The following is a 115,343-nucleotide window of genomic DNA, read 5'->3' as shown; positions in this document are numbered from 1 at the left end:
GTCCTCCACACGCCTGTCTGGGTCTATGACATCCAGCGTCATCATATTTACTGGGCCAACGATGCTGCCCTCGGGCTCTGGGAGGCGAGCTCCCTGGCCGAGCTGAAGTCCCGGGATTTCTCCGCCGACATGGCCGCCGCCATCGATCTGCTGCTGCAGCGCTATCTCGGTGATTTCCAGCAGGAGCGCAGTTACAACGAGTGGTGGACCCTCTCGCCCAAGGGGGTCAAGAAGCAGGTCTATCTGCGTCTTTCCGGGATCCAGCTTGCCGGAAGGCAGATGATGATGGCGGAAGCGGTCATCGATGCCGACACCCTCTATCAGGAGTCCTCCCTCGCCACCGGCGACACCCTGGCCTGTCTCTTTGACAACGAGGGGCGCCTCGAGAGCGGCAACCATCACTTCGACATGTGCTTTGGCACCGGCATTCTGACGCTGCCCCAGATCTTCTCCGGTGCGGACGAGGCCTTCTATCGTCGCCTCTCCCGTCTGGACGAAGTAGTGGCCGAAGGGGAGTGCCGCACCCAGAAGGGGATGCGCTGGTTCCAGTACCAGTTTCGCCATATCCAGCAGGGGGCACGGATCCTGCTGACCATGCGGGACATCACGGATCGCAAGCTCGAAGAGCTGGAGCATCGCCACCTGGCCTGGCACGACTCCCTCACCGGGCTGCTCAACCGCTACGGCCTGATGAAATCCCTGGAAGCCTATTGCGGCCTCGGGGGGCGCTTTGCCCTGGTGTTCATGGATCTGGACAACTTCAAGCTGGTCAATGACAACTACGGCCACAAGGCAGGGGATCGCCTGCTGGAGCGGGTCGCCGGACGGCTCAAGCAGATCTGCCCGCGGGACGTGGAGCTGGCGCGCCTTGGCGGGGACGAGTTCACCGCCCTGGTGCCCCTCAACCAGGCGAGCGATCGGGCCCAGGAGGTGGCGGATCTCATGCTCTCCCAGATGAGCAAGCCACTGCAGCTGAGCGGTGTCCCCGAGGTCACCATCGGCGGCAGCATCGGCATCGCCATCTACCCGGACGACGCCGATGATGGCGACAACCTCATCACCCGTGCCGACATGGCCATGTATCAGGCCAAGCAGATGGGGCGGCTTCGCTGGCAACGCTTCACCCCCAGCATGCAGCAGAGCCTGCATCGCAAGCTGACCCTGAAGCAGTTCCTGGCCAAGGCCGTCGGTCGGGGAGAGCTCAGCCTGCGCTATCAGCCCCAGGTGGATGTGGCGCAAGGTCGGGTCATCGGTTTCGAGGCCCTGGTACGCTGGTACAATCCCGTGCTCGGCCATGTGTCGCCGGCGGAGTTCATTCCGCTGGCCGAAGAGATGGGGCTCATCCGGGAAATCGGAAGCTGGGTGCTTTCCACCGCATTGGCCCAGATGGGGGAGTGGCAGCGACAGGACGGGGTGAGGGTGCCGGTGTCAGTCAATCTCTCGGGCTTCCAGCTCTCTGCCAGTTTGCCGGAGCTGGTGGCCCAACTGCTCGAGGTATTCTCGGTGGAGGCGGCGCTGCTGACCCTGGAGCTGACCGAGACGGTGCTGATGCTCGACATGAAGGGGTGCATCGAGATCCTCGACGCCCTGAGCGAGCAGGGGATCAAGATCGCCATCGACGACTTCGGGACGGGCTACTCCTCCCTGGCCTACCTCAACCGGTTGCCCATCGACACCATCAAGCTGGACCGCTCCTTCGTGGTGGGACTCAACCTGCCGGTGATCCGGGCGACGGTGGCCATGGCCACCAGTCTGGGGCTCGGGATCCTGGCGGAAGGGGTGGAGGAGGAGCACGAGCTCGCGGCCCTGCAGACCCAGGGTTGCCATGTCTTCCAGGGGTTCCTGTTCAGCCGTCCCATGACCCCGGAAGAGGTGGCGGCGGCGGGGTTTGCTGTACAGTGCCGACTGGGTCGCTACCCCCTCGCAAACCATTGAGCAAGTTGTCGATAAATGTGCGGCATCTCCCATTTATGAAGTGCGAGATGCCAAATTAAACATAATTAATCGAATTTTTGTCTCATATCATGGGATCCATTAGACGTTATCGCTAGTATGCGCGCTCATTCCTTGGTAATGGAGTATCACCATAATGAGTCAAGCTGCAGTGAACGAGCGTCCGGCCCCTCCCAACGGCTGGTTGAACCGCTTTCTGAACGGGGTGGAGAAGGCGGGCAACAAGCTGCCGGATCCCGCCATGCTCTTCCTCTATGCCTTGCTGATCGTCTGGGTCGGCTCCTGGATAGGCTCCCAGTTCTCCTTCGATCTGGTCAATCCCCGCACCGGAGAGGCCGTGGTCATCAACAACCTGTTGACCGGGGCAGGGCTGGCGGACTTTCTCGCCAGCATGGTCACCACGTTCACCGGGTTTGCTCCCCTTGGCATCGTGCTGGTGGCCATGCTGGGGGTCGGGGTGGCTGAACAGTCCGGTTTCATCAACACCGGGCTCAAGAAGCTGCTCAAGGTGACGCCGGCGCGCTTTCTGACCCCCATGCTGATCCTGGTGGCCATCGTCAGCCATACCGCCGCCGATGCGGGCTATGTGCTGGTGATCCCCATTGGCGGCATCATCTTCCATGCGGCGGGTCGCCACCCGCTGGCGGGGATTGCCGCAGCCTTTGCCGGGGTTTCCGGCGGGTTTGCCGCCAACTTCCTGCCCTCCGGCGGGGATGCGCTGCTTCAGGGTTTCACCCAGTCTGCAGCCCAGTTGTTCGACCCTGACTACATGGTCAACACCCTGTGCAATATCATCTTCACCGGCGCTTCTTCCTTGCTGATCATCTGCGTGGGCTGGTTTGTCACCGAGAAGATTGTCGAGCCGCGCCTCAAGCAGGTGCCTCTCAACGAGGATCTGGAGAGCGCCGACGAGATGGGTCGTTACAGCGCCCAGGAAAGCCGGGCCTTCAACTGGGCCGGGTTCGCCATGCTGGCGGCCGTGGTGCTGCTGGGGCTGGCGCTGGCCCCCGGCGACTCGCCGATGCGGGCACCGGACGGTTCCCTCACCACCTTCGCCGCGCCGGTGATGAAGTCCATCGTGCCCCTCATTTTCCTGCTGTTCATCCTGCCCGGGATCGTCTATGGCTTTGTCGCCGGCAGCTTCAAGAGCGGCAAGGATGTGATCGACGCCATGTCGGCCACCATGAACAAGATGGGCTCCTACATGGTGATGGCCTTCTTCTGCGCCCTCTTCATCAAGGCGTTCGGGGATTCCAACCTCGGTACCCTGCTGGCGCTCTCCGGTGCCGAGGTGCTTCACGCCCTGGCGTTCCCGGGAGAGGTGACCATCGTCGGCATCATACTGCTGACGGCCACCGTCAACCTGGTGGTGGGCTCGGCCTCCGCCAAGTGGGCCCTCATCAGCCCCATCCTGGTGCCCATGCTGATGGCGGTGGGGATCTCGCCCGAGCTGACTCAGGCCGCGTATCGGGTGGGGGATTCCGCCTCCAACATCATCACCCCGCTGATGGTCTTCTTCCCCCTGGTGGTGGTCTATTGCCAGCAGTATGTGAAGAGCACAGGCATCGGCACCCTGGTCTCCATGATGCTGCCTTACTCCCTGGCCTTCCTGGTGAGCTGGACGGGCTTCCTGCTGATCTACTGGGCGCTGGGGTTCCCGCTTGGGTTGCAGGCCCCCTATGTCTATCCTGCCCCTTGAGGGTGACGGGGGGCCTTGGGCCCCCCGCTTTTTTTGGGTAGAGTGTGGCCTTCATCCCGGAGGTACCATGAACCCGACCATCGATCTCATTCTTTCCCATCGCTCCATTCGCCAGTTCACCCCAGAGCCCGTCAGCGCAGAGCAGCTGGATCAGATCCTGAGCGCCGCCCAGAGCGCCGCGAGCTCCAGCTTCCTCCAGGCCAACAGCATCATCCGGGTCACCGACAAGGGGTTGCGGGCCACCCTGGCGGAGCTGGCCGGCCATCAGGCCTATGTGGTCGAAGCGGCGGAGTTTCTGGTGTTTTGCGCCGACTACCATCGTCACAGCCAGATAGTGCCGGAGGCCCGCACCGGCTTTGTGGAGCAGCTCATGATCGGGGCCATCGACGGTGCCCTGATGGCGCAAAATGCCTTGCTGGCGGCCCAGTCACTTGGGCTGGGGGGGGTCTATATCGGCGGCATTCGCAACAATCCGGCCAAGGTGAGCGAGGTGCTGGGTCTGCCCCATCAGGTGATCCCGCTGTTTGGCCTTTGCCTGGGTCATCCCGCCCAGCGGCCGGAGCAAAAACCGCGGCTGCCCCGGGCGCTGGTGGTGCACGAGAACCGCTATCCTGCCACCCTGGACCGCGCCTGCTGGCCCGGTACGACGGGCAGATCCACGACTACTACCAGGCCCGCAGCAGCAACAACAAGGATCAGACCTGGAGCGGGCAGATCAGGGGGATCCTGGGCAAGGAGGCAAGGCCCTTCATGCTGGGATTCCTGCAGTCGAAGGGTTTTTGCCTCAAGTAATGGGGGCGGCGGGCGATATGGAGCATGACGCACCGGATGCGGTCACCGCCTGCGAGCGTTCTTGTGAGGCAATACGGGATCTGGGCGCTACCCTATGAGGCTAAGCTGTTGTAGGATCTCGCAATTGGATTGGGACTGGAGTGTGAACACCCTATGATTTTAACCCTGATATTGCTGTCAATCGGCGCACTCCTGTTTCTGGTCATCGCCTATAACGTGGTGCAGCAATACAAGCAGAAGGCCGAATCGGACAAGCGCCAGGCCATTGCCCGTCACAAGGCGGTGGCAGACGAGACCGAAGAGGTGTTGCTGAACGTCAACCTGGTGCCCTTTTCCAAAAACATGGTGCTGCTGTTGCAACATCGCATCCTGGATGCCTACCGCGCCATCGCGCTGGTGATGCCCAATGCGCAGGTCAAGCAGCGCATCGCCGACGTCCAGCTCCAGATCAAGAACGTGCAGGAGAACTACAGCAGCCAGGACGAGGGGCATTTCAAGACGCCGGAGTCCGACCGCCAGGCCATCCAGATGCTGCAACTGGCCAAGAAGATGCGGGCCGTGCTGCGGGTCGAGCACAACAAGGGCAAGATAGATCCCCAGGGCTTTGCCCAGGAGGATCGCCGCCTCGAGCTGATGCAGCTCAAGATCAACATCGCCAACCTGCTCAAGCGTGCCATGGATGCCCAGATCCAGGGGCAGTACGGCACCTGCCGCCAGCTCTACACCAAGGGGCTGGGGGCGCTGGCCAATGTCACCGACAAGGATCCCTACCTGCTGGCGCGGGAAGAGGACATGCGTCAGGGGATGCGCCAGCTGGAAGAACACCTGCAGCAGCACAGCGAGAAGGAGCTGCAAAACATCAAGGACAAAGAGACGGACGAACTGGACGTCCTGTTCCAACCCAAGAAGAAATGGTGATCATGTCACATCCCCTGGATTCCACACTGGGGCCCATGGCCCCATTTATTTGTCAACTGCTCACGGAAATGCAGGCCGTCATGGGAGTCAATGGCTCCCCCGTGGTGGATCACCTCTGCTACCGCGCCGCCACCCTGCCGGAATATCTGGAGTTGAAAGCGGTGCTGGCCGCCCACGGAGTCTTGCTGGTGGAGGGGATGATAGGCGGTCGTCCCATCGCCACCTATCGCTTGCACCAGCCTGTCTGCTGGGAGCAGGTGACCGTCCCCTGCATCGAACTGGCCGCCCCCAAGGCGGGCCGACGCCATCAGGCCGGGCTCGAACATATCGAGCTGGTGGTGCCCTCGCTCACGGCCTTGGTGGCGACGCATCCCGATGTCCCCTTCAAGACCGGCAACATCGATGACGGACGCAACCCGGATATAGGATTGATGCTGCCTTCTGGGCAGATCAAGTTTCATCTGCGCTCGCTTGACGAGGTGATAGATGAAGAGCTCTGTACCGGCGCCGTAGTGCCGGTACCGGCGGACTATTATGACGGTCTGTGAGGGGAGGGCCCGTTGACGGGAGCCTGACCCTGTGGCGTCAACGCACAAGCGGGCGCCACACGTCCTTTCAAGTGACCGAGCCAGAGGCTCAACCCCGCGGTGATCATCAACACCAGCTCGATGCCGAGTACCAGACCCCAGAGCCCCCCCTGCTCCCAGAAGGGATGCAGATAAAGCCCGCCCAGACTGGCTCCCAGGTAGTATCCCACCAGATAGAGCGACGAGGCGAGCGCCCGGTTGTGCTCCACGTGCTGGCCGACCCAGGCGCTGGCGCAGGCGTGGGCCAGGAAGAAGCCGAAGCTCGAGACAAGCAATCCCCCGATGATGGCGACAAGGCTCCCCTGCAGCAGGGCCAGACTGCCGAGTGCCATCAAGGTTATTCCCGCCAGCAGCAGACGATGTGCTCCCCAGCGATGGGCCCCGCGGCCGCTCAGTGAAGAGGCGACGGTGCCGGTGAGGTAGGTCAGAAACAGCATGCCGAGCCACTGGGTCGGCAGGGAGAAGGGGGCCTTGGCCAGCAGGAAGGTGAGATAGCTGTACTGATTCAGGAAGACCATGAAGTTGAGGCCGCCGATGAGATAGGCCCCCACCAGCAGGGGGTTGCCAAGGTGACTCTGGATGGCGCGGCGCAGTTGCCCAGGCGCTGCCTCCACGGCCACGAAGCAGCGCTGGGCGGGCAGCAGCCAGATGACCAGTGGCAGCAGGGCGAGGCTGATGATCCCGATACCGAGGAAGGTGTGCTGCCAGTCACCAAACCAGCCAGCCAGCAGACCGCCGACCACCCGGCCCGCGATGCCCCCCAGGGAGTTGGCCGCGATATAGACGCCGACGGCTACGATGAGGGCACGTTTGCTGAACTCTTCCCCCATGTAGGCAATGGCGGTGGCGGGCAGCCCTGCCAGCAGGACGCCTTGCAGGATGCGCAGGCTCACCAGCACATCAAAGTGGGTGACCCAGGGGATGCACAGGGAGAGCAGGATGGCGGCCGCCAGGGTCCACAGCATGACCCGCCGCCGTCCGAACCGATCAGCCAGACGGGCACAGACGAGCAGGGAGCCTGCAAGCCCTGCGGTGCAGCCTGCCAGCGTCCAGCTGGCGGACAGGGCGCTTACGGAGAAAACCTCTGCCAGGAGCGGCAGCAGGGGATGGGTCTGGTAGAGATTGAGGAATACCAAGAAGGAGCCCAGGCTGAGGGCCAGGGTGACGCGTATCCATTCGCGACTGCCTACTTCGATCATATGGAGTTGTCCCGACGACTTTTGTGCAGGGTAGTGCGACGAAACGTATAAATATAATATATTTAAGTTATTACCCTGATAAATGAAATTGATATGGATCTGAAACAGCTCGGATACCTGCTGGCGGTGCGCGATGCCGGCTCCTTCACCAGGGCGGCCCAGGGGCTGAACGTGGCCCAGCCTGCCGTCAGCATGGCCATCGCCAAGCTGGAGCAGCAGCTCGATCTGCGGCTGTTTGACCGGCAGGACCGCAGCGTGCGCCTCACCCCGGAGGGAGAGGTCCTCTGCCGCCACGCCGAACGGCTGCTGCGCCAGATGCATCAGGCCGAGGCTGAGATGGCCGAGCTCAAGGGGCTGGAGCGGGGGGAGGTGCGCATCGGCATCCCCTACATGATGGGCTCCTATTACTTCCCGCCAATCCTGATGGCGTTCAAGCATCGCTACCCCGGTTTGAAGATCCGGGTGGAGGAGGCGGGAACCCGGGAGCTGCTCAGCCGCATGGTGGATGGCAGTCTGGATCTCGCCATCCTCATCACCAGCGATCTGCCACCGGCCCTCGAGGGGGCGCAACTGCTGCGGGAAGAGATGCTGATGGTGGTGGGGGAGGAGCACCCCCTGCGCGGCGCTGCGTCGGTCTCGCTGCCACAGTTCTTCGGCCAGGAGCTCGCCATGTTCCGGCGAGGCTTCTACCACAGGGAACACATGGAGGTGTTGGCGCAGGGGCTGGGGGTTGAGCCTGACATCGCGTTCGAAAGCAATCTCATCCCGCTGCTCAAGGCGGTGGTGCGTCAGGGATTCGCCGTGACGACCTTCCTGCGCATGGCGCTGGAAGAGGAGCCGGCCCTCACCGGCATCCCTTTTTCACCCCCCATCTTCCTGGATCTCTGCGTAGCCTGGCGACGGGGGGATCCGCTCTCCATGGCGAACCGGGCATTGCGGGATTTTTTGCTGGCACAAGGGGATGCGTCTCACCATTGCGCTACAGATACTCAATGATTGAGTGGTATCACCAATAAAAACGCCTCCAATCTGGAGGCGTATGCTGACAAGGTGGATGCAACCTTATTTCTTGAACAGGTGATCCAGCTTGTTTGCCTTGGTGGAGAGATAAAACTCGTTGTGGGGATTGCGACCTTCCTGAAGGGGCACGCGCTCCGCCACCGGGATGCCAAAAGATTCCATCGCCTTCAACTTGCGCGGGTTGTTGGTCATCAGGCGCAGGGATTTGACCTCGAGCGCCTTGAGCATGTCGGCACAGATGGTGTAGTCGCGCATGTCGGCGGCAAAGCCAAGCGCCACGTTGGCCTCCACGGTATCGGCCCCCTGATCCTGCAGATGATAGGCCCGGATCTTGTTGAGCAAGCCGATGCCTCGCCCTTCCTGACGGACATACAGCAGGACGCCGCGGCCCGCCTTGGCGATGTTTTCCAGCGCGGCCTGCAATTGGAAGCCGCAGTCACAACGCAGACTGAACAGGGCATCCCCGGTCAGACACTCGGAATGAATGCGTCCCAGCACGGGTTCGCCGTCTGCGATATCGCCCATCACCAGCGCGGCATGATCCTTGCCGGTGCCGGTTTCCTGAAAACCAACCAGCGTGAAAGTGCCCCAGGGGGTCGGCAACTTGGATTTGGCCACGAGGGTAACGCTGCTCATATGGTTGCTCCTGACTACAGCTGCTTAAAAAAGGGCGGCCAGTTTAGCGCGCATTGTTCGGAACAACCATAAGAACAAAACCTTGCGTGAGAAGTGGGTTAACCCGATTGGTCAGAATAGGTGCAATCACGACGACTTTTGCGCAATTGTGTGCCCTGACAACTGCCAGCGACGGCGCATTCGGGTATAATCGGCGCCCATTAACCCATCCCGACAGGGATGTGTGCAACCAGTCAAGATGCCGAGTGCGCAGGAGAAACGTTATGGCTCAGATGGCCCCCGTGATGACTATTGATGGCCCAAGTGGAGCAGGAAAAGGCACTTTGTGCCAGTTGCTGGCTGAAAAACTGGGCTGGCACCTGCTCGATTCCGGTGCCATCTACCGGGTGCTCTCCCTGGCAGCCCTGCATCACGATGTGGAGCTCGATTCCGAAGCAGCATTGGTTCCCCTGGCCGCCAATCTGGATGTGCAATTCCAGGTAGAAGGGGAGCTGGTCAAGGTGATCCTCGAAGGGGAGGATGTTTCCCGCACCATTCGTACTGAAGAAGTGGGCAACGCGGCCAGCAAAATCGCGGCGTTTCCCCGGGTACGTGAAGCCCTGCTGCGTCGCCAGCGAGCATTTCGCCAAGCCCCCGGTCTCATCGCCGACGGTCGCGACATGGGTACAGTGGTTTTCCCCGAGGCGGATGTGAAGATTTTCCTCGACGCCAGCGCCGAGGAGCGGGCCCAGCGCCGCTATAAGCAGTTGCAAGATAAGGGCTTTGATGTTAACTTTGAGCGTCTTTTAACCGAGATTCGGGAACGTGACGATCGCGACAGAAATCGCGCCGTCGCTCCCCTGAAACCCGCGGAAGATGCTCTTGTTGTAGACTCAACGTCCATGACCATAGATGAAGTGCTGGCAACGGTGCTTGCCTATGCAGAGCAACAACTTGGTGATGTCAGCGCAAACTGATGTCAGTCGTCTGCACCAAGGATGGCGCAGATAATTTAAAACAACCCCGCTTGTGCCGGATTGCAAGTGGATGTTTCATTTGTGACATAAACAATGATCGAATCTTTTGCTCAACTCTTTGAAGAGTCCCTGAACGCCGTTGAAACCCGTCAAGGTTCCATCGTCAAGGGCACTGTCGTTGCTATCGAGAACGGTTTCGTACTGGTTGATGCCGGTCTGAAATCCGAGTCTGCTATCCCGGCTGAAGAATTCAAGAACGCCATGGGCGAGCTGGAAATCAACGTAGGTGACTCCGTTGACGTGGCTCTGGACTCTATCGAAGATGGTTTCGGCGAAACCAAGCTGTCCCGCGAAAAAGCCAAGCGCCACGAAGCCTGGCTGCAGCTTGAAAAAGCTTACGAAGAGCAAGCTACCGTTATCGGTATCATCAACGGCAAGGTCAAGGGTGGTTTCACCGTTGAACTGAACGGCATCCGTGCCTTCCTGCCGGGTTCTCTGGTTGACGTGCGTCCGATCCGTGACACCGCTCACCTGGAAAACAAAGAACTCGAGTTCAAAGTCATCAAGCTGGACCAGAAGCGCAACAACGTTGTTGTTTCCCGTCGTGCCGTGATCGAGACCGAGAACACCTCCGAGCGTGAAAGCCTGCTGGCCAACCTGCAAGAAGGTCAAGAAGTTAAGGGTATCGTCAAGAACCTGACCGACTACGGTGCATTCGTAGATCTGGGCGGTGTTGACGGCCTGCTGCACATCACCGACATGGCGTGGAAGCGCGTTAAGCATCCTTCCGAAATCGTCAACGTTGGCGACGAGATCGCTGTCAAGGTTCTGAAGTTCGACCGCGAGCGTACCCGTGTATCCCTGGGCCTGAAGCAGCTGGGCGAAGATCCCTGGGTTGCTATCGCCAAGCGTTACCCGGAGACCACCCGTCTGTCTGGCCGCGTGACCAACCTGACCGACTACGGCTGCTTCGTTGAAATCGAAGAAGGCGTTGAAGGCCTGGTACACGTATCCGAGATGGATTGGACCAACAAGAACATCCACCCGTCCAAGGTTGTTAACGTTGGTGACGTGGTTGACGTGATGGTTCTGGACATCGACGAAGAGCGTCGTCGTATCTCCCTGGGTCTGAAGCAGTGCAAATCCAACCCGTGGCAGCTGTTTGCCGAAACTCACGCCAAGGGCGACCGTGTTTCCGGCAAGATCAAGTCCATCACTGACTTCGGTATCTTCATCGGTCTGGATGGCGGCATCGACGGCCTGGTTCACCTGTCTGACATCTCCTGGAACAACCAGGGCGAAGAAGCCGTGCGTGAATTCAAGAAGGGCGACGAGATCGAAGCCGTTGTTCTGCAAGTGGACCCGGAGCGTGAGCGCATCTCCCTGGGCGTCAAGCAGATCGAAGAAGACCCGTTCAATAAGTACCTGTCTGACAACAAGAAAGGTGCTATTGTGAAGGGCAAGGTTACCGAGGTTGATGCCAAGGGTGCCGTGATCGAACTGGCTGACGGCGTAGAAGGCTACCTGCGTGCCTCCGACGCTGCTCGTGACCGCGTAGAAGACGCCACTCTGGTGCTGTCTGTTGGTGACGAAGTTGAAGCCAAATTCATGGGCGTTGATCGCAAGAACCGCACCGTGAGCCTGTCTGTCCGTGCCAAGGACGAGGCTGACGAGCGTGTCGCCATCGACAGCCTGAACCAACAAGAAGAAGTTGTGTTCAGCAATGCCATGATGGAAGCGTTCAAAGCCGCCAAGGGTGAGTAATCCTTGATGCAAGAAAAGGGCGGCATTGCGCCGCCCTTTTTTATCTTGGCAAAATGATTATTGCATGTGATCGGGGAAGGAGATTTAACCTTATGACCAAATCAGATCTCATCGAACAACTGGCAGCCAGCCGCATGCATATGCCGGCCAAGGATGTCGAAGCCGCAATCAAGGAGATCCTTGAGCAGATGGCATCGACCTTGCAAAACGGCGACCGGATTGAAATCCGAGGATTTGGCAGTTTCTCGCTGCACTATCGTGCGCCCCGCGTGGGTCGCAACCCCAAGACCGGGGACAAGGTTGAACTGACCGGGAAATATGTCCCGCACTTCAAACCTGGCAAAGAGTTGCGCGAACGCGTCAACATCATCGAATAATGCAGAAAACGGCATACCTGAGTATGCCTTTTTTATTTTTATGTTCTGGAGTCTGCCCGTTGTCGGGTTTCTCACACTCTTTTCCCATTCGCGCTAGAGTCTGCCTGTGATTTTAAGGATAATCAGTCACTCATTCGCTACAGACAGGGAGCTCCCATGAAGCGTATCTTGGCCCTCATTCCACTGGTGCTGGTGTTTGTCCTGACCCTTGCCATCGGTTCTCAAAATGGTCAGCTGGTGCAGTTCAACTACTTGATCGCCCAGGGGGAGTTCTCGCTCTCCATGTTGTTGGGGTTCTTCTTCGCCGGCGGCTTTCTGCTGGGCTGGCTGGTGTTTGGCCTGCTGTTCCTGCGTCTCAAACTGCAAAATCGCACCCTGAACCGAACCATGCGTCGTCAATCTCGCGAGTTGGAGCTTGCCCGGTCGACAGCCAAGGAATAATGTCCCTCAATGCTTGAACTGCTTTTCCTGCTGTTGCCCATCGCCGCCGGTTATGGCTGGTACATGGGCCGCAGGAGTGTTCGCCAGGACACCCAGCAACAGAGTAACCAGTTTTCCCGTCAGTACGTGGCGGGCCTCAACTATTTGCTCTCTGACGAGTCGGACAAGGCGGTGGATCTCTTTATCCAGCTGCTGGAAGTCGACAGCGAAACCATCGAAACCCACCTCTCCCTCGGCAACCTGTTCCGTCAACGGGGCGAGGTCGATCGCGCCATCAAGATCCACCAGAACCTGGTCGCCCGTCAGCTGACCCGTGAGCAGCGTCAGCTTGCCTTGCAGGAGCTGGCCCGTGACTTTCTGGCTGCCGGCTTGCTCGATCGGGCCGAAGCACTCTGGAAAGAGCTGTGTGATGACAGCGATTTCGAAGAGACGGCTCTGGCACAGCTCCTGATCATTCATCAGCAGTTGCGTGACTGGGACAATGCCATCGCCGTGGCGGTGCGTCTGCAGAAATTCCAGGGCAAGAAGCTGGCCGAGCCCATTTCCCACTTCTATTGCGAACAGGCGGAGAGTGCCTTGCGCGATGGCGACAAGCCTGCGGGGATCGCCAAGCTCAAGCGTGCGCTCGGTGCCCACCCGGCCTGTGCCCGCGCCAGCTTGCGGCTGGCCGATCTGGCGATGGAGGAGGGCAGGTTCGAGGATGCGGCCAAGGAGCTCCTGCGGGTGTTCGAGCAGGACATCGACTTTGCCTCCGAAGCCATGCCAAAACTGCTTGATTGCTATCGCCAGCTTGGTCGCAGCCAGGAGCTGATCCCGCTGCTTGAAAAAGCGGTAGAGGATCATGCGGGGGTCAGCGTGACCCTGGCGCTGGCCAATCTGGTGGAGGCCCGCGATGGGTTGAGTCAGGCCCGTGCGCTGGTGCTGCGCCAACTGCGTCGCCACCCCTCCATGAAGGGGTTTTATCAGCTGGTCGGTTTCCAGTTGGCCAGTGCCGAGGAGGGGCCTGCCAAGGAGAGCCTGGAGCTGCTGCAACAGCTGGTCGGCGAGCAGATCAAGATCAAGTCGACCCACAAGTGCCGTCAGTGCGGCTTTGCCACCCATTCGCTGTTCTGGCAATGCCCTTCCTGCCGGCAGTGGGGCACCATCAAGCCGATCCGAGGGCTGGATGGGGAGTAAACGCCAGCGAGGCCAACACGCCCGGGCGAGCACGGATACCCAAGAATTTCAGATGCCAGCGTGCAACCGGGCCCCGGCTCTGCTGCGCCTGGCTGTGGCATAACAATCCATAGGAAGTGACATGCAAGACCCCAAAGTACTGGTCGCGCTGGATTATCAGCACGAAGCCGACGCCTTTGCCTTCATTGAGCAGATCTCACCGGCCCAGTGCCGCCTCAAAGTAGGCAAGGAGATGTTTACCCTGTTTGGTCCCCAGTTCGTTCGTCAACTGGTGGCCAAGGGGTTCGACGTCTTCCTGGATCTGAAATTTCACGACATTCCCAACACCGTCGCCAAGGCGGTGGCGGCCAGTGCGGAGCTGGGCGTCTGGATGGTGAATGTCCATGCCAGCGGTGGCGAACGCATGATGCGTGCCGCCAGAGAGGCGTTGCTGCCATACGGGGACAAGGCGCCCCTGCTCATCGGGGTAACCGTGCTGACCAGCATGGAGCAGTCCGACATGGCGCCCCTGGGTCTGGATGTGACGCCGGCAGAACAGGTGATCCGCCTGGCCACCCTTGCCAAGGCGGCCGGGCTGGATGGTGTGGTCTGCTCCGCGGAAGAGGCGAGTGTGCTGAAGGGGCTGCTGGGAGCCGAATTCAAGCTGGTGACGCCGGGCATTCGTCCGAGCGGATCGGCTGCCGGTGATCAGCGCCGCGTCATGACGCCGCTGGCAGCGGTGGAGGCGGGGGCGGATTATCTGGTGATCGGCCGTCCTATCACCCAGTCCTCGGATCCCGCCGCCGTGCTTGGGGTGATCAATGCCGAGCTTTGCCGGTAACGGCGTAATGGGCGAATGAGCGCAGGCCGGATCCCAGATCCGGCCTGCTGCATTTTGGCCGTGGGCTGGCCCTGCCTATAGGGAGTTCAGGAGTGGACGGCCTGGGTGTCCAGACGAATGGGGAAGAGGCCGAGCAGCAGGCCGGCGAGTGCGCCGATGAAGTGTGACTCGATGTGCACCCTGGCACCGATCAAGGCGGAGACAGGGCTCTCGCCGGCACTGTAAAAGTCCACACCGAGCTTGATGGCGACGCCCGCCAGCATCAGCCAGCCGGAGTGACGGCGAAAGCGGATGTCCTGCATGGCACCCCATACGAACAAGCCGTGCAGCAGGCCGGAGAGTCCCATGTACCACTGGGTTTGCGGGCAGCCCCACCAGATGCCGAGTCCGACCGCCGTTCCCAGCAGCAGCAACAGCACGGGCAGGCGCCATCCCGTCAGGTACTCCTGAAACAGGCTGTAGAGCACGGCCAGACCGCTCAGGTTGAGCAGCAGGTGCCATCCATTGGTGTGTGCCAGATTGCCTGTTATGATGCGCCACCCTTCGCCCTGGGCGATCAGGTCGCGATCGAAGGCGAGCTGATGATTTGGCACGGTGAAAAAGAGCAAGGCAGTGACGAGCGAAAGCGCGATGACCCAGAGCAGACCCGATTTTCCTGACAACATGAAGCAGCCCAACGACAAAGAGAGCCGATACTGTACACGCTGTACCCGGGCCCTCAAAGCGTGCCTGTGCGATTATATTCAGCGGGTGCCGAACCTGGCTGCGCTCCATATTCTGCAACACCCTGCCGAAGTAGGTCACCCCAAGGGGACGGCTGCGTTGCTGGCGGCGTCCCTGACCGATGTGCGCATCCATGTGGGAGAGGACTTTTCCGACGACGAAGGGCTCAATGCCCTGCTTGCCGACCCCGCTGTCCAGTGCTACGTGCTGTGGCCCGATGAGGAGGCCCTGACCCTGATACAGGCAAGGGAGCATCTCCTGAGGCGTGGGCGCACAGTGCGAGCCCACTTCATCCTCCTCGATGGTACCTGGCGCAAAGCCTATCGCATGTTGCACAGCTCGCCTGCACTGCTCGGGTTGCCGCGGATCACCCTCGGCGCCATTGCCGGACAATATTCCATTCGCAAGAAGCCCTTTGAGGAGGCGCTGTCCACCCTGGAAGCGGGCTACCATCTGTTGTCCCGGTGGGAAGGAGAGCCTGAGCGCTTCGCCCCGCTGATGACCCTGTTTACCCATTTGAACCGGCAGTGGCATGACTTTGCACAAGGCCGCCGCCGTTGAGTTGCCCAGAGGAGTGAAAAACATGAAAAAAGCCGTCGTGGTCTTCAGTGGCGGGCAGGACAGCACCACCTGTCTGGTGCAGGCACAGGCCCGCTATGACGAAGTGCATGCCATCACCTTCGATTACGGCCAGCGCCACCGGGCGGAGATTGACACCGCCCGCCATCTGGCGGCGGCGCTCGGGATCGCCGCCCACAAGGTAATGGATGTGACCATGCTCGGGGAGCTGGCCATCTCTGCGCTGACCCGGGACGACATACCGGTGAGCTTCGAGCTTCAGGAGAACGGCCTGCCCAACACCTTCGTGCCGGGACGCAACATCCTGTTCCTGACCCTGGCGGCCATCTATGCCTATCAGGTGGGCGCCGAAGCGGTGATCACCGGGGTGTGCGAGACCGACTTTTCCGGCTATCCCGATTGCCGCGACGACTTCGTCAAGGCGCTCAATCAGGCGGTCTCCCTGGGGCTGGATCGCCCCATCCGCTTCGAAACCCCCCTGATGTGGCTCGACAAGGCCGAAACCTGGGCGCTGGCGGATCATTACGGTCACCTCGATACCGTGCGTCACCAGACGCTCACTTGCTACAACGGTGTCCAGGGAGATGGTTGCGGGGCCTGTCCTGCCTGCGAGCTGCGTCGCCGTGGCCTGGATCACTATCTGGCTGACAAGATCGGCATCCGTGCCAGACTTTACGAGAAGAGCGGACTGGGCGAGAAAAGCGGATCCTGAGCCTGTGCCTAGCCCGGGTTTGGGGTATAATCCGCCCCTTTTGCAGCAAGTCGTGACCAAGATGCACTATCCAATCAACGAGATCTTCCAGACCATCCAGGGGGAGGGGGTATTTACCGGCCTGCCCGCCATCTTCGTTCGCCTTCAGGGCTGCCCGGTGGGCTGCCCCTGGTGCGATACCCGCCACACCTGGGTGGTGGACCCCGAGCGTGAGGTGGCCCCTGGCGAGGTGCTCGATCGTTCCAATGAGTCCGACGGCTGGAGCAAGATGAGCACGGAAGATATTCTGGCCAGCTTTACCCGGCTCGGTTACCGGGCCCGTCACGTGGTGTTGACCGGTGGTGAGCCCTGCCTCTACGACTTGCGCGAGCTCTCTTCGGCCCTGGTGGCATCGGGTTATCAGGTGCAGATCGAAACCAGCGGGACCAGCGAGGTGCTGACCCATGAGCAGACCTGGGTGACTGTTTCCCCCAAGATCGGCATGAAGGGTGGGTTGCCGGTGCTGGTCTCTGCACTGGAGCGGGCCAACGAGATCAAGCATCCGGTGGCCACCGAGCACCATATCGAGGAGCTGGATGCCCTGCTGGCCACCGCCCGGCTGCGCCCCGATGTGATGATTGCGTTGCAACCCATCAGCCAGAAAGCCAGGGCCACGGAGCTGGCCATGGCGACCTGCATCGCCCGTAACTGGCGACTCTCCATCCAGACCCATAAATACCTGAATATCGATTGATATGGATGGACTCAGCGATGAGCGCATCTTGCTGACGCTGGCCAGCAAGATGCCTTACGGAAAATACAAGGGGCGGCGCATCATCGATATTCCCGAGCCCTATCTGGTATGGATGGCGCGAAGCGGTTTTCCGGCCGGTACCTTGGGCCAGTCTCTGGCACTGGCCTACGAGATAAAGCTCAATGGACTCGAGTCCATGATTATTCCCATTATTAACAGGATGTCAGAATGAGAATATATACAAGGCAAGGGGACAAGGGGCTCACGCGACTGGCCGATGGCACTTCCCTGGCCAAAGACGATAAACGTGTCGAGACCTATGGCGCCATCGACGAGCTGAATTCCCAAATAGGCTTGTTGATGGCTGAAATACCCGCCGGGGAGACGACTCTCCTGGCCGATCTCATATTGTTGCAGCAGGAGCTGTTTGATCTGGGCGGGGAGCTGGCATTTTCCAGTGAATCGCAAACGGATGCGCTGTGGCAGGTGAACGAGGCTTGGACGAACAGGCTCGAGCAACAGATCGATGCCTACAGTGCCGGGTTGCCGGTGCTGCGCAATTTTATTTTGCCGAGCGGTTCGCGGGCGGCGGCCCAGGCACATGTGGTGCGTACCCTGACCCGTCGCTGCGAGCGCCTGCTGCTTGGGTTGAGCCGCGTAGAGCGGGTGAATCCGGCTGTTTTGCCCTATCTCAACCGGCTGAGCGACTGGTTTTTCACCATCGCCCGATACTTGCTGGTATCGTCAGGCACCCCGGAGATCCTCTGGGTCAAGGCGGCTGACAGAGGCTGACAACTGCTCGAAGCGGCAATAAAAAAACCTCGCCTTGCGAGGTTTTTTTATTGCTGTGGAAAGGGGCCTGATATTGCAGTCAGATGGCAAAGGCTTCCACGGATTTGCCTTCGGCAACGGCCTTGGCAATGACCGAGGGCATGCGGCCCTGACCGGTCCAGGTTTTTTCCACGCCATTGTCAAGATAACGATATTTGGCGGGGCGGGGCGCACGTTTGCTGACCTTGGTATTCTCGGGCACCACGGTGTTGACCAATTCGGCGGGATCGATCCCTGCGGCCTTCAGCATTTCGGCATATTCGGCAATTTTCTTTTGATGTTCTTCACGGGCCTGGCGTTCGGCGGATTCATCTTGCCGACGTTCATCGACGATGGCGGAGAGCTTTTCCAAGCCTTCTTCCAGTTGTTCCAGCGTCAAATCGCGGCAAGCTGCACGCAGGCTACGGATATTCAACAGCACTTTCAGAAATTCGTTCATATTGGCTACCACGCGAGCAAAATATTAAGGGAAGAACTGGTTTTTCGATAATTTATAGGGGTGATTGGTACCAAGTCAAGCCTGCCAAAATAATTAATTAGGCTGATAAATTAAGTCTTGAAATAGATATTAAGGATATTTTTATCCGTTTGACGGGCCAACATCTTCGAATGGACTCGTGTCAGATGAAAATATCGCCAGTGGAGTCTTTGATGAACCATTTGACTATCTTTGAAGATGTGGGTGCCTCAGAAACCTTGAAATTTAATCAAAAAACTTGCTATCACCCGGCGGCTCGATAAAATGTGCCGCGAATACCTTTAAGTAGAGGCGCGCTGCCTATGAGTAACCGAGCGGAGGGTGATGCCTGCGATGCTCGATGAAAGGAGTCGGCGCCGAAGTGACCAGGCCATCATACCGGGTTGCTGGTTCTGCATCTAATAGGTGCAGGACTGCCATAGTCATCCACTATGGAGCGCTACCTGAAGGGGCTGAGGAGTATACCCTCCCCATGGGTTTTGTTTCTTTGATCCTCTCGGTAGATCTCCACCTGTTGTCTTTAGGTGCAAAGAGATCATGGACATCGTTCATTACGCCGACTCCGGTTGGTCCGTCGTTCCCCCCCTGCTGGCCGTTGCGCTGGCGATCATCACCCGCCGCGTCCTGGTGTCGCTGGGGGTGGGCATAGTCGCAGGCAGCCTGCTGCTCAACCAGTTTTCTCCCCTTGCTTCCCTGCATTACATGCTCGATACCGTGCTCAGGATCTTCTGGGTCGACGGTGCGCTCAATCGTGACAACGTCAACATGATCCTCTTCATGTTGCTGCTGGGCGGCCTCATCAGCCTGATGAGCGTCTCCGGTGCGACTCGGGCGTTTGCCGAGTGGGCGGAGCGCCGCGCCAAGACCCGCAAGGGTGCCAAGTCCCTGACCGGTCTGATGGTGTTCGCCTTCTTCATCGACGACTTCTTCCACAGCCTGTCGGTGGGGGCCATCTGCCGTCCGGTGACCGATCGCTTCCAGATCTCCCGCGCCAAGCTGGCTTATCTGCTGGACTCCACCGCCGCGCCGGTTTGCGTGCTGATGCCGATCTCCTCCTGGGGGGCCTACATCATCGCCCTCGTCGGCGGCATCATGGCGGCTCATGGTCTGACCGACCAGAGCCCCATCTCCGCCTTCGTCGAAATGATCCCCATGAACCTCTATGCGGTGTTCACCCTGATCATGGTGCTGGTGGTGATCGCCTTCCAGCTCGACATCGGCCCCATGCGCCAGCATGAGCAGTGGGCACTGGAGGGCAAGCTGTGGGACGAGTCCAAGGGGCGCCCCATCGGGCTCGACATGGAGAGCCCGGAGGAGAGCAATGGCGGCATGATTGACATGGTGCTGCCCATCCTGACCCTGACCCTGGCCACCGTCTATTTCATGATTGACTCCGGGGCTGCGGTGCTGGCCGACAAGGAGCTGCCGTTCAGCGTGCTCGGCTCCTTCGAGAACACCAATGTCGGCTCCTCCCTGGTCTATGGCGCCCTGTGCAGCCTGGTGGTCTCCATCGGTTTGGCCATGCGCCTCAAGCTCGGTGCAAGCAACTGGATGAAGGCGGCTCCGCAGGGGATCATGGCCATGCTGCCCGCCATCAACATCCTGCTGTTCGCCTGGACCATCGGCGCCGTGGTGCGCGATGTGGAAACCGGTAAATACCTGGCCTCCCTGGCCAATGGCAATCTGCCGGTGGAAGTGTTGCCCGCCGTGGTCTTCGTGCTCTCCTGCGCCATGGCGTTTGCCACCGGCACCAGCTGGGGCACCTTCGGCATCATGCTGCCGCTGGCCGGCGACATGGCGGCCGCCAGCGACATCAGTCTGATGCTGCCCATGCTGGCCGCCGTACTGGCAGGGTCCGTGTTCGGGGATCACAGCTCCCCCATCTCCAGCACCAGCATCCTGTCTGCCACCGGGGCCGGTTGCCATCACATCGATCACGTGATGACCCAACTGCCTTATGCCCTGGCCATCGCCTTTGGCGCTGCGCTCGGCTACCTGGTGATGGGGCTGATGCACTCCGCGCTGGCCGGTTTCACCGTGAGCGGGCTCTGGTTCCTGATCTTCTCCGGTTACCATTTGCGCAAAGCCCGGGCGTATAGCGCCGTGGCAGTCGCATAAGAGAACAAGGGGCCTGCGGGCCCCTTGGTTTTGGCAGGGGCTTTGGTTAGCATGCGCCCCATCACTCCCGTTTCGGAACCCCATCATGGCTTCACTGCACTACAAATTTGCCACCATGAACTCAGGCAAATCGACCCAGCTCATCCAGGCCCACTTCAACTATCTGGAGCGTGGCATGTATCCGCTGGCCATGACGCCCGCCATCGACGATCGCTTCGGTGCCGGCGTCATCAGTGCCAGGGTCGGCCTTGAGCTGAAAGTGGAGGTGTTCAGCGACAGCTGCGATCTCTTCGAGATGGTCAAGGCGCGTCACGCAAAGCGGCACATCGATGTCTTCATCGTTGACGAGGCGCAGTTCCTGACCCGTGAGCAGGTCTACCAGCTCGCCCGCATCGTCGACGAGCAGGACATTCCGGTGATTGCCTATGGTCTCAAGACCGATTTTCGCGGCGAACTGTTCCCCGGCTCCTACCACCTGCTCTGTCTGGCGGACAAGTTCGAGGAGCTAAAAAGCATCTGCTGGTGCGGCAACAAGGCCCACATGAACTCGCGGGTCAACGAGGCGGGGCAGGTGATGCGCGACGGTGAGCAGGTGGAGATCGGCGGCAACGATCGCTATGTGTCGCTCTGCCGCAAGCACTATCTGGAAGGACGGGCTTTCAAGTAACCCGTGGCTGGCTCGTGCAGCCTGGACACCAAAGAGGGCGCCTATCTGGCGCCCTCTTTGTCTGTAGGAGTCAGTCGATCTCGATGTCCACAGGGGCGATGATGGGGTCTGCCGCCGGCAGGCGGTGGAAGAGCTGGCGAAAATGCTGCTGTACCCGGCCTATGTCCACCAGGGACATGCCGGAGGCGAAGCCGAACCAGACGTAGAGCCCGGTGAGGTCGCGAAACATGGGAGGGAGGTAGCGAGGGGCGTCGATGAGCCCCTCCAGATAGTGCTGATAGAGCACGGGGATGTCGTCCAGGGTCACCTTGCCGACGAACAGCATGGGCAGGATCTCCGGCACCCCCTCCAGCACGGCGCTGCGAATGAAGTTCACCGTCTCCACATAGCCCTTCACATAGGAGAGATCCTTGGTAAAGCAGGCGCCCCCTTCGACCATGCCTCCGCGAAACACCCGCTGGGTGATCTTGTAGGCGTCGTGCTCGCTGGCCCCTTTGGCCACGAAGTGGCGGAACACCTCGATGAAATCGGCGCCACGCTCCGCCATGTCGATGGCCATGACCCGATCCGAGATGCGCTTGGCCCTGTCCGGGAAGGAGCTGAAGGTGAGGGTCTCGATGAGTACCGCCAGCCCCTCCTGACAGGCGGTGATGCGGGGCGAGCCGGCGCCGAGCCAGGTGGCGTAAGATTGCTGACGGCCGTTGAGGGTGGTGCCGACGTGAACCCAGCCTTCGTGTACCTCAAGTACCTGCAGATCGAGTTCCGAGAAACGGGCGTGGGAGTTGAGCTTGATGTAATCCCCCCCGGCGGCGGCATCGGAGACGATGCCATCGCTGAGCTTGACCTGGACTGTGCCGTCGCTGAAGTAGCTAGACAGCTTGCCCTGCAACCTCGCGACCGCGGCTTCCCCCTCGAACTCCTTGGGGTAGGGGCGCACCAGGTGGCGGGCGCCGGGCAGGGAGAAGATGTCGCACAATCTGGCCCCCAGCTCCTTCAGGGTCTTGCGATCCCCGCGCAGGTGATCGCTTGCCGAGCCGTAGAGCCGCTGACTGTAGCGCTGAAAGTCCGGCTGTCCGCGCTGGCGCAGCATCTCGATGACCACCATGTACTGATCCACCGTCTCTTGCAGGATCCGGCCGAGATCGTCCTGGGGGCCGAGGCGTCGGCGGATCCTGTCCCTCAGCTCCTTGAGCTCAAGGTACTTGTTGCGGGGATCGAACCCCAGGGGGAGGGATTCATAGAAGTGCCTGTCGATGGCGGGCAGTGCCTTGCCGCCACTTGCCAGAAAGTCGCTTTGCAGGTGACGGGGCCATTTGATAGCATCCAGGATGCGGATGGGTTTTTGCAGGGCGAGCAGTTCATCCGAGAGGGATTTGAGGTGCAGGCGATACTTTTCTTGGATGGTCATCGGGCTCTTTGGAGGCGAGTGCGCTACGAGAATGGCTGAGTATAGGCACAGGGCCTGTCAAAAAGAAGCGAGACGACGGGGATCCGGCCTGTGTGCTTTTGGTTGTCTGAAAATTGGTTTAGACTGCGCCCCTTGATCTCTACCGTGTCGTGAAAATGATGAATATCCCCAGCTCTGAAATGATAATGCGTTGGTTGCAACAGGCCCGGATCGAGCACTATGTGTGCGATCAGTGTCATGGCATCCACATGGTCTCCCTGCAGTCCGTCGAGGGCATCCAGGAGAGCCGGATCTTCGTGGAAGAGGAAGGGCTGCTGTTCTCATCCGAGCTGGAGGTGCGCCCCTCATCGCTACTGCCCCTGGTGGCCGAACTGGGTCGTCTCAACATGCAATATCCGTCCCTCAAGGTGTTCCTCGACATCATCGATGACAACCTGCCACGCCTCGTTGTGGGTCACACCGTCTTTACCAAGGCGGGTCTCACCGTCGAGCAGTTCCTGCTGTTCGTTGAAAGCACCACGGCAGCCACCCATGAAGTGGTTTCCGAATGTGAACGCCTTGGCTTCCTCAATCTGCCGGAAATCCAGGTCGCACCGGAATCCGTTCACTGACTTCAGCACCTGAACTGTGCGTTTAATGTGCGAACGGTTCGCTGCGGCTAAAAAGCCGTTGACGGCGGCGGGGCTTTCCCCTAGATTACGCCCCGTTCCAGCGCAATGGCGCAACGAACATCGTGTTGGCTGAACACGTTAAACCACAGACAAAAATTTGGTGCGGTATCCGAGAGGCTGCCCACCGACGAAGTCGGCAAGATGCACGCGCAGCGTGCTCCGAAAGCCACTTCAAGCAGTAAAAATTTGGTGAGGTGTCCGAGTGGCTGAAGGAGCACGCCTGGAAAGTGTGTATACGGCAACGTATCGAGGGTTCGAATCCCTCCCTCACCGCCAAATATAACCCGTTGAATTTCAACGGGTTTTTTCATTTCTAGACTTACGTGATTTTTTTCCTGGATCAACTGGGTGGAACAATCATGTATCTGAGTAAAAATGCCTCCGGCACCTACTACACTCGGCTTCCCTTGCCCAAGATTTTGCGTGACCGTGGCTTGCCCTTCGCTATCCGCACTTCCCTTTGCACCAAAGATAGGCAGCTCGCTGTAGACCGAAACCTGGCTGTGGCAGCTCGTACTCGCGCACTGATCGCGGCTACCCCTGCTGATACTTCCCCTCGCAGTTTCTATCGCTGGATCCGCGCCGATCTAGACGCGTTCAAAGCTGCGGGGTTCATCCCTCCTCAAACACCTTCCACACCTCGTGAACTTTCTGTTGATGCCTCAGCTTGCCCCAGCAGTGGGATCACGCTCACCCACGCACTGGCTAGATTCATCGAGACTAAAACCAGTGAGGGGATCCAGCATAAGTCGGTGGGCCAGCTCCAACTTCGGATCAACGCCTTCGTCACCTGGGCCAAAGGGGGCAAAGTCGATGAGGTGACGCCCGCGCTAGCACAGGAGTATCGCAACGGCTTGCTGCGCAAGAACGACATCAGTTTCAAAACTAAGACCGATTACTTGGCTGCCCTGAAACAGTTCTTTCGTTGGTGCGTGGCACTGGACTATTGCAGTCGTAACCCATTCGATGGGCTGACGGCAGGTAAAAAACCGAACAAACGGGCGGATGAGGAGCGAGTGCGTTGGTATCGCCCTCAACTGGCCCAACTGTTTGCCAGCCTGCGCAGCAAACAATCCCAGAAAGGCAAAAAGTTGAAAATTCAGGACTGGTGGGTGCCCCTGCTGTGCCTATACGCAGGGTTGCGGCCTTCCGAGGCCTGCCAGCTCAAAACTCAGAACATCAAACAGGTTGAGGGGATTTGGTGTTTGATGGTCGATGCGGGAGAAGCAGATCAGCAGCTCAAAAGCGTCAATGCGTATCGTACCGTGCCACTGCACAGTGCGTTGATCGGACATCAATTCCTAGACTATGTGGAGAGTCGTCGCAGTCAAGGGAAGGTATTTTTGTTCGATGACCAACCATCAGGCAAAGACGACGACTGGGCGCATAACATCACCTGTCGCTTCCAACGCCACCTCAATGATGCTGGCATCGTAGGTCAGGGCCGCCCCACCATTTACGGGATGAGACACACGTTTATCGATGAGCTGCAACAGGCGGACGTTGCTGAGCATATTGTGGCCGAACTTGCGGGACACAGTAAAAACGGCCTGACGTTTGGCCGCTATGGCAAACGTGTGAACATTAGGCTGCTGAATGAGAAAATCCAATCCCTTCCTACCGACCTGATACCCCACCACCTGCTGTCAGGGGGAAAATCACCGTAAAGATGACGCATATTTTTTGGGTAACAGGGCTGTCTACCCCCCATGAAAAAACCAATATGAGAGCATTTCTCGGCGGTTTAATGGAGCGGGCATGGCCCTATCTTCATGATTTATAATGATTTTAAGCGCACTGGAAAATATTTAAAAAACCTAATAAAAATATGTTGACATTTCTTTTTCTTTGTGGGTTATTTTCATTGACGAGTGGGCCTCAATCGTTGTAGTATGCTGATAAAGCTGCTAACAAGGACATAACAACGACAGTAAACACGAAGGATCGAAACGAAATGAATATGGCGTAGAACACACCGACACGTTTATCTCGTTCAAACAAGGGTTATCACCCCTTCAGATTTAAAAAATACCGCCAATATCACAGCTATCTTCGATACGCTGAACGGGTTGTTATTACCCAAATTCGGGTGAAGTGAATAACACATGGTATTTGCTTGATGCAATGTTGAGTAAAAATCTGACGGGAACATTTGATTATATCGATTAAATGACATCAGCTATCGCTAATGTATACTTGGCATTTGACAAATTAACAGGATTTTGAGGTGAAACTTATCTGTTTATAGCGTCACAGAGTAATTTATATCGCTGTTTTTAGGTGCACTATTACCCTCTCGGTATCGATGCGTGAGCATCACGTTTTGCTATTGCTGTTTTTGTAATTGAAGGAGTATTTATAACTGTAATGAGGGTAATTATGAACAAACAAACCAATAAAAGGACCGTTCAAAAACAAAAAACTAAACACAACACTGTGCGTTCAGTCATTGTTGATGAGCATTCACTGGCGTCAGCCATTCGTCAGCACCTGGAAATCAAAAAATACCAGTATGCGCAGACAACCTATGACATTTCGAAGCGTAAAGCAGAACAGTTGATAAAATGGATTGGTGATAAACCGCTGACGTCATATCGTGCGAGTGACATTGAACTACTCGTAGTGAGATTTTGCAACAAAAAATATAAAGGAAATACCATTAACCAATATTTGGATATATTGAGACAAGTCTTTGCACGAGCTGTCAGCGATGGTGTTATTCATACCAGTCCAATGGATGGCATTAAAAAATGTAAATTTGAGGTGGACGAACCTGATCCATTTTATCAATACGAAATTAAGGCATTTCTCGCCCTGAAAAGCACCCATTTGCTGGAGGTGTCACTCATCCAACTCGGTATCTCTACGGGTCTGCGCATCAGTGAGTTAATGGCGGTCAGTGCGGAGGCGGTCAATCTCGACAAGAAGACCTTATTGGTTGACCTTGCGTTGGTTGATGGGCAGTACAAAACGCCCAAAACCAGGGGATCTATTCGCACGATAGAGCTGTCAGAACAGGCTGTTGGATCTCTCAAGACCCTGATGAGGCTAGCGGAGCATCGTAAGGCTAAGAAGATTACGGTCACGAGGTCGGACAATCGCACTCAGATGAGTGAACAACGCACCCTGCTGGCTTACTACAGCGCCAAAAGGCGCAGTTATGCCTCGGTTGATGAGTTCCGTGAGCGGTTTTTCAGGCCGTTCTGTCAGGCTGCTGGGGTGCGTTATCGGGGGCCATCTCAATTTCGGCACACCTATGCAAGCCAACTGCTCTCGGCGGGGATTAGCATCGAGTGGATAGCCCGTCAGATGGGGCACACCGGTACAGAAATGGTGGTACGCCATTATGGCAAGTGGTTGATGGAGGACGCCCCTGATTATAGGGGTAGGGCTGACACGGTATTTAATGCCTGTATGGCTGGTCAGCAGGCTCAAGTTACTGTGCCGAGCTGTAATCAAAAAACTGAAGATAAAAACACAGAAAGCGAATTCGATGTCGACGCATTACTGGCAACTCCTGCTGTCATGCAGAGATTGATGAGTGTTTTAATGCAGCGAATTTCTGTGGCGCAGTAAATCACTGTCTACATCACGCATTCAGCATTAATTTAAAACTAAATCGCACCTTTAATAAAGGGATCCACGTCGTGGGTGGGGAAATCCTGCCCACTATCTAAAGAAGGCGTTATTCAAGCGCTCTGGGAGATGACCGAATGGCTACACAGGCAACGGAAAAGGAATATGAAAGACTGGCAAAAAATCATTATGAAATCCTAAAGAAAAAGGGCCTCAACATCACAGCAAAAAACATTGCGGATGAATTGTTGGCTCGCGCTTCAGAATGCAGTCCTGGCTATTGGCGAAAACTGCGCTGTGCACTGGTATATCATCAACAATTGTTGAATTTTCCCGACGCGGCCGAGCGAATTCAGGCCCTGAGTAGGCCAGATATACCGGTTAAGGCAAAACAAAAAAGAGTTAAAAAGGTCGATAATGATGATCTCGTTGCACTGATTCAGTATTTTAAGGCGCGTAATGACAGCGCTATGTTGGCGGCCATATTGTTGTTTATGCGCGCGGGGATAAGACCTGCTGAACTAGCCACCATAACTGCGCAGGGTAATCGGCTCACCGTTATCGGAGCCAAAAAAAGTCACGACGGCAAACGTGGTGCAGATAGGGTCTTACAGTTTGACACGCTTTCGCCAGAGAAATTGCAACTCATGGTGACCGAGGCAAAGAAAGCAAAAATTGGCTCATTGCAGGACAAGCTGCGTGCGGCGGGCAAAAACCTCTGGCCGGCGCGAAAATCGCTGCCGACCTTTTACAGCTGGCGCCATCAGATGGGCTCTGAGCTCAAAGCGTCTGGGCTCGACCGGCAGCGCATTGCCTACATCATGGGTCATCAGGCAACGTCTTCTGTGGACAAATACGGCAATCGTAAATCCGCTAATGGTAACGTGTTACCCACTTGCCCAGCGGATGCTGACCTGAGCCATATCAGGACAACGCACGCCGAGCTTTCTGTGGATAACAAAACTCATCGCCAGGTAGCTACACCCACAACAGTGGCTGAGCCTTCGCCGAGCGCAGATTCAACTGCCCCAACAACGCCGAGAGGCATGGCGGCATTCATCAATCGGCATCGCGATGCCGATGACGACTTATCCCGATAAGGGAGCGGCTACAGGGGGACAGCCTTGCTGCTATCACTGCATGGCAAATCCCCCTGGGGCGCAACCGTAAGAACGCCTTCGTCGCAACCGTAAGAACGCAGAGCCAACACAGCGTAAGAACGCGGGGTAAAACATTCTTACGAACGTAAGAATGTGGGTGTGGTGAGAGTAGCGAACCCGGAACCCCCGTAGGTTGCGCAGCGACCGGAGTGGGGTGGAGAACCCATTTTTATGGAGGGTATGAAGCGATTAATATGGCATGACAAAGGAGCCGAATATAGGGGTCAAGGTGGAGTCTGACGAGGCACGAGGAGGAACTACCTTGATGCCTATATATCGGTGACGGTCATCCATATTGATGGCGAAATACCAGACATAAAAAATGTTTAGATGATTATTTGTTATTACACAAAACGCAGCCATAACATCGCTTGGTGCTGATCAATCGAGGGCGTTTACATCACAACCAGTATCTAACCAGCAGAATTTATGACAGCCGAAAAGGCACCATATTGTTTAACAACATAGAGGAAATAGATGAAAATTCTAAACGAAATTTTGGCAATCATTTCAGAACACCCGCGCACCGGATCTAGCAGGGTGCTGGCTGCTGCGTTGGCATCGGCATGTAACACTCAATACACAGTGTCATTGCTCGATGTGTCTGTGAGGCTCGATGAAAGTGGCAGGCGGCTGGTTGAGCGCCTTGCTCGGATCACTCTGGAAGCCGATTATTCGAACGATGCACAGGATCGGGCGCTCCAACGCCTTCGGGCGCTCGGGCTCATTTGCTGATCGAGGACAGACGACCAATGCCACCATTGTTGGTGGCATTTTTATACCTGATTATCCATGCCCTTCATACTGATAGCGCAATATCTGACATAAAAACACTGTATCTGCAACAACACGGGGTAGTTAATTATACATATACGCATGATTAGCTTATGCATATATGTAAACGATGAGACATATCAACATAGTACTAAGTCACCACAATAATATAGGTATGTTTATGAATAATGAAAAACATTATAATTTCAGTCCTGCTGCTGGATTAATTTCCAGCCAGCAACGCCCTAATTGGGTGGTGGATAATCTGATTGAAAAAGGCGAACAGTGGATTATTAATGGCTCGCCCAAAACGGGTAAATCGATGCTTGCAACGCAGTTGGGCTTGGCTGTAGCCAGCGGTAGTGTATTTTTAAATTGGGAAATTAAAAGGCCAGCGCTCGTATTGTATATGGATTTTGAGGTCAATGACAGATTGTTTTGGCAGCGGTACTACACCATGTCGGAACAGACCAACTTGGGAGATGCAAAAAACATTAAAACATTCTTGCGGTGCGGCGATTATAAATCGACTGATGTATTAGATCCTATGGCATCACAGGCAATAATAGATATTGTCAACGACATTCAACCGGATTTGATCATCTGGGATGTCCTCGCTCGGATGCATAATGCAGAGGAAAACAACAATGGCGAAATGGGTCAGGTGATGCGAGCCATTCGAAAAATCAGCGGCTCAGCTGCACACATCATCGTTCATCACGCCAGAAAGGCTTCGCCTAATGCAGGTGGGGTTAACGCTGGCGTAATGAGCATGCGGGGAGCTTCTTCGATTCATGGTGAGGCCGATGGTGTCATCTCACTGGGGACGCGAGAGGGTCAGGGCGCTCGCTACAACCTGACGTTCAGTGCGAGGGCGGTTGAAACACCTGACGAAATACTCCTTAATCGTATTGGGCTGACATTAGTCAGTGCCATCGGGGAGGAGCGCGACAGGCTGATGGATGGGCTGCTGGAGGCACTGGAAGGCCAGGAGGCGATTTCTGCCACCACATTGACCGAGAGGTTTTGCCAGTATTTCTCTGTAAAAGAACGGCAGGCAAAAAATTACATAAAAAATGTATCGATAATGGTTGGGTGACAAGGGTGGCGACATCTGAACGGACTGAATATGTATTAACAGATGGCATTGCTATCAAACATTTAGCAGATTCATCCACATCCGCCAATTAATTGGATGCAATGGTGCAATGAACTACATATATATAAGTATTGCATGTGATATATTGCACCCCCTTAACAATCCCCCGGCTCGATGAGGATAAATCTACTCTTATCCTCATCGGTTGACATCTCGAAAATAAGTAGGTATGAAAGCATCAAGTATTAATTTTAAAAAAATCTAACCCCCCCGTTTGTTTTCAAATAAAAAAGGAATTTTTTCATGAAAACAAAAAAACGGTTTTATTATTTTACTGGCTGGGATTGAACTTCACGCTGCCTCTTTTTCAGTGCACTCTCCTCCTTATCGCCATTTCTAAAAATGCGTCTCATCGGAAGCCGTCTTTACTTTCATATATTCACATAGAACTGCGTTCTATGTGAATATATGATCCAGAGTTTAGCAATGCAGGCCGGTCAATAAGAACTCATCTCAGTGTATTAACGGTCAACTCTGAGCTCGTTAGGAGAGACCCGTCGGCCAAGTGGTACGGGTGCATTCAAGATACGAGAAAATTGTACTTATAAGCACCCCAGTTTTTCGGGGGGGGGGGATTGCCGGTCAATAATTGTGCAAAAAACACCCAAAATGAGCAAAAAAAAACCAAGAGCAAAATTTGTACAATTATTTTTTCAATAAATAATTCCTTTAAAATCAATGGCATGATCCAGTTTTCTGGCTTGGCAGATCGCGATCTCTCGGTTTACCGTGGTGACATTCTTAGAAAACCAATGGCGACTCATGATGGATCAACTATGCGATAGGATTTTGAAATGGCGGGAGAAATTTAAAAATTTCAATATCTCTATTTATACTAATTTTTCGTGGGGCTGGTGATCGGGTTCTGCTCCCGAGTATTCAAATAGGATGATTGTTATATCATCACAACAGCAACCGTTTGCCAATTTCCCCCACTGGACTAATCATGATAATTTTAACTAAAAAGCCTTTCATCGGCCCATTCATCTACCACCTAAACGGCTATATCACCGAGCCCGGATGTGAACTCCCATTTATCGATGAAAGATCCTATAACCAACCCATTTTGCTGGCTAAACATTTCAACCAACTGCGACGTGACAGCGTCAAAGCTGGTTTTAATGCTGGCAGTGGCAGCGCCGACGTTGGACACTGCCTGATCACCCAATTTATCTTACTGGGTCATCCCGATCTGCCGCATCTCGAGTTTATCCCACAGCCACCCCGGGAGCAGTGCTATACGCAACCAGAGGATGGGCATAGATGCCAGAGGCGACTAAGGGCTCGAACATACACCTATCAGGTCAGCGGCTATATCATCGACTCTAGCTATCCACAGCCATTCACTGAGCTGGTTCGATTGGATACCCCCCTGTTATCGGGCAAAAATTTTTTCCAGATGACCCAGCATCTGCGTAACCACCTGCTGGGTGCAATCCCAAGCCATCCTCATATGAACCCCAGCCTGTTAGTGACCGAGTTCAATTTGCTCCACGATCCGGTTTACGACCTCAGCGATGCGTTTCACTCCACTGTCGCACGGTGTTCGGATGGAATGCTGCGGGATAACGGGATTTGTGTCGCGAGCAGTTAGTCTAGGCTGTGTTCTTAAAGTGATGAAGATATAATCTCACATCTTCTCAACAGCTTAAGATCCATTCCGTGTCCCGCCGTTATCAGCTGACTGATGCACAATGGGGGCTTATCGAGCCCCAGTTTCCTTCTCGAAGCCTGATCGGGCGCCCTACCCGTGAACCGCGCCAAGTGCTCGATGGCATTCTCTGGATACTCCACACCGGAGCTCCTTGGCGAGACCTTCCAGAACGTTTCGGACCATGGAATTCGGTCTACAACACCTTCCGGCGTTGGCAGGATGCAGGCCGGATTGATGCCATTCTGGAAGCGCTGCAACTCAAGCTCAATGAAAAAGGGCTCATCGATTTCGACCTGTGGTGCCTGGACGGCTCCAATGTCAGAGCATCCAAAGATGCTGCCGGTGCACGTAAAAAAACACCTCAATGAATCAAGCCCTTGGCCGTTCGCGGGGAGGTTTCGGCAGCAAAATTCACTTGGTCACGGACGGTCATGGCTTACCACTGAGCTTCTGCCTGTCACCGGGGCAATCAGCAGAAATCAGCTATGCAACAAGCGCGTTGGCCATGGCGAGGATACCAACGTCATCAGGTCGCTACCGAACACGGCCAGCGCATCTTGCCGCAGACAAGGCCTATAGCAGCAAAGCCTTTCGAGCCGAGCTACGGCGGAGAAGGATAAAAGCGGTCATTCCGCAACGCAGCGACCAGCAACGGCGCCATAAGGGGCGTCCATTGGTACTGGACAAGGTGCATTACCGCAGGCGCAATGTCGTGGAGCGGTGCTTCGGTTGGTTGAAGAAGTTTCGCCGGTTTTCAACGAGATATGAAAAGCTAGCCAAGAGTTTTGCAGCCTTTATCAAACTGGCTTTCTGCCTTCGCTACTTGCGCGAGTTATGTGTGGACAGAAAACCAGCATTTTGAGAACGCAGCCTAGGGAAGGTGCGAACAAGTGGATCGCACTTTCACCACGAGCTCTTTGTACGCATTTGAAATGCCCATCACTCCAAAAACCTAACTTTTTGCCGCAAGTATTCGGCTATTAAGCGCCATTTAGCCTCATTTTCGAGGCTTATCTCGATTTTTGGGCACAGCTATCCCCCCCATGCCCGTATCATCTGGTCCACGCGAAACAGATTCACCAGCGTAAACAACATCGCCAGTTGGTTGTCGTTCTTGCGCAGCCCCGGCCACTTGAACCGCGCCTTCACAAAGCCAAACTGACGTTTGATGATCCGAAACGGGTGCTCCACTTTGGCGCGGATGCTGGATTTGAGCCTCTCAAAGGCAATCACAGCCTTGTTTTTTCGCGGATGCTTGTTGAGCTCCTTGAGCCCCTGGTCGCATCGCAATCGCAATCGCCCATTGGTGCCCTTACATCCGCCAGCTCTTCACGATTTTCCGCACCCCTGATATCGCTGCGTCAGCGAACACAAATGCCTCCTCGCCATGGAGCAGATTTCCCACTTGATTGAGGTCATGCTCATTGGCTGCCGTGTGGTCTCCAGACTGTGCGTCAGGCTAGAAGGGAACCAGAACAGGCTCCTTTATCTATTTTAATCTCCCTTTGGCAGGGGGGAGGGAAATGTCTGCATCCTCTGGTAACCAAACAGCCAGACTCGTAGTTACTCACTAATTGATTGATCTTGACCAGATTTTTATCAATTCCCGCTTCCCATGTCTCGATCTGCGCCCCTAAGATAAGAAACGAAAATCCATCTCTCGGTGGAGCGTCCTGGGAGTTGTTAGTGACACCAAGTTAGTTAACAGCAGCGGGCTGTAACTCAGGGGCTGTAGCTTTGCCTAATGAGATATCGAAGCGAGTGGCTATCCGTTAGGCTGTGCTCATTCCTTGGTCGTCAATCGGTAGCAAATATTCGCATGATGCCGGAAGCTGGTAGTCCAAGGCAATGTGACAATAGCACGGTTACGGCGCCAGAAACGCTCACTCGAGCGGGCTGAACGAGTAGCTTTTTAAACGTTTTCACCATTGACTCGATCTATTGGATAACAATTAATTATGGAAGTTAAACTGTGGGAAGGCGGCTTACAGTCGCAAGAAATCAAGGCGATTGAGGCGATTCAGAAGGCATTTTCGACTAAATCTATTGTTGGCCAATCGAAACCTGCCACGAGTGGTTCACTTCAAGATCAACTGCGGAGTTTAGGGGGCAAATCGATGCTCCCTTGGAAAGGCTATGCAGGCTTTAGGTTTGTTGATGCCAGAGGCAATGAAGGGGAGTTTGACCTCGTCATCGTCACTCACTGTAACGTGCTGATTGTTGAGCTTAAGGATTGGAATAACGGTGAAGTCGTATCGCGCGGAGACCGTTGGTACAAAAACGATGCCGACATGGGGCGCTCTCCCGTCAGCGTCAACCAAAATAAGTACTACTTGCTCAAGCACAAGCTTGACCGAGTCAGAAGCAAATTCAGTAATGAAGGGCGGACGCCTTTTATTCAACATCTAGTAGTAATGACTGGGAATGCGAGCTTCTCCAAAATCACTGATCATGAGAAAAATCATACCTTAAGTCTTGATGAGTTCCTTGAGTTCGCTAATGAAAGCAAATTCAACAAGTGGTTCAGGCCCAACCCTAAAGCGAAGGTGCTCAACCGTGACTTCCATGTTTTTGATGAGCTATTTCTTGGCAACAATACAGCACCGAAGCACATCCGCATTGACGGCTACAAGGCTACAGACCTGATCTTCAAACACCCCAAGGGAATCTACAAGGAGTTTCAGGCGGCATCTGAAATTTCAAAAGGTGATGAAGCACTACTGCGACTTTGGAATTTCGATAACCTTGAAGGCTCCAAAGCGAAAACTTCAGACGGTCGGTTCGATATTGTTTCTCGTGAGCGGGAAGTTCTGCAATTCATCAAACATCAGAACCACGACCTATATAAACACTGCCTTCGCTCACTGACCAGTGTTCAGAAGGATGAGGTAACGACCGAGTACTCCGAGGTCTACGAGCTCCCGCCGAATCATGTGAGATTCAACGAGTTTATCGGCAAATATGGGCCTGCATTTTCGGATCGGGACCGCGCAAACTTGATGAAGCTTTTGGTCGCCAAATTTGCCGATCTTCATCAAGTCAAAGTTGCTCACCGAGATCTTGGTGACCACAGCATCTGGATTTCACCGAGCAAAGAGGTAGCTCTCTCCAACTTCATCTCTGCATACCACAAACCGGCAGGCACCGTGGGCGACTATCGGCAGTTGCTCTCTGTGAACGATGTGTGTGTAGCAACAGTTCAAGACACTAAGCTCACCCCATTCGAAGCAGATGTTTATGCCCTAGGCATGCTGTCGTGGCACATTCTTACGTCTAAGCGCATCTCGCAAAAAAGCATCGAGGGCATCACTGATGCCTTGGAAGCTAGCGACAGTGTTTATGCTCCTGTGTTACTGAACGCACTCCAGGGAAGGGGTTTTTCTGATGCAATAGCGCTTTTTGATGCGTTGATTAACGCTGAACCAAAGAACGATACAGAAGCGGTATTCGACCAATCTGAGCTCGATCCTTATCGAAAATCGATTAACCACTCCCGGCAGTTCAGAGAGGATGATGACTTCTTAGTTGAGACTGAGGAGCGAGAGGTCTACTACTCTAACGGACAGGTCGTTAAAGCTTGGCTAAACATAGGCCTAGCTGAGGAAAATGCAGCGGTTGGCTATAAGCTACTTCACTTTTTGAAACGCATTGAAAAGCTCCAAACGTTATCGCCTTCATACATCCCTTGCATTAGAGATTTCGGCCTGGCGACCAAGTCGTCCAGCCTGTACTTGGTGATGGACCAAGCTGAAGGGTGCCATTGGAATGAACTGGAGATCGAAGAGGAAAACAAGCTTGTCGTCATTAAACAACTAATCGATTCCATAGAACATTTGCATACCCTGCACATCCCTCACGGCGACCTACACCCTGGAAACGTCATTGTAGGCAAGGAAGATGGCGGTTATGTGCTTTCGTTAATCGACACACCTGATTACTGCATTGAGTCGGCTGAAGCGCTCAATCATCAGTACAGCCCCGAAAATATTGATACCTGCACCGCGTTTGAAAGAGACAACTATGCGGTGATGAAAATGGCCTGTGAACTTTTAGGCGTACCGTGGGGCGGTTCTTCAGACAACTTCCAAGAGATTGCAACCGCCGTAGAGCAGGAGATCAAAGACCCCCTCTTTGGATTTAAGGATCTTTCTCGATTCAAGTCTGCTATCGAGGCGCCCAAAGGTGACGTGATAGAGCCCGTCAGAATCATGTTGAAGGGGGACTTCCAGTCTCTAACTATCTATCCCGATAATGGTCATCTCTATCTTCAAATTGAGCCAAGTAGAAAGGATCCGTCAGATGCTCGCGTTAGAGTGCTCGGAATAGGAGGCTACGTTGACCTGATTTTTAGCTCCAGAGATCAGGCCTTTGTTGTTGGGTTTGAACCTAGAGTTAAGTCATCGATTCGAAAGTCTGATGCTGATAACAGCCAACTGGAGTTGGATTTTCCTATAGCTATTGAGTCCGGAGGTGGGTATGACCTGTCTGGCCTATCGAAGAGACTTGAAGGCAATGAAGCGTTTTCTCTTGCGTTAGAGATTGCCCTTAAGAAAACAGAGCCTGAATCCATTGCGACGGATGAGCTGACGATCGAACTTAAGAAGGCGTTTGAACAAATTGATCAAACTACTTCTGAGGTGGCCGAACCTGAGTTAAAAATCGCGACAGAAAAACTCTGGAAAGCCATTCTGGAAACGGAAACGGAGTCATATCCTTACATTGAAGTTTCGGGTGGGGCGATAGAGGTCAAAGATACTAAAGATCAACTAATTATGCCGTACCAGGCGGATATTGATGCATTAGAGCAATTCAAGAGAACCGATGTAATAGAAGCCTTGGTGATTGACGGAGAAAAAGAGTCACCACTCGGTGAAGTTGTCTTGAAGCAATCGGCTCTAAATGAAGTTCGGTTGAGTAAGCTGAGTGCCAAGGCTCGTTTTGTTTCTGATGGTGATTTGGTTTTCTTCAGAACCAAACAAGATCGAGCCTCTTACGAGAAAAGAAAGGCGGCATTAAAGTGCCTACTCGATAAAGAGGGGGTAATTCGTGAACTTGTGACTTATTTTGATCCAACCTGTTCATTACCTGCATTAACCTACGGTATTGAAGTGACCGATGAAGATTTTGCTAGGTACGATCGCTCGGATGAGCAAGGTAATAAAATTAGTCTCAATCAGCAGCAGCGGGACGCATTTCAGAAGCTAATAAACAACGGTCCACTTTCTCTATTGCAGGGACCTCCTGGTACAGGGAAAACCGAGTTCATAGCAGCCTTTGTGCACTACCTGATCGAGAAGCAGCAAGTACAACGAGTGTTGCTGGTTAGCCAGTCCCATGAAGCAGTGAACACGGCTGCGGAGAGAATCCGTAACCACTGTGCACGCTTGAAGACACCGCTCGATGTTGTTCGTTTTAGTAACCGCGAAGGTGCTGTTTCCACGGGGCTAAAAGACGTTTACGCGAGTTCCATAGTTTCCGAAAAGCGAGAGCTGTTCCGGGCAGAAGCTAGACATCGAGCCGCTGCCTTGGGACGAGCATTAGGTTTGGAGCCTGCTTATCTATCTGATTTGGTGGGTGCAGAGCTGAAGCTATTTAGACAGATAGATCACTTTAACTCTTCTATGAATTCATTGGGTGACCCAGCGCTGGAAAAGGAAGACGAGCAGCAGCTGAAAAAATCGTTAATCGAGCTCAATGAGTCGATCCGTTCAACGATGCATGAGGACTTTAAACTCCTGCTGAAAGCTGAGGATAGTCTCGAATCAGCAAAACAACGTGTGATCGACAAGCTCGACAGTGACTATGCTGTGAGGCCAGACGAGTCTTTACGGGCTAGAGCCTTGGCCAAGCTCTCCAGAGACATGCTGGATGTATTGGAAACTGATGAGGTTAACTACGATGAGTTCTTTGCGCGTTCTCGCCAACTTGTCACCGGGACATGTGTTGGTATCGGACAGCGTCACATAGGTATCCGTGATAACCAGTACGATTGGGTCATCATTGATGAGGCTGCACGATCTATTGCAAGCGAACTCGCAATTGCTATGCAAGTGGGCAAAAGAGTCCTGCTTGTGGGCGATCATCAACAGCTACCTCCGCTCTATACGACCCCGCACAAGCGTGCACTCGCACGGCGATTAGGGGTTTCCTCGGCTGAAAATGACTTGGATCTGTTGCTCCAAAGCGACTTCGCTCGCGCCTTTGAGTCGGAGTATGGAGAGCAAGTAGGGGCTACGCTATTAACCCAATATCGTATGGCTCCTGAGATTGGAAACCTTGTATCTAGCGCGTTCTACGATGGAAAACTCGAGAATGGAAATCGCTCGATTCCTGATATCTACAACGGTTTGCCAGAAGCTCTTCAGTTTCCCGTAACTTGGCTGGATACATCGGCTCTGGGGAACAGAGCACACCATCAAGACGATAAGGGTGTAAGTATCTACAACAGATGTGAAGCAGACCTAATCATCAATTTGCTCAAGCAAGTGGCAGAAGAGAAGGATTTTCTCTATGAGCTCAAAACTTGGGTAAAAGAGGAAGAACCCGCGATTGGAGTGATCTGCATGTACGGTGAACAGAAACGGCTGCTAAGGCAGAAGTTCAAAGAGGTTCAATGGGATGAGGGCTTCAAGTCACTTGTGAAGATTGACACGGTTGACAGTTATCAAGGCAAAGAAAACAGAATCATTATCTTGTCACTGACTCGATCAGACAAACACCAAAGCCCTGGATTTTTGAGGGCTCCAAATCGAATCAACGTCGCTCTTTCTAGGGCAATGGACAGGCTGCTAATAGTTGGGTCGGTGCAGATGTGGCGTGTGAACAACAAGCACCTGCCACTTGGCCGTGTTGCTAGTTTCTTGGAAGAGCAAGGTAGAGATGCAGGTTATTGTTTTGTAGATGCTCAACTGGCTAATGGGCAGGGAGGTCGCGGCAAATGAACCAGAAAGTAAATATTGCATACCATGAAGTGGACTTGCTGCTCCCTGCCCATAGATTTGATATCCGCTTTTCCTATGTGACCAAGAAGGGACTGTCGTTTGTTCGAGAGTTTGTTCTAAGACTGGTACATATCTCACCTATGAAACCGGTCGATATTGCCACCTACTTCGGTTTGTCGCGAAGGGAAGTCGATGAGGCTATCACAGACTTGGTTGAAAAGGGGGATCTCGATTTTTCGGAAAAAGGTCAGATCGAGCTGACTCCGAAAGCACGGGGGTACTTCGTTAGTTTGGGATCAACACCTCTGGTCTCGTCCCTAATGGAAAGTGGTGGCGTGTTCGCTTTCGAATTGGCGAGTTTCAACTGTGTCGGCAGAAAACGAACCAATGAAAAGCGAGCCCCTGGTTTGTGGTTGCATGTTTCAAATGAAATTGTTGCCAACAGTGAAAAAATTGCCAAGAAAATGTTTCAGGAGAAATTCCATAAAATCCAGGAGCAGGGCTTTTGGGAGCACAAGTCCTATGAGGGCGATTCCGGGCGGCCCAGTATCTACACAATGGAATCTGTACGGAAATTGGGCCAAGAGCCATTGCGCCTGACCAGTTATTTATCCATTGATCCAGAAGGCTTCCCGGTTGAGCGAGCCGACTTTGAGGCTTTGGAAGATTCGTCTGTTGTACAAGAGCTGGTTACCGATGCGATCGCTTCCGCACGTAAGCCAGTAAACTTCAAACAAGTCGCTCAAGCGATGGTGACACTTGAGGATCAAAAAACAAGGATGCTGTTCAATGAACACTCGGTGGACATAGCGAAACTATTAGCTGCACAGCAGTCTGGCAAGATAAATGACGGTGAATGGATTCCATTCTTAGGCCCACTCTATTCGAAAGCTAACTGGGAGCTAATATCCGAATATCTCGAGATTCAGTTAGCAGAGATTAAGAAGGCAAAAACTGAGCCCTCTGATCTACTTTGGATTGCGCCATCGGATGGATTCTGGGGGCAAAGCCTACGTACGTCAGCGTGTTTCAGTGAACTGGTTGATAGATCAACCACCAAAGGCAAGAAGCCAACCAAACTCTGCAACCCGAAACTCTATCTGCCCGTACAAGATGCAACAGACCGCAGAGCTATCGGTCGCTGGAAACAGGAGTTTTCCTGTTTCGAAAAGAAAGTTCATGGGCTCGTTGAAGGATTTTTGGATGGAAATGTTGAAGCATTGATTTTGCCGGACTCCTTGGCCGTAGTTTGCTATCACATTTCTTGGCCAGAGAGGTTGCCTGCCAGCCTACCGATTGGTTTCATAACAACTGACAGGAATCGTGTTAGTTTAGTTGGCAAACTGATCAAAGAATATGTTGGTGGAATGGCTTCCTTTGAGTCACCTAGGGACTTAGGGGAAATTGAGAAAATATAGATCTGTACAGATCTCTCAAACTAGACGATGACCCAATGAACTCCTGATTGATGATTTGCATTGGGCTGCCATCAACAACCCCCAGACGGAGGCGCAGACTCATAATGACTCATGTAGAGCAATCTCCCCCAACCAGCAATCTATCTGTTCTGGAGTCGCTCGGTCTACCACGTAACTGGCTAGCCGCCCATCAGCACATAGTGTCTGGTGTGTCTCCTGAGATCGTCGTCAAACTGAGCAAGCTATTGGGGTCTAATACCCGAACAATTTGCCAGATGATTGGCATTAACCGAGACACACTGAATCGCCAAATCAAACGGGGCAATCGCTTATCGACAGCTCAGGGAGATCGCGTTTACTGGGCAGCCTTAGCAGTGGACGCAGCCATATCCCTACACCGGGGAGATACTGCTAAAACGATGAGATGGCTCACCCGCTCTGCGTGGGGATTAGGTGGTGAAAAACCGGCCGATGTGATTACTACGCCTATGGGAGCGCAGGCAGTTATCGATCTTGTCGGCCGGATTAGGCATGGCATCCCCTGTTGATTAACAGTTCATACGTGACCATAAAGCACCAACAATAGGCTCATTTGGTGAGCCGATCACCCCGACCAATCGGCTCATTTGATGAGCCGATCACCTCGACCAATCGGCTCACTTGATGAGCCGATCACCTCTACCAACCGACCCACTTGATGAGCCGATGACCTCGACCAATCGACTCACTTGATGAGCCGATCAACACTACCACTCAAATCGTGGTTAGGGAAGGTGCGAATAAGTCATATGGCACGAGAGCATTTACTGGTAACCCATTGATATTAAATGACTAAAATTTTCATTTTTTGTTCGTGGGATACTTGTTCGCACTTTCCCTAGGGCACTATATACGGCAGCACTGGCGGATAGAGAACAGCCAGCATTACATTCTTGATGTGGTGTTCAACGAGGATGCTTCCAGGATAGCGATGGAGGATGCGGTCGAGAATATGGCGCTATTCCGGCGGTTCGTATTGAATATCGTAAAACAGAGCAATTGTGGTGCTCGAAGTCAGAGAAACAAGCTAAAAAGAGCCGGCTGGAATGACGACTATCGGGCTCAGTTATTCTTTGGTTAAAATATCAACAAAGTGTGCTCCCGCCCTGGGTTTGCGTTGACGTCGTGCAAGCGAGCAACATGAGAGACGGTCATCCCGGGCTCAAAGGTCTGCTGCACGATGGCGATCTTTTCTTGTGGAGTCCGGCGTCGACGGCGCTCGGCCCCTGTTAACACTTCGACCATCTTCTCGTTGTGACTAGTACTGAACATAGCTCCAAGACTACCTCTTAAGTTAAGAGGGGCGAAGTGTCTGGATCTTCAAGGGGCCAATCTATGGAGACCCGCGTTAACCTCTTGCTGAACCGCATTGGCATCAATGCAACTGAGGCACTGGATAAAGCCCGTCACGCCTTGCAAGCACAGGCCAATATCACGCACCAGTATCACATCTGTCGGGCCAATATGACGGGTTGGCAGATTGAGGTCATCGGGAAACTACCGGCTCAAGTGGGCCTATCTCGGTTGTTGCCGAAGGATGACTAGACCACTACATTGCCGCTCGAACCAGTACAGGGGTCCATGTGTCTGGCTGCTGGCCTGCTTTATTCCAGGGTCAGATCATGCTTCATGATTTCGTTCCTCAATAAAAGTTAATAGTCAGGATCGCCCTTCTCATACTGCAAGCCGTTGTCGCCTTCATACGGCTTAGTGTGGTCAGCCTCCCCGACCAAAATCGCAGTAGGGATCCCTTCGGGGAAGGCGAGGCAGTGGCGGGGGGCGGGCACCTTATTACGCCACTTGCAAGTCAGACACATTGGGGTGTGGAACACTACTCCGGTGGCAGTGAACTTTTCGCTGTGCATAACATATTTGTCGGAACTGTTTCCTCTTACTCCTACGTCAGCAGACAGGCTTGGAAAGGCCTTGTAGCAATCGGCATGGAGCCCCACATGGTTTTCCATGCCCGGTTCAGTAAGAATGCCTTTAGGAGCCGCGTAACTATAAATCCGACGTACCGGGGCTTCATGCCAGTTGATGTTGAAGGCATTGGTACTGAAAAACTGCAATGAACTGTAAGGTAGATGGTCGTGGATCCACCAGGCCATGTCGGTCCAGCTTCCCCCCTTCTCAATGTGAGCAATCAGCCATGGAACGACAATGCAGGCCGTAGCGCCGTGCTTCCCATTAGCGTCTGGATAATCCCAGATGTGGCTGGCATAGTTTGCCTCATTGGCTGCACAGTTGAATCCACCCTTGTTCCCGAAATCGTTCACTTCAGGGGAGCGGTATGCTGAGCGGATGTGGATGCGACCGAATGTAGCCTGAAGCGGCTCAAGCAATTCCTCGCAGAGTTTACGGCCATAGGTGATGGCTACATCCGGAAAATCCGGCACGTTTTTGAACCCGTTCCAAACAGCGATTTCGCTGTAAAGAAAATCGCGCATAAAAAAGTGTTTTGAAAGCCTGACTCGCCCCAGTTTGTCGAGTTGGTTGTAGCTGGTGACTTTGTTCATTTCATGTCTTACCAGAAGTTATCAAATTGAATCGCCAGTAGTTTTGTAGGCATCTCACGGCCCACTTTACGCCTAGACCAAACGCTACAGCTAGCCCGAAGTACAGTTAGTAGAAAGATGTAGCACAATGAGCAACTGACCTGCATAAATTGAGCGGCCAGAGATGAAGATTATGACCAAAAAAGAGATCGAGGTTATTCGCGTTGTTCGCTGTGATGTCTGTGAAGAGTAGAGTTGCCAAACAGAAGGGCCGGTTAGCAACTTTGCGTTTGGTACATTGAGGGCACACTGTGCATATTTCGGGATGATCTGGCCAGCGATTTCGGCATGAGTCGGCCACCCATTTCGGTATCATCCGGCCACTGATTTCGGCTTCATCCGGCCACCTGTTTCGGTATCGTCCGGCCAGTTTGTTCTTCCTTCGTTTTACGGTCTTTGGCATAACAGTTTTTTAACTGTTTGCCGGAGTAGTCATGACACGTAAAAAGAAAATGGTAAGGACAGATATGCAAACTTATCTGGATATATTCCGCCTCAAATTTGAGGCCAAGTTAAGTGACAGGCAAATCTCTCAGGCGCTAAATATTGGCCGGGCAACCATCAGTGATTTGGTTATCCGCTTTAACAACTTAGGCCTCAGTTGGCCGCTGGCAGCCGACTATCCGCTTGATAGCCTCGACAAACAGTTATTTCCTGGCCGTGATTACAGTACGCAGCGGGTCTTGCCGTCGTGGGTGCAGGTACATCTTGAGCTGCGTAGAAAAGGCGTCACCAAACTGCTGTTATGGCAGGAGTATCAGGCAGAGCACGGCAGTAAAGCACTTGGCTACACGCAGTACTGTGAACATTACCGGCGTTGGTGTGCTGTACAAAAACGCTCGATGCGACAGCATCATGAAGCCGGTGAGAAGCTGTTTATCGACTTCTGTGGCCCGACAGTGCCGATTGTGAACCCAGAAACAGGTGAGATAAAACCGGCCGCTATCTTCGTCGCCACCCTGGGCGCATCTAACTACACCTATATTGAAGCCTGTAAAGGTCAGGATAGGGAATCCTGGCTGATGGCGAACAGTCGTTGCCTGACCTTTTTAGGTGGCGTACCCGCATTATTGATACCCGACAATCTCAAAGCGGCGGTTGATAAAGCGGATAAGTTCGAGCCGGTGATTAACGACAATTACAAAGCGCTGGCCAGACATTATGGCTGTGCGTTGATGCCGACCCGACCACGCAAACCGCAGGATAAAGGCAAAGTCGAATCGGCTGTGCTGATTGTGGAACGCTGGGTATTAGCCCGGCTGCGCCATCAGGTATTTCACTCACTGGCAGCGTTAAATCAGGCCATCCGCGCATTGAATACAGAACTCAATCAGCGGCCAATGAAGCATTACAACGGTGCCAGCCGTGAGCAGTTGTTTAACTTGCTCGATGCGCCTGCATTACAACCACTGCCGCCTTACGCTTATGAGTACACCGATTATCGCATTGCCAAAGTCGCCAAAGACTACCACGTACAATACGACTATCACTGGTACTCGGTGCCACACCGTTTAGTCGGTGAGCGGGTTGAAATCAGTGCAACGCAGACGCTGATAAAGGTTTACCATCAGGCGAAATGCGTCGCTCAGCATCCGCGCAGCTATACCCGCTACCGGCACACGACTGATATAGCGCATATGCCAGAAAACCATGCTGCCCATCTGGAATGGAGCCCTGAGCGCATTCGCAGCTGGGCAACCCATATCGGCACTAACACGCTGGCGGTGGTCTTAGCGGTTGAGCGTAACAAAGACCATCTTATCCAAGCGCAGCGCACCTGCCTGGGACTCCTGAGCGAGCAAAAGCGCTATGGCAGTGACCGGCTGGAAAAGGCCTGCGCACTGGCCATCAGTCGCCAACTACCTTATATACCGGTCATCAAAAAGCTACTGAAAAACGGTGAAGATATGCGCTGGCAACCGGATGAAACTAAAACCATTATCCCTGGCACACACACCAACATCCGTGGCTCAAAATACTACCAATAAGGACCACCAATGGACTCACTGCTTATCCAACTGCGCCAGCTTAAGCTGGCGGCCATGGCCAGTGCGCTGGAGCAACAACGTCTTGCGCCCCATACCTATGCCGAACTTAGCTTCGATGAACGATTGGGATTGCTGGTCGAGCAAGAACATCTGGCGCGGGATAACACCCGCTTACAACGCTTGCGCAAACAAGCCAATCTGCGCCTTAAAGCGACACCAGAAGGCTTACGCTATCCGGCAAAGCGCGGCTTGCGAGCTGAACAAATTACACCACTTATGCAAGGACATCACCTGACGTACCACCAGAATATCTTGATAACCGGGCCCACCGGCAGCGGCAAAACCTATCTTGCCTGCGCCTTAGGTGAGCAAGCTTGCCGACAGAATAAACGCGTGCTGTATTACCGGTTAGGTCGGTTACTGGAAAGCCTGAAAATGGGGCATGCTGATGGTAGCTATCTGAAACAACTGGTACAGCTACAAAAGGTAGATATGTTGATCCTAGATGATTGGGGCCTTGAGGGATTTAAAGGTAAACAAGTCAGCGATTTACTGGACGTCATTGAAGATCGCTACGAGCAACGCAGCACAATCATCGTCAGTCAGTTACCGGTCTCGGAGTGGTACGGCTTAATGGATAATCCAACTGTTGCAGATGCGCTGTTAGACAGAGTGATCCACAATGCCCACCGACTGGAATTAACAGGTGAGTCACAACGTAAAAAAACACTGGTTCAGGGTGAAGAAGTCGGGTAAAAAGAGAGGATAAACGAAGGTCAGATCATGCTGGCCGGATCACACCGAAACGCCTGGCCGGATGAAACCGGAACAGGTGGCCGGACAAACCGAAATACGCACACTGGGGGGGATGGAACTCAGCACGATGGCGAACAGTACGAAGTCCTGAATAACCAGCGTATAGAATAGACGGATGATGTAATCATCTGAACGGACTGGATATGTATTGACAGATGGCATTGCTATCGCACATTTAGCAGATTCATCCACATCCGCCAATTAATTGGATGCAATGGTGCAATGGTGCAATGGTGCAATGGTGCAATGAACTACATATATATAAATATTGCATGTGATATATTGCCCCCCCTTAAAAATCCCCCGGCTCGATGAGGATAAATCTACTCTTTAGGAAGGTGCGAATAAGTCATATGGCACGAGAGCATTTACTGGTAACCCATTGATATTAAATGACTAAAATTTTCATTTTTTGTTCGTGGGATACTTGTTCGCACTTTCCCTAAGGAAGGTGCGAATAAGCGAGGAAATTCTTCTCGGCTGACTCAGTCATTTCATTTCTTCATGTTTGAGCCGATTTTTTCTCCCGTAAATGCCTTGAATCAGCCTATTTAGACCGTTTCTTCGCCATTTAAGGCGTTATCCCCAGTTTTTAGTGAGATCTCTCCCACTGACGTATCATTTGGTCCGCCCGAAACAGGTTGGCCAGCGTGAATAACATCGCCAGTTGGTTATCGTTTTTCAGCAACCCCTTGTATCTGGCTTTCACGAAGCCGAACTGTCGCTTGATGATGCGAAATGGGTGCTCCACCTTGGCCGGTAATCCCCCCGAAAAACTGAGGTGCTTATAAGTAGAATGTTCCCGTACCTTGATACCCGGAGGTTCTACATGAAAACATCACGCTTTAGCGATGCCCAGATCATCGCCATTCTTAACAAGGCCGAGGCTGGCTCCCCCGTTCCGGAGCTCTGCCGCGAACATGGCATCAGCTCCGCCACCTTCTACAAGTGGCGCTCTAAATACGGCGGAATGGATGCCTCCCTCATGGCTCGCCTCAAAGAGCTGGAGGACGAGAACCGCCGCCTCAAGAAGATGTACGCCGAGGAGCGCCTCAAAGCCGAGATCATCGCTGAGGCCATGGCAAAAAAGTGGTGACGCCATCTGCCCGGCGGGAGATGGCAACCAGGGCCGTAGCGGATTACGCCATCTCCATCCGCCGGGCTTGCCAGGTGTTCAAGGTCAGCGAGGGCTGCTATCGCTATCAGCCGGTGCTGGCCGATGAAAATCAGGAGATTGCCGATTGGCTGCTGCGCCTCAGCGCTAATCAGCGTAACTGGGGTTTTGGACTGTGCTTTCTGTACCTGCGTAACGTCAAAGGCTTTGGCTGGAACCACAAGCGGGTGTACCGGATTTATCGCGCCCTTGAACTTAATCTGAGGATAAAGCCGCGAAAACGGCTGGTACGGGCCAAACCGGAGCCGCTGGCGGTCCCTGAAAAACCCAATCACTGCTGGTCGATGGACTTCATGCATGACCAGCTCGGTGATGGCCGTTCGGTGCGGCTGTTTAATGTGATCGACGACTTCAACCGCGAAGCACTGTGCATCGAGGTGGATTTCTCCTTGCCTGCCACACGGGTCAAACGGGCGCTGGAGCAAGTGATCGCGTGGCGGGGAAAGCCGGTGGAGATCCGCTGCGATAATGGCCCGGAATATATTAGCGAGGAGCTCAAGCGCTGGGCTCAGCAGGAAGGGATAGCGCTGCGGTATATCCAGCCGGGCAATCCCCAACAGAACGCGTATATCGAGCGGTTTAACCGCACGGTACGTTACGACTGGCTGGGTCATTACCTGTTTGAGTCACTGTGCATATTCCGGTCGAAAATGAACACCTATTCCGGTTTAAAATGAACGCTGATTCCGGCTTGCGTGTACACCATTTCCGGACACCTCAGAGCACGAACTCTGATGTCAGATGAACCGTCATGCTCCAATGACCTGGATCCACAACTGCCGCGCTGCGCTTGGCTGCTGGCTTGTTCGGTGAGTCGAGAAGATGCCTCCCCTCAAAGCTCAGCTTCTGCTCGCAGAATCCCTGGCCGCATACTTTCCGGAAATGGTGTTCACAGATTCCGGAATCACTGTTCAACTTCACCGGAATACGCAAGTCACTGAATGAATTGCAGGCATTTGCCACAAACTGGTTGTGGACGTATAACCATGAGCGGCCCAATATGGCGCTGGGTGGCTACACACCAAAACAGTGCCTAATGCAGGCCGCATGACCTCTACTTTTGAGTGCCCCTAAGAATGGGGGGAATACCGAACGACCAGCCCAGCTGGGTCAGCAGGGTCAGAGCTGGGATCTTGGCGCTGTACTCTTCCTGAAACCGTGGTAATTTTTTATTCCACATCACCCTTTCCCCCAGAATAAAATGGAGAGTCATTATATATTTTTTGATATTTGATACTATCAGACTCGCCATTATTAACATTGCCGTATTTTTCTTTGTGATAAGTACAGCAACTGCCACACGACGTACAGATGTACCGACCTTCTGAACACTTTTGCTTTAGGTCTCGACTATCTATTATTTCATAGCATTTAAAACCAATGCAGTGATTGATGTAATAGTTTATTTTATGCTCTACACAACATTCATTTGCACAATAAAAAACTGTCGCTCGGTATGCTGCACTTTTTGGCTTGGTAATAAATGAATTGGATTTAATATCAAATGTCGTTACTTCGACTAGCGCGTAACTAAGGTTAGGCTTCATAAGCATACCGCAGCAACGACAATGCAGCCTAGGAAAAATTTCTCGCATACGATTCAGATATCCTGCAAGTTTAATTGGGAGATCTCTTTTAGATGGTTTATTTAACAACTCATATTTAGCTCCATAATGGCTTAACCAATCATACAAGCTAAACTCAAGATAATGTTTATTAAGGTTTGGTATTACATGCTGATCTGTACATTTTTTGCCACGACATAAAAATATACTAGTATCAGCCTCAACATTTGTCGCATTTGAAATACGAGAGAGATTATGAGGATAACGTTTTTGAGAATTTTTTATTTCTTCTGGTGTTTGCGTTTTCCAATAAAATGCTTCGCAGGATAAATCTATATATGGAAAGTGTTCTGCTAGTGTTTGGCAGCGTGGGAAAAGATTAAAAAATGAAGGATGATCAATACGAAATTTATTCGTAAGCAAGGCTTCCCATATGTCATGCAGGATAGAGGCGATGATAGCATCAGGAGTGTTGGATTGATTAATGATTGGTATTAAATTCGCTAAAATGTAGAATTCTGGATCAATAGATAGTGTAGGCGAATTCATTATGTCATCTATAAAGCTTAAATCTTTTAAGAAAATTTTTTCCTTAGTGTAAAATGCATCAGCAAATGGCTTGATTAGTGGGTGCTGACGATATTGATCATAGGTGGTTATATTTTTTTGGTAAGCACCCATAACAAAGTTGGCAACATTAATTTTTTCGTTGGTAAATTGTTTGGTAACAAAATCTTCCATGTCATCTCGCCAAACTTCTAATATCTCTTTTGAATCCACCACCTGATTAAACCCAAGATATAGAGCGGCGCTAAATGAAATGTGGTTTATTATTTCACTTAGTAATGCATTTACTTTAATCTTGCCGGCCTGCATATCTACAATGAATGTAGTAAAGGCTTCAATTTGATTGTCAATTAACTCCTTACTAATCAATAATGGAGGAACTCCATTTGAGATGACATAAGCAATACCTTTTTTACTTGTGATGTCATCTATTAACTGACTTGACATATCAGCAGGCCGAACACCATGAGAAATCGCTTTTTTAAGTCCTACGGATTTAACAAAATCTGATATTACTTGCTTTGGTATTTCCGTTAGTGGAATGCCGTGCAACTTGACTTCATCAATACCAACACTTCTTGCATGTTTCGCAATTAAACCTCTTGGTAGATAAGATAAAGGAATACCATTTTCAATATCAATTATAACACCATCCTTTATAAAACATTCTACTATCAAATCATCTGGCACCATTGACAATGGTATGCCATTAGAGTTAGCGCTAATGACGCCTACACATTTTACGAAGTTCAAAATGATATCTATTGATATTCTATTAAGAGGAATTCCTTGCGCCAAGGCATTAACTATTCCTACCGACTGTACATGTTTCGAAATTAAATCATCCGGGATTTCTGATATCGGAATACCATCTGAAACAGCGGCAATAACTCCAACATTATTTACATGCACCAGAATCAACTTTCTTGGTATCCTAGCAACAGGGATACCGTGAGAAATGGCCTCTATAATCCCTACTGTAGAAATATAATCAAGAACCAACCTATCTGGCATGCTCGATATCGGTATACCCTGTGATATGGACTCCGGGACCCCAAATTTATTGACATGATGAGCAATCAAATCGCTTGGTATTATTGATAGTCGAATGCCACTGGATATTGCCTTAATAAGGCCAATTTTTTCGATATACACTGTTAGCAAACTATTTTTATTGCTACATGCCATTATTATGGAAATGAACTCTGCGATACGCTCAGAGTTTTGTGAAAATTTATCCACGATACGATAAGCATCATTGCAATCAAACAAATCAGCTAAAGTCTTCTTGATTGAAGAATCACGTAACTCAACAAACTCATCAGAAAAAACCAAATACTGATAGAGTATTTCTGTTAGATTATTGTCATTTTTTGAAAGCGCATAAGCATTAGATGCATTTACTTTGCCTCTGTTATCCTTACCTATTTCATAGAGTACGATTTCACCTTCCACCAATAATGGCTTATTGATGACTGCATTCTTATGCACAAAAATATCTTCACTTCCATTTGTTGCTAAAAAACCAAACTGGTTATCTCTGCCTGTGTTGTTGTTACGACCTCCGAACCATTTAACACAAGCAAGCTTCCAATTTTTTGGGGAACCAAATCTATCTATAATATGTGCAGTCATCGTATCACCATTAAATCCATTTAAACCCGCCGTTTGCCGGTCAGCAGTTGTTGCATCAGGGCCTTTTTCTCTTGGGAAGGTGCGAATAAGCGGGGAAATTCTTCTCGGCTGACGCAGTCATTTCATTTCTTCATGCTTGAGCCGATTTTTTCTCCCGTAAATGCCTTGAATCAGCCTATTTAGACCGTTTCTTCGCCATTTAAGGCGCTATTCCCAGTTTTTAGTGAGATCTCTCCCACTGACGTATCATTTGGACCGCCCGAAACAGGTTGGCCAGGGTGAATAACATCGCCAGTTGGTTATCGTTTTTCAGCAACCCCTTGTATCTGGCTTTCACGAAGCCGAACTGTCGCTTGATGATGCGAAATGGGTGCTCCACCTTGGCCCGGATGCTATTTCAAGGTTCTTACCTTGCCGGGGCGCACGGCGATCAGCCAGTCCACATCCACTTCGGCCAGCTCCTCGCGCTGTGGCGCCCCTTGGTAGCCGGCATCGGCTGAGACAAATTGCTCCTCTCCATGCAGCAGATTACCCAGCTGATTGAGGTCATGCTCGTTGGCCGCGGTGGTGACTAGGCTGTGGGTCAGGCCACTCTTGGCATCGACACCGATGTGGGCCTTCATGCCAAAGTGCCACTGATTGCCTTTCTTGGTCTGATGCATCTGCGGATCGCGTTGCTGCTCTTTGTTCTTGGTCGAGCTGGGTGCCTCAATGATGGTGGCATCGACCAAGGTGCCTTGGGTCATCATGACGCCTGCTTCGGCCAGCCAGCGATTGATGGTCTTGAACAATTGGCGGGCCAGTTGATGCTGCTCCAGCAGGTGGCGGAAATTCATGATGGTGGTGCGGTCCGGCAAGGCGCTATCCAGGGATAACCGGGCAAACAGACGCATGGAGGCGATTTCGTACAGAGCATCTTCCATCGCGCCATCGCTCAGGTTGTACCAATGCTGCATGCAGTGAATGCGCAGCATGGTTTCCAGCGGATAGGGCCGACGACCATTACCGGCTTTGGGATAAAACGGCTCGATGACGGTGGTCATATCCTGCCATGGCAGGATATGCTCCATGCGGGAGAGGAAAATCTCTTTTCGGGTCTGACGGCGCTTACTGCTGAATTCACTGTCGGCGAAGGTAAGTTGATGACTCATGATGAACCCTGCTCCATGGCTCCAGATGACAAACATGATCTCATATCAGGAACTTGTTCGCACCTTCCCTTTGAGTTTCCAACTTCAATGTCACGGTTTCCAACTTAAATGGCCGTGATCAACAACGCAGTCAATTGCCACAACCTATGTGGTTGACATTTAATTAATTTCCTATATAAAAGTACGGTAAGTCTCATAGCAATTACCTGAGACAATTATGTAGCTTTTATTTCGGTAAAAAATGCGTAAGCTATTGAAATTGAAGGTTATATTTGTGCTGTGATGTACGAGAATGAGGGTTCGAATCCCTCCCTCACCGCCAAATAAAACAAAAGGCCCCGTCGCAAGACGGGGCCTTTTGTTTTTCCGGTAACCGGCAATCTGGTCACCACCCGGTATCGACAGGCGGGTGGACTAGCCCTGCTGGAGTGGCATAGGCCGTACACCGGGCGACACCGGGACGTAGTCTGGTCAATGCCTCCCTTGCTGTCAGGTTTATCCTGATCGGTTTATCGCTCCCTAATCTTGTCCCGTCCCGTTATCTCTTCAACCTGGAGACATAGGGGATATTCCGGTACTTGTGCTCCCAGGGCAGGCCGTAGCCCACCAGCAGGTCATCGCTCGTCATCTCGTAGGCATAAAACTGCTCGGCGGGGATAGCCACGCGCCCTGGTTTGACAAACAGGGTCGCGATGGACAGGGAACGTGGCGCGAACGCCTGCAGGTGCGCGACCAGCCGCTTCATGGTGCCCCCCGATTCGATGGCGTCGTCCATCAGGATGACGTCTCTGCCCCGGATGCCGACATTGTCGTGAAAGACGATGGGAGAGGCGTTGTGGCGCTCCCCCGGAGTGTGGGGGCAGGAGATGTAGTCCATGGCGATATCAAAGCGCAGCGCCCTGACGATATCGGCGGTAAACAGCATGCCGCCCGGCACCACGGTGATCACCACCGCCTCCGTGAATCGCGCGTTGAGCCGTTTGGCGATGACCTCGACGCCGAGCGCAATGTCCTCGGTATTTAATACCACGTCGCCGAAAACAGGGTTTCTCATGGCAGCTCCTGACAGGTTGTAGAAAGAGGGGTGGCCCGGGGTGCCAGCCCCACGCCTCTGCTGAGGAGCAGGGCCAGCACCATCAGCAAAACGACGCCGTGGAGGGCAGCCGGCAGACCGAAGGCGTCGGCGACAAAGCCGACCAGGGCGGGGCTGGAGAACACCCCGACATAGCCCAGGGTGGCGTCGCTTATCTGGGCGTTCAGTTTGGCTAAGGGGATGATGGAGGCCCAGGCCGCCGTGGCAAAGCCCGAGCATAAGAAGGTGGCTCGGCTGGCGAGCCGCTCGTGCCGGGGCCGCCGACTGGAGAGTGTGGACAACATGGGGTCTCCTTGGATGACAGTCGAAGGAGGGGGCTGTGCCTGGGATCCTCCGAGCGAGGAGGTCATGCTATGATCATTTCGAGCTCATATGAACAAAAATGATCTTGTATTTGTTTATATGTGTCCATTGTGGCGATATGATGACCGCGATCAGCATGCATACATCCGAGGTAACAGCATGATCACGCTCATCATCACGGACATGGACGGCACCTTCCTCATATAGCAGGGGGGATAACAACCGAGCCCTGTTTGCCGAGGTGGTTGCCGCCATGGCGCAGCAGGGGATACATTTTGCGCCCTGCACGGGAAAACAGGTCGATCGGGTCGAGGAGCTGCTGGGGGGCGCAGAGCGCGAATATCTGGATCCTGGGAGACAGCGCCACCCGCATCAAGCACCAGGGGCGCTACGTCTATCAGTCACTGCTGGACAACGCCCTGGGCCTGGCCATCATCCGTTGGTTGGCGCGTCTGCCGGGCGAGCATATCGTCATCGCCTGCGCGGCGATCCGGGAGGAGGTGCCGGATCATCTGAAAGCCCTGGTGCGTCGCTCCTACACCCAGCTACAGACGGTCGCCGAATCACCGCGGACGTTGTGAAGATCACCCTCTATGACGAGCAGGGTCGCTGCCTGGATCTGCGGGGCCAGCTTGGCGAGTGTGATGACGAGGCCTACATAGTGGCGTCCGACCAGCAGTGGATAGACATCGTCAATGCCGGCGTGCACAAGGGACGACGGTGGCCAGGTTGCAGCAGCTGGTCGGCGCCGGTCGTCATGAGACCCTGGTCTTTGGCGACGGGCTCAATGACATCGAGCTGATGGCGTGCGCCGACTTCAGTTTCGCCATGCGCAATGGCCACGACGGACCAAGGACGCCGCCCATTTCATCACCCGCTCGAACGATGAAGACGCCGTCATGCATACCATCTTGCAACTGCTCGCACTGCAGAGGCAGGGGGCGTGAGGCGGGCCGGGCGATGATCGCCCGGCCATTACAAGGGAACACCATGGACAAGTATTCACCGGAGGAGCGACGGCTCCTCATTCTGGATCTGCTGGCCGCGCACCACAAAGTGATGGCGGCGGAGCTGGCGGAGCCGCTGGGCACCACGGAGGCGACCATCAGGCGGGATCTGCGCTATCTGGCCGATGAGGGGCGCTGCAAGCGCATTCACGGTGGCGCCATCTCCCTGTCGCCCCAGACGGGGACCCTGACCGAGCGCAGTACCCAGCATGTTGCGCAGAAGCAGGCCCTGGCCATGGCCGCCTTGAGCCTGGTCAAACCGAACCAGCTGATCTTCCTGGATGCCAGCAGCACCCACCTGCTGCTGGCCTCCCTCATGCCGGAGCACCAGAACCTGACGGTGGTGACCAACAGCCCGGCCATCGCCTGCCGGCTGCTGGAGAGACCCGGCATCAGGACCATCCTCCTCGGTGGCGAGCAGGATCCGCTGGTCGGCGGGGCCGTCGACATCACGGCGGCCGAGGCGGCCAAAAAGTTCCGCTTCGACCTCGGCTTCCTGGGGGTCTGCGCCTGGTCCTCGGATCTTGGCTTCAGCGCCGTGCATTACCAGGACAGCGAGTTCAAGCGCCGGGTCGCGGAGCGTTGCGGCTCGCTGGCGGTGCTGTGCAATGACGACAAGCTGGAGTCCCTGGCCTCCTACCCCTTCCTGCACGCTGCGGATCTCGACTACCTGATCTGCACCCGGCAGGATCCGGTCCTGGTCAAGACGCTCGAAGGGGAGGGCTGCACCGTCATCACCGTCGGCTGATGCCGCCGCGAGAAGAGTGGGGAGAGGCCGGGGGTTGGAAGCGGCCCATAAAAAACGCCCCGTTCCCGGGGCGTTGGGAACGGGGCGCCTGCCAGCGTCCTCAGGCGAGGTCGAAGCGATCCAGGTTCATCACCTTGGTCCAGGCCGCCACAAAGTCCTTCACGAACTTCTCCTTGGCATCCGCACTGGCGTAGACCTCCGCCAGGGCGCGCAGCTGGGAGTTGGAACCGAACACCAGATCGACCCGGGTTCCGGTCCACTTCATCTTGCCGTTCTTGCGATCACGGCCTTCATAGACTCCCTGGCTGCCCGCCGCCAGCTTCCACTCCGTGCCCATGTCGAGCAGGTTGACGAAGAAGTCGTTGGAGAGGGTACCCGGGGCGGCGGTAAAGACCCCGTGGCAGTTGCCCGCGTTGGTGCCGAGCACCCGCATGCCGCCCACCAGTACCGTCATCTCGGGGGCACTCAGGGTGAGCAGCTGCGCCTTGTCGATCAGCATGGTCTCCGCGAAGCCCGCGCACTCGCCCGCGTAGTTGCGAAATCCATCGGCGAGGGGCTCGAGCACCGCGAAGGAGTCCACATCGGTCTGGGCCTGGGAGGCATCCATCCGGCCCGGAGTGAAGGGCACGATCACGGCGACACCGGCTCTCTTCGCGGCCTGCTCGACCCCCACGCCGCCCGCCAGCACGATGAGATCGGCGAGGGAGACCCGCTTGCCGCCGGTGGCTGAGGCGTTGAAGGCCTGCTGTATCCCGTCGAGGGCCTGAAGCACTTTCGCAAGCTGGGCAGGCTGGTTCACGGCCCACTCCTTTTGCGGAGCCAGGCGGATGCGGGCACCGTTGGCGCCACCGCGTTTGTCAGAGCCACGGAAGGTGGACGCGGAGGCCCAGGCGGTCGACACCAGCTCGGTCACGGACAGGGAGGCCGCCAGGATCTGCTCCTTGAGCAGGGCCACGTCCTTGTCATCGATCAGGGGATGATTGACGGCGGGGATGGGGTCTTGCCAGATCAGCTCCTCTTTGGGTACTTCCGGCCCCAGGTAGCGGGCAATGGGACCCATGTCGCGGTGGGTCAGCTTGAACCAGGCGCGGGCGAAGGCATCGGCGAAGGCCTGCGGATCCTCGTAGAAGTGGCGGGAGATCTTGCCAAACTCGGGGTCAAAGCGCAGGGTCAGGTCGGTAGTGAGCATGGTCGGCTTGTGGAACTTGCCCGGGATGTGCGCATCGGGAATGATCTCGGGCGCATCCTTGGCCACCCACTGCTTGGCGCCGGCTGGCGACGTGGTCAGCTCCCACTCGTAGTTGAACAGGTTTTCAAAGAAGTTGTTGCTCCACAGGGCCGGTGTCTTGGTCCAGGTCACTTCGAGCCCGCTCGAGACGGTGTCCTTGCCATGGCCGCTGCCGAAGTCGCTCATCCAGCCGAGGCCCTGGGCCTCCAGAGGCGCGGCTTCCGGCTCTGGCCCCTTGTGGGATTCGGGCGCGGCGCCGTGGGCCTTGCCGAAGGTGTGGCCGCCCGCGATAAGGGCGACCGTCTCTTCATCGTTCATGGCCATGCGACCGAAGGTGGAACGGATGTCCTTGGCAGCCTCCATGTAGTCACCGCTGGCGTTGGGCCCTTCCGGGTTGACGTAGATGAGGCCCATGTGGGTGGCGCCGAAGGGGGCCGTGAGCTCGCGATCGCCCTTGACCCGATCGGGATCGACCCCGAGCCAGGCAATTTCATCCCCCCAGTTGACGTCCTGATCCGGCTCCCACACGTCGGGCCGCCCACCGCCAAAGCCGAAGGTGCGAAAACCCATGGTCTCCAGGGCGACGTTGCCGGCGAGGATCAGGAGATCGGCCCAGGAGATCTTGTTGCCGTATTTCTGCTTGATGGGCCAGAGCAGGCGACGGGACTTGTCGATGTTGACGTTGTCCGGCCAGCTGTTGAGGGGGGCGAAGCGCTGTTGGCCACGGCCGCCGCCACCGCGACCGTCGGTGGTGCGATAGGTGCCCGCAGCATGCCAGGTCATGCGGATGAACTGGGGGCCGTAGTGACCGAAGTCCGCCGGCCACCACTCCTGGGAATCCGTCATCAGCTTGACCAGATCTTTCTTGAGTACCTTGTAATCCAGGCTCGCGAAGGCCTTGGCGTAGTCAAAGTCCTTGTCCATGGGATCGGCGCCGGGGGAATGCTGATGCAGCAGATCCAGCCGCAACTGGTTCGGCCACCAATCTCGATTGGTTCTGCCGACGCCGGCGGTGTGGTTGAAGGGGCATTTGCTTTCTTCACTCATCTCTGTCTCTCCTTGGCAGTCATGTGCAATGCAGACAACTCAGTATGGGAACTTTTCCTGCAACCGGCAGGGCATCTGACAGGCTGGGCCTTGGACCGGCATCGGGGGGATATCAATAACTCCTTATATTTCAGCTAATTGATTAAGGATGGGATGACCGTATTACGAAAAGATGAATCGGTGCCATCGAATTTGGCTCTCCTGACATGGGATAAGAGAAGGAAGGAGCGCCCTGGCAGCCGTGTTATCAATCTTTTTATCCATAACACGAGGGATCAGACCTGGACTTGCGCTGGGTCATGGCATGAGGAGGGCTTGTCTTGAGCGGGGCAGAAAACCCCATTTTTGTGACGGCGGTCCGGACTGCGTCCTGAGCAGGGCACCGAGCGCCAGAGGATGGGGTGGGGGCGTTGCAGCAAAAAGCGGGCAGCGCAGAAACAAAAAGACCGGCCAGTGGCCGGTCCAAACAGACAGCGTGCTGCTGTCTCATCAGGCTGATCCCAGCCTGGAGGGGAATAATGGGGTGGCTGATGGGGCTCGAACCCACGACAACCGGAATCACAATCCGGGACTCTACCAACTGAGCTACAGCCACCACTGAAATCTGCCTTCGATACAGCAATCAAACTCATCTGTATCGATGGCGCGCCCTGCAGGATTCGAACCTGCGACCCACGGCTTAGAAGGCCGTTGCTCTATCCGACTGAGCTAAGGGCGCGTTGTATCAAGAAATCCGGGGATTTCCCGATGAACCTGGTCGGTGATAAAGGATTCGAACCTTTGACCCTCTGGTCCCAAACCAGATGCGCTACCGGGCTGCGCTAATCACCGAAAATTCGCCATCCAGCATACCTTCGGCGGCACCACTGGGCAACGGGCGGGCATCATACCCAAGCGCCAAAGTCAGCGTCAACGACTTTTTCCACCAGTAAATTCAAGTGCCTACTTATTGCCCTCCCTGCGAGAGCCGCTAACACCCGCGCCAAAAAAATGCGACAATGCGCCGCAGTTGAACACATGGTGAGTGAAGAACGATGTCTGCCAAAATCATTGATGGAAAACAGGTTGCGCAAACGATTCGCAATCAGGTCGCCGCGCAAGTCCAACAGCGGTTGGCGCAGGGGAAACGGGCACCGGGTCTGGCGGTGATCCTGGTGGGGCTGGATCCGGCCTCCCAAGTCTATGTGGGCAGCAAACGTCGCGCTTGTGAAGAGGTGGGATTTGTTTCCCGCTCCTATGACCTCAGCGCCACGGCGACACAAGCGGAGCTGCTGTCCCTGATCGACCAGCTCAACGAGGATCCTGAAGTGGACGGCATCCTGGTGCAGTTGCCCTTGCCGGCTCACTGCGATACCACCCAGGTGCTGGAGCGCATTCGTCCCGACAAGGACGTTGATGGCTTCCATCCCTACAACGTGGGTCGTCTGGCCCAGCGCATCCCGGCGCTGCGACCCTGCACCCCCAAGGGGATCATGACCCTGATCGAGACCACCGGCGTCAAGACCCATGGTCTGCATGCGGTGGTGGTCGGGGCTTCCAACATCGTGGGGCGCCCCATGACGCTGGAGCTGCTGCTGGCCGGTTGCACCACCACCACCTGTCACCGTTTCACCCAGGATCTGGAGACCCAGGTGCGCCGGGCCGACTTGCTGGTCGTGGCGGTGGGCAAGCCCAACTTCATTCCGGGGGAGTGGGTCAAACCCGGTGCCCTGGTGATCGACGTGGGCATCAACCGCCTTGCGGACGGCTCCCTGGTGGGAGATGTGGAGTATGAGACCGCGCGCAATCACGCAGCCTTCATCACGCCGGTACCGGGGGGCGTGGGCCCCATGACGGTCGCCAGCCTGATGGAGAACACCCTGAGCGCCTGCCAGGATTACCACGACGCCTGATGAGGGCGCCGGGCAGAAAAGAGAAAGGGAAGGCATTGCCTTCCCTTTTTTTAGGTTCATCGCGGCTTTCCGGGGAAGGCCGCCTTGATTTTCAGAAAAAAGTATTCTGAGTCCCTAAATCCATATGCCATACGCTTTATCACTTTGATCTTGTTGTTCACCCCTTCCAGCACACTCGTGTGCATCGGGTAGTTTGCACTCGCCAGGATCCCCCGCATATATTTCGATAAATTTCGACCAAATCGTTGCAGCGGCGCTAGCCCGCTTTCCTTCACCTGCCGCATCCAGCTCCGCCATCGTCGCCATCCTTCCCACACGCTCGGCGCATACCAGATGCCCTTCAACGCCTCTTTCAGCACGTACACCATCGCCAGCGGTTGATTCGCCGCCAACAGCTCCTGCAACTTCACATCCTGTTTTTCACTCAGCTTCGCCCGATTACGTAGCAGCAACCAACGCGCACTTTTGACCACTTTTCGCGCCGGTTTATCGCTTTTCAGTGCATTCGCCTGCTCCACTCGCACCCGGTCCACCACCTCTCGGCCATAGCGAGCCACCACGTGGAACAGGTCGTAGACCACCTCCGCCTGCGGGCAGTGTTGCTTCACCTCCAGGTCGAACGCCGTGTTCATGTCCATCGCCACCGCCTCAATCTGCTGGCATCGCTCGCCGAGCTGCTCGAAGAAGGGACGGATAGCGGCCCGGCTGTTGCCGTGCCCCACCCACAGGACGCGGGTTCGCTCGGCATCCATGATCACGGTGGCATAGCGGTGTCCCTTGTGCAGGGCAAACTCATCCATCACCAGCCGCCGCACCTCCCCAAGTTCGATGGTGCCCACACTGGTCTGCAAACGGCGCTTGTCGATCTCCTTGATGGTGTGCCAACCGACCCCGGTGAGCTGGCTGACATGGCGGATGGGGAGGTACTGAACGAGCGCTTCAATCCAGCACTGCATGCGCCGGGTGAGGCGGGAGCCAGAGGGGAGCCAGTCGATATGTTCACTGACGCGACCACAGCGCAGACAGTCGACGCGGCGAACAGGCAGTTGTAACCAGACTTGTCGGTCAAATAGGTCTCGCTCACGCACCCGGCGGATACGTTGGTCGTGGATCAATGGCGTGGGTTGCAGGCATCGGCGACAACGGGGCAACAGGTCGGCGCGAGGCTCAAGGGTAAACAGGGTGTGATGGTTGGCAGAAAGCGCTTGGGCGATGACGGTATAACCTGGCCAGAAGGAGGCAATATCAATATGATGCACGGCGACAGCAGGGTGATGGTGGTGGTGTGTTTGGAGACAGCCAGTTTACCAGCACCCTGTCTGTCAACTTCCACTTCCCCAAGATCCCGCGAAGAACCTTTTTTTAGGTTCATCGCGGCTTTCCGGGGAAGGCCGCCTTGATTTTCAGAAAAAAGTATTCTGAGTCCCTAAATCCATATGCCATACGCTTTATCACTTTGATCTTGTTGTTCACCCCTTCCAGCACACTCGTGTGCATCGGGTAGTTTGCACTCGCCAGGATCCCCCGCATATATTTCGATAAATTTCGACCAAATCGTTGCAGCGGCGCTAGCCCGCTTTCCTTCACCTGCCGCATCCAGCTCCGCCATCGTCGCCATCCTTCCCACACGCTCGGCGCATACCAGATGCCCTTCAACGCCTCTTTCAGCACGTACACCATCGCCAGCGGTTGATTCGCCGCCAACAGCTCCTGCAACTTCACATCCTGTTTTTCACTCAGCTTCGCCCGATTACGTAGCAGCAACCAACGCGCACTTTTGACCACTTTTCGCGCCGGTTTATCGCTTTTCAGTGCATTCGCCTGCTCCACTCGCACCCGGTCCACCACCTCTCGGCCATAGCGAGCCACCACGTGGAACAGGTCGTAGACCACCTCCGCCTGCGGGCAGTGTTGCTTCACCTCCAGGTCGAACGCCGTGTTCATGTCCATCGCCACCGCCTCAATCTGCTGGCATCGCTCGCCGAGCTGCTCGAAGAAGGGACGGATAGCGGCCCGGCTGTTGCCGTGCCCCACCCACAGGACGCGGGTTCGCTCGGCATCCATGATCACGGTGGCATAGCGGTGTCCCTTGTGCAGGGCAAACTCATCCATCACCAGCCGCCGCACCTCCCCAAGTTCGATGGTGCCCACACTGGTCTGCAAACGGCGCTTGTCGATCTCCTTGATGGTGTGCCAACCGACCCCGGTGAGCTGGCTGACATGGCGGATGGGGAGGTACTGAACGAGCGCTTCAATCCAGCACTGCATGCGCCGGGTGAGGCGGGAGCCAGAGGGGAGCCAGTCGATATGTTCACTGACGCGACCACAGCGCAGACAGTCGACGCGGCGAACAGGCAGTTGTAACCAGACTTGTCGGTCAAATAGGTCTCGCTCACGCACCCGGCGGATACGTTGGTCGTGGATCAATGGCGTGGGTTGCAGGCATCGGCGACAACGGGGCAACAGGTCGGCGCGAGGCTCAAGGGTAAACAGGGTGTGATGGTTGGCAGAAAGCGCTTGGGCGATGACGGTATAACCTGGCCAGAAGGAGGCAATATCAATATGATGCACGGCGACAGCAGGGTGATGGTGGTGGTGTGTTTGGAGACAGCCAGTTTACCAGCACCCTGTCTGTCAACTTCCACTTCCCCAAGATCCCGCGAAGAACCTTTTTTTATTGCGTCACTCCCCCGGATCGCTACTGGATATCAGAGGAGGGCCAGGGCGGCGGCCAGATCGGCAATCAGATCGTCGGCGTCTTCCACCCCGATGCTGAAGCGGATGAGATCGTCATTGACCCCGGCAGCGAGGCGGCTCGCCTCGTCCATGGCTGCGTGGGTGGTGCTGGCCGGATGGCAGGCGAGGCTCTCGAGATCGCCGAGGCTCACCGCCTGCACGAAGAGTTGCAGGTTGTCGAGCAGGGTGGCGCAGCGCTCAAACCCGCCTTCCAGCTCGATGCTCACCATGCCGCCAAAGCCGCTGGCGAAGGCGCCGAGGGCATCGTGGCCCGGATGGCTGGCAAGGCCCGGGTAGATCACCTTCTTCACCGCCGGGTGGGCATCCAGGAACTCGGCCACCTTCTGGGCGTTGTGCAGGTGGGCATCCATGCGCAGGGGAAGGGTCTTGACCCCCCGTTGCAGCAGGTAGGCCTCCTGGGGGCCGATGGGAGAGCCGATGTGCTTGAGGGCCACGGTGCGAATCGACTTCATCAGCTCATGACGACCCGCCACCACCCCGGCGATGATGTCGCCGTGACCGCCCAGGTACTTGGTGCCGCTGTGCATGACGATGTCGATGCCAAGCTCGAGCGGGCGCAGCAGGTAGGGGGTGAGGAAGGTGTTGTCACATACCGTGATGGCGCCCACCTTGCGGGCCGCCTCCACCACCACCCGCGGATCCACCACCTTGAGGGTGGGATTGGTCAGGGTTTCGAACAGTACCACCTTGGTGGCGGGGCGGATGTTGGCCAGCAGCGCCTGATCGCTCTCGTAGGCGGTGATCTTGATGCCGGCGCGGCTGAAGGTCTGCTTGAGGAAGGCATCGGTGCCGCCGTAGAGGGGGCCGATATAGGCCACTTCATCACCGCTGTCGGCCAGGGCATACATGATGGCACTCACCGCCGCCATGCCGCTTGCCACCACCAGTGCCTCATCTGCACCTTCGAGGGCTGCCAGCTTCTGCTCCAGCTCGGCGGTGGTGGGGTTGCCAAAGCGGCTGTAGATGAAGCCGGGGGCTTGACCTGCGAAGCGCTCCTTGCCCGCCTGGGCGTTGAAGTAGCTGAAGGTGCTGCTCTGGTAGAGCGGGGTGGTGAGGGCGCCGGTCTGGGGATCGATCCGCTGGCCGCTGTGCACGCTCATGGTCTTGAATTTCATTTTTGTACTCCGTCATTGCCAGGCTGTTGCCCGACTGCTTGTGTTATCCGGGGCGCCATCGCGCCCCTTTTCTCATGTCGTGTGGCGGGTTGTCAGACTAGCGCTGGCTCGCGCTGCGGCTCGCCTGCATAGTGGCGGGCCGCCACATCCGGGTGGGAGCGCAGCCTCCCCTTGAGCACGTTTTCCCCCACCTGATAAAAGAGCGGGTTGGCGGGATCGCTCTGGGGCCCTTCGGCCAGTGCCGCCAGCTCGGGGGAGAGGCTAAGCAGTGGCACAGTCGCATCCAGCCTTGCCGCCATGAAGAAGGCGCAGGAGAGGCGCGATACCCCGGGAGGCGGGCTCACCACCCGGTGCAGGGTGGCCTTGAGGTAGCCGTCGGACGCGAGCTCCAGCAGCTCGCCGATGTTGACCACCAGGGCGCCCGGCAAGGGGGGCGCGGGGATCCAGCCATCCGCCGTCTCCACCTCGAGCCCGGAGTGATCGTCCTGCATCACCAGGGTCAGGTAGCCGGGATCCTTGTGGGCACCTACCCCCTGACCACTGCTGCCTTCCGGTTGTCCGGGGTAGTGAATGAGCTTCATGTGCTGGTAGGGGGCACCGCGAATGCTCTCGTCAAATACGCCGGCGGGCTGCCCCAGCACCTCTGCGAAGGCGTCCAGCAGGGTGAGGGTGATGTCGCTCAGTCGATCCTGCCATGCCAGCAGCCGTGTCTTCATCTCGGGCAGGGCGGCGGGCCACTGATTGGGGCCGATGAGGCGCTGCCAGGGTTCACGAATGTGCGCCACAGGCAGGGCCTGGGCCTCGTTCATGATATCGAACTGCTCGCGCAGATCCGGCCGTGCCCGGGTGAGCTCTGCCCCCACCTGGTTGTAGCCGCGAAAGTGGGGGGAGTGGACCATCTGCACCGCCAGTTTTTCTTCAAGTGGCAGGGCGAAGAAGCGGGCGGCGAGCGCCAGGGTCTCCTGGCGCGCCGATTCGCTCAGATCATGGCCCACCAGATAGAAAAAGCCCACTTCGCGGGCGGCCTGGCCAAGCTGCGCCAGCATCTGGCTGCGTGCAGCCGGGGTGCCCTTGAGGGCGGCGAGATTGATGATCGGCAATGATGGGGTGGTCATGGGCATCTCCTCACTTTCCGTGAACGGGGTCTGCGTGCCCCGGCGTGCGGGGTGTTGCGAAACCGGGGCGCACTCTTCTTGAGTGGCGCCGTTTGGGTTGAGGGTGATGCTACTGTTCGAGGTTATAAGGTGGAAGCAACAAAATATTCTTAGTTATATACAAAATTCGAAATGGAATTCGGACTTGAGCGAATGGAACGAGCAACGGGCGGCTCAGGCAGCGATCTGCCGTACCGGGTGAGAGCGACATTGGCGTGACGGGATAGACGCGGGAGAGAAAAGGCGGAGGGAGGCATCCGCCTCCCTCCGTGTGACTGTCATGGGAAGGGTTGCTGGCGCGCCTTTCCTCAATAACCCAGGGTGAAACGCTGGCGCAGGTGAGCCGGTGCTTGCGCCTCGTTCAGCACCCCGTCCGCCAGATCGCCGACCGTGATCCCGGCGGGCTGCTCGCCGCTGAACAGCACCTGATCCGTGCCAAGGCGGTAACCGCCGCGCTTCTCGCCGGGTTCGAGGAACACCGGTGGGGAGACGAAACGCCAGTCGAGGGTGGTTTCCCGGCGAAGGGCGGTGAGACCGTCCCGGGCCGCGAGGGCCCCTTGCTTCCACTCTGCCGGGAACTCCGGGGTGTCCACCAGCTGCACGCCCGGGGCGATTTCCAGACTGCCGGCACCGCCGACCACCAGCAGCCAGCTCCCGGCGTCGTTGGCGGCGGCCACGATGGCGCTGGCCCCCTTGAGGTACTGATCGTAGATGTCCGGGGCACTCCAGCCCGGGTTGTAGGCACTGATCACCCGATCGTGCCCCTTGAGCACCCTGGCCAGTGCCTGGCTGTCCTGGGCGTCCACCGCCACGGCGGTGACTTGCGGGTGAGCGGCGACCTTGCTCACGTCACGTACGATGGCGGTGACCTGATGACCGCGGCTGACGGCCTCCTGGAGGATGGCTGAACCGACAAAACCGCTGGCACCGATGAGGGCAATCTTCATGGGAATTCTCCTTCACTGTGGGAATGGGGCTATCCTACGCCCCCGAGTGTGATTTAATAATCCACTTAAAATTGTATTCACTTGTAAGCAGGGCTTCATAATGGATCAGCTCAGACGCTACGCCATCTTCGCGGCCGTGGTGGAGGCGGGCAGCATGACCGGTGCCGCCAAGGCCCTCGGCATGACCCCGTCCGCCGTCAGCCAGCATATCAGTCAACTGGAGAGCCAGCTCGGTCTGCCCCTGCTGCACCGCTCCACCCGCCGCCTCAGCCTGACCGAGGCGGGGGAGGTGGTGTGGCAGGGTTGCCAGTCGTTGCAGCAGACCCTGAACGACACCGAGCTGCGCCTCTCGGAGGTGCGCGACAGCCTGCTCGGAGAAGTGCGGATCACCGCGCCGGTGGGGATGGCCGGCCAGCCCCTGGCGCGGGCGCTCTCGCCGCTGCTGCAGGCGCACCCGGGCCTGGGCATCCAGATCATTGCCGACGACGAGAAGCGGGATCTCATCAAGGATCGCATCGACGTGGCGCTGCGGGTCGGCACGCTTGAAGATTCCACCCTGGTGGCGCGCAGGCTGGGTCAGACCCGGATGCTGCTGTGTGCCTCGCCCGCCTATCTGGCACGCAAGGGCACGCCGCGCAGCCCGGCAGATCTGCTGGCCCACGACTGGCTGGCCTCGGACATGCTGGGGGGCGGGATACTGCTGTTGGACGAGAAGGGGGAGGCCCACAAGATCAAGCCCAAGCCCAGGGTGCTGTGCAACAACGTCTTGCCCCTGCGCCAGTTCACCCTGGCAGGGCAGGGGATTTCGCTGCAACCGGAAGGTGAAATAGAAGAAGATCTCGCAAACGGTCGGTTACTCGTGCTGCTGCCAGGATTTTTGGCCCCTCCCATGGAGATCCATGCCATCACCCCCCAGCGGGAGATCCCGGAGAAGGTGCGGCGGGTGATCAGCGCCCTTCGCAGCCACTTTGCCGAGCATGGCCAGAGCCGTCTACCCTGAGCGAGGCGGGATGAATAGCCAGGCGGTGCGCCAGCCTTGCGGTCGGCGCGACACCCCTGTTTAATGTGGCCCTCCCGGGCCAGAGCGCCCTCTGCTGGCGTGGTCTCAAGCGCATCATGACACCGACTTCTCCCCACCCACTCCGTGAGCCGGCACCCGAGGCGCGCGCCCACCTCACCCGCATCGAGCGAGTGCTCGACTACATCCATGCCAATCTGGATCAGCCGCTCTCCCTGGAGGCGCTGGCCCGGCAGAGCTGCTGGTCCCGCTGGCAGTTGCAACGGGTATTCCTGCATGAGACGGGCCAGACGGTGGCTCACTATGTGCGCGAGCTGAAGCTGAGCATGGCGGCGGAGGCGCTGCTCTCCACCCGGCTGCGGGTGCTGGATGTGGCGCTGGATCACGGGTTTGGCTCGGAAGTGAGTTTCAGCCGCGCCTTCAAGCAGCAATTTGGCTGCTCGCCGCTGGCGTATCGCAAGCGGGGCCTGCGGCTGGGGCTGCGCACGCCCCTGGTGCGGGCGGCGGTCCCCCGCTCTGCCTCTCTCAACCTGGTGCAGGTGCGCATAGAGAGCCTGCCAGCGTTCCCCTTGCAGGGAGTCAGGGGCACGATCCGGGGGTTGTTCGATGCCTCACCGGATTTTCAGAAGACGGTGCCCGCCATCTGGCGAGCGCTGCGCGAGACGGGGGCGCTGGACTTGTCGAGGGAATGGCTGGGGGTGGTGGATGTGTCGGGGGCAGGGGAGCGGCTGCCTTACTGGGCCGGAGTGGCCACGACGGCGCCTACGCCCCCCGGCCTGTCGAGTCTCAACGTGCCGGCTCAGGAGTATGCCGTGCTCACCCACAAAGGACCCATTGCCCAGCTGGGGGAGAGCCTGCACTGGTTCATCCTGCACTGGCTGCCGGAGTCGGCATACCGGGGGCTGGACGGTTTCGAACTGGAGCGCTATGCCCCCGGCTTTGACGGCCAGCAGCCCGACGCCACCATGGAGTACTGGCTGCCCGTCGCCCCCCGTTAGGGAAGGAGGCTCATCCCGGCATGGCGCCGGGATGGCTCCGGGCGTGTGGCGCTGGCCAGGAGATCAGTGAACTGGGCCGGTGGCAGCGGCTTGGCGAAGTAGAAGCCCTGCAGGTAGTCGATGCCATAGTGGCGTGCCATCTCGACCTGCTCCTGGGTCTCCACCCCCTCGGCGACCAGAGCCAGCCCCATGCGATGGGCGAGATCCAGGATGTTTTCGACGATATGGCGGGAGGGGCCTTCCTCTTTCATTCCCTTGATAAAGCTGCGATCGATTTTGATGATGTCCACATGGAACATCTGCAGATAGCAGAGGCTGGAGTGGCCGGTGCCAAAGTCATCGATGGCGATGAGCACGCCCAGCTCGTCCAGGGCATCGAAGATGGCGCGGGTCTGCTCGTCCGCATCCACCATCTCTCGCTCCGTCACCTCGAGCACCAGGCGCAGATCCTGGCCCGGGAAGGCGCGAATAAAGTCGCGGCACTCGGCGACGATGTCCTGATTTTTGAAGTGCTGGGCGCAGACATTGACGGCGACGTGAAAGCCGGGGGGCAGCCTGTCGGCCACCCCGACCAGATAATCCCGGGTCTGGGCCATCAACTGGCGGGTCATCGGCACTATGTAGCCGCACTCCTCTGCGAGGGGAATGAAGTGGTTGGGAGCAATCATCCCTTGTGTGGGATGACGCCAGCGCATCAATACTTCACAACCGCGCAGGCGCCCCTGTCTGTCCATCACGGGTTGCAGATGGGGGATGAACTCCCGGGCCGCCATGGCTCTGGCAAGCTCGCTGCGGGGGGAGCCGCTGCGCCCCCTCAGATAGAAGGTGAGCAGCCCCAGCAACAGCGCCAGCACAGGGGCGGCAAGCAGGTTCTCCTGGTTGTACGCCCAGGCAAACGCCAGCACTTCCTTGTAACCGTTGAGCGCCACCAGGCGATAGGGATGAGCGGTGGGCTCGCTCTGTTGCAGACGTTGTCCCCCTTCCAGCAGGCGGGCTGCGGGCAGGGTCCTGCCGTGGCCATCGAGGGCCTGGTCCCCGAGGAGGAAGAAGAGGTTGTCCTCTCCCATCACGGCCTGCAAGGCGCCGAAGATGTGGAAGCCGTCCAGCTCCACCAGCAGGGTGCGATTGCCGGATGGCTGACGGTAGAGGATGGCGGTCTGCCCGGTGATGGGGCTGTGTCTGGCGAGGATCAGCGTCTGGTTGCCCGCCGGGCCGCGAGGAATATCCCGGGTGAGGATGGGCCTGTGCAGGGTGGTACAGCGCAGTTGCTGCCCCTCCAGCACATAGAGTGCCCGCGCATAAGGGGAGGCGGTGATGAGGTCGCGCAGGGCCAGTTGCTCATCCTGACAGCGGCCCATGGCGAGGGGGCGGGCGGCCTCGACCAGGGACTGACTGTCGTTGATGGCGCTCTCTATCATGGCCCGGGCATGGTTCAGGCTGCGCGCGTTGTCCTTGCGAAGGCCGCTGGCCGCCTGCAGGAGGTTGAGGGCGGTGAGGCCGACCAGCAAGAGGAGCCCGAGCACGATGGCCAGACGCAGACGCTGTGCCAGGGGATCAGTCGGCATGGTGCACCCGATTCTTGCCGGCATCCTTGGCCTGATAGAGCGCCTGATCGACCCGCGCCAGCAGTTGCTCGGCGGACTCCTGTCGCCACAGTCCCAGCCCGGCAGAGAAGGTCACCACCAGGTCCGGTTCGCGCCATGGTCGCTGTGCCACCTGGGTGCGCCACTGCTCGAGCAGCGTCAGTGCTCTGGTGCTGTCCTCCCCGGGAATGATGATGGCCAGCTCCTCGCCGCCGTAGCGGTAGAGGGTGGCCTCCTGGCCTGCAATCTGCCGCCCTTCCCGGGCCACCGCCCGCAGGACCTCGTCACCGACCGGGTGGCCGTGGGTGTCATTGATGGATTTGAAGTTGTCCAGATCGATCAACCCCAGGCAGAAAGGGCGGCCGGCGATCAGCTGGTCGTCGAGTGCCTTGTCAAAGCAGCGGCGATTGAACAGGCCCGTGAGGGCATCGGTGTTGGATGCCTCCACGGCTTCCTGTATCTGGCGATGGCCGCTCTGGATCTCCTGGCGCAACTGATCCCCTGGTTTGCCCGCGTGGATGCGTCCGGTGCGCATCAGGGCGATGATCTCGAAAATCATCTTGCTGAGCACATGACGCAAGGACCACCAGCAGAGCAGGCAGATCAGCATGCAGCCCACCAGGGTGATCTGGAGCTGGTGGGACTCGCTGCTGCTTACCTCCTTGAACCTGGCATCGCTGACGGCATAGATGACGAACCAGTCCGGGTTGGAGAAGGAGTAGTAGTAGAGGTGGGTCTGGCGCTTTGCATCGAAGAGGTGGTCGGCGCCGTTGGTCATCTGCTCGATGAGCCGGCGGTCCACGCGATGGCGAAACAGATTCCCCACATCCGAATGCAGCAGGATGTCGCCCGCCCGATCGACCAGGTAGAACTCCCCCTTGAGAGGGCTCATGAGCTGACGCAGGGGATAGCTCATCTGCTCGAGATCCACGTTCATGGCCAGGGTGCCGAGGAAGAACCCCTCCTTGTCGAGCAGGGGGCGGGAGACGGAGACGCTGCGGCTCTTGTCATCGAACTTGCTGGTGTAGTGGTCGGTGTAGTGCACGAAGAGGGTTCGCACGGCGGCCGCGAGAAACCAGGGGCGCTCCCTGGCATCAAAGTGCTCCCCGACCGGCAGATGGGGGATGGCGTTGAACCGCCCCTGCGGATCGGCGAGCAGGATGCTCTTCACATAGGGGGTGAGCGCCAACGTTTGCATCAGGGAGAGGCCAAGGGGCGTGTTGCCCTCATTGAGGAAGGCATCCAGGCCTGATTCATCGATGACACTGCCCGTTTCGTTGAGGACATGCTCCAGTGACTTGAACTGTGGCTCGATGGACTGGGTCGCCATGTTGTGCACGAACATGGCCGCCACCTTGTGGTACTTGCGCTCGGCAGAGGTCCGGATGCTGACACTGACGGCCATCAGGGCGATAAGCAGGGTCAGGATGATGACTCCGAAGGTGACGTTGAGCTGGGTATCGCAGTGCAGATTTTGGTGGGCGGTCTCATTCATAGGCGTGTGCTGATGGCTTGGTATTGTCTCAATCAGGGCTGATAAAAGGGTGGGCATGCTATCGCCTCCTTTATCAATAGCGATTGACCAGGATCAACAAGGGGAGGGAGAACGCGACCATACTTGTCTGATGAGTGTGAATATGGGGGTTAAAATGCCGCCATGTTCTGAATATGTGATGGTTACTTGCTAGTTGGCTGTGAAAGTGAAGGCGGTGACCTTCATCAGGCGGCCATGATGAGCCCTCCCTGAGAGCTTCGACGGCGTTGCCATCTTGCCTCCGATAGGAGATGGCGTGCCTGCCACCCTCGCTTTTCCCGCTTCCCCGCCAACATGCCCCAAATTGTTAATATCGGGGCAAAATAGAACAATAAAATGCAAATGATATTTGTTACTATTCACATGCAGTAAGTAATCGAGGATCAGATGCAGCTTGTTCACCCCCCTTTGACCCTGGTCGCCGTGACCATCTCCACCCTGCTTGCAGGCTCTGTACAGGCCGCCGCGTCCGACAGCCAGGATACGGCCGCCGCCGACGAGACCCTGACCGTGCTCGGCCAGACCTATCGCAACACCGCGACCAAGACCCGGCTCGACCCCATCGAGACGCCCCAGGCCATCTCGGTGGTGGATGGGGAGACCCTGTCGCTGCGCGGTGTCAGTTCGGTGAGCGAGGCGCTGCGCTACGTGCCCGGCGTCAACACCGAGCTGCGGGGCGGGGCGGTCAACCGGCTGGATCTGTTCAACATCCGTGGCTTTGACAACTACCAGAACTTCTATGACGGCCTGCTGCTCCAGTACAACGACTGGAACCTGCAACCCCAGATAGATCCGGTGGCCATCGAGCAGCTGGAGGTGTTCAAGGGGCCGACATCGGTGCTCTATGGCAGCATGCCCCCCGGCGGCATGGTCAACCTCATCGCCAAGCGCCCCCAGCGGGAGAGCAAGCACAACGTGAGCGTGGCGACCGGCACGGGCACCCTCAAGGAGATGACCCTCGACAGCACCGGTGCCATCAACGAGCAGCTTGCCTATCGGCTGGTGGGACTGGCCCGGGAGAAGGATGGCCAGGCGGTGACCTCGAAGGAGGAGCGCTACGTCTTTGCGCCGTCCCTGGACTGGCAGCTCGGCGAGCGCACCCTGCTGAACCTCAACCTTTACTACCAGAAGGATCCCGAGGCTGGCATCTACACCACTGTGCCCGCCAGCGGCTCGGCCAAGTCCAATCCCCTGGGGCAGCTTGGCAGCGACACCTTCCTTGGCGACGAGAACTGGAACGAGTACAACCGGGATGTGACCCTGCTGGGCTACAAGCTCAGCCACGACTTCAACGAGCGCTGGCAGGTGCTGCAAAATGCCCGCTACATGGATGCGTCTGCCTATCAGCGCAACACCTACAACGCGGCCCTGGCGGCGGACAACCGCACCCTGGCCCGCAACGCCTATCTCACCGATGAAGACTCTCGCGGCGTTGTCATCGACAACCAGCTGGCGGGCAAGGTACAGACGGGCTCTGCCCAGCACAACCTGCTGCTCGGGGTCGATTACCAGTACCTGGATGCCCATATCCTCTACCGGGATACCCTCGACTACTCGGCGCCCAGCATCGACATTTTCAACCCGAACCATAGCCAGATAGTCCCAGAGGCACTCACTTTCAACTACCAGGATAAAAAGGTGATCCGTCAGTCCCAGACCGGCGTCTATCTGCAGGATCAGGTGCGCCTCGATCGGCTGGTGGCCATCGGCGGCGCCCGCTACGACCGCTACCGGATGGACACCGACAGCCGGACCCTCTATCAGGGGGCGGACAGCCAGTCCCTGGCCCACATCGATCAGGACAACCTCTCCTTCCGCGTCGGCGCCCTCTATGAGCTGGATGGCGGCTTCTCCCCCTATGCGAGCTATGCCGAGAGTTTCGAGCCGGTGCCGGGGGCGGACAAGCAGGGCCAGGCGTTCAAACCGGCAACCGGTCATCAGTGGGAAGGGGGCGTCAAGTTCCTCTCCGACGACATGAGCAAGACGGCGACCCTGTCGGCGTTCCACATCACCAAGAAGAATGCCCTGGTGACGGACCCGGACAATGTCTACGGGCCCAAGCTGCAGACCGGGGAGACGGTCTCCAGGGGCATCGAGCTTGAGGGGAGAGCCGATCTCACCAGCCAGCTGGATCTGGCCCTCAATTACACCCTGATGGACATGGAGATCACGCGCGACACCACCACGCTGCAGGGCAAGACGCCGGTCTGGGTCCCCAGACAGATGGCGTCGCTGTGGAGCAACTACTACCCCGGCGGCAACCTCGAGGGGATGCGGGTGGGCGCCGGCCTGCGCTACGTGGGGGAGGCCGAGATGGATGCCGCCAACACCGACAAGGTACCGGACTACCTCCTGATGGACATGTCCGCCTCCTACGATCTCGCCGCCCTCAGCGCAAGCCTGAAGGGGATGGGGGTATCGCTTGGCGCCAGCAACCTGTTCAACAAGACCTACTACTCCTGCTACGACCAGAACAACTGCTGGTTCGGGGCTGAACGAAGCGTGGAGGCGCGACTCAAATACGCATTCTGACCTTGCGCCCCGGCACGCGCCCGGGGCCCTTTCAACGAATGGGCGAGGAGAGGGGGCGCGGTGTGCCGCGCGGCCTTGGCCGGGAGAAAGCGGACGCGGAACGCGCCCTCGTCTCGGATCACCAGGCCCTGTTCGCGGCGGCGGCCAGCCTGATCCCGTCCCTCAAGGGGAACCTGGTGGCGGCCGGTAACGTGCGCCCGCCACTGACGGATGCCGCCGGGGCGACGTCGGCCGAGGTGGCCGCAGCCCTCCATGCGCACTGGCAGCAGGCACACCCGGAGGCGGGGCCCGCCTACTGGCTCACCCGCAGCTGGGGCATGCTCTGCTGGCAATCCATCTATCTCGCCATGGTGGCCGTCTACCGCCATCAGGCCGTGCCAGCCCTCGACAGGCTGGGACAGGGGCATGAGGCCGGCGTGGTATCGGGCTTTACCCTGCCGGCCGAGCCCATGATCAGAGGGGAGGCCGGCGTGTTGATCAAAACGGCCGGGGAGCGACTCCAGGCGCACTGGCAGGGGCTGTTCACCCTCCTTGGGACGGCGCAGCGGCTGCGCCCCGGTTTCGTGCGCCCGCTCCTGGCGGACGATCTGCTGGCGGCCCTGGTGCGGGTGCCCGATTTCTTCGGGGAGGTGAGTCGGGAGGAGGTGAGGGCCCATGCCCCCCTCTGGCTTGAATCCTGTGGCCTGCCGTCGGCACATCTGACGGGTTGGCGCGAGGCGGGGCTGCCCCGGGGCGAGGCCTTCCCGGGCTATGTGCGCCAGCGCTGCTGCCTGCACTACAAGCGCCGGGATGGGGAGCTTTGTGGCAACTGCCCGCGAAGGCAGGGTGGGGCGAGGGGTGATGAATGCTGATACCCGACTCTTCGTCTGCGCGGGCAACCCGTGATGAAAGCCGCCTGATCCTGGCGGCTTTTTTGTGTCCGGCTTACTGGGCCGCCATCCGGGTGCGGATGCGCTCGAACAGGCTCTGCAGGCAGGCCTGATCTTTGTCGGCGGCGCGCACGGCGCCATACATGTGGCGGCGAATGCCCTCCCCGAGAGGGCGCGCCTCAAGCAGGCCCTGGCGCACGAACTCCTCGCTGGCCCAGCGGGGCAGGGCGGCGAGTCCGAGCCCGGCGGCGGCCATCTGCAGCATGACAGAGGTGTTGTCCACCGGCTTGCAGCGGGCGGGCTCCACCCCGGCCGGTTGCAGGAAACGGCTGAACACGTCCATGCGCGCCCGCTCCACCGGGTAGACCAGCAGCACCTCCGGTCGCAGATCGTCTGGTGCGATGCGCCGCTGCTGGCAGAGGGGGTGATCCGGCGCCATCACCAGGGTGAGATCGAAGGCGAACAGCGGCTCGAAGTGAAGATCCCCGCGGGCCTGCACATCCGAGGTGAGCAGCAGGTCGAGCTGGCCGCCGAGCAGGGCACTGATGGCATCGAAACCCGGCACCGACTCCACCTCCAGATCCACGCCGGGCCACTGGCGGCGAAAGTCCGGCAACAGCGGGAGCAGCCACTGGATGCAGCTGTGGCAATCGAGGGCCAGATGCAGCCTGCCCGCCTCGCCGCTGTGCAGGGCGACCAGCTGGCGCTCGGTCTGGGCCAGGGCTGGCAGCACCTGGCGGGCCAGGGCCAGCAGATGCTGGCCTGCCGCCGTCAGCACCAGAGGGCGGCTTTTTCGAAGAAACAGCTCCAGATTGAGGCGGGTCTCCAGCTCCTTGAGCTGGTGGGAGAGGGCGGACTGGGTGAGGTTGAGGGTGAGCGCGGCCCCGGCCAGAGACCCTTGCTCGGCCAGGGCGCTGATGGTCTTCAGGTGTTTGAGATCGATGCCCAGATTGCTGCTCTGAGGGGGGCTGGATGGGGTGGGCGCGACCATGGCACTGCTCCTTTGTGCGTCAGTTGAGAAATTCTTGAGAGCCAGTTGAAGAGGATTCAATAGCCAAGGCCACCTTATCTTGTCATTTTGGATGTGTAAACATCTGGATGGCCAAACAATCCAGATCCTCATCAGATAAACGAGCATAAGGAATGGAACCTATGACCTGCGCACACACCCTGGGCTTTCCCCGTATCGGCGCCAAGCGCGAACTGAAATTTGCCCTCGAATCTTACTGGCGTGGCGAAACCACCCAGGCCGAGCTGGTCGCCGTGGGCAAGAGCCTGCGTGAGCGCCACTGGCAGGCCCAGCGTACCGCCGGGGTCAACCTGCTGCCGGTGGGGGATTTTGCCTGGTACGATCAGGTGCTGGGTACCAGCCTGCTGGTGGACGCCGTGCCTGCCCGTCACCGCCACGGCGACACCGACCTCGACACCCTGTTCCGGGTGGCCCGTGGCCGTGCGCCGACCGGCCCGGCGGCGGCCGCTGCCGAGATGACCAAGTGGTTCAACACCAACTACCACTACCTGGTGCCGGAATTTTACCGTGACCAGCGCTTCAAGCTGGGCTGGAGCCAGCTCTTTGACGAGGTGGAAGAGGCCAAGGCCCTTGGGCTGCCGGTCAAGGCGGTGTTGCTGGGCCCTGTCTCCTACCTGTGGCTTGGCAAGGAGAAAGAGAGCGGCTTCTCCCGCCTCGAACTGCTGGATCGCCTGCTGATCGTCTACCAGGAGATCCTGGCCAAACTGGCGGCCCAGGGGGTGGAGTGGGTGCAAATCGACGAGCCGGCCCTGGCGCTGGACCTGCCGGACGAGTGGCGCCTGGCCTACCTCAAGGCATATGAGCGCCTGAGCGGCCCCTGCAAGCTGCTGCTCACCACCTACTTCGGGTCCGTGGCCCATCAGCGGGACATCATCACCAGTCTGAAGGTGGACGGCCTGCACCTGGATCTGGTGGCGGCCCCCGAGCAGCTCGAGACCCTGGTCCCGCACCTGCCGGCCCAGTGGGTACTCTCGGCGGGTGTCATCAACGGCCGCAACGTCTGGCGTGCCAACCTGGCCAAGCTGGCGCCGACCCTCAAGGCCTTGAAAGAAAAGCTTGGCGAGCGCCTCTGGGTGGCCTCCTCCTGTTCCTTGCTGCACAGCCCGGTGGATTTGACCCTGGAGCACGAGCTGGATCCCCAGACCCGCAGCTGGTTCGCCTTCGCCCTGCAAAAGTGCTATGAGCTGGGGCTGCTGTCCGACTACCTGGACGGTGGCGCCCTGGACAAGATCGAGGCTTACAGCCAGCCCATCGTGGATCGGGAGTCCGACAGCCGGGTTCACAAGAAGGCGGTGCAGTCACGACTCGCCAGCCTGACCAACAGTGACTTCGATCGCCAGAGCGCCTACCCGGTGCGTGCCGACGCGCAGCGCTCGGATCTGAAGCTGCCGCTCCTGCCCACCACCACCATCGGCTCCTTCCCGCAGACCTCTGAAATCCGGGTGCTGCGTCAGGATTGGCGTGCCGGGCGCATCGATGACCAGGCCTACGAGGCGGGCATCCAGGCCCAGATCAAGGACGCCATCGAGCGCCAGGAGGCCATCGGGCTCGACGTGCTGGTGCACGGTGAAGCGGAGCGCAACGACATGGTGGAGTATTTCGGGGAGCTGCTGGACGGCTTTGCCATCACCCGCTTTGGCTGGGTACAGAGCTATGGCTCCCGCTGCGTGAAGCCGCCGGTGATCACCCGTGACATCGACCGTCCGACCCCCATGACCCTTGAGTGGACGAAGTTTGCCCAGAGCCTGACCGACAAGCCGGTGAAGGGCATGCTGACCGGCCCCGTGACCATTCTCTGCTGGTCCTTCCCGCGGGAAGACGTGAGCCGCGAGCAGTCCGCCCTGCAGATTGGCCTGGCCATTCGCGACGAGGTGGCTGACTTGGAAGCCGCCGGCATCAAGATCATCCAGATCGACGAGCCGGCGATCCGCGAAGGGCTGCCCCTGCGCAAGCAGGATCACCAGGCCTATCTGGACTGGGCGGTGCGCGCCTTCCGCCTGAGTGCAAGCCCGGTGGTGGACAGCACCCAGATCCATACCCACATGTGTTACAGCGACTTCAACCTCATCATCGAGGCGGTGGCGGCGCTGGACGCGGATGTGATCACCATCGAGACGAGCCGCAGCCAGATGCAGTTGCTCGAAGCGTTCGAGCGCTTCAACTACCCCAACGAGATCGGCCCGGGCGTCTACGACATCCACTCGCCGAACGTACCGAGCCAGGGCTGGATTGAAGACCTCATCCGCAAGGCTGCGCAACAAATCCCGGCAGACCGGCTCTGGGTGAACCCGGACTGCGGCCTCAAAACCCGCGGCTGGGAAGAGACCACCGCTGCCCTGAAGGTGATGGTCGATGCCACCCGGGCGCTGCGCGCCGAGCTGGCCTGAGGGCTTCCATTCACCCGGACGAGCGCCCGGTGAGTGTCACCAAGACGAGAGAGGGAAGGCGACAGCCTTCCCTCTTTTTTGCATGGCCGCTCCCTAGAGGGGGAGCAGGGCGGGCCGGGTTGCGGGCAGGTAGCGGGTGGGGGAAACCGACATCGTCACCGGGTGAGGGGCGCTTGCGAGCGCCTCGGTCAGCCACTGTTGGTCGAGGGGGATGGCATTGCGATCCTCGATCACCAGATTGAGGTGCTGGGCGCCCAGGCACCCGTAGCGGGCGGGGTCGGTCTGGGTAAAGAGGCCAAGACAGGGCACACCGCTGGCGGCAGCCAGGTGCAGGGGACCGGTGTCGGCGCTGACGAAGAGGGAGAGGCCGCCCGTGAAGCGGGCCAGCTCCCCCATGTTGCCAAGGGAAACGTGCACGTCCCCGAGCAGGTGCTCGGGGGCGGCGGGATCCGCGAGCTGGATCAGCAGGGCATCCGGGCTGTGACGGCGCAGATCCCCAAGCAACCGCTGCCACTGGGGCTGGGAGAGCCCCTTGCCCTTGCGGGCGCCGGTGAAAAAGCCGATCAGGGGACGGCCAGGATGGGCTCGTCGCAGCGCACTCAAGGCCGGGCTTGGCCCCTGCAACAGGCTGCCAAGGGGGATGGGGTCGGCCGGATTGCCCGGTATGCCGAGCAGTTGCAGGGGCTGGTGGGCGTAGTGGCACTCACTGTCCGCAGCCCGCGGACGCTGGAAGATGAGATCCCCATGGCCATCGTCGAAGCCGCATTTCTCACTGGCCTGTACCCAGGCGGCGATGAAGTGATCCGTACTGGAGGCGAAGGGGACGTAGACCCTGTCGTAGTGCTGGCGGCGCAGACGCGAGAGTGCCGAGAGAGCGCCCGGCAGGTGTCTGCCCTGCAACCGGATCTGATGAATGCGCCGCAGGGGCAGATCGGCCAGGAAGGGGAGCAGGGTGGTGGGGCTGCACACCAGCTCCAGCTCGGCGTGGGGATGGGCGCGATGAAGCTGGTGCAGGAAGGGCAGCAGGAAGAGGTTGTTGCCGATGCGGTTGGTGCTGCGAATGACCAGGATCCGGCGGGGTGCCTGCGAAGAGGGCGGCAATGCGCTGCGACTGGCAAGCCAGCCGAGCAGGGTTCGCTCCAGTCCCGCCGTCCAGACCCGGCGTTGGCCGTCGAAGCGGCGCAGGGCATCGTTGAGGTGAGTCATACCGTTGGGCTCCAGTGTTGGGATGGCGTAAAGGGTGCCAGCGGACTCTTAAGACAATGTTAAGAAGGGAAAAAGCGTGCGGATGATGGCCATGGCGGAGCGGGGTGCTGGTGCGGGACGGGGGAAAGTGGCTAGAATTGCGCATTTGAAATAAATGTTATCGTCCGCGGGAGCACCATGCAGTTCAGGGATTTTTTGCCGGTATCGACCAATACCAGCGTCAAAGAGAGTTGTTACGGCGCCCTTGGCGCCCTCATCGGCTTGCTCGGCACCGCCTTGCTGTGCCGCTGGGGGCTGGGGCTCGAGGTGCACTGGCTCATCGCCCCCATGGGGGCCTCCGCCGTGCTGCTGTTTGCCGCCCCGGCCAGCCCCCTGGCCCAGCCCTGGTCCATCCTTGTGGGCAACGGGGTGTCGGCCCTGATGGGGGTATTGAGTGCGAGCCTGGTGCCGGACATGGCTATCGCCTCGGCCCTGGCGGTGATGCTGGCCATCGCCGCCATGTTCCTCACCCGCAGCCTGCACCCGCCCGGCGGCGCCGTGGCCCTGACCGCCGTCATCGGCGGCGAGGGGATCCGGGCGCTCGGGGTCGGCTACGTGCTGCTGCCGGTGCTGCTCAACTCCCTGTTGCTGCTGAGTCTGGGCTTGCTCTACAACCGCGCCCTGGGGCGTCGTTATCCCCATGGCGGCAAGGCGGCGCCCAATCGCCACCAGACGGCGGATCCCCAGCCGAGCGCCCGGCTCGCCACCCAGGACATCGACTTTGCCCTGGAAAAACACGGGGAACTGCTGGACATCAGCCGCCAGGATCTGCAGGAGCTGCTACAGGATGCCCAGCTTCACGCCCTGCGGGGGCGAGTGGGGACGGTGCGTTGCCAGGATGTGATGTCGCGGGATCTCGTCGTGACGACGCCACAGGCGCTCGCCATGGAAGCGTGGCATCTGCTCTCCCACCACCAGATCAAGGCGCTGCCGGTGGTGGATGAGGGGGAGAGGCTGGTCGGCATCATCACCCTGCACGACCTGATGATCGACCGGGCGGGTCGCCAGCCGAGGGCGAAGGAGACCCTTGAGCAGCAGCAGGTGGCGGATCTGATGACCCGGGAGGTACAGACGGCGCGGCGCTACCAGCCTCTCTACGACCTGGTGGAGGCCTTCTCCGACGGGGGACTGCACCACATGCCGGTGGTGGAAGGGGAACAGCTGGTGGGCATCATCACCCAGTCCGACATGGTGGCGGCGCTCTTCACGCTGGCCCTGAAACCCGGACTGACGAGCGAGGAGGCGACCCCGGTGTCGTCGTAGCCAGGGGGGCAAGAAAAAAGAGGGCGTGCCAGGCACGCCCTCTTTCTTTCGCAGACTTGCACAGACGGGTGGCCAATGCCTAGCCGTAGCGGGCCAGAGTGAGCCCCTCGTCGCTGATATCCGGGGTATTGCCCGAGATGAGATCGCTGAGCAACTGGCCCGATCCTGCCGCCATGGTCCAGCCCAGGGTGCCGTGGCCGGTATTGAGCCAGAGCCCGGGAATGGGACTTGGGCCCACCAGGGGCGTGCCGTCCGGCGTCATGGGGCGCAGCCCGGTCCAGAAGGTGGCCTGCTCCAGATTTCCCCCCTGGGGGAAGAGATCCCTCACCACCATGGCCAGGGTATCGTGGCGTCTGGGGTTGAGCGCCAGGTTGAAGCCCGAGAGTTCGGCCATGCCGCCCACCCGGATCCGTTCGTCGAAGCGGGTAATGGCGACCTTGTAGGTTTCGTCCAGCACGGTGCTGCGCGGGGCACCCTCGGCATCCGTCATCGGCAGGGTGAGGGAGTACCCCTTGACCGGGTAGACGGGGAGCTCAATTCCGAGGGGGCGCAGGAAGCCGGTGCCATAACTGCCGAGGGCACAGACGATGGCGTCGGCCTGGAAGTGCTGCTCGCCGGCACGGACCGCTACGGCGCGTCCCTTCGCGATCTCGACCTCGTCGATGGCGCAGTTGAAGACGAAGCTCACCCCGAGCTTGCGGGCCTCGTCCGCCAGGGCTTGGGTGAAGCGGAAGCAATCCCCCGTCTCGTCCCCCGGCAGGCGCAGGCCCCCCACCACCTTGCCACGCACCCGTGCCAGGGCGGGCTCGACCTCCTCGCAGCCGTCGGCATTCAGAGACTGATAGGGGACGCCGTACTCCTCGAGCACGGCGATGTCGCGCTGGCTGGCATCGAGCTGGGCCTGACTGCGAAACAGTTGCAGGGTGCCGAGCTGGCGCCCTTCGTAGTCGAGTGCGAGCTCGCCCCGCAATTGCTTCATGCAGTCGCGGCTGTACTCGGCCAGCCGTACCATGCGCCCCTTGTTGACCGCATAGGCCGCCGGCGTGCAGTTGGCGAACATCTTCAGCATCCAGCGCAGCTGGAAGGGGTCCGAGGTGGGTCGCACCGTGAAGGGGGCGTGCTTTTGCAGCAGCCATTTGGCGGCCTTGAGGGGAATGCCGGGGGCAGCCCAGGGGGAAGCATAACCCGGGGAGATCTGACCCGCGTTGGCATGGCTGGTTTCAAGGGCCACCCCGTCACGCCGCTCCAGCAGGGTCACTTTGTGACCGGCCTTGGCCAGATACCAGGCGCTGGTCACACCGACCACGCCACCACCGAGTACCACTATGTCCATCTTGTCTCTCCTTGACTGGGGTCTCCACCTTAATCAGCCGCCACAGGATATTCAACTGGTGTCGATGTCATTGGTGGTTATCGCTATTCACATTTTGTTAACTGGCTCTCAATGTTGTCATTTGCTCACTTTCTGGCATGAAATCCGGTCGATTCAGAGCCGCTCCAGATGGAGCAGATGATGCTCTGCCGTCGTCAGGATGGCTTGCTGCTGTTCTGTGGTTTGGCCATCCCAGTTGGCATAGGGCAGGGCGAGGCGAGGGTTGTTGCCAAGTTTGTCCCGGTTGCGCCAGAGAAAGTGCCAATAGAGGCTGTTGAAGGGGCAGCTGTCCGGCCCGCTGCGGGCCTTCACCTGATAGTGACACCCCTTGCAGTAGTGGCCCATCCGCTCGAGATAGGCGCCGCTGCTGGCGTAGGGCTTGCTGCCCATCAGACCGCCATCGGCAAACTGGCTCATGCCGCGGGTGTTGGGCAGCTCCACCCACTCGATGGCGTCCACATAGATGCCCAGATACCAGGCATCCACCTCGTCAGGGTGGAGCCCCGCCAGCAAGGCGAAGTTGCCGGTCACCATCAGCCGCTGGATATGGTGGGCATAGGCGTGCTCCAGAGATTGTCGAATGGCGTGACGCACGCAGGCCATGCTGGTTTCTCCATTCCAGAAAAAACAGGGCAGGGGTCGTTCGGCCCCGAGAAAGTTGGTGCGCCGATACTCGGGCATCTTTTCCCAGTAGAGGGCGCGGACAAACTCGCGCCAGCCGAGGATCTGGCGGATGAACCCCTCCACCTGCGCCAGGGAAATGGTGGCCTGATTGGCCTGCCAGTGAGCTTGCGCAGCGCGGATCACCTCGAGGGGATGGAGCATCTTGCTGTTCATGGAAAACGACAAGCGGCTGTGGAACAGGCTCCAGCCCCGCTCGCTCAGGGCGTCCTGATAGCGACCGAAGTGGGGCAGGCAGTGTGCAAGGAAGTGTTCAAGCAGTGCGCGGCTCTGGCGCCGGGTGACGGGCCAGGGCAGGGCGTCGGCATCGGCACTGCCAATGGTGGCGACGCCGTGGCGGGTCAGCATGGCATCTATGTCGCTCACCTCGTTGGCAAAGGTGAGGGGCGCCGGGATGGGTTGGCTCGCCGGCAATTTGGCGCGATTCTCGGCATCGAAGTTCCAGCGCCCCCCAAGCGGTTGGCCGCGCTCATCGAGCAACACCCGGTACTGCTTTCGCAGGGCGCGGTAGAAGAACTCCATCCGGCTGTGGGGGTAGCGTCGCCAGCCATCGCGGGGGGTGAGAAAATGTTCGCTGTCCACCTCAGCGGTCGGGATGGCAAGGCCTGAGGCCCACTGGGTCAGCTGGCTTGCAAGGCGCCACTCGTCCGGGCTCTGCCAGGCGAAGTGCTCGGCCTGATGCGCTTCTAGCTGGGCCGCCAGCAAGCTCGGCAAATCGGGCCAGGGGGCGCTCTCATCGAGAGTCAGGTAGCAGACCCGGTGGCCCGCCTTGGTGAGGGCGGCGGCGAAGGCGCGCATGGCGGCAAAGAAGGCGAGCACCTTCTGGCGATGGTGGCGGCAGTAGTCCGTCTCCTGGCGCAGCTCCGCCATCAGGTAGCAGACAGCGGGATCCTGCGTGCGAAACCAGCTGTGACCTGCGTTCAGTTGATCCCCGAGAATGAGGCGCAGCTCCATCAGGGGTGCTCCTTCCGACGACGGCAGCGTTCGCTGCAATAGCGCACTTCCTGCCAGCAGCGGGCCCACTTGCGCCGCCAGGCAAAAGGACGTTGGCAGACGGGACAGATCTTCTCGGGTAGATGGGGTTTGAGGTGCATGTGGCGGCCCTGTTGATGCCCTTGGTTTCTCTCTGCCTCCTTAACGAAGCACCATACGGTCGGGATCACTGGGGGAGAGCAGAAAGAGGCAATAGGGGGTGATTGCCACTCATGAAAAAGGCCCCCGCACCTGCCGGTTCGGGGGCCTTTGTTCTCGTAGCCGTTACTGGCTGCTGAAGAGCCTGGGCTGGGGAGTGGACTGCGCCGTCAGGGTCATGCGGCCCGAGGTTTCCAGCCAGCTCTTGATCTTTCTGGCATCGGCGACCCGTTCATCCGTGGTGTTGGCGTGAAGCAGCACCATGACCACGGGCTCGTTGTTGACCCGGGTTCCCATCACCAGGCAGCGCCCCGCCTCGCGGATGTAGCCGGTCTTGGAGACCAGAATGGGCCAGCTTCCTTCCCGTACCAGGCGGTTGGAGTTGAGGTAGTGCAGCTGGCGCTTGCCGTTGCGTACCAGACGCTGCTCGGAGGCGGTGTACTGGCGGATCAGCGGGTAGGTGGATGCGGCAGCAGCCAGTTTGGCGAGATCGTGTGCGGTGGAGACGTTGCGGGGGTTGAGCCCGGTGCTGTCGGCGAAATGAGTGCTCCACATGCCGAGCATGCGGGCCTTGGCATTCATTGCCTCGATAAAGGCCTTGCGGCCACCCGGGTAGTGCCGTCCCAAGGCGGAGGCGGCGCGGTTTTCAGAGGACATCAGTGCGATGTGCAGCATGTCGGCGCGACTCAGACGTGAGCCCACCGCGAGGCGCGACCCCGTGCCCTTGAGTCTGTCCACGTCATCCATGGTGACGGTGAGGGTCTCGTTGAGGCGCTGATTGCCATCCAGTACCACCAGCGCTGTCATCAGCTTGGTGATGGAGGCGATGGACATCACCCGGTTGGCGTTGCGCTCTGCCAGTGTCTCGCCGGTTTTCGGGTTGACGACCACGTAGGCATCGGATCTCAGCGGCAGGTTGCTGCGGGGTTCGAGCAGGCTGTTGGTGGAAGAAGAGGTCGCAGAAAACGGGTTGGCATGGGCGCTTTCCATGCTGGCGGGAAGGAGGAAGGCGCCGAGCAGCAAGGGAAGAAAAGGACGAAGGTTCATGATTTGACTCTACTACGACTCACAGGGACATTTGGCTAAGTTATATGACGGGAATTGACGCTTCACAACGTCTGGTGGCCGGATATTTCCATTTTATGGGCCAGCGCACCTTGAAATCCCCCGCATCGGGGCTATTGGGCCCGCAAAAGGGAGTCATAGAGGCCTGCCAGGCCATGGCAGACACGCCACTACGGGGGCGCACTATATGCTGGCGAGGGGCGGGATGACGACTCTTTTTGCACCTTTCGGCGCCTTGGGATGATGAAGGGGTCGTTAATGGCGACCATGGCGATAAAAACGGCGCCCGGCAGGGAAGATGGTCCGCTGCATTATCGCCGTTTTGCCCCGCGTCATCCTCCCATCATTCGCGCGGTCTGAATGGCCTTGATCAGCGCGACCCGGTTGATGCGTGGGCGCTCCTCGTCCAGCAACTGCTGCCAGAGGGCGATGGCCTGGGAGTAGCGGCCGTGCAGGAAGTGATCGGAGGCGAGCAGCATCAGGGCGCTCACCTCACCCTTGTCCTGCTTGAGCGCGCTATCAAGCAGACGCTGCGCCTCCGGGGTGAGCTGCTGGCCCGCCTGGTAGTAGAGCACGGTGGCCTGGGCGGCCTGGGTCGCCGCGCTGGCGCCCCCTTCTTGCAGGGCGAGGCGCTGGTAGGCGAGCAGGGCATTGTCGTACTCGTCCCGATAGAGATAGAGCTGGCCGAGCGCCGCCCAGCCGTCGAGATCGGCGGGGTTGGCTTGCAGACGCTGGTGCAGGGCGCCCAGCTCCTTGTCCTGCAGATCCCGCGGGCTCAATCCCGCCAGCGGATCGGGGCGCGCCTGATACGCCTGCCACGCCTGATAGCGGCCGGTGCCGGCATAAATACCGGCCATCAGCGCCAGCAGCAAGGCCCCAAACAGCATCCAGGAGCGCAGCCAGGGCAGCGGACGGGCGGTGCGGTCCTTGGCCAGCCGCTCGCGCAGGGCCTGCTCGGCGGTTGGGGTGGCGTTGGCGAGGCGGGCCAGCTCCAGCTCCCGGTAGAGGCGGCTGTGGGGGGCAAGCCCCGCCTGCTGCTCGGCCATGATCAGCCGGTTCAGTTCGGCCCTGGGGTCGTGGGCGAGCACCCCCTCGGCTCTGTCGCCGACAAGCGGCACCCGCGCCGGTTGCCGGCGATGCAGGCTCCTGCGCAGGCGATTGAGGGCCAGCAACAGCAAGAGGGCGGGGCCGCCCCACAGCAGCGCCGTGCTGCGCTTGAAGGGGGGATCGTAGCGCACGAAATCGCCGAAGCGCTCCGTCATGCGGGCGATCACCTGCTCATCAGACTGCCCCTCGTCCACCCAGCGGTAGACCTCGAGCCGCAGATCCCGGGCGATGGGGGAGTTGGACTCCACCAGGTTCTGGTTCTGACACTGGGGGCAGCGCAGGGCGCGGGCCAGCTCCTGAGCGCGGGTCTGCCGCTCGGGGTGGCGAAACTCATAGGTGTCGACCCCGCTGGCAAGGGCCCCGAGGCTCAAGGCCAGCAAGAGTGGCGCTATCAGGGCGTGGCCGAGGCGGCTCATGGCTTGCTCTCCTGCACTTGTCTCTCTACTTCTCTCTCCGCTTCTCTTTCCACTTCGGGCTGGCTAGCGATGTTGCTGCGGGCCTTTGCAAGCTGGGGGGCAAACTGGCGTTGCCAGACTTCCCGGGTGAGCTCACCCGTGTGGCGGGTCAGCAGAGTGCCGTCACTGGCGAAGAGATAGGTTTCCGGCGTGCCGTAGACGCCGAGCTCCAGCGCGAGTCGGCCGTCGGGGTCGGCCAGCACGGCGCGATAGGGGTTGCCCGCCTCGGTGAGCCAGGCGCGGGCGGCATCCCCCTTGTCCCGGTAGTTGAGGCCATAGAGGGGCACGGCGCTGGCCAGATCACCCAGCAGCGGATGTTCGGTGCGGCAGTTGGGGCACCAGCTGGCCCAGACGTTGAGCACGAAGGGCTCCCCCTTGAGCGCCGCGGTGTGGATGGGGACGCCGCCAAACAGATCGTCACTCTGCCAGGCTGGCAGAGTGCGCCCTGCGACGGCCTCATCCTGGCTGTAGGGGTTGTTGCCAAGGCCGAGCCAGAGCAGGGCGCCGAGCCCCAGGGTGAGCACGAGCGGCACGAACAGGCGCAAACGGGCGTTCATAAGGACTCCTGTTCAAGCCGAGGGTAGGGGGCGGTCGCTGACGCAGGATGGCTAGCCAGCAGCGGTCGGCGGGCGAGCAGGCGCAGGGCGCCGCCCGTCATCATCAACAGGCCGCCGAGCCAGATCCAGCGCACCAGCGGCTTATGGTGCAGCCGCATGGCATAGGCGCCGGGTCCCATCTTCTCGCCAAGCACCACGTAGAGATCGCCGAGCATTCCCCATTTGATCCCGGGTTCGTTCATGTTCATGGTGCGCACGCTGTAGTGACGCCGCTCCGGGGTCAGCCGCGCAACCTCTTTACCGTCCTTGTGCACGCTAAGCGTGATGCGCTCGGCGGTGTAGTTGGGGCCGATGAGCGGCTCGCTCCCCTCGTAGCGAAACGCGAAGGCGCCGAGCCGATAGGGTTGGCCTGCGGCGAGTACCGCGCCCCCCTCCTGACTGTGGTGACTCACCTGCGCAATGCCGAGGGCGCACACTGCCACCCCGAGGTGGGCCAGCAGGCTGCCGAACCGATTGAGGGTGAGCTCGCGCAGGGCGATCGGTTGCAAGAGCGGGAGCAGCAGGCTGGCCATCAGCCAGAGGCTCAGCACGTTGGCCGCAAGCCCCAGCCAGCTTGCCCGCAGCGGTTCGGGATAGGCGAGGCTCAGCAAGGTGCCCCCCAGCAGGCCGAACAGGCATGGGAGCAGCACCGTGATGCGGCGCTGGGCTGCCAGATGTTGCCAGCGCAGGCGCGGCAGCTGGGTCATCAGCCCCATCAGGCAGAGGGCCAGCGGCACGAAGATGGTATTGAAATAGGGGGCGCCCACCGAGAGCGAGCCCAGATGGAGCGACTGGAACACCATGGGGTAGAAGGTGCCGAGCAGCACGCTGGCGCAGGCCACGCAAAGCAGCAGGATGGCGGCGCCGAGCAGCCCCTCTTTTGACAGCAAGCCAAAGCGGGCATAGGGAGCGCGAATGTCCGCCCGCAGGGCAAAAAGGGTGAGGGCGCAGGTCAATAGCAAACCGAGCAGCAACAAGAGGGTGAGGCCGCGGCTGGGGTCCACCGCAAAGGCGTGTACCGAGGTGAGCACCCCGGAGCGCACCACGAAGGTACCGAGCAGGCTCAGCGAAAAGGTAAAGATGGAGAGCAGCAACACGGCGTGGCCGTAAGCGCCGCGCTTCTCGCACACCACCAGGGCGTGCAGCAGGGCGGTGCCGAGCAGCCAGGGCAAGAGGGAGGCATTTTCCACCGGATCCCAGAACCACCAGCCGCCCCAGCCGAGCTCGTAATAGGCCCACCAGGAGCCCAGCACGATGCCGGCGGTGAGAAAGACCCAGGAGCCGAGCGCCCAGGGGCGGCTCCAGTGGGCCACGGCGCCATCGAGCCGACCCGAGTGCAGCGCCGCCATGGCGAAGGCGAAGTTGACCGCAAAACCGACATAACCGAGATAGAGCAGGGGCGGGTGGATGATGAGGCCGATGTCCTGCAGCATGGGGTTGAGATCGCGCCCCTCCAGCGGCCCCGGGAACTGGCGGTCAAACGGGCTGGAGAAGATCAGGGTATAGAGGCCGAACAGCCCGACGATCAGCCCCATGATGGCCAGTACCCGGGTTGTGATCAGCGGATCGACCCGTTTGGAGCAAAGGGCCACCAGCGCGCCCCACAGCCCCAGCGCAAAGACGAAAAAGAGCATGGAGCCCTCGTGGCCTCCCCACACGGCCGCCAGCTTGAAGCCAAGGGGCAGGGCGCTGTTGGCGTGCTGGGCCACATAGACCAGGGTGAAGTCATCCTGGCCAAAACAGCTGGCGAGCAGCAGCAGGGCGGCCACCAACAAGAGCGCGACCAGGATGGCCAGCGGCTTTGCGCAGCCCAGCAGCGGGCGTGAGGCGAGCCGCAGCCCCAGCCAGGGCAGCAGCCCTTGCAGCAGGGCGAGCCCGGTCGCCAGCAACAGTGAGAGATAGCCGAGCTCCGCCAGCACACAACCTCCAGTCAATCATTCGTCTATGTTATGCCGCAGCGTCTGCACCGTACCGGCGCTGGGGGATAACATCCACATTTCTGGCAACAATCAATCGCAACAACTCATTGCAACAAATAAGCGCCAGTCACCCGAGGGTGGCTGGCGCTGGTGATCATACCTTTAAACTACCGTCATCTGGCCGGCATAGAGCACGAAGTAGCGCAGCAGCAGGATCCCCACCAGGGTCAGGCTGCAGACCAGCACCAGATAGCCGTTTCTGGCCCGCAGCGGCGCGGGGGCCAGCAGGGCCAGCAACTGGGGCAGCAGCATGCCGATGCCCACCACCCCGAGCCAGAACACCTGAGCCCAGAAGCCGCTGCCGATGGCGGCCCACATGGCTGCCTCCTTCTGGCCGCCACCGAAGTAGAGGCCGGTAAAGAAACAGACCAGCAGCAACACCTCCACCGCCAGCACCGGCCGCTCGAAGCGGTGGACAAAGCTCACCCCCTGGCTGTGATGGTTCTCCTTGAACAGGGTGACCGCCAGCAAGATGGTGGAAGCGATGCCGGAGCTGACGCCGGAGATGAGGAACAGCACCGGCAGCACCGGGTTGTTCAAGAGCGGATAGGTCTTGAGCGCCGACAGCAGAAAGCCGGTGTAGGCCCCCAACAGTACGGCGAGCAGCAGCAAGAGTGGCGCCAGTAGCCGCTCGATGCGGGCAAGCCAAGCGATGAGATTATCCACAAAGGCGAACTTCTCTTGCAGCAGGTGACGGCGCAAGGTCTCGATCTCGGTCCGAAACACCACCGCCAGCCAGGCAAACAGCACCGCCATGTAGACCTGGAACAGCATGACCCCCATCGACATCACGGAGTCGAACTGGTAGTGGAACATCAGCTTCCAGAAGGTCCAGGGGCGGGCCAGGTGGAAGATGAGGATCAGTAACCCCAGCACCACGCTCACCGGCGCCAGAATGGCAGTCGCCTTGATGATGCCGCTCTCGCTGCCGGCTCCCTTGCGGCGCAGCAGCACCGAGAGGGTGGTGGCCCCGGCGGAGATGCCGAGCAGGAACAGGTAGATGGCTATGGGCCAGTCCCACACCAGCGAGGGGAAGTGAAATGCATCATGCAACATGATCCATTCCTCCTTCTGTTACTGCGGTAGATGGCGATCGGACAAATCCCCACACAAGGGAAGGGAAGTGAAATGCCTCTTGCATCGTCATGACTTTATCTCCCCTTTGGGCACGCGGTACATCTTGGGCGAAGTGCCGAGTGCCTGCTTGTAGCGATAGGTGGTCTCCTTTACCAGCCGTTTGGCGATGGGGCTGTCCGGGTCATCCAGATTGCCGAACACCAGCGCCTTGGTGGGGCAGGATTCCACGCACGCCGGCTCCTTGCCCGCCGCCAGGTTGGTCTTGCGGCAAAAGTCGCACTTGTCGGCCACCTTGGTCACAGGGTTGATAAAGCGCACCTGATAGGGGCAGGCAGCCAGACAGTACATGCAGCCAACGCAGAGATCCGGGTTGACGTCGACGATGCCATCCTCCTTGCGGATATGGGAGGCACCGGTGGGGCAGACGTGCACGCAGGGGGCGTTGTCGCAGTGCTGGCAGGACTTGCGAAAGAAGTGGTACTCGGCATCGGGGAAGGTGCCGATGGGGCCGGAGCGGATGATCTCGAGGCGCGAGACCCCCTCTGGCACCTGATTCACCTCCCGGCAGGCATCCATGCAGGCGGTACAGCCGATGCAGGCCGTCTCGTCGTGGAGCATGCCAAAGCGGACCCCGTCGATGGTCTGGCTGTGGGCGAGGGGGGTAGCAAGGGAGCGAGTCGGCCCTGTCATCATGATGAGGGCCCCCGCGCTCATCCCCGCCATGAAGTGACGGCGAGAGCAGCTCATGGTACCTCCTTGCCCGAGGTGGTGTTCGCCTTGGCCGCCTTGACGGCCTCATGCTGCTTGCTGTGGCAGTCGACGCAGAGCTTGATGCGAGACTTCTCCGGAATAGCCACCATGGGCTCCTTGGCCGGGTGCAGCTGGTGGCAGCTGGTGCAGGTGAGCTTGGTGGCGTGCACGTCGTGGGCCCAGAGCGCCTCGCGCAGCACTTTGGGCTCGTGACAGCTCATGCAGACCCCGTTCTGCTCGGCGATGGGGTAGCGCTCGGTACTCTGTTTGTCATTGAAGCTGTCGCTAAAGCGCATCACGTCCTTGACCCCTTCCCGGTGTTGGGGGGAGGGTTGACCGTGGCAGTTGGTGCAGGTTACCGGCGCCAGGTTGTTGGGGTTGGTCGCCTGGCCGTGCTTGCCGTGCATGCCTTCGACCTGCTCCTTGTGGCAGTCGGTGCAGGCCTTGTCGGCACTGCGCAGAAATTCCACTTCATGTGTAGTCGGTGCCGGGGCGGTTGCCGCATCGGCCGCCTGGCCCTGCAGGCTGGTCAGCAGCATGGCTGCCATCAGCATCAGTCGTAAGAAATCCATTGTTAAATCACCCATAGGAAGTCTCCATCCGGCTGCGGGCCCGACACTGCGGGCCCGCATGCCTCGTCATTGTGCGAGCCGTCCGGCCGCTTTGGCCTCGGCATCCCAGGCGGGGACTGTGGTCTTGAGGAACTGGGCCTTGTCGCTGTTCATCTGCTTCATGTCCATCCCAAGAGCGGCCTGGGCCTTCTCCTTGCTGGAGATGTCAGGAATGGCGATCTCGTGGCTGATCCCCTTGGCGGCCAGCAGGCGTGCCAGCTTGGTGCGGGCGTCGGCGGCCTTGTCCAGGGCGGTTCCCAGCATGCGCAGCGCCACTTCCGGGGCGTGCATCTGCACCCCGTGGGAGGCGATGGAGAAGTCCCAGCGCCATTGGGCGTGACGGATATCCTGCAGAATGTCCTTCATCTCGGCCTCGGTGGCACCGGCATCCCAGGCGGCCTTGGCTTCAAAGTGGGCGTGCACCAGCTGCTTCTCGACTTTGAGCTTGATTTCGGTGACGGCGTCCTTGCGCTGCTTGACCACCCCTTGCAGCATCTCCTTGCTCTGGGTGTGGCAGTTGCGGCAGGTCTGGTCGAAGCGATCGAAGGGGTTGCCTACCTTGTGGTCGGTGTAGACCTTGCCTTGCTCGTTCTGCACCTTGGGCATGTGGCAGTCGACGCAGGCGACGTTGTTCTGGCCGTGAATGCCGGCGCGCCAGGTCTCGTACTCCGGATGCTGGGCTTTGAGCATGGGGGTCTTGGAGAGGGCATGGGTCCAGTCGACAAAGCCAATCTCGTCGTAATACTCTTCCATCTGCTCAACAGTCGTACCCTTGTCCCAGGGGAATTTCACCGCCTTGGTGGGGCCGCTGAAGTAGTACTCCACGTGGCACTGGCCGCACACCTGAGACTGCTGATCGAAGCGTCCCTGCTCCTTGAACGGCTTGCCGATGGCGGTCATGGCCCGGTCGGCATAGGGACGGGAGAGGTGCAGGGCGGGTTTCCCTTCCTTGAACTCTTTCGAGGCGGTGTCGTGGCAGTCGGCGCAGCCGATGGTGTTGACGATCTCCGGTCCGCCTTTTGCCCACATGCCCTTGAAGTAGCCATCCTCACCCTTCTCGTCGATGACGCGGGCCACGTCCGGGCCTTTGCAGCTCCAGCAGGCCATGGGCAGCGGACCGTCTTCGGCAGTCTTGGGGGCGCCGGTACGCAGGGTTTCCCGCACGTCGGTCAGCGCATAGAAGTGGCCGCGCGGCTTGTTGTAATCCTTGGAGAAGGGGTAGCCGGCCCAGAGCACCACCATCTGCGGATCTTCCGCCAGGGCGTCGGTGCGCTCGCGGCTCTCGCTGGTGCCTTTCCAGCTGGTGAACTGATCGGTGTGATCCTTGGCGAACAGCTCGCTGCGCGCCTCGATCTTGCCCTTGCTTTGTGCCTCGTCGGCCGCCTGTGCCAGACTGCCAGCGCCCAGCAGGGCGGTCAGCAGCAGGGCTGCCAGCCCTGGTCGAAATAGCTTGTCATATGAACCCACGGTCATCACTCCCAGATAAAAGTCCATGTCGGGCCTGACCGTTCCATCTTGGTGTGGACATCTGTGCTCATCATCGACGGGCATGGCAGGCCGATCCATTGTTATGGCTGCATATAAATCGGTGTTTATGCAATTGCTCGGGGGGATAATACCAAATGGGTAAAATGGATAATTATTTATCCCCGTGGGAGTTGCGCTAGATCAATTGAGGGGGGGGAGGGATGCCAAAAGTGCGATCCAGGTGGAATTATTGAACCTCATCCGAGGGTTATTTCCACCCGTTCTCTTTTGATGAAAATAGGTAAAATCGATGTTCATCATGTTGGCGAGGAGGGCTGGGCGAGAGGCGGCGGAGAGATACACCGCATGCAGAGAGAGAATAAACTGCTGATATTGAATTTAAATTCAATATTAAGCTTGCGAAGGGGTGAGGGGGAGGCTTCGGTTTTCCATCACCATGGTCCCTGTCAAGGGACTTTGTGACAGAAGCTGTCGTAGAAATGGGTGCCAAGAGAGCCATCTGTTTTCATGAAAGGGAAAATAAGGGCTTTATTCCAGCATATTCGCGGCTTGATAGCGTCTTATTGAATTTAATAGGACGGTTGGCGGCATTTACTTTCGATATTTTCGAAAATGACGAAGGGTTATAGGGGGTTATTGACGGTAAAATAGCCGCCTGTCACGGCAATGCTGATCAGTTAAGGATCCATTGACCGATCCTTCTGCTGTAGGACAATCCGGAACCAATCACTAGTTCCGGATTTTTTATGTCTATTGCAAACGATCTGAACGATGTTGTTGAGGCATCTGGCGACATGCTGGCTCGGCTGGCCATTTTTGCCGACCATATTCCCGACGAATGGATTACTGCCGCTGCCGCCTTGTCTGAAAAGGCCACTATCCGCCGACGCCGCTTACCTTCTGATATGGTCTTGTGGCTCGTCGTGGGGATGGCCTTTTTCCGCAATGAGCCCATCTCCGAGGTCGCTCGGCGCCTCAACATCTGTGCAGAAGGGTTGGCCAATGATGCCTTGCTCGCGGACAGTGCCCTGTCTCAGGCCCGTCAGCGACTCGGCAAACAGCCGCTCGAGTGGCTGTTCAAACAGTGCGCCGATGTGTGGGGGCGGGAACGTTATCCTGAAGACGATTGGCACGGTTTACAGGTCTTTGCCATCGATGGGGCCCTGTTCCGAACCCAGGATATGCCTGAACTCAGAGCACATTTCGGCTCGGGTAACACCTCAACCAACCGGCAGACACTCTACCCGATGCTGCGGTTGGTCACGCTCATGAATGTCCGCTCGCATGTCATTGCCAACGCGGCCATCAGCCCGTACCGCAAAGGGGAAATCCCCCTGGCCAGCGAGTTCATTCACTCATTGCCGGACAAGTCAGTGACCCTGCTGGATAAAGGCTTCTTCGGTGCCGACCTGTTGCTGCGTATTCAGGCCGAAGACACCGACCGTCACTGGCTCATCCCGGAACGCAAGGGGCTGGTATACACGGAACTTGAGCGCTATGGCGACGGTGACCGTCTGTTGCAAATGACGGTCTCGCCTCAGGCTCGCAAGAAAAACCCGGCGTTGCCGACACACTGGCAAGTTCGCGCAGTGACCTATGAGGTGGCAGGCAAGGAGAAAACGGTCTTTACCTCCCTGCCCGTGGCGCGATTCAGTGCAGCTCAGGTGGCGACCCTGTACCACGAGCGCTGGGAAATCGAGCTGGGATACCGGGATATCAAAAGCGCGATGCAGCACAACGCCATCACGCTGAGAAGCAAGAAAGTGAACTTGGTCTATCAGGAGCTGTGGGGATTGCTGCTTGGATACAATCTGGTCAGGCGGGAGGCCAGCCAGGCCGCCGTAGCCCATCAGCGAGCGCCCAATGAGGTGAGCTTTAAGTTTGCCTGTCAGTTCATCGCGAACCAGATGGCAGTGATGGCGGGCGCGTTATCGCCAGCCCATACGCCACGGAGGTTGGCGGAGTTGCGGGGCTGCATAGGCGTCATGTTCATAGAAAAACGCCCCAGGCCATCGAGACCCAGGGCGGTGAAGATATCAAAGACCCGTTTTCCGGTAAATCGCAATGCGGCTCCGCTTAAGTGAACAGCATTGCGGTGGTGACCGGCAAGGAGGCGGCCCTCGGCGATCCGCTGGAGGTGATTGTCAACGTGAACCCGCTGGCGGACGACGCCAAGCTGACGGTGCGCGAGATCCAGGGCAAGGAAGATACCCTGATCGATCTGGGCAGCAAGATTGGGCTCGCCCATCTGGGAGACACCACGGATGGCTCCGAGCAGCTGTTCGTGCGCATCAGCGGCCTGCCCGCCGGTGCCACCCTGCTGCTGGGCGGGGTGGCGGTCACTCTGGATGCCAACGGCTACTACGAGGTGCCCTATGACCGCATCAATGACCTCAAGCTGCTGCCGCCCAAAAACAGCAACGTCGATTTCGATCTCACCATCAAGGGGGTGGTGAAGGACACCGCCATCCTGACCGATGCCAGCGGCCAGACCCACACCGTGGTGAACGAGAAGGAGACCGGCAGCCAGAGCCTGCACGTGGATCTGGTGGGGGTAGTGGATGAACCCCATTTCGATCTCAATACCACCGACTGGACCCAGGATGGCAACGGCTACAGCATCACCATCCAGGAGGATGGCCGGGCACCGCTGGACTTCAAGCTCACCTCGGGGGAGTGGACGGATACCCCGCTCGATCACTCGGAAACCCTGAACCTGGTGCTGGAAGGGCTGCCGGAAGGGGCCAGGGTATTCGACGGCAATGGCAAGGAGCTGACCCTCACCTTCGCCGGGCTCGATGGCAAGGGCAATCCCCTCTACCAGGTGGATGTGACCAGCCTCGGCAACCTGCAGATCCAGCCGCCCCTCAACAGCACCGCCGATCTGCACCTGGTCGGACACGTGGTGGTGACCGAGAACGACGGCGATCACAAGAGCTTCGACGTGCCCCTCACCATCAAGGTGGAGCCGGCCATCGACGCCACCGACTATGCCAAGACCAGCCATGGCCTGGAGGATCAGTTCACCGTCCTCGACTGGCAGCCTGACCTGACCGACGGCGCCGAGAAGGTGACCCACCTCAGCCTTTCCGGTATCGAACCCGGGTATGAAGTCTGGATCCGCGTGGGTGGGGTCGAGACCCAGCTGACCGTGAGCGGCGGCGCTGTGGACTTGAGCGACGCCGAGCTGCAAAGCCTGCTCGGCGGTGGCCAGCTGCTGGTGAAAGGGCCCGAGGACAGCGACAGGGACACCACCCTCCAGAGCCATGTCACGGTGACACAAGTGGATGTGGACTCCAGCGCCACTGCCCAGAAGGTGATCGACGGCACCCTGCATGTGGATATCCAGGCGGTGGTGGAGCCCGATGGCAACCTGGTGCAGACCGGTCAGCTGGAGAGCCCGGACGGGCACGACATCCCGCTGGACGGCGTCTTCGTGTTCGAGGATCTGGACCCCAGCAGCGATGAGGTTATCGACTACCTGGTGATCAGCGATCTGCCCCCCGGCTTCGTGGTGGTGGGCGGCATCAACGATGGCAAGGGCAACTGGACGGTGCCCCACGACGCCCTCGGCAGTTATGCCCTGCGCTCGCCGGATGGCTTCACCGGCACCGTCACCTTCAAGGTGAGCGCCAGGGTGGTCGACCTTGGTGACAACAACGAGGGGGATGTGAGCGCCCCGGCCTATCGGGAGATCACCGCCAGCGCCGACTTCCATGGCGCGACCCACTCGGGTCAGGTGGCCGCCGATGTCGATTTTGATAACAGTACCCCCATCACCGGGGTGGAGGATCACGGCGTCAACTTCGGCAGCCAGCTCAAGCAGATGGTGACCCTGGGCACGGCGGACAGCGGGGACGACGAGCTCAGCATCGTCATCACTGGTCTTCCTCCGGGCGTCAACGTACAGGGGCTCACCTATGACTTCGTCAACGGCGAGTACCTCATCAAGTTGCCGGGTGGCCTCGATGATCTCGACCGCCTGACCCTGACCCTGCCGCAAGACTATGCCGGTGACGGCCTGCACTTCAATGTGCGCCTGGTCAACACCGACACCGTGAGCGGTGACACCAAGATGGTCGAGAAGGATGTCACTCTCTCCATCACCCCGGAGGTGGACATCAACGGCGGGGCGGACGGCCTGCCGGAGCTGCAACTGAACGTGAAGGACGTAAACGGCGACGGCCAGCCTGACAACCTGGAAGACACCGACATTCATCTCGATCTCTCGGTCAAGCTCGCCGACATCAGCCCCTCGGTGGCCGATGGCGGTTTCGAGACCGTGGAGCAGGTGGTCGTGACCGTGGATCCCCAATATGGTCACTCCCTCGACAAGAACGGCCAGCCGGTCTCCACCCTCACGGTGAACGACCCGGCGGATCTGAAGGATCTGGTGTTCGTGCCCAAAGAACACTTCAGCGGCAAGGTGCCGCTGGCGGTGACGGTGGATATTCTCGATACCGCCACCACGGGCAAGGATCGGGGGAGCTGGAGCGGCAACGTGAGCTTCGAGGTGCTGCCGGTGAACGATCCGGCCAACCTCACGGTCCAGAACGTCACGGGCCAGGAAGATGGCAGCGTGAGCCTAGGGGGGGCTGGGGGCCAGCCTCATCGACAACGATGGCTCCGAGCAGATCGTCGGGCTGCAGATCAAGGGGGTGCCGGATGGCTTCACCCTGTCCGCCCCGGCGGTCAACATCGGCGGTGGGGTGTGGCAGGTGCCTGTGGGCACCGACTTCTCCAAGCTGACCCTGATCCCGCCTGCGGACTTCAGCGGCACCGTGGATCTGACTCTGAGCGCCTTCACCCTGGACAAGGGGCTGACCCTGCCCCTTGAAACCAGTGCGGGCTTCACCGTCACCGTCAATCCGGTGGGGGATGCGGTCATCACTGACATGCAGGAGCAGGCGAGCGGCACCGAAGGGGATGTGATCACCCTGAACCTGGGGGTGGAGACCCGGGATACCCAGGCCACCGGCGGCAATGCCGGCAATGTGCACGAGAACGGGCCCGAGCAGGTGCGCGTCACCCTGGAAGGGGTGCCGGACGGGGCAGAAATCCGCCTGCCGAGCGGGGTGAGCGGCACCGTAGTGGATCTCGGCGGTGGCCGCTGGCAGGTCACCACGGACGGCGGCAAGCTCGACGCGGTGGAGCTCGTGACCAACGACGCCAACGGCGCCATGGCGATCAAGGTGACGGCCCAGAGCCTGGACAACGGCGCCCTCGGCCCCGAAGTGAACGGCACCATCCATCTCGATGTGAGCCCGGTAAACGACGCCCCCGTCAACGTGCTGCCCGATGATCCCCAGGTGGCACAGGAGGACGAGCCGTTCGTCATCCAGGGTCTGCAGGTCAAGGACGTGGATGCGGGCAACGGCATCATGGAAGTGCGCCTCTCGGTGGAGCACGGCACCCTGACCCTGCCGGCCGGGAGCGGCGTGACCCTGACCGGCAACGGTACCGGCGATGTGGTGCTGACCGGCACGCTGGCGGATCTCAATGCCCTGATCTCGGGCGGCGTCACCTATCAGGGCGACCCGGACTTCCATGGCAATGACGCCTTGACCATGGTGACGGACGATAGGGGCAATACCGGCAGCGGTGGCGCCCTGAGTGACACCGATGTGCTGCCCATCCTGGTACAACCGGTCAACGATGCCCCCGTCAACCAGCTGCCAACGACGCCCCAGGTGGCGCAGGAAGATCAGCCCTTCACCATTCACGGGCTGCAGGTGAGCGATGTGGATGCGGGCAACAGCCCCCTCTCCGTGCTGCACGGTACCCTGGAACTGGCGGCGGGCAGTGGCGTGACGGTGAGCGGCAGCGGCAGCAACACCCTGGTGCTGAGCGGTTCCCAGGATGCCATCAATGCCTTGCTCGCAGGGGGCGTGACCTATCAGGGCGAGCAGGACTTCAATGGCCAGGATGCCCTGACCATGGTGACCAATGATCTTGGCAACACCGGCAGCGGTGGTCCCCTGAGCGATACCGACGTGCTGCCCATCGAGGTCGAGCCGGTCAACGATGCCCCTGTCACTCAGGTGCCGGGCTCATTGCAGGTGAAAGAGGATGGCTCCCTGTCGCTCACCGGGATCAGCGTGAAGGACGTGGATGCGGGCAGCGCCCCCATCTCCATGGTGCTGCGGGTGGAGCACGGTGTGCTGACTCTGCTGGGGGCGGCAGGCGCCGTCTCGGTGCAGGGGGCGGGGACCAGCGTGGTGACCCTGGTCGGGTCGCTCGATGATCTCAACGGCCTGCTGGCAGGCAACCTGCACTACGAGCCAGCCAGGGACTTCTGGGGTCTGGACAACCTGAGCATCACCACCTCGGATCAGGGCAATACCGGTGCCGGTGGCGTCCTGACCGACAGCGCCCAGATTGCCATCCAGGTGACGGCCGAGCCGTACGATCCCCAACTGGGGGTCGGCACCCACGATATCCTTGCGTTGCAAGGGGCCTGGGTGCCGCTCAACCTCAGCGCCAGCGTGGTCAATCCGGCCCCGGGTGAGCTGTCGGTGCGGATCCAGAACCTCGGCAGCGCCCAGGTGGTGGACGAGCACGGCCAGAGCGTCGGCCACGCGGATGGCAACGACTGGTTGCTGCCGATGGACCAGTCCGTGCCCATCTACCTCAAGGATCTGCCGGCGGGGGATCATGCCCTCACCCTGAGTGCCGAATCCAGCCTGGGTGGCAGCACCCTGAGCTCGGCCACGGAGACCATCACCATCCACAGCCAGAGCGGCCACGATCTGCTGGGCTCGGATCAGGGGGACTGGCTGTTCGGCTCCTCCGGCAATGATCGCCTCCTGGGTGGCATGGGGGATGATGTGCTGCGGGGCGGTCAGGGCAACGACATCCTGACCGGCGGCGCTGGCAGCGATCTCTTCGTGTGGGGCAGTGGTGACGAGGGGACGACGGCCTCTCCGGCGATAGACACCATCACCGACTTCCGTCCCCAGGAGGGGGACAGGATCGATCTGGCGGACCTGCTCAAGGGGGTGACCGACAACAGCGTGGATGGCCTGCTGGGTCATCTCCAGGCATCGGTGACCAGCACCGGCAATGGCCTGAGTGACGTGAGCCTGTCGGTCTCCCCGGCGGGGGATGGCAATGTCACCCAGCAGATCACCCTGAAGGACGTGGATCTGAGTGGCTGGAACCTGAGCGGCTCCTCCTCTCACGACATCCTGCAATCCATGCTGGATCAGCACAGCCTGATCATCCAGCACCCCTGATGGGGTGAGATGATGCAAAGAGCCGGCGAATGCCGGCTCTTTTTTTGGCTGAATATGCTGGCTTGATATTTCCCGGTGGTGGTAATGGGAGATGGATTTTAACGGGGTGGGTGTTGTTGCTGCTTTTCACTGTGTGGGTGGTTCAAACAACCAAAGGAATTCGCCGCCCGGGCCTCCCATCGGGCTGCCCGGGCGGCGTCAGGGCCTTGCCGCGCCGATCCCGGTCAATGCCGGCCAGAGGGGGCGCAGGCATTGACCGGGGAGTGTCGCCTCCAAGCCGGTGCCCGGGATGATGGGCGGACCGGGGGGATGGCGGTCAGGCCAGCGCCCGTGCCAGTAGGTGCACCGGGTGTTCGCAGCGAAACGCCGTGCTCATCTCGATCTGCCACTTGCAGGTCTCGCAGTCGGTGATGACCAGATCGGGTTTGAGCCGGTTTATCTGATCAAACAGTCCCTGACCGATGGCCTGGCTGGTGTCGTAGTTCTCCGACTTGAAACCGTAGGTGCCGGCGATGCCGCAGCACTGGGAGTCCAGCACCGTTACCTTGACGCCGGGGATGGCCCGCAGCAGTTCGAGGGTATAGATGACGCCCCCCATCTTCTCCAGGTGACAGGGGGTGTGGTAGGCGATGTGCAGATTGAGGGGCTTCATGGCCGGTTTGTTGCCCCGATCGAACTCGTTCCACAGGAAGCGGGTCACCAGGGAGATGCGATCCCGCACCTTGTGGTTGTCCTGCTCCAGCAGGTGGGGATATTCGTCCCGCAGGGTGAAGCCGCAGGTGGAGGAGGTGGCCAAGAGCGGCATCTCGTTGCCGAGCAGGGTGTTCTCCAGCTGCTGGATGTTGAAAGCCGCCTGCTGCTTGGCCTTGTCCATGAAGCCGTTGGCAATCAGCGGCACGCCGCAGCACTTCTCCCGCGCAAGCAGCTGGACACCGATGTTCATGGCGTTGAGCACCTGCACCAGCTCCTTGCCGAGCTGAGGGTGGTTGTAGTTCACATAACAGCCGTGGAAGTAGGCGATTTGGCGCGCAAAGCGGGCCTGACTCGCCTTCTGCTTCTTGTACCAGCCGCGGAAGGTGCCCTGGGAGTATTTGGGCAGGTCCCGGTGGGAGGAGACCCCCAGCGCCTTGTCCAGCACCTGTTTCATCGGCTTGAGGCCGGTGGTGAAGTTGACCACCGGGGCCATCAGGGTGGACATGCTGCCCATCAGATCCGTGTGGGAGAGCACGAACTCGCGGATCCCCGGCTTGAAGCCGCTGTACTGGTACTTGGCCTTGGCGATGATGTCGCCGATGCGCACCCCGCTCGGGCAGGCCACTTCGCAGCGCTTGCAGTTGGTGCAGTATTTGAGGGCGCTGTCAAAGAGCTCGGGGCTCTTGATGCGCAGCCGCTCCCCATCCGGCCCCGCCTGCTTGGGTCCGGGGTAGGCCGGGTTGGCCTTGGCCACCGGGCAGTAGGCGGTACAGACGGTGCATTTGATGCACTGATCGAAAGTCTGGTTGGCATGATCCAGTAGCATGTCAGTTCTCCTCCCGTTGGGGTTGAAGGCACGGGATATGGGGCGAAATCATCATTGGGCTGAACTCAAAATGTGACCGGCGGCCTGCCAGCCGGTGGCGATCGCGACACCTGAGCCAGAGCCCGCCATGGATTGGGCATCGTCGTGGGCCAGCACGCCGTGTCGTTGGAGTGGGAATATGTGATTCATCTCAGCCCTCCGCCAGAATATGGCCAGCGGCTTGCCAGCCGGTGGCAACGGCCACGCCGGAGCCGGAACCTTCTTTAATGGGGTCATAGTGCGCGAGCACGCTGCCGGCGCCGTAAAGGTTGGTGAGGGGCCTGCCGCCGCGCAGCACCCGCAGCCGCTCGTCGGTCTTGACCCCGAAGCCCATGAAGGGGTGGTGGTCGAACAGGCGGCGGCCGGCCCAGGCGTCGCGCTCGGCAAGGCTCAGTACGTCGGCATCGAAGATGGGTTCACGAATGCCCCCGAGGCGCGACTCCAGTCCTCGGCTGAAGAAGCTGCCGGAGGCGAGCACGAAGTGGTCCGCCTCGAACAGCTGATCCTCCCCGTGCTGGCTGTGCACCCCGATCACCTTGTCGCCGTCATAGCGGGCGCCCAGCACCCGCTCGCTGGTGAGGAAGGTGCCGCCAAGGGCCATGAAGCGGCGCTTGAGGGCCTCCTGCATCCGCATGCCGATGAGGGACGGCGGCATGGTGGCCACCTCCTTGATGGTGCAGCCGGTGCGCCGTTCCAGCTCGCTCAGGCGCGGGCCGACCAGCCCCAGCGACAGGCAGGCGGGCAGCACGATATGGCGACAGCCGGGCACGCCGCATCCCTGCACCATGCGGCTGATCTCGCGGGCCAGATCCGCCAGCAGGTCCTGCTGGCCAGGCCCCTGCTTGTCGAACAGGCGGGCGATGTCGGCGGAGCGAAACTCGTGGGGATTGCGGCTGAACTGGGCGAGCTGGGGCAGGCGAATTTCCCCGGTCAGGATGCGGCTATGGGCAAAGCGGGCGTGGGTCGCGAGATTCGCCGCCGCGAGCGCCGGGTGAAAATCGCGAAACCCTTCCAGGGTGGCGAGCAGGATGGCGTCGGGAGCGGGGGCATCAGTCACGCAGGCACAAGTGTCGGGGGAGATCCAGGTGGATTTCAGGGTGCCGATGGGGGTCAGGCGATGGTGGTTGTGCTCCTGACGCATCAGGGGCAGCCCCTCTTCTGCGCAGTGGCGTTGCAGATCGGCCAGACTCCCCTCGATATTCTGCATGCCTACTTTGCTGTAGGGGTGATCCGGATGGGCCGCCATGAAGGCGGGCAGGGCGGCGCGGGGATCTCCCTCGCTCTCCAGCAGATCCACCGAGCCGGAGGAGAAGTGCAGGGCGCTTTGGCCAGAGGCCATCAGCAGGGTCTTCTGGCCCGCCTCGGCGAGGCGCAGGGCTGCGGAGAGGCCCGCCATGCCGCCGCCGATCACGATGCTGTCAAATTTCATGGCTGCGCTCCTTGGTGGAATTGGCGGTGCTGGCATCGAGCGGGAAGGGGGGCTCGCTCACCAGGTGGGGGGCCGTCCACTCGCCAAGGCCGAACAGCCCTTCGTAGATCCAGTAGGTAAATTCCGCTTCCCGCAGGGCATCGCCCCACAGCACGGGCCGGGTGCCCTTGTAGCGCTCCTCCAGGAACTGGCGCAGCATGATGCAGGCCTGACGACCGTCCGCCTTGCCGTACTCCTGCATCAGGCCGGCGGCGCGATAGGCGCACAGCTCCCCCTGACAGGGGCCCATGCCCAGACGAGTGCGGCGGCGCAAGTCCACCAGGTTGTCCACGTCGAGCTCCCGCAGGGCGTATTCAATCTCGCCCGCGGTCACCATCTCGCACTCGCAGATGAGGGCGTTGGCCTTGGGGTTGTCGCGGAAAAAGGCGATGACCCGCTCGCCGTGGCGGTACTGGGCCGAGCCTTCGGCGGGTACCGAGAGACCGGGGGCGGAGACCTTCTCCGGATCCCGCGAGCCGGGCAGGCTCAGCTCGGCGGTGCGGCAGGGCTTGCTGTTGCCAAGCTTTTTGGCAAGCAAGTCGGTGGCCCATTCGGCCATCAGCCGGTAGGTCATCAGCTTGCCGCCTGTGATGGTGTTGAACCCCTGGAGGCCATCTCGCTCGGCGTGATCCAGCAGCACGATGCCACGGCTGATGTTGCGGCCGGACTCGTCGCCATCCACTGCCACCAGGGGGCGAACGCCAGCGTAGGCGCGCAGCAATCGGGTGCGGGCCATGATGGGGGCCAGTTTTATCCCCTCGCGCAGCAGCACCTCCACCTCTTCGGGCTCGACGGTGAGCTGGTCAATCTTGTGGTAATCGATGCGACTCGACGTGGTGCCGATGAGGGAGATGGTATCGCCTGGCACCAGAATGTCCGCGTCCGCCGGTTTGCGGCAGCGGTTGAGCACCAGCTGGTTGAGGCGGTAATCCATGATGAGCAATGAGCCCTTGGCCGGGAACATGCGGATGCCGAGGTCGGCATACTCGCAGATCTGCTGGCCCCAGATGCCGGCGGCGTTGATCACCTCCTGGCACTCCACCTCGAACGCTTCGCCGGTGCGGGTGTTGATCGCCTTGACCCCGTGCACTCTGTCTTGGGTGCGCAGCAGCCCCAGCACCTTGCTGTGGGTGAAGATGCGGGCGCCGTGCTCTTTCGCGTCCAGCACGTTGGCGGCAGCCAGACGGAAGGGATCGACCGTGCCGTCCGGCACCTGGATGGCACCGATCAGCGCCGGGTTGACGTTGGGTTCAAGGCGCAGCGCCTCGGCGGGATCCAGCTGGCGGGCGTCGATGCCCGCCAGGGCGCAGGCATCCATGAAGGTATTTTGAAAATGGATGTCATCTTCCGGCAGGGTGATGAAGAGGCCGCCGGTGTCCTCGACGCAGTGGCTGGCGATCCGCTTGAGGATGCGGTTCTCCTGAATGCATTCGCGGGCGGACTCCTGATCCGTCACCGCGTAGCGGGCGCCCGAGTGGAGCAGGCCGTGGTTGCGACCCGTGGTGCCGGCGGCGATGTCGTCCCGCTCAAGCAGGATGCAGTCGATGCCGCGCAGCGCGCAATCACGCATGATGCCGGCGCCGGTGGCGCCCCCCCCTATGATGACGACTTGTGTGGTGATTCTTTTCATTCGTGCCCGTCTCATCTCTTCCAGATGAGGCCAGTGTGGCGCCTTCACGACGTAAAATGTTTGATATGGGCCAAATTAATGTTCGTAAACGCTCATTGAGTGTGAGGCGATGAGCGAAATGTGATGAACCTCACGTTACCGTCGAGGCGGGCAGGGGAAAGCATGACGGGAGGGGAGAAGGCCAGCCCGGAGGCTGGCCAGAGGGCGGCGTGGGGGAAACCTCAGCCGCAGCACTTCTTGAACTTCTTGCCGCTGCCACAGGGGCAGGGGTCGTTTCGCCCCACCCGCAGCGGCGCCGGATCCTGCTCGCCGTCGGTGTAGACCCAGCGTCCCTGATGGCGCACGAAGCGGGAGCGCTCATGGAGGCAGTGACGTTCATCCCCCTCCAGGAACCAGGCTTTGAATTCCACCATGCCGAGGGTGTCATCGGGGCCGCCCTGGCTGGCGAGGATCTCGAGGCCATCCCAGCGGGTGTCGGTCGATGAGAGGTCGGCCGCGGTCAGCCCGTTCAGATAGTCCGGGTGCCAGCTGTGTACCAGATATTCTCCCAATCCCAGTACGAAGGCGCTGTAGCGGGATCGCATCAGCTGCTCCGGGGTGGCGGCGGGCTGGCCTGCGTGGAGTACACCGCAGCACTTGGCAAGAAAAAGAGAGGAACCGCAAGGACATAGGTTCATGAGTCAGCTCATCTGGTCGATAATGAAAGATGGCGGGATTGTAGCGAACGCACTTCCCTTTCGGCCAGCTTCCCATGCCGTTTAGGCAGACATCATGCAGCAATGAACACAGCACAAAGGGTGACACAATGACACTTAAGCAGAAGATCCTGTTACTGGGGGCCATCCCCGTGCTGCTGATGGCCCTGGTGGTCAATCTCAGCAACTACCTGGTGGCCAGGAGCGATCTGGAGTCGGATCTGGTGGTGGCGCGGGAGAGGGCAATCAAGGAGCGCAAGGCGCTGCTCAGCAGTTATCTGATGCTGGCCAAGACGGCCATCGAGGGCAGCTACGGCAAGCCTGACAGCCCCGAAGTGCGCCAGCAGGTGAAGGAGATATTGCGGCCGCTGCGCTATGGCAGCGACGGCTACTTCTTCGTCTATGACTATCAGGGCAATACCGTGCTGCTGCCGACCCGGCCCGAGATGGAGGGGAAGAACCGCTGGCAGGACAAGGATACCAAGGGTGCCTTCCTCATTCAGGGGATCATCAAGTCGGCGCGGGAAGGGGATGGCTTCTCGGAGTACTGGACCAACAAGCCCTCTATCGGGCGGGATGCCCCCAAGCTCTCCTTCAACCTGGTGCTCGACAAGTATCAGTGGGTCGTGGGCACGGGCTTCTACATCGACGACATCGACAATGAGCTGGCCACCCTGCGCAGCGAGCGGGAGGAGACCATGTATGGCTCCCTGAAAACCGGGGTGCTGTTCATCCTGGTGATCCTGGGGGTGACCCTGGCGGCCACCGTGGTGATCGGCAACCGGGTCACCCGCCCGCTGGCGGATGCGGTTGCCGCACTCAACGACATCGCCGACGGGGACGGGGATCTGACCCAGCGCCTCAAGGTGCAGAGCAAGGACGAGGTGGGGCAGCTGGCCGCCGCCTTCAACCGCTTCGTCGAGCGGATCCAGTCGGTGGTGAGCCAGGTGGGGGAGACCAGTCACCAGTTGCTGGGGGCCGTGGATCGGCTGCATAGCCTGAGCGAACATGCGGACAGACAGATGCAGGGCCACGGCAAGGAGACGGATCAGGTGGTGACCGCGGTGACCGAGATGAGCTCCACCGCCCAGGAGGTGGCGGCGAGCGCCTCCAACGCAGCCAGCGCCACCAGCGATGCGGCCCGCGAGTCCGATGCGGCCCGCGGCGTGGTGAACAGCGCCATCGGCAGCATCAACCGGCTGGTGGACGAAGTGCATGTGGCGGCCGGGGTCATCGAACAGCTCGCCCATGAGACCGGCAAGATAGGCTCCGTGGTGGAGGTCATTCGCGGCATCGCCGATCAGACCAACCTGCTGGCCCTCAACGCCGCCATCGAGGCGGCCCGGGCGGGCGAGCAGGGGCGCGGCTTTGCGGTGGTGGCGGACGAGGTGCGATCCCTCGCGGGCCGTACCCAGCAGAGCACCAAGGAGATCAACGAGATGCTCCAGCGCCTGCAGGGCGGAGTTAAACAGGCGGTGGAGGTGATGCAGGCCAGCGAGGCACGCAGCCAGGAGACGGTGCAGGAGGCGAGCCACATCGCCAGCTCCCTGGACAGCATGGTGGCGGCGGTCGGCACCATCAACGACATGAACATCCAGATCGCCACGGCCGCCGAGGAGCAGCACGCGGTCTCCGAGGAGATCAACAAGAACCTGGTGGCCATCCAGCAGATCGTCAGCGAGCTGACCGAGGCGTCCGGGGAGTCCAGCACCACCACCCGCGCCCTGGCAGGCACGGGTGACAAATTGCGCCAACTCGTCTCCCGCTTCCGTTACTAATCACATTTTTGCCGTCTGGACAGGATTTCCAGACGGCAAATTTGGGGATTGGCGCAGAATGTGTGAAAATCGCGCCATTCGTTCCTTTCGTTAGCCCCAACCCTATGAATGAGATCGTGAAAGGCAGTATCGATTTGATCCGTCAGCTCAACTACGGCCTGGTCTATGCCAGCCTGGAGGAGCACAAGGAGCTGTCCCGTACCGATCTGTCCCGTCTGACCGGCCTGTCGCCGGCCAGCATCACCAAGATCACCCGCGAGCTGCTGGACGGCGGCCTGGTGGTCACCTGCGGCGAGAGCTCGGTGGGGCGTGGCCGTCGCCAGACCCTGCTGCGCATCAACGAGCGCCGCTTCCAGTTTCTCTCCATGCGCCTGGGGCGCGGCTATGTGGACATGGCCCTGTTTGACCTAGCTGGTCACTCCCTGGCGCGCCATCGCCATGTCTTCAACGAGGCGGAGCGTGCCGAGCTGCTGGCCAGCCTGGTGCGGGCCATCGAGGGCTTTTTGCCCAAGAAGGCGCTGCGTCTGGCCTGCATCGCCCTCTGCCTGCCCGGCCAGGTGGAGCGCCACTCCGGCATGGTCAAGCATTTTCCCTACTACGATCTGCGCAACTGGCCCCTCGGTCCCACCCTGCAGGAGGCCTTCTCGGTACCCGTGCTGGTGAGCGGCGACGTGCGCACCTGGATCCAGGCCGAGCGGGAGTGGGGCGCCGCCAGGAACTGCTCGGATGCGGTGCTGGTGTTCGTGCACAACGACATCGGGGTCGGCATGGTGGTCAATGGCCAGCTCATCGAGAGCGAGTCGGCTCTGCTCGGGGATCTCAGCCACCTGCAGCTCGAACCCTATGGCCAGCGCTGCTACTGCGGTGGCTTCGGCTGCGCCTGCACCCTGGTGACCAATCAGGCGCTGGAGGCGCAATATCGGGAGCTGCGCGAACGGATGCAGGAGTTCGATCTGCCCGAAAGCGTCACCATACGCGAGCTGTGCGAGCTGGCGCTGGCCGGCAACAGCCTGTGTCAGGACATCCTGCACCAGGCGGCGGGCCGCCTCTCCCGGGTACTGGCGAACCTCATCTGCCTGCTCAACCCGGGCAAGCTGCTGCTCGGGGGGGAGATCACCCGGGCCGATCGATTGCTCTTCCCCATGTTGCACCAGTCCCTGGCAAGCCAGTTGCCCGCCGAGTACCTGGTGCGCCTGCAGATTGAATCCACCCATTTTTACGAAGATCCCACCAAACCCACCTCGGTGCAGGTGCACAAGGCCCTGCGCGATGGCAGTCTGCTGCTCGACTTGTTGCGAGGCGACAAGGAGGCATGAGGCTCGGGTTGCAAGGACGCTTCCTGCTCATTCTCTGTCTGGTCAGTCTGTTGCAACTGGTGTTGCTGAGCGGGGCCAGCTACTACTATGTCGCCGAGCAGCGCTACCGGGAGGTGGGGGATCAGGCCCTGGATGTGGCACGGCTGGTGGCGCGGGAGTCCGGCGTCATCGCCGGGGTGAAACGGGCGGATACGGTCCGCCTCAATGCCCTGGTGGAGCGGATCCGCGCCGAGGTCGGGGCCAGCTACATCGTCATCGGGGACAGGCAGGCACGCCGCTTGGTGCACCCCAATGCGGACCGGATTGGCAAACCCATGGTGGGGGATGATCCCGAGCGTGCCCTGCAGGGAGAAGCCTATATCTCCAGGGCCCAAGGGTCCCTTGGGGTCTCGGTGCGCGGCAAGGGGCCCATCCGGGACGAGATGGGCAAGATCATCGGGGTGGTGTCGGTCGGCTATCTGGTGCGGGACATCGATGCGGATCTGCAGGATTATTTGCGCTTCGGCCTGGCCATGACCTTGCTCATCGTGCTGCTCAACAGTGTCGCCGCCGCCTGGCTGGCCCGACGCTACAAGAAGGCGATATTCGGCTTTGAACCCGAGCAGATGGGGCGTCTCTATGCGGAGCTCGACTGTACCCTGCGCACGGTGCGCGAGGGGATCCTCACCATCGACGAGCAAGGGCGCCTCACCTCCCTGAACCCCAACGGCATCAAGCTGCTGCGCCTGGACGACACCACCGCCAGGAGCGCCATCGGCCAGCCCATTGGTCACCTGCTGCCGGGCAGTCGCATGCTCTCCATCCTGCAAGAGCAGACCCCCCAGTTTGACGAGGAGATAGTGCTCAACGGCCAGTCCCTCATCGTCAACCGCTTGCCGCTGGTGCGCGAGGGCAAGCTGATCGGCGCCGTGTCGAGTTTTCGCCGCAAGGACGAGCTGGCGGAACTCAGCGCCCAGCTCTCCCAGGTGCAGGCCTACAGCGATCTGCTGCGGGTGCAGACCCACGAGCACAACAACCAGCTCGGGACCATCGCCGGCCTCATTGAGCTCGGTGCCACCCGGGAGGCGCTCGCCTTCATCGGGCGGGAGGCGGCCACGGAGCAGACCCTGCTCGGCTTCCTGATGGGGGCCATCGCCAAACCCAAGGTGGCGGGGTTGCTGCTCGGCAAATACCACAGGGCACACGAGCTCGGTCTTGAGCTCGTGATCGATCCCGATGCCCGTCTGCACGATATTCCTGCCCGTGTCAGCGGTTCCCAGCTGGTAACGGTGCTGGGCAACCTCATCGACAACGCCTTCGAGGCGACCCGCCGCCACGGTGCGCCCTATCAGCCCATCCGGGTTTCCCTGAGCGATCTGGGGCAGGATCTGGTGCTGGAGGTGGAGGATGGGGCTGGCGGCATCGACCCGCAGTTGGCGGACAGGTTGTTCGAACAGGGGGTCAGCAGCAAGCCCGAGCCAGGACACGGTATCGGGCTCTCCCTGGTACGCAAGACCCTGGATGCCCTGCAGGGGGAGATCACCATCGAAGCCACGACGCAGGGAAGTTGCGTCGTCTGTTACATTCCCAAGGAGGTGTGAGTGATCAAGATCCTGATCGTCGAGGATGATCCCGCCATTGCCGAGATCCACCGCCGCTTCGTGCAGCGCCTCGCCGGTTTTGAGGTGCTGGGGGTGGCGTTGACCCTGTTCGATGCCAGGGAGCAGATAGGGATCCTCCGGCCCGATCTGGTGCTGCTGGATGTCTGGCTGCCCGATGGAGAGGGGTTCTCGCTATTGAGAGAGCTGCGCCAGGCGGGGGCGAGTCTGGATGTGATCCTGCTCACCGCGGCGCGGGAAGCCGCTGCCCTGCAGGAGGCGATGCGCCTCGGGGTGGTGGATTTCATCTTGAAGCCCGTGGTGTTCGAGCGGCTGCGCGACACCCTGGAGAAGTACCGTCAGAGCATCGCCGCCCTGGCGGCGTTGGCCGACATCGATCAGCAGGCGGTGGACACCCTGTTCGGTACGCCGTTGCAGCAGGTGGCGGCAGAGGGACTGCCCAAGGGCATCGATGCTCTCACCCTGCAGCGGGTGCTGACGGCCCTGACGCCGGAGGCCGCAAGTGCCGAGGAGATAGGCAGCCGTATAGGGGTGAGCCGGACCACGGCACGCCGCTATCTGGAATTTCTGGTGGGGCAGCAACTGGCGAGCCCCGAGCTCGAATATGGCACCGTCGGGCGGCCGGAGCGGCGTTACCGCAAGCCGTGATCCGGTCGCCCGGAACCTGTTGTCCAGACAAGAAAAGAGCGCCTTTCGGCGCTCTTTTTATCAGGGTTTGCTTCCCGTGGGCATCAAGGTCTCTGCGCGTGATGGGCAGGGTTCAGAGGTGGCAGAGGCTCATCGATTCAGTGGCTGGTGGCAGGCTCCCCCTTGGGGGCCCGGCGAGCCTGCCACCACTGCCAGACGGGCAGCAGCAACATGGTCAGGGTGATCACCGTGAAGGCGAGGGTGATGGGGCGCTCCCACAGGAAGCTCAGGCTGCCGTCGTTGATCACCAGGGCCCGGCGCAGGTTGTCCTCCAGCATGCCCCCCAGGATGAAGCCGAGCAGCATGGGGGCCATGGGGAAGGTGAGTAGGCGCAGGCCGATGGCGATCAGTGCAACGATGGCCATCACATGGATGTCCATGGTGTTGAAGGAGACCAGATAGACCCCGGTCAGGGAGAACAGCAGCACCATGGGGATGAGCACGGGGCGCGGCACCGCCAGTACCCGGGCCAGGTAGGGGATGAGGGGAAGGTTCAGGATCAACAGCACCACGTTGCCCAGATACATGGAGATGATCACCGACCAGAAGACATCCGGATGCTCCATGAACAGACGCGGGCCCGGCTGGATGCCGTAGGCCACCAGAGCGCCCAGGATGAGGGCCGTGGTGCCGGAGCCCGGGATCCCCAGGGTCAGCAGGGGCACGAAGGAGCCGGTGGAGGCGGCGTTGTTGGCCGCTTCCGGGGCGGCCAGGCCGCGCAGGCTGCCCTTGCCGAACTGCTCCTGGCGCTGCTTGCCGGCGATGTTGCGCTCGGCCCCATAGGCCATGAAGGCGGCGATGGTGGCACCGGCTCCCGGCAGCACGCCGATGAGAAAGCCCAGCACCGAGGAGCGTGCGATGGGAGGCGCGATTTCCCTGACCTCTTCCTTGCTCAGCTTGAGGCTGCCGAGCTGCTGCATCTGCCTGGCCTCTTCCTTGCTGTTGTCCTTGCCGGGGCGCAGCACCGCCATCAGGATCTCCGCGAGGGCAAAGGTGGCCATGGCCAGCAGCAGGAAGGAGAAGCCGTCACGCAGATCCGGCAGCCCGAAGGTGAACCTGTCCACCCCGACGCTGCGGTCGATGCCGATGGTGGAGATCATGATGCCGAACAGCGCCATGATCAGCGCCTTGAGCACCTGCCCCTTGCCGGCAAAGGCCGCCACGGCGGAGAGGCCCAGCACCATGAGGGCGAAGTAGTCCGCCGACTGGAAGGAGAGGGAGACCTTGGCGAGCAGGGGCGCCGCCACCATCAGCATGATGGCGGAGAGGGTGCCGCCGGTGAAGGAGGCGTAGGCGGCGATGGCCAGCGCCTTGCCCGCCTGTCCCTTGCAGGCCAGGGGATAGCCGTCGAAGGCGGTGACCACGGTGGCGGAGCAGCCGGGGGCGTTGATCAGGATGGAGGAGGTGGAGCCCCCGAAGATGGCGCCGTAATAGACCCCCGCCATCAAGATGATGCCGGAGGCCGGATCCAGGCCATAGGTGATGGGGATCATCAGGGCGATGGCGGTGACCGGGCCAAGGCCCGGCAACATGCCGATAAAGGTGCCGATGAAGCAGCCAAGCACCACCATCATCAGGTTGACCGGCAGCAGTGCGGTGCCGAGTCCTTGCAAGATTCCGTCTAACATGGTGACTCCTTAGAAACCGAGCAGGGTGAACAGGCGACCCGGCTCCAGATAGACGTTGAGCCCCTTGGTGAGCAGGGCCCAGAAACCGATGGAAAAGGGGACGCTGATCATCAGGCCGTAGCGCAGACTGGGCTCACCGAGTACCCGGATGCCCACGCTCAGGAAGGCGATGGTCGAGAGCACAAAGCCAAACCAGGTGAGCCCCAGTCCGTAGATGACCATGAGCCCGAGCAGGATGAAGACTCGGCGCCAGTCTCCCTCTTCCCGGCGCAGGGGCTCGCCCCCGGGGAAGAGCACCAGCAGCAGGGAGAGCAGCGCCCCGATCCCTGCCAGGGCATAGGGCAGGGTGCTGGCGGTGAAGGGTTCGTATTCGTCGCCGGGGTAGCCCGGTATCTCGGTGGCGTAGTAGCCATAGGCGAGGGAGAGCAGCAGAAACAGCAGGCCCCCCAGTCGCTCCTTGGTAATGTTCATCTTTTGACTCCAACATGAGCGGCGGGCCTGCGCCCGCCTGCGATGGGACAGCGAGGGTTATTTGATGAAGCCGAGCTCGCGCATCAGGCCGCCGATCTGCTGCTCCTGGCCGTCAAGGAAGGCGGTGAACTCGGGACCTGACTGGTAGAGGTTGGTCCAGCTGTTGCGGCTGCGGACCACTTCCCACTCCGGCTTGTCGTACATCTGCTTGAGCAGGGCGGCAAACTCGGCGGATTTCTCCGGGCTGATGGTGGGGGAGGCGAAGTAACCGCGCCAGTTGGCGAAGACGGTGGGGTTGTTCTGCTCGCTGAAGGTGGGGATCTGCTCCGCCCCCGGCAGGCGTTTGTCGGAAGTGACCCCGAGGATCCGCATCTGGCCTGACTTGACCGCTTCCATTGCCTCGCCAAAGCCGGTGGAGATGGCCTGGGTCTCTCCGGCCAGCACGGCGGCCATGGCGCTGCCACCGGCATCGTAGGCGACGTAGCGCAGCTTGCTGGCGTCAGCCCCGGCGTTCTTGAAGGTCAGGGCGGCGACCAGGTGATCCAGGCTGCCACGGGCGGAGCCCCCGGCGATCTTCACCTTGGCCGGGTTCTCCTCGTAGGCTGCCAGCAGCTGGGCCCAGTTCTGATAGGGGGAGTCCGCTTTCACCGCCAGTGCCTGGTAGTCGGCGATGATGGCGGCCACTGGCGTCAGGTCACGGAAGGACTGGGGCAGCTCCTTGGAGAGGGATTTGACGATGATGGGGGTGGAGTTGACCATCAGGGTCTTGTCGGACTGGGCCGAGGTCTCGATGAGGTGGGCGATGGCCTTGGCGCCGCCACCGGCGGACATGTTCTGGTAGGAGACGGTCTTGACCAGACCGGACTTGGCCAGCACTTCACCGGTGCCGCGGGCCGTGGTATCCCAGCCGCCGCCAGCGCCGCCCGGGATCAGGAAGTGGACTTCGTTGATCTGGGCGTGGGCGCCGACGCTCAGTGCGAGCAGGCTACCGATCAGGGTGCGTTTGAGGGTTCCTTGCAACATGGTGCTCTCCTTGTGATTGTTGCAAGAAGGTTAATTAATCATGTCTGGCTGGAAAACAATCTGACCGTAATGGCTATTAAGGCTGTTGTGACCATTGTGTTCATTCTGGTCATGGGCCGAAGAGGGGCGCGCGCATAGAAACGAGGCGCTCGTGAGCGCCTCGTCCGGCAAGGCTCACTGGGTCGGTTTCGCTGCCGATGTGCTGACGTCCTCCTTCGCCTCCTGTTTCAGGGCATCGCTCGCCTGCTGGCGCAGGGCCACCTGCTCCATCACCAGCTTGTAGGCGATGTAGTACTTGTAGATGTTGCCCACATAGGTGACCGTCTCGGGGCCAATCTTCTCCGCCGCTACGTACTCGACATTGTGGAACCAGACGTTGGGATCCAGCCCCCGTTTTCTGGCCTCGGCGCGGAGCCGCGCCACCCGGGCGGGGCCGGCATTGTAGGAGGCGAACGAGAAGAGGGCCTTGTCGAGGGCGGTCATGGGCTCGTCCGCATAGTAGTGATCGATCATCCAGCGCATGTATTTGACGCCGCCGTGAATATTGGGCTCGAGCTTGCGGATGTCGCCGACCTTCAGCCCCTTGCCGGTGGCGGGCATGATCTGCATGATGCCGATGGCGCCCACATGGCTGCGGGCCTGGTGGTTGAGGGCGGACTCCTGGTAGCCCTGGGCCGCCATCAGCAGCCAGTCCATGTCATAGCGTTCGCCATATTCACGGAACAGCTCGACCACCTGCAGGAATTTCTTGCGCTCCGCCTCGGCGGCGGCGCTTTTGACGAACTTGTTCTGCTTGAGATAACGGGCCAGGATCTCGTCCCCCGTCGCCTTGCCGCGCAGCGCCTTTATCTGCTCGTTGAGCATGGCGAGCAATTGGGGGCTCTCCTTGCGCACCGCCCAGGCGATGACGCCCCCCTCCCGGAACACGGGGGTGTCGTGAATGGTGATCCCGGGGAAAATCTTTTTCCAGAAGCGGGCCTTGTGCTCGTCCATGACGATGAAGGGGAGCAGGCCTGCGTTCACCATCTCCACCAGATCTTCATCTTCGAGCACCTCCGAGGCGGGTTGGAGGTCTATGAGGGGCTCTCCCGCCGACTTGCGAGCCTGGTTGTAGGCGAGCAGGCTCTCGTAGTAGCTGGAGGAGGGGCGCACGAAGACGCGCTGGCCCCCGAGATCGGCGGCGTTTTCCACCTTGGGGGAGAGGGGTCCGGAGACGAGCAGCTCCCGCACGTTTTCAAGCAGGGGATCGGTGAAGGCGATACCCTGTTGCCTGCGTTTGTCCGTGATGGTGAGGTTGGCGGCGGCGATGTCGCCTTTGCCTTCGATGAGGGAGGTCAGCAGGGCTTCCCGGGCCACGGGAATGAAGACGAAGTGCACCTTGAGGTGGCGTTTGATCGCCTTTTGCTTGCGCAACTGTTCGTTGAGGCGCTTTTCCACCTGCATGAAGGCATCGTAGGTGGCCCCCCGTTGCACGCCCTTGGTGATGAAAAATCCTGTCTTGTTGTAGGTGGTGAGCACCCTGATGGTGCGCTGTTCCAGCATGACGTCGAGATCTCCCAGCCTGGGTTTGGCAAGCTCGTCGTTTTCAAAGCTCAGGGCGCTTTTCTCCGTCTCTGCTTCGGGGGCCACCTGCTTGCCGGATTCGGCCCCCCAGGCTGGCGTCAGGGAGCAGAACCACCAGATCACAATCATCCATGCGCGTTTCATCACTTACACCTCGCTCGTTTTATTGAGTGTAAGTGGCACCTTGTAGAGGATTTAGCTTATTGGGTTTGATAGACCCGTCCCCATAGCACGATTTTCACTATTCCATCCAGGAGTGCCCGCCCATGAAAAAAGGAGCCTCGAGGCTCCCTTTTTTCATGGGCGGGCAGGTACTCTGCGGCTAGAACCAGAAGCCGATGATGAAGGAGCCCGCCAGGGTCAGCATGACGTTGGCCACCGCATAGGTGCCGGCGTAGCCGAGCGCCGGGATGGAGCTGTTGGCCGCCTCGTTCACCACGTCCATGGCCGGGGCGCAGGTACGGGCCCCGGTGATGGCACCGAGCAGCAGGGCCGGGTTCATTTTCAGCACCCAGACACCGAACAGGTAGCCTACCAGCACCGGCAAGGTGGTCACCAGCATGCCGGAGAAGAGCACCACCATCCCCACTTCGCTCAGGTGATCAAGGATGCCGCCCCCGGCCTTGAGGCCGGTGCTCACCATGAAGACGGCAAGACCGAGATCCTTGGCAAGGCGCAGGGCGCCTGGTGGCACATAGCCCACCGTGGGGTGGTTGGCACGCAGGTAGCCCATCAGGATCCCCGCCAGCAGCAGGCCGACGGCATTGCCGAGGCCGAACTCTATCTGGCCGAACACCAGGGAGACGGAGCCGATGAGCAGGCCCAGTACGAAGAAGGTGGCGAAGGCCACCAGATCCGTGGTCTGGCTGTGGATGCTGATGAAGCCTATCTTGTTGGCCAGCAGCTTGACCCGCTGCTTCTCGCCGCTGATCTGCAGCACGTCGCCCTTTTGCAGCATGATGTTGCGATCGAACGGCATCTCTATCTGGGAGCGCACCACCCGGTTGAGGAAACATCCCTTCTCGGTGAGGTTGAGCTCCACCAGATGGCGACCCACCACGGCGTCATTCTTCACCACGATCTCTTCGGTGACAATCTGCAGGTCAAGGAGGTTGCGATCGAACACCTCCTTTCCGTTGCGGTAGTTGACGTCGAGCTTCTCGTGGCTCTCGGGGTAGCCCACCAGGGCGATCTCGTCCCC

Annotated in this window: 89 protein-coding genes, 4 tRNA genes, 9 pseudogenes and 1 riboswitch (2 of these 103 running past the window's edge); of the genes and pseudogenes, 54 read left to right on the top strand and 48 right to left on the bottom strand. The window is 58.9% G+C overall.

All coding sequences use genetic code 11. From position 1 onward, the window contains the following. The 5 genes and pseudogenes from I6L32_RS18950 to I6L32_RS18930 all read left to right on the top strand — a co-directional run. On the top strand, positions 1-1,935 hold the 3' portion of the coding sequence (locus I6L32_RS18950) for a bifunctional diguanylate cyclase/phosphodiesterase (RefSeq protein ID WP_029314665.1). Its footprint begins 6 nt before the window's first position; 1,935 of the gene's 1,941 nt are visible here — the last part of the coding sequence; its start codon lies off the left edge, out of view; its stop codon occupies positions 1,933-1,935. Positions 1,936-2,089: 154 nt separating this feature from the next. Then, positions 2,090-3,652, top strand: a complete 1,563-nt coding sequence (locus I6L32_RS18945; RefSeq protein ID WP_052816460.1) for an AbgT family transporter — start codon at positions 2,090-2,092, stop codon at positions 3,650-3,652. Positions 3,653-3,719: 67 nt separating this feature from the next. Then, a pseudogene (gene nfsA / locus I6L32_RS18940) lies at positions 3,720-4,444 on the top strand (oxygen-insensitive NADPH nitroreductase). A 153-nt stretch (positions 4,445-4,597) separates the two neighbouring features. Further along, complete coding sequence (locus tag I6L32_RS18935; protein WP_010675007.1) at positions 4,598-5,362, top strand: hypothetical protein; 765 nt, start codon at positions 4,598-4,600, stop codon at positions 5,360-5,362. Then, positions 5,356-5,910 (top strand): VOC family protein, encoded by a 555-nt coding sequence (locus tag I6L32_RS18930; protein WP_069785134.1) that lies wholly within the window; start codon positions 5,356-5,358, stop codon positions 5,908-5,910. The genes I6L32_RS18935 and I6L32_RS18930 overlap by 7 nt, the downstream gene beginning before the upstream one ends. On the opposite strand, the gene I6L32_RS18925 is transcribed toward I6L32_RS18930, so the two are convergent. After that, the gene (locus tag I6L32_RS18925; RefSeq protein ID WP_069785133.1) at positions 5,895-7,148 is read right to left on the bottom strand and encodes an MFS transporter; all 1,254 of its coding nucleotides are present in this window, start codon (positions 7,146-7,148) and stop codon (positions 5,895-5,897) included. The two genes, I6L32_RS18930 and I6L32_RS18925, sit on opposite strands and share 16 nt — an antisense overlap. 93 nt (positions 7,149-7,241) lie before the next feature. Here I6L32_RS18925 and I6L32_RS18920 point away from each other — a divergent pair, with 93 nt between their 5' ends. Further along, positions 7,242-8,144, top strand: a complete 903-nt coding sequence (locus tag I6L32_RS18920) for a LysR family transcriptional regulator (protein ID WP_069785132.1) — start codon at positions 7,242-7,244, stop codon at positions 8,142-8,144. Positions 8,145-8,210: 66 nt separating this feature from the next. On the opposite strand, the gene ribA is transcribed toward I6L32_RS18920, so the two are convergent. Next, positions 8,211-8,804, bottom strand: a complete 594-nt coding sequence (gene ribA / locus I6L32_RS18915; protein WP_010675003.1) for a GTP cyclohydrolase II — start codon at positions 8,802-8,804, stop codon at positions 8,211-8,213. A gap of 263 nt (positions 8,805-9,067) precedes the next feature. Between ribA and cmk the strand changes: the two genes are divergently transcribed. The 6 genes from cmk to pyrF all read left to right on the top strand — a co-directional run bounded on the left by cmk (position 9,068) and on the right by pyrF (position 14,338). Next, positions 9,068-9,760 carry a (d)CMP kinase gene (gene cmk / locus I6L32_RS18910; RefSeq protein ID WP_041215039.1) on the top strand — a complete coding sequence of 231 codons (693 nt, stop codon included), beginning with the start codon at positions 9,068-9,070 and terminating at the stop codon, positions 9,758-9,760. A gap of 93 nt (positions 9,761-9,853) precedes the next feature. After that, positions 9,854-11,524, top strand: a complete 1,671-nt coding sequence (gene rpsA, locus I6L32_RS18905) for a 30S ribosomal protein S1 (protein ID WP_010675001.1) — start codon at positions 9,854-9,856, stop codon at positions 11,522-11,524. Positions 11,525-11,616: 92 nt separating this feature from the next. Further along, positions 11,617-11,901: an integration host factor subunit beta gene (gene ihfB / locus I6L32_RS18900; RefSeq protein WP_005299934.1), complete on the top strand. Its 285-nt coding sequence runs from the start codon at positions 11,617-11,619 to the stop codon at positions 11,899-11,901. A 156-nt stretch (positions 11,902-12,057) separates the two neighbouring features. Continuing rightward, positions 12,058-12,342: a LapA family protein gene (locus I6L32_RS18895; protein WP_042016623.1), complete on the top strand. Its 285-nt coding sequence runs from the start codon at positions 12,058-12,060 to the stop codon at positions 12,340-12,342. Positions 12,343-12,351: 9 nt separating this feature from the next. Further along, on the top strand, positions 12,352-13,518 hold the full coding sequence (gene lapB, locus I6L32_RS18890) for a lipopolysaccharide assembly protein LapB (RefSeq protein WP_103260269.1): 1,167 nt from the start codon (positions 12,352-12,354) through the stop codon (positions 13,516-13,518). A gap of 121 nt (positions 13,519-13,639) precedes the next feature. Continuing rightward, positions 13,640-14,338 carry an orotidine-5'-phosphate decarboxylase gene (gene pyrF / locus I6L32_RS18885; protein ID WP_216944344.1) on the top strand — a complete coding sequence of 233 codons (699 nt, stop codon included), beginning with the start codon at positions 13,640-13,642 and terminating at the stop codon, positions 14,336-14,338. Between the two features lie 86 nt (positions 14,339-14,424). Here pyrF and rrtA read toward each other — a convergent pair whose 3' ends face one another. Then, positions 14,425-15,003, bottom strand: a complete 579-nt coding sequence (gene rrtA / locus I6L32_RS18880; RefSeq protein ID WP_223937785.1) for a rhombosortase — start codon at positions 15,001-15,003, stop codon at positions 14,425-14,427. Here rrtA and I6L32_RS18875 point away from each other — a divergent pair. The 5 genes from I6L32_RS18875 to I6L32_RS18855 all read left to right on the top strand — a co-directional run bounded on the left by I6L32_RS18875 (position 14,969) and on the right by I6L32_RS18855 (position 17,877). Next, a complete protein-coding gene (locus I6L32_RS18875) occupies positions 14,969-15,622 on the top strand; it encodes a tRNA-uridine aminocarboxypropyltransferase (protein ID WP_193758484.1) in 654 nt (217 codons plus the stop codon). The genes rrtA and I6L32_RS18875 overlap by 35 nt on opposite strands. Positions 15,623-15,644: 22 nt before the next feature. Then, positions 15,645-16,352 carry a 7-cyano-7-deazaguanine synthase QueC gene (queC, locus tag I6L32_RS18870; protein ID WP_216944343.1) on the top strand — a complete coding sequence of 236 codons (708 nt, stop codon included), beginning with the start codon at positions 15,645-15,647 and terminating at the stop codon, positions 16,350-16,352. A gap of 61 nt (positions 16,353-16,413) precedes the next feature. Beyond that, positions 16,414-17,085: a 7-carboxy-7-deazaguanine synthase QueE gene (gene queE / locus I6L32_RS18865; protein ID WP_010674994.1), complete on the top strand. Its 672-nt coding sequence runs from the start codon at positions 16,414-16,416 to the stop codon at positions 17,083-17,085. A 1-nt stretch (position 17,086) separates the two neighbouring features. After that, positions 17,087-17,317, top strand: coding sequence for a DUF3820 family protein (locus I6L32_RS18860; protein WP_039038687.1), 231 nt, complete (start codon positions 17,087-17,089; stop codon positions 17,315-17,317). Next, positions 17,314-17,877, top strand: coding sequence for a cob(I)yrinic acid a,c-diamide adenosyltransferase (locus I6L32_RS18855; RefSeq protein ID WP_045524470.1), 564 nt, complete (start codon positions 17,314-17,316; stop codon positions 17,875-17,877). Before I6L32_RS18860 ends, I6L32_RS18855 begins: the two co-directional genes overlap by 4 nt. Positions 17,878-17,956: 79 nt before the next feature. On the opposite strand, the gene I6L32_RS18850 is transcribed toward I6L32_RS18855, so the two are convergent. Beyond that, a complete protein-coding gene (locus I6L32_RS18850; protein WP_041215041.1) occupies positions 17,957-18,355 on the bottom strand; it encodes an H-NS family nucleoid-associated regulatory protein in 399 nt (132 codons plus the stop codon). Between the two features lie 317 nt (positions 18,356-18,672). Continuing rightward, positions 18,673-18,844: riboswitch (Lysine riboswitch) on the top strand. An 87-nt stretch (positions 18,845-18,931) separates the two neighbouring features. Between I6L32_RS18850 and I6L32_RS18845 the strand changes: the two genes are divergently transcribed. Continuing rightward, positions 18,932-20,512 (top strand): Na+/H+ antiporter NhaC family protein, encoded by a 1,581-nt coding sequence (locus I6L32_RS18845; protein WP_216944342.1) that lies wholly within the window; start codon positions 18,932-18,934, stop codon positions 20,510-20,512. An 85-nt stretch (positions 20,513-20,597) separates the two neighbouring features. After that, positions 20,598-21,179 carry a thymidine kinase gene (locus tag I6L32_RS18840; protein WP_010674989.1) on the top strand — a complete coding sequence of 194 codons (582 nt, stop codon included), beginning with the start codon at positions 20,598-20,600 and terminating at the stop codon, positions 21,177-21,179. Positions 21,180-21,249: 70 nt separating this feature from the next. Here I6L32_RS18840 and I6L32_RS18835 read toward each other — a convergent pair whose 3' ends face one another. Then, positions 21,250-22,587, bottom strand: a complete 1,338-nt coding sequence (locus tag I6L32_RS18835) for a flavohemoglobin expression-modulating QEGLA motif protein (RefSeq protein ID WP_010674988.1) — start codon at positions 22,585-22,587, stop codon at positions 21,250-21,252. Positions 22,588-22,742: 155 nt separating this feature from the next. Between I6L32_RS18835 and I6L32_RS18830 the strand changes: the two genes are divergently transcribed. The 9 genes from I6L32_RS18830 (at position 22,743) to I6L32_RS18790 (ending at position 32,443) form a co-directional block, all read left to right on the top strand. Then, a complete protein-coding gene (locus tag I6L32_RS18830) occupies positions 22,743-23,198 on the top strand; it encodes a YbjN domain-containing protein (protein WP_160839247.1) in 456 nt (151 codons plus the stop codon). 248 nt (positions 23,199-23,446) lie between these two features. Further along, positions 23,447-23,534, top strand: a tRNA-Ser gene (locus I6L32_RS18825). Between the two features lie 83 nt (positions 23,535-23,617). Further along, complete coding sequence (locus I6L32_RS18820; RefSeq protein WP_254203854.1) at positions 23,618-24,925, top strand: site-specific integrase; 1,308 nt, start codon at positions 23,618-23,620, stop codon at positions 24,923-24,925. A 712-nt stretch (positions 24,926-25,637) separates the two neighbouring features. Continuing rightward, positions 25,638-26,834 (top strand): tyrosine-type recombinase/integrase, encoded by a 1,197-nt coding sequence (locus tag I6L32_RS18815; RefSeq protein ID WP_236663870.1) that lies wholly within the window; start codon positions 25,638-25,640, stop codon positions 26,832-26,834. Between the two features lie 137 nt (positions 26,835-26,971). Continuing rightward, entirely contained in the window at positions 26,972-27,934 is a 963-nt protein-coding gene (locus tag I6L32_RS18810; RefSeq protein ID WP_216944341.1) for a site-specific integrase, read from the top strand. Between the two features lie 537 nt (positions 27,935-28,471). Continuing rightward, complete coding sequence (locus I6L32_RS18805; RefSeq protein WP_016351021.1) at positions 28,472-28,729, top strand: hypothetical protein; 258 nt, start codon at positions 28,472-28,474, stop codon at positions 28,727-28,729. Between the two features lie 220 nt (positions 28,730-28,949). Next, entirely contained in the window at positions 28,950-29,867 is a 918-nt protein-coding gene (locus I6L32_RS18800) for an AAA family ATPase (RefSeq protein WP_254203853.1), read from the top strand. Positions 29,868-30,873: 1,006 nt separating this feature from the next. Then, positions 30,874-31,521, top strand: coding sequence for a hypothetical protein (locus I6L32_RS18795; RefSeq protein ID WP_139444232.1), 648 nt, complete (start codon positions 30,874-30,876; stop codon positions 31,519-31,521). A gap of 68 nt (positions 31,522-31,589) precedes the next feature. After that, positions 31,590-32,443, top strand: a protein-coding gene (locus I6L32_RS18790; RefSeq protein WP_103252041.1) for an IS5 family transposase whose coding sequence is annotated in 2 segments (ribosomal slippage) — positions 31,590-31,932 and positions 31,932-32,443 — 855 coding nt in all. Because the reading frame shifts where the segments join, the coding sequence is not laid out codon by codon here. A 170-nt stretch (positions 32,444-32,613) separates the two neighbouring features. Here the strand turns inward: I6L32_RS18790 and I6L32_RS23195 are convergent. Then, a pseudogene (locus tag I6L32_RS23195) lies at positions 32,614-33,037 on the bottom strand (transposase); the annotation flags it as partial. Positions 33,038-33,539: 502 nt separating this feature from the next. Between I6L32_RS23195 and I6L32_RS18780 the strand changes: the two are divergent. From I6L32_RS18780 to I6L32_RS18765, 4 genes and pseudogenes are all read left to right on the top strand, one after another. Then, the gene (locus tag I6L32_RS18780; RefSeq protein ID WP_139444231.1) at positions 33,540-38,522 is read left to right on the top strand and encodes an AAA domain-containing protein; all 4,983 of its coding nucleotides are present in this window, start codon (positions 33,540-33,542) and stop codon (positions 38,520-38,522) included. After that, positions 38,519-39,940 carry a hypothetical protein gene (locus I6L32_RS18775; protein ID WP_139444230.1) on the top strand — a complete coding sequence of 474 codons (1,422 nt, stop codon included), beginning with the start codon at positions 38,519-38,521 and terminating at the stop codon, positions 39,938-39,940. Before I6L32_RS18780 ends, I6L32_RS18775 begins: the two co-directional genes overlap by 4 nt. Before the next feature lie 50 nt (positions 39,941-39,990). Further along, on the top strand, positions 39,991-40,488 hold the full coding sequence (locus I6L32_RS18770; protein WP_320657760.1) for an antitoxin Xre/MbcA/ParS toxin-binding domain-containing protein: 498 nt from the start codon (positions 39,991-39,993) through the stop codon (positions 40,486-40,488). Between the two features lie 329 nt (positions 40,489-40,817). Then, positions 40,818-41,060: pseudogene (locus I6L32_RS18765) on the top strand (transposase); the annotation flags it as partial. A gap of 29 nt (positions 41,061-41,089) precedes the next feature. Here I6L32_RS18765 and I6L32_RS18760 read toward each other — a convergent pair. Further along, positions 41,090-41,224: pseudogene (locus I6L32_RS18760) on the bottom strand (transposase); the annotation flags it as partial. Positions 41,225-41,314: 90 nt separating this feature from the next. Between I6L32_RS18760 and I6L32_RS18755 the strand changes: the two are divergent. Further along, positions 41,315-41,524 (top strand): hypothetical protein, encoded by a 210-nt coding sequence (locus I6L32_RS18755; RefSeq protein WP_143237418.1) that lies wholly within the window; start codon positions 41,315-41,317, stop codon positions 41,522-41,524. Positions 41,525-41,631: 107 nt separating this feature from the next. Here the strand turns inward: I6L32_RS18755 and I6L32_RS18750 are convergent, their stop codons facing one another. Next, on the bottom strand, positions 41,632-42,495 hold the full coding sequence (locus tag I6L32_RS18750; protein ID WP_197971577.1) for a hypothetical protein: 864 nt from the start codon (positions 42,493-42,495) through the stop codon (positions 41,632-41,634). A gap of 473 nt (positions 42,496-42,968) precedes the next feature. On the opposite strand from I6L32_RS18750, the gene istA reads away from it, so the two are divergent. Both istA and istB read left to right on the top strand, forming a co-directional pair. After that, positions 42,969-44,522, top strand: a complete 1,554-nt coding sequence (gene istA, locus I6L32_RS18745) for an IS21 family transposase (protein ID WP_216944339.1) — start codon at positions 42,969-42,971, stop codon at positions 44,520-44,522. 9 nt (positions 44,523-44,531) lie between these two features. After that, a complete protein-coding gene (gene istB, locus I6L32_RS18740) occupies positions 44,532-45,278 on the top strand; it encodes an IS21-like element helper ATPase IstB (protein WP_008950208.1) in 747 nt (248 codons plus the stop codon). 652 nt (positions 45,279-45,930) lie between these two features. On the opposite strand, the pseudogene I6L32_RS18735 reads toward istB, so the two are convergent. Continuing rightward, positions 45,931-46,095, bottom strand: a pseudogene (locus I6L32_RS18735) (transposase); the annotation flags it as partial. A 72-nt stretch (positions 46,096-46,167) separates the two neighbouring features. Here I6L32_RS18735 and I6L32_RS18730 point away from each other — a divergent pair. Both I6L32_RS18730 and I6L32_RS18725 read left to right on the top strand, forming a co-directional pair. Next, a pseudogene (locus I6L32_RS18730) lies at positions 46,168-47,144 on the top strand (IS3 family transposase); the annotation flags it as partial. 299 nt (positions 47,145-47,443) lie between these two features. Further along, positions 47,444-47,563 (top strand): annotated as a pseudogene (locus tag I6L32_RS18725) (integrase core domain-containing protein); the annotation flags it as partial. 118 nt (positions 47,564-47,681) lie between these two features. On the opposite strand, the gene I6L32_RS18720 reads toward I6L32_RS18725, so the two are convergent. Both I6L32_RS18720 and I6L32_RS18715 read right to left on the bottom strand, forming a co-directional pair. Next, entirely contained in the window at positions 47,682-50,279 is a 2,598-nt protein-coding gene (locus tag I6L32_RS18720) for a cold shock domain-containing protein (protein WP_143237420.1), read from the bottom strand. 220 nt (positions 50,280-50,499) lie between these two features. Beyond that, a protein-coding gene (locus tag I6L32_RS18715) for an IS5 family transposase (protein WP_254203852.1) occupies positions 50,500-51,430 on the bottom strand; the annotation gives its coding sequence in 2 pieces (ribosomal slippage) (positions 50,500-50,674 and positions 50,673-51,430; 933 coding nt in all). Positions 51,431-51,649: 219 nt separating this feature from the next. On the opposite strand from I6L32_RS18715, the pseudogene I6L32_RS18710 reads away from it, so the two are divergent. Beyond that, a pseudogene (locus I6L32_RS18710) lies at positions 51,650-51,752 on the top strand. A gap of 216 nt (positions 51,753-51,968) precedes the next feature. Here the strand turns inward: I6L32_RS18710 and I6L32_RS18705 are convergent. Continuing rightward, positions 51,969-52,484: a phosphoribosyltransferase gene (locus I6L32_RS18705; protein ID WP_216944338.1), complete on the bottom strand. Its 516-nt coding sequence runs from the start codon at positions 52,482-52,484 to the stop codon at positions 51,969-51,971. Next, positions 52,481-52,807, bottom strand: a complete 327-nt coding sequence (locus I6L32_RS18700; RefSeq protein ID WP_216944337.1) for a hypothetical protein — start codon at positions 52,805-52,807, stop codon at positions 52,481-52,483. Before I6L32_RS18700 ends, I6L32_RS18705 begins: the two co-directional genes overlap by 4 nt. Positions 52,808-53,101: 294 nt before the next feature. Between I6L32_RS18700 and I6L32_RS18695 the strand changes: the two genes are divergently transcribed. Genes I6L32_RS18695 through I6L32_RS18685 form a run of 3 tightly spaced genes read left to right on the top strand, consistent with a single transcriptional unit; the run spans position 53,102 to position 54,581 of the window. Next, entirely contained in the window at positions 53,102-53,407 is a 306-nt protein-coding gene (locus tag I6L32_RS18695) for a hypothetical protein (RefSeq protein ID WP_216944336.1), read from the top strand. Then, the gene (locus I6L32_RS18690; RefSeq protein ID WP_216944335.1) at positions 53,404-53,628 is read left to right on the top strand and encodes a hypothetical protein; all 225 of its coding nucleotides are present in this window, start codon (positions 53,404-53,406) and stop codon (positions 53,626-53,628) included. Before I6L32_RS18695 ends, I6L32_RS18690 begins: the two co-directional genes overlap by 4 nt. Next, entirely contained in the window at positions 53,547-54,581 is a 1,035-nt protein-coding gene (locus I6L32_RS18685; RefSeq protein WP_216944334.1) for a DeoR/GlpR family DNA-binding transcription regulator, read from the top strand. Before I6L32_RS18690 ends, I6L32_RS18685 begins: the two co-directional genes overlap by 82 nt. Positions 54,582-54,681: 100 nt before the next feature. On the opposite strand, the gene katG is transcribed toward I6L32_RS18685, so the two are convergent. The 4 genes from katG to I6L32_RS18665 all read right to left on the bottom strand — a co-directional run bounded on the left by katG (position 54,682) and on the right by I6L32_RS18665 (position 57,687). Then, positions 54,682-56,856 carry a catalase/peroxidase HPI gene (gene katG / locus I6L32_RS18680; protein WP_216944333.1) on the bottom strand — a complete coding sequence of 725 codons (2,175 nt, stop codon included), beginning with the start codon at positions 56,854-56,856 and terminating at the stop codon, positions 54,682-54,684. Between the two features lie 519 nt (positions 56,857-57,375). Then, positions 57,376-57,451 (bottom strand) — tRNA-His (locus tag I6L32_RS18675). 46 nt (positions 57,452-57,497) lie between these two features. After that, positions 57,498-57,574 (bottom strand) — tRNA-Arg (locus I6L32_RS18670). A 36-nt stretch (positions 57,575-57,610) separates the two neighbouring features. Beyond that, positions 57,611-57,687, bottom strand: a tRNA-Pro gene (locus I6L32_RS18665). A 203-nt stretch (positions 57,688-57,890) separates the two neighbouring features. On the opposite strand from I6L32_RS18665, the gene folD reads away from it, so the two are divergent. Next, positions 57,891-58,748, top strand: a complete 858-nt coding sequence (gene folD / locus I6L32_RS18660) for a bifunctional methylenetetrahydrofolate dehydrogenase/methenyltetrahydrofolate cyclohydrolase FolD (RefSeq protein WP_010674955.1) — start codon at positions 57,891-57,893, stop codon at positions 58,746-58,748. A gap of 56 nt (positions 58,749-58,804) precedes the next feature. Here folD and I6L32_RS18655 read toward each other — a convergent pair whose 3' ends face one another. The 5 genes from I6L32_RS18655 to I6L32_RS18635 form a co-directional block, all read right to left on the bottom strand. After that, on the bottom strand, positions 58,805-60,007 hold the full coding sequence (locus I6L32_RS18655; RefSeq protein ID WP_084865641.1) for an ISL3-like element ISAeme19 family transposase: 1,203 nt from the start codon (positions 60,005-60,007) through the stop codon (positions 58,805-58,807). Between the two features lie 109 nt (positions 60,008-60,116). Then, positions 60,117-61,319: an ISL3-like element ISAeme19 family transposase gene (locus I6L32_RS18650; protein WP_084865641.1), complete on the bottom strand. Its 1,203-nt coding sequence runs from the start codon at positions 61,317-61,319 to the stop codon at positions 60,117-60,119. 137 nt (positions 61,320-61,456) lie between these two features. Continuing rightward, positions 61,457-62,620, bottom strand: coding sequence for a PLP-dependent aspartate aminotransferase family protein (locus I6L32_RS18645; protein ID WP_042863960.1), 1,164 nt, complete (start codon positions 62,618-62,620; stop codon positions 61,457-61,459). A 92-nt stretch (positions 62,621-62,712) separates the two neighbouring features. Next, the gene (locus I6L32_RS18640; protein WP_216944332.1) at positions 62,713-63,735 is read right to left on the bottom strand and encodes an isopenicillin N synthase family oxygenase; all 1,023 of its coding nucleotides are present in this window, start codon (positions 63,733-63,735) and stop codon (positions 62,713-62,715) included. A gap of 347 nt (positions 63,736-64,082) precedes the next feature. Continuing rightward, positions 64,083-64,721 carry an NAD(P)-dependent oxidoreductase gene (locus I6L32_RS18635; protein WP_102948527.1) on the bottom strand — a complete coding sequence of 213 codons (639 nt, stop codon included), beginning with the start codon at positions 64,719-64,721 and terminating at the stop codon, positions 64,083-64,085. A 100-nt stretch (positions 64,722-64,821) separates the two neighbouring features. Between I6L32_RS18635 and I6L32_RS18630 the strand changes: the two genes are divergently transcribed. Further along, complete coding sequence (locus I6L32_RS18630; RefSeq protein WP_216944331.1) at positions 64,822-65,721, top strand: LysR family transcriptional regulator; 900 nt, start codon at positions 64,822-64,824, stop codon at positions 65,719-65,721. Positions 65,722-65,837: 116 nt separating this feature from the next. After that, positions 65,838-66,737 carry an AraC family transcriptional regulator gene (locus I6L32_RS18625; protein ID WP_216944330.1) on the top strand — a complete coding sequence of 300 codons (900 nt, stop codon included), beginning with the start codon at positions 65,838-65,840 and terminating at the stop codon, positions 66,735-66,737. On the opposite strand, the gene I6L32_RS18620 is transcribed toward I6L32_RS18625, so the two are convergent. The 3 genes from I6L32_RS18620 to I6L32_RS18610 form a co-directional block, all read right to left on the bottom strand. Then, positions 66,734-68,302 carry a cyclic diguanylate phosphodiesterase gene (locus tag I6L32_RS18620; protein WP_202007486.1) on the bottom strand — a complete coding sequence of 523 codons (1,569 nt, stop codon included), beginning with the start codon at positions 68,300-68,302 and terminating at the stop codon, positions 66,734-66,736. The two genes, I6L32_RS18625 and I6L32_RS18620, sit on opposite strands and share 4 nt — an antisense overlap. After that, positions 68,292-69,815, bottom strand: coding sequence for a sensor domain-containing diguanylate cyclase (locus I6L32_RS18615; RefSeq protein ID WP_216944329.1), 1,524 nt, complete (start codon positions 69,813-69,815; stop codon positions 68,292-68,294). The genes I6L32_RS18620 and I6L32_RS18615 overlap by 11 nt, the downstream gene beginning before the upstream one ends. A 189-nt stretch (positions 69,816-70,004) precedes the next feature. Then, the gene (locus I6L32_RS18610; RefSeq protein ID WP_167826347.1) at positions 70,005-70,256 is read right to left on the bottom strand and encodes a hypothetical protein; all 252 of its coding nucleotides are present in this window, start codon (positions 70,254-70,256) and stop codon (positions 70,005-70,007) included. Here I6L32_RS18610 and I6L32_RS18605 point away from each other — a divergent pair. Then, positions 70,242-72,386 (top strand): TonB-dependent siderophore receptor, encoded by a 2,145-nt coding sequence (locus tag I6L32_RS18605; RefSeq protein WP_216944328.1) that lies wholly within the window; start codon positions 70,242-70,244, stop codon positions 72,384-72,386. The genes I6L32_RS18610 and I6L32_RS18605 overlap by 15 nt on opposite strands. A gap of 38 nt (positions 72,387-72,424) precedes the next feature. After that, positions 72,425-73,237 (top strand): siderophore ferric iron reductase, encoded by an 813-nt coding sequence (locus tag I6L32_RS18600; protein WP_216944327.1) that lies wholly within the window; start codon positions 72,425-72,427, stop codon positions 73,235-73,237. Between the two features lie 73 nt (positions 73,238-73,310). Here the strand turns inward: I6L32_RS18600 and I6L32_RS18595 are convergent, their stop codons facing one another. Next, positions 73,311-74,246 carry a LysR substrate-binding domain-containing protein gene (locus tag I6L32_RS18595; protein ID WP_039041273.1) on the bottom strand — a complete coding sequence of 312 codons (936 nt, stop codon included), beginning with the start codon at positions 74,244-74,246 and terminating at the stop codon, positions 73,311-73,313. A gap of 161 nt (positions 74,247-74,407) precedes the next feature. On the opposite strand from I6L32_RS18595, the gene metE reads away from it, so the two are divergent. Then, positions 74,408-76,672 (top strand): 5-methyltetrahydropteroyltriglutamate--homocysteine S-methyltransferase, encoded by a 2,265-nt coding sequence (gene metE, locus I6L32_RS18590; protein ID WP_160839232.1) that lies wholly within the window; start codon positions 74,408-74,410, stop codon positions 76,670-76,672. Positions 76,673-76,765: 93 nt separating this feature from the next. On the opposite strand, the gene I6L32_RS18585 is transcribed toward metE, so the two are convergent. Continuing rightward, positions 76,766-77,878: a glycosyltransferase family 9 protein gene (locus tag I6L32_RS18585; RefSeq protein WP_216944326.1), complete on the bottom strand. Its 1,113-nt coding sequence runs from the start codon at positions 77,876-77,878 to the stop codon at positions 76,766-76,768. Between the two features lie 177 nt (positions 77,879-78,055). Between I6L32_RS18585 and I6L32_RS18580 the strand changes: the two genes are divergently transcribed. Then, positions 78,056-79,180, top strand: coding sequence for an HPP family protein (locus I6L32_RS18580; RefSeq protein ID WP_216944325.1), 1,125 nt, complete (start codon positions 78,056-78,058; stop codon positions 79,178-79,180). A 79-nt stretch (positions 79,181-79,259) separates the two neighbouring features. Here the strand turns inward: I6L32_RS18580 and I6L32_RS18575 are convergent, their stop codons facing one another. From I6L32_RS18575 to nrfA, 11 genes are all read right to left on the bottom strand, one after another. Then, positions 79,260-80,513 (bottom strand): D-amino acid dehydrogenase, encoded by a 1,254-nt coding sequence (locus tag I6L32_RS18575; protein WP_216944324.1) that lies wholly within the window; start codon positions 80,511-80,513, stop codon positions 79,260-79,262. 153 nt (positions 80,514-80,666) lie between these two features. Continuing rightward, positions 80,667-82,187 carry a cryptochrome/photolyase family protein gene (locus tag I6L32_RS18570; RefSeq protein WP_216944323.1) on the bottom strand — a complete coding sequence of 507 codons (1,521 nt, stop codon included), beginning with the start codon at positions 82,185-82,187 and terminating at the stop codon, positions 80,667-80,669. Beyond that, positions 82,187-82,327, bottom strand: coding sequence for a DUF2256 domain-containing protein (locus I6L32_RS18565; RefSeq protein ID WP_080944260.1), 141 nt, complete (start codon positions 82,325-82,327; stop codon positions 82,187-82,189). The genes I6L32_RS18570 and I6L32_RS18565 overlap by 1 nt, the downstream gene beginning before the upstream one ends. Positions 82,328-82,490: 163 nt before the next feature. Next, positions 82,491-83,411: a serine hydrolase gene (locus I6L32_RS18560; RefSeq protein ID WP_029314613.1), complete on the bottom strand. Its 921-nt coding sequence runs from the start codon at positions 83,409-83,411 to the stop codon at positions 82,491-82,493. A 350-nt stretch (positions 83,412-83,761) separates the two neighbouring features. Next, positions 83,762-84,952: a heme lyase NrfEFG subunit NrfF gene (gene nrfF / locus I6L32_RS18555; RefSeq protein WP_104452991.1), complete on the bottom strand. Its 1,191-nt coding sequence runs from the start codon at positions 84,950-84,952 to the stop codon at positions 83,762-83,764. Beyond that, positions 84,949-85,548: a DsbE family thiol:disulfide interchange protein gene (locus tag I6L32_RS18550; RefSeq protein WP_104452990.1), complete on the bottom strand. Its 600-nt coding sequence runs from the start codon at positions 85,546-85,548 to the stop codon at positions 84,949-84,951. Before I6L32_RS18550 ends, nrfF begins: the two co-directional genes overlap by 4 nt. Beyond that, positions 85,545-87,506, bottom strand: a complete 1,962-nt coding sequence (gene nrfE, locus I6L32_RS18545) for a heme lyase NrfEFG subunit NrfE (RefSeq protein ID WP_053288409.1) — start codon at positions 87,504-87,506, stop codon at positions 85,545-85,547. Before nrfE ends, I6L32_RS18550 begins: the two co-directional genes overlap by 4 nt. Before the next feature lie 162 nt (positions 87,507-87,668). After that, positions 87,669-88,622: a cytochrome c nitrite reductase subunit NrfD gene (gene nrfD, locus I6L32_RS18540; RefSeq protein WP_201935968.1), complete on the bottom strand. Its 954-nt coding sequence runs from the start codon at positions 88,620-88,622 to the stop codon at positions 87,669-87,671. An 87-nt stretch (positions 88,623-88,709) separates the two neighbouring features. Further along, entirely contained in the window at positions 88,710-89,390 is a 681-nt protein-coding gene (locus I6L32_RS18535; protein ID WP_039041283.1) for a 4Fe-4S dicluster domain-containing protein, read from the bottom strand. Next, positions 89,387-89,980, bottom strand: coding sequence for a cytochrome c nitrite reductase pentaheme subunit (gene nrfB / locus I6L32_RS18530; protein WP_041211523.1), 594 nt, complete (start codon positions 89,978-89,980; stop codon positions 89,387-89,389). The genes I6L32_RS18535 and nrfB overlap by 4 nt, the downstream gene beginning before the upstream one ends. Positions 89,981-90,031: 51 nt before the next feature. Continuing rightward, positions 90,032-91,477 (bottom strand): ammonia-forming nitrite reductase cytochrome c552 subunit, encoded by a 1,446-nt coding sequence (gene nrfA, locus I6L32_RS18525; RefSeq protein ID WP_216945226.1) that lies wholly within the window; start codon positions 91,475-91,477, stop codon positions 90,032-90,034. A gap of 761 nt (positions 91,478-92,238) precedes the next feature. On the opposite strand from nrfA, the gene I6L32_RS18520 reads away from it, so the two are divergent. Continuing rightward, on the top strand, positions 92,239-93,576 hold the full coding sequence (locus I6L32_RS18520) for an IS4-like element ISAeme15 family transposase (RefSeq protein ID WP_216944322.1): 1,338 nt from the start codon (positions 92,239-92,241) through the stop codon (positions 93,574-93,576). Positions 93,577-96,093: 2,517 nt separating this feature from the next. After that, positions 96,094-98,727 (top strand): annotated as a pseudogene (locus I6L32_RS18510) (type I secretion C-terminal target domain-containing protein); the annotation flags it as partial. A 316-nt stretch (positions 98,728-99,043) separates the two neighbouring features. On the opposite strand, the gene glpC reads toward I6L32_RS18510, so the two are convergent. The 5 genes from glpC to I6L32_RS18485 form a co-directional block, all read right to left on the bottom strand. Then, the gene (glpC, locus tag I6L32_RS18505; RefSeq protein ID WP_216944321.1) at positions 99,044-100,246 is read right to left on the bottom strand and encodes an anaerobic glycerol-3-phosphate dehydrogenase subunit GlpC; all 1,203 of its coding nucleotides are present in this window, start codon (positions 100,244-100,246) and stop codon (positions 99,044-99,046) included. A 51-nt stretch (positions 100,247-100,297) separates the two neighbouring features. Next, complete coding sequence (locus I6L32_RS18500) at positions 100,298-100,435, bottom strand: hypothetical protein (RefSeq protein WP_164882668.1); 138 nt, start codon at positions 100,433-100,435, stop codon at positions 100,298-100,300. 1 nt (position 100,436) lies between these two features. Beyond that, entirely contained in the window at positions 100,437-101,714 is a 1,278-nt protein-coding gene (gene glpB, locus I6L32_RS18495; RefSeq protein ID WP_216944320.1) for a glycerol-3-phosphate dehydrogenase subunit GlpB, read from the bottom strand. Next, positions 101,704-103,383, bottom strand: coding sequence for an anaerobic glycerol-3-phosphate dehydrogenase subunit A (gene glpA / locus I6L32_RS18490; protein ID WP_216944319.1), 1,680 nt, complete (start codon positions 103,381-103,383; stop codon positions 101,704-101,706). The genes glpB and glpA overlap by 11 nt, the downstream gene beginning before the upstream one ends. Before the next feature lie 221 nt (positions 103,384-103,604). After that, positions 103,605-104,060, bottom strand: coding sequence for a YchJ family protein (locus I6L32_RS18485; protein WP_080768035.1), 456 nt, complete (start codon positions 104,058-104,060; stop codon positions 103,605-103,607). Between the two features lie 128 nt (positions 104,061-104,188). Here I6L32_RS18485 and I6L32_RS18480 point away from each other — a divergent pair, with 128 nt between their 5' ends. From I6L32_RS18480 to I6L32_RS18465, 4 genes are all read left to right on the top strand, one after another. After that, positions 104,189-105,856: a methyl-accepting chemotaxis protein gene (locus tag I6L32_RS18480; RefSeq protein ID WP_010674921.1), complete on the top strand. Its 1,668-nt coding sequence runs from the start codon at positions 104,189-104,191 to the stop codon at positions 105,854-105,856. Positions 105,857-105,960: 104 nt separating this feature from the next. Beyond that, positions 105,961-107,172 (top strand): ROK family transcriptional regulator, encoded by a 1,212-nt coding sequence (locus tag I6L32_RS18475; RefSeq protein WP_029314606.1) that lies wholly within the window; start codon positions 105,961-105,963, stop codon positions 107,170-107,172. Continuing rightward, positions 107,169-108,752: a sensor histidine kinase gene (locus I6L32_RS18470; protein WP_216944318.1), complete on the top strand. Its 1,584-nt coding sequence runs from the start codon at positions 107,169-107,171 to the stop codon at positions 108,750-108,752. The genes I6L32_RS18475 and I6L32_RS18470 overlap by 4 nt, the downstream gene beginning before the upstream one ends. Then, complete coding sequence (locus tag I6L32_RS18465; protein WP_010674918.1) at positions 108,753-109,418, top strand: response regulator; 666 nt, start codon at positions 108,753-108,755, stop codon at positions 109,416-109,418. Between the two features lie 137 nt (positions 109,419-109,555). Here the strand turns inward: I6L32_RS18465 and I6L32_RS18460 are convergent, their stop codons facing one another. The 5 genes from I6L32_RS18460 to I6L32_RS18440 form a co-directional block, all read right to left on the bottom strand. Continuing rightward, complete coding sequence (locus I6L32_RS18460) at positions 109,556-111,085, bottom strand: tripartite tricarboxylate transporter permease (protein ID WP_216944317.1); 1,530 nt, start codon at positions 111,083-111,085, stop codon at positions 109,556-109,558. Between the two features lie 9 nt (positions 111,086-111,094). Then, positions 111,095-111,556 carry a tripartite tricarboxylate transporter TctB family protein gene (locus tag I6L32_RS18455; protein ID WP_005300329.1) on the bottom strand — a complete coding sequence of 154 codons (462 nt, stop codon included), beginning with the start codon at positions 111,554-111,556 and terminating at the stop codon, positions 111,095-111,097. Between the two features lie 57 nt (positions 111,557-111,613). Further along, positions 111,614-112,579, bottom strand: coding sequence for a tripartite tricarboxylate transporter substrate binding protein (locus tag I6L32_RS18450; protein WP_010674916.1), 966 nt, complete (start codon positions 112,577-112,579; stop codon positions 111,614-111,616). A gap of 174 nt (positions 112,580-112,753) precedes the next feature. Further along, positions 112,754-114,286: a lytic transglycosylase F gene (locus tag I6L32_RS18445; RefSeq protein WP_216944316.1), complete on the bottom strand. Its 1,533-nt coding sequence runs from the start codon at positions 114,284-114,286 to the stop codon at positions 112,754-112,756. A 178-nt stretch (positions 114,287-114,464) separates the two neighbouring features. Continuing rightward, positions 114,465-115,343, bottom strand: the 3' portion of a protein-coding gene (locus I6L32_RS18440) for an aspartate:alanine antiporter (RefSeq protein WP_029314601.1). Its footprint extends 807 nt past the window's final position; only the last 879 of its 1,686 coding nucleotides appear in the window; the start codon falls outside the window, past its right edge; its stop codon occupies positions 114,465-114,467.

Source organism: Aeromonas sp. FDAARGOS 1402, assembly GCF_019046925.1.
GTDB classification, from domain to species: Bacteria; Pseudomonadota; Gammaproteobacteria; order Enterobacterales; family Aeromonadaceae; genus Aeromonas; species Aeromonas caviae.
The sequence above is the reverse complement of the archived record's forward strand: the minus strand, read 5'-3'. Positions and strand labels throughout refer to the sequence as shown.

What these genes read in the sequence shown, in the direction of transcription:
- I6L32_RS18945 (WP_052816460.1), top strand. Translation starts at nt 2,090, where the DNA reads ATGAGTCAAGCTGCAGTGAACGAGCGTCCGGCCCCTCCCAACGGCTGG.
- I6L32_RS18935 (WP_010675007.1), top strand. Translation starts at nt 4,598, where the DNA reads ATGATTTTAACCCTGATATTGCTGTCAATCGGCGCACTCCTGTTTCTG.
- I6L32_RS18930 (WP_069785134.1), top strand. Translation starts at nt 5,356, where the DNA reads ATGGTGATCATGTCACATCCCCTGGATTCCACACTGGGGCCCATGGCC.
- I6L32_RS18925 (WP_069785133.1), bottom strand. Translation starts at nt 7,148, where the DNA reads ATGATCGAAGTAGGCAGTCGCGAATGGATACGCGTCACCCTGGCCCTC.
- I6L32_RS18920 (WP_069785132.1), top strand. Translation starts at nt 7,242, where the DNA reads ATGGATCTGAAACAGCTCGGATACCTGCTGGCGGTGCGCGATGCCGGC.
- ribA (WP_010675003.1), bottom strand. Translation starts at nt 8,804, where the DNA reads ATGAGCAGCGTTACCCTCGTGGCCAAATCCAAGTTGCCGACCCCCTGG.
- cmk (WP_041215039.1), top strand. Translation starts at nt 9,068, where the DNA reads ATGGCTCAGATGGCCCCCGTGATGACTATTGATGGCCCAAGTGGAGCA.
- rpsA (WP_010675001.1), top strand. Translation starts at nt 9,854, where the DNA reads ATGATCGAATCTTTTGCTCAACTCTTTGAAGAGTCCCTGAACGCCGTT.
- ihfB (WP_005299934.1), top strand. Translation starts at nt 11,617, where the DNA reads ATGACCAAATCAGATCTCATCGAACAACTGGCAGCCAGCCGCATGCAT.
- I6L32_RS18895 (WP_042016623.1), top strand. Translation starts at nt 12,058, where the DNA reads ATGAAGCGTATCTTGGCCCTCATTCCACTGGTGCTGGTGTTTGTCCTG.
- lapB (WP_103260269.1), top strand. Translation starts at nt 12,352, where the DNA reads ATGCTTGAACTGCTTTTCCTGCTGTTGCCCATCGCCGCCGGTTATGGC.
- pyrF (WP_216944344.1), top strand. Translation starts at nt 13,640, where the DNA reads ATGCAAGACCCCAAAGTACTGGTCGCGCTGGATTATCAGCACGAAGCC.
- I6L32_RS18875 (WP_193758484.1), top strand. Translation starts at nt 14,969, where the DNA reads ATGACCCAGAGCAGACCCGATTTTCCTGACAACATGAAGCAGCCCAAC.
- rrtA (WP_223937785.1), bottom strand. Translation starts at nt 15,003, where the DNA reads ATGTTGTCAGGAAAATCGGGTCTGCTCTGGGTCATCGCGCTTTCGCTC.
- queC (WP_216944343.1), top strand. Translation starts at nt 15,645, where the DNA reads ATGAAAAAAGCCGTCGTGGTCTTCAGTGGCGGGCAGGACAGCACCACC.
- queE (WP_010674994.1), top strand. Translation starts at nt 16,414, where the DNA reads ATGCACTATCCAATCAACGAGATCTTCCAGACCATCCAGGGGGAGGGG.
- I6L32_RS18860 (WP_039038687.1), top strand. Translation starts at nt 17,087, where the DNA reads ATGGATGGACTCAGCGATGAGCGCATCTTGCTGACGCTGGCCAGCAAG.
- I6L32_RS18855 (WP_045524470.1), top strand. Translation starts at nt 17,314, where the DNA reads ATGAGAATATATACAAGGCAAGGGGACAAGGGGCTCACGCGACTGGCC.
- I6L32_RS18850 (WP_041215041.1), bottom strand. Translation starts at nt 18,355, where the DNA reads ATGAACGAATTTCTGAAAGTGCTGTTGAATATCCGTAGCCTGCGTGCA.
- I6L32_RS18845 (WP_216944342.1), top strand. Translation starts at nt 18,932, where the DNA reads ATGGACATCGTTCATTACGCCGACTCCGGTTGGTCCGTCGTTCCCCCC.
- I6L32_RS18840 (WP_010674989.1), top strand. Translation starts at nt 20,598, where the DNA reads ATGGCTTCACTGCACTACAAATTTGCCACCATGAACTCAGGCAAATCG.
- I6L32_RS18835 (WP_010674988.1), bottom strand. Translation starts at nt 22,587, where the DNA reads ATGACCATCCAAGAAAAGTATCGCCTGCACCTCAAATCCCTCTCGGAT.
- I6L32_RS18830 (WP_160839247.1), top strand. Translation starts at nt 22,743, where the DNA reads ATGATGAATATCCCCAGCTCTGAAATGATAATGCGTTGGTTGCAACAG.
- I6L32_RS18820 (WP_254203854.1), top strand. Translation starts at nt 23,618, where the DNA reads ATGTATCTGAGTAAAAATGCCTCCGGCACCTACTACACTCGGCTTCCC.
- I6L32_RS18815 (WP_236663870.1), top strand. Translation starts at nt 25,638, where the DNA reads ATGAACAAACAAACCAATAAAAGGACCGTTCAAAAACAAAAAACTAAA.
- I6L32_RS18810 (WP_216944341.1), top strand. Translation starts at nt 26,972, where the DNA reads ATGGCTACACAGGCAACGGAAAAGGAATATGAAAGACTGGCAAAAAAT.
- I6L32_RS18805 (WP_016351021.1), top strand. Translation starts at nt 28,472, where the DNA reads ATGAAAATTCTAAACGAAATTTTGGCAATCATTTCAGAACACCCGCGC.
- I6L32_RS18800 (WP_254203853.1), top strand. Translation starts at nt 28,950, where the DNA reads ATGAATAATGAAAAACATTATAATTTCAGTCCTGCTGCTGGATTAATT.
- I6L32_RS18795 (WP_139444232.1), top strand. Translation starts at nt 30,874, where the DNA reads ATGATAATTTTAACTAAAAAGCCTTTCATCGGCCCATTCATCTACCAC.
- I6L32_RS18780 (WP_139444231.1), top strand. Translation starts at nt 33,540, where the DNA reads ATGGAAGTTAAACTGTGGGAAGGCGGCTTACAGTCGCAAGAAATCAAG.
- I6L32_RS18775 (WP_139444230.1), top strand. Translation starts at nt 38,519, where the DNA reads ATGAACCAGAAAGTAAATATTGCATACCATGAAGTGGACTTGCTGCTC.
- I6L32_RS18770 (WP_320657760.1), top strand. Translation starts at nt 39,991, where the DNA reads ATGATTTGCATTGGGCTGCCATCAACAACCCCCAGACGGAGGCGCAGA.
- I6L32_RS18755 (WP_143237418.1), top strand. Translation starts at nt 41,315, where the DNA reads ATGGAGACCCGCGTTAACCTCTTGCTGAACCGCATTGGCATCAATGCA.
- I6L32_RS18750 (WP_197971577.1), bottom strand. Translation starts at nt 42,495, where the DNA reads ATGAACAAAGTCACCAGCTACAACCAACTCGACAAACTGGGGCGAGTC.
- istA (WP_216944339.1), top strand. Translation starts at nt 42,969, where the DNA reads ATGACACGTAAAAAGAAAATGGTAAGGACAGATATGCAAACTTATCTG.
- istB (WP_008950208.1), top strand. Translation starts at nt 44,532, where the DNA reads ATGGACTCACTGCTTATCCAACTGCGCCAGCTTAAGCTGGCGGCCATG.
- I6L32_RS18720 (WP_143237420.1), bottom strand. Translation starts at nt 50,279, where the DNA reads ATGACTGCACATATTATAGATAGATTTGGTTCCCCAAAAAATTGGAAG.
- I6L32_RS18705 (WP_216944338.1), bottom strand. Translation starts at nt 52,484, where the DNA reads ATGAGAAACCCTGTTTTCGGCGACGTGGTATTAAATACCGAGGACATT.
- I6L32_RS18700 (WP_216944337.1), bottom strand. Translation starts at nt 52,807, where the DNA reads ATGTTGTCCACACTCTCCAGTCGGCGGCCCCGGCACGAGCGGCTCGCC.
- katG (WP_216944333.1), bottom strand. Translation starts at nt 56,856, where the DNA reads ATGAGTGAAGAAAGCAAATGCCCCTTCAACCACACCGCCGGCGTCGGC.
- folD (WP_010674955.1), top strand. Translation starts at nt 57,891, where the DNA reads ATGTCTGCCAAAATCATTGATGGAAAACAGGTTGCGCAAACGATTCGC.
- I6L32_RS18645 (WP_042863960.1), bottom strand. Translation starts at nt 62,620, where the DNA reads ATGAAATTCAAGACCATGAGCGTGCACAGCGGCCAGCGGATCGATCCC.
- I6L32_RS18640 (WP_216944332.1), bottom strand. Translation starts at nt 63,735, where the DNA reads ATGACCACCCCATCATTGCCGATCATCAATCTCGCCGCCCTCAAGGGC.
- I6L32_RS18635 (WP_102948527.1), bottom strand. Translation starts at nt 64,721, where the DNA reads ATGAAGATTGCCCTCATCGGTGCCAGCGGTTTTGTCGGTTCAGCCATC.
- I6L32_RS18630 (WP_216944331.1), top strand. Translation starts at nt 64,822, where the DNA reads ATGGATCAGCTCAGACGCTACGCCATCTTCGCGGCCGTGGTGGAGGCG.
- I6L32_RS18625 (WP_216944330.1), top strand. Translation starts at nt 65,838, where the DNA reads ATGACACCGACTTCTCCCCACCCACTCCGTGAGCCGGCACCCGAGGCG.
- I6L32_RS18620 (WP_202007486.1), bottom strand. Translation starts at nt 68,302, where the DNA reads ATGCCGACTGATCCCCTGGCACAGCGTCTGCGTCTGGCCATCGTGCTC.
- I6L32_RS18615 (WP_216944329.1), bottom strand. Translation starts at nt 69,815, where the DNA reads ATGAATGAGACCGCCCACCAAAATCTGCACTGCGATACCCAGCTCAAC.
- I6L32_RS18605 (WP_216944328.1), top strand. Translation starts at nt 70,242, where the DNA reads ATGCAGCTTGTTCACCCCCCTTTGACCCTGGTCGCCGTGACCATCTCC.
- I6L32_RS18600 (WP_216944327.1), top strand. Translation starts at nt 72,425, where the DNA reads ATGGGCGAGGAGAGGGGGCGCGGTGTGCCGCGCGGCCTTGGCCGGGAG.
- I6L32_RS18595 (WP_039041273.1), bottom strand. Translation starts at nt 74,246, where the DNA reads ATGGTCGCGCCCACCCCATCCAGCCCCCCTCAGAGCAGCAATCTGGGC.
- metE (WP_160839232.1), top strand. Translation starts at nt 74,408, where the DNA reads ATGACCTGCGCACACACCCTGGGCTTTCCCCGTATCGGCGCCAAGCGC.
- I6L32_RS18585 (WP_216944326.1), bottom strand. Translation starts at nt 77,878, where the DNA reads ATGACTCACCTCAACGATGCCCTGCGCCGCTTCGACGGCCAACGCCGG.
- I6L32_RS18580 (WP_216944325.1), top strand. Translation starts at nt 78,056, where the DNA reads ATGCAGTTCAGGGATTTTTTGCCGGTATCGACCAATACCAGCGTCAAA.
- I6L32_RS18575 (WP_216944324.1), bottom strand. Translation starts at nt 80,513, where the DNA reads ATGGACATAGTGGTACTCGGTGGTGGCGTGGTCGGTGTGACCAGCGCC.
- I6L32_RS18570 (WP_216944323.1), bottom strand. Translation starts at nt 82,187, where the DNA reads ATGGAGCTGCGCCTCATTCTCGGGGATCAACTGAACGCAGGTCACAGC.
- I6L32_RS18565 (WP_080944260.1), bottom strand. Translation starts at nt 82,327, where the DNA reads ATGCACCTCAAACCCCATCTACCCGAGAAGATCTGTCCCGTCTGCCAA.
- I6L32_RS18560 (WP_029314613.1), bottom strand. Translation starts at nt 83,411, where the DNA reads ATGAACCTTCGTCCTTTTCTTCCCTTGCTGCTCGGCGCCTTCCTCCTT.
- nrfF (WP_104452991.1), bottom strand. Translation starts at nt 84,952, where the DNA reads ATGAGCCGCCTCGGCCACGCCCTGATAGCGCCACTCTTGCTGGCCTTG.
- I6L32_RS18550 (WP_104452990.1), bottom strand. Translation starts at nt 85,548, where the DNA reads ATGAACGCCCGTTTGCGCCTGTTCGTGCCGCTCGTGCTCACCCTGGGG.
- nrfD (WP_201935968.1), bottom strand. Translation starts at nt 88,622, where the DNA reads ATGTTGCATGATGCATTTCACTTCCCCTCGCTGGTGTGGGACTGGCCC.
- I6L32_RS18535 (WP_039041283.1), bottom strand. Translation starts at nt 89,390, where the DNA reads ATGAGCTGCTCTCGCCGTCACTTCATGGCGGGGATGAGCGCGGGGGCC.
- nrfB (WP_041211523.1), bottom strand. Translation starts at nt 89,980, where the DNA reads ATGGGTGATTTAACAATGGATTTCTTACGACTGATGCTGATGGCAGCC.
- nrfA (WP_216945226.1), bottom strand. Translation starts at nt 91,477, where the DNA reads ATGACCGTGGGTTCATATGACAAGCTATTTCGACCAGGGCTGGCAGCC.
- I6L32_RS18520 (WP_216944322.1), top strand. Translation starts at nt 92,239, where the DNA reads ATGTCTATTGCAAACGATCTGAACGATGTTGTTGAGGCATCTGGCGAC.
- glpC (WP_216944321.1), bottom strand. Translation starts at nt 100,246, where the DNA reads ATGCTACTGGATCATGCCAACCAGACTTTCGATCAGTGCATCAAATGC.
- I6L32_RS18500 (WP_164882668.1), bottom strand. Translation starts at nt 100,435, where the DNA reads ATGAATCACATATTCCCACTCCAACGACACGGCGTGCTGGCCCACGAC.
- glpB (WP_216944320.1), bottom strand. Translation starts at nt 101,714, where the DNA reads ATGAAATTTGACAGCATCGTGATCGGCGGCGGCATGGCGGGCCTCTCC.
- glpA (WP_216944319.1), bottom strand. Translation starts at nt 103,383, where the DNA reads ATGAAAAGAATCACCACACAAGTCGTCATCATAGGGGGGGGCGCCACC.
- I6L32_RS18485 (WP_080768035.1), bottom strand. Translation starts at nt 104,060, where the DNA reads ATGAACCTATGTCCTTGCGGTTCCTCTCTTTTTCTTGCCAAGTGCTGC.
- I6L32_RS18480 (WP_010674921.1), top strand. Translation starts at nt 104,189, where the DNA reads ATGACACTTAAGCAGAAGATCCTGTTACTGGGGGCCATCCCCGTGCTG.
- I6L32_RS18475 (WP_029314606.1), top strand. Translation starts at nt 105,961, where the DNA reads ATGAATGAGATCGTGAAAGGCAGTATCGATTTGATCCGTCAGCTCAAC.
- I6L32_RS18470 (WP_216944318.1), top strand. Translation starts at nt 107,169, where the DNA reads ATGAGGCTCGGGTTGCAAGGACGCTTCCTGCTCATTCTCTGTCTGGTC.
- I6L32_RS18460 (WP_216944317.1), bottom strand. Translation starts at nt 111,085, where the DNA reads ATGTTAGACGGAATCTTGCAAGGACTCGGCACCGCACTGCTGCCGGTC.
- I6L32_RS18455 (WP_005300329.1), bottom strand. Translation starts at nt 111,556, where the DNA reads ATGAACATTACCAAGGAGCGACTGGGGGGCCTGCTGTTTCTGCTGCTC.
- I6L32_RS18450 (WP_010674916.1), bottom strand. Translation starts at nt 112,579, where the DNA reads ATGTTGCAAGGAACCCTCAAACGCACCCTGATCGGTAGCCTGCTCGCA.
- I6L32_RS18445 (WP_216944316.1), bottom strand. Translation starts at nt 114,286, where the DNA reads ATGAAACGCGCATGGATGATTGTGATCTGGTGGTTCTGCTCCCTGACG.